Origin of the sequence: Allomuricauda sp. d1, assembly GCF_039592695.1 — a bacterium.
Taxonomy (GTDB): Bacteria; Bacteroidota; Bacteroidia; order Flavobacteriales; family Flavobacteriaceae; genus Flagellimonas_A.
Map to the genome: position 1 here is coordinate 173,015 of NZ_JBBUTK010000002.1, position 115,343 is coordinate 288,357.

The window sequence follows — 115,343 nt, forward strand, 5'->3', positions numbered from 1 at the left end:
ACAATGAACCCTCACAAGCGCAGAACAGTCCGCCCGAGGCATTTGACCTGATCGGGGTCACCGACAACGCCGTGGCCGTTGACGTTGCGCCTACCTTCACCTGGCAATCGGCCAACGACCCCGATGGCGATACGGTAAGCTATGACCTCTATCTGGGCACTGAGACGGAGCCAAGTACCCTGTTTGCCGAAAATATTAGTGGTGCCTCTTTTACGGTTCAGGAACGTTTATCACTGATTACGGAGTACCACTGGAAAGTGGTGGCCAAAGATGGTAAGGGTGGTACAGTGGAAAGTGTGGTCAACAGCTTTACCACCCGCAACCTGAATATTCCTAATGCCCCGGTTACGGCAGCAGCGGATTTTACGGCAAGAACGCATCACTCCACTGTAATTTTTGATGACAAACTTTGGATTATAGGTGGAATTGATAATGTAACAGGTCCAAAAAATGACGTTTGGTATAGTACGGATGGGATCACTTGGGCAGAAGCCACACCAGCAGCAGCCTTTCCTGAAAGATTTGCACATTCCGTTGCAGTTTTTGACAATAAACTCTGGGTAATTGGCGGAGACGATGTGGGTGCCTTCAAAAACGATGTCTGGTACAGTACAGACGGGGTAAATTGGAACGAGGCTACACCAGCTGCAGGCTATGTGAATAGAGCTTATCATTCCAGTGCGGTTTTTGATAACAAAATATGGGTCATCGGGGGTTTGTCCAACATCAATGGTTTTAGAAACGATGTATGGTATAGCACCGATGGTGTGAATTGGACCGAAGCTACACCATCAGCAGGTTTTTCGGAACGGTACTATCATACCACGGTGGTCTTTGATGGTAAGCTCTGGGTCATAGGTGGTGTGGGTACCGGTGGTGTGGGTGCCACTAGTGTGAATAATGAAGTATGGTATAGTACAGATGGGACTAGCTGGGCAGAAGCTACGCAGGAAGCAGACTTTTCGGCTAGATCAAGACATACTACTGCCGTGTTCGATAACAAAATGTGGGTCATTGGTGGAGAAGGTGAAGACATTAATGCTTATAAGGACGATATGTGGTACAGTGTCGATGGAATCACCTGGGAAGAAATTGCAACTCCCGCCAATTTCCCAAAAAGGGCAAATCACACAGTCGCTGCTTTTAGTAACAAGCTATGGGTTATAGGCGGAAGAAATGTCATTTCTCTTTTTAATGATGTTTGGGCGATGGATTGAATAAAGAACGAACAAAGATTAAATACCCTAAATGGAAAGCCATGAAACAATTCGATCAAACAGCATGAATTATTCTCCTAATTTAGGGAGACCAGTATCACGGAATCCTTTACCGCCCCTAATAGGAATTAGCGGCCGGTTTACAACAGTGCGCTCACTTTCATAAACAATTTTTTGAACCAAGCAAGATGAAGGGCGCTGACTTTGAACAATAAAATTATCAATCATGAAAAGAATAAACATATCAGTTTTAATTGGCATTATGCTTGCCTTTATGTCATGTTCCAACGGGCAAGAAGCGAATGAAGAACCCCAAGAAACACTGCAAGAAGTTATTGACCCAGATTTGGTGGGCACGTGGTCCGGTGAAATTTCAGGTTCCTTTGGCGATGCGACCGCAACATTTGTTTTAAAAGATGACGGCAAAACAGATGTGAATGTATTGGAAGGCTCATCGAACTATTGTCCAATCCCAAATCTAAGATGGTTTGTGCTGGGTAACAGCTTCAAGATGGAAGGCAATGATGAGTGCGATGGCACATTGGTCAAATTCAATGCTCCCTATTCAAAAACAAATCTGGTGGGTAATTGGAGTGCTTCGAGTGGAAACAGCGGGTCATTTACCATGACAAAACAATAGCTTTAATATTGGTCCAAATGCTCAGGATACAGAAAATTGTTGTACGGAAAGCGGCTGACATGAATGTCGCGAACCGCATCATAGACCTTTTTTCTGAACTCATCAAGATTCTCTTTGTTCAGCGCTGAGATGAACAGAACGTTCTCGCCCAACTTGTTGAGCCAGGTTTTTTTCCATTCCTCCAGTGTGAAGTGGGCAGAGGTACGTTCGGTGACCAAATCGTCTTCCTCCAAGGTTTCCGGATGGTACTGATCGATTTTGTTGAACACCATGATGGTAGGCTTGTCGGCGCTCTTGATTTCATCCAATATTTGGTTCACTGAAGCGATATGCTCCTCAAAATTGGGGTGTGAAATATCCACCACATGCAACAACAGATCTGCTTCACGAACTTCATCCAGTGTGCTTTTGAAACTTTCGACCAATTGTGTGGGCAGTTTTCTGATGAAACCGACGGTATCACTGAGCAAAAAGGGCAGATTTCCGATGACCACTTTTCTGACCGTCGTATCCAAGGTTGCGAAGAGTTTGTTTTCGGCAAAAACATCGCTTTTGCTGATGACGTTCATTAAAGTGGATTTGCCCACATTGGTATATCCGACCAAGGCTACCCGAACCATAGCACCACGGTTGCCCCGTTGGGTCTCCATTTGTTTGTCGATTTTAGTCAACTTTTTTTTCAAAAGGGCTATTCGGTCACGAACGATACGGCGGTCAGTTTCGATTTCGGTTTCACCAGGCCCGCGCATACCGATACCCCCGCGCTGCCGTTCCAAGTGTGTCCAAAGTCCTGTCAAGCGGGGCAATAGGTATTCATATTGGGCGAGCTCAACCTGGGTTCGTGCATAACTGGTCTTGGCACGTTGTGCAAAGATGTCCAATATCAGCCCAGTACGATCCAAAATCTTGCAACGCAGCAACTTCTCGATGTTGTTTTGCTGGGCGGGTGAGAGCTCATCATCAAAAATGACCGAACCGATGTCATTGGCCTTGACATAATCTTTGACGTCCTCCATTTTGCCACTGCCGATATAGGTTTTGGGGTTGGGCACCTCCATGCGTTGTACAAAGCGTTTTTCAACCTCGCCCCCAGCGGTATATGTCAAAAACTCAAGTTCATCAAGGTATTCATTGACCTTTTCGGCATCCTGTGACTGGTTGATGACCCCGATGAGCACCGCTTTTTCGTATTCTATGGATTGTCTTTCGAGCATAGGCAACAAAATTAAGCAATGCTGGCCTTTTTACTAGATAATCGAGATTAAAACCTGACTGCCGTCAGGCAGGGCAGACAGGCTTGCTCCGTGATAGTTTACTATTTTGCAGAAAATCAAATTTTATGTCCGATTCAGATTTTTCAGAAAATTTGGTCACCATTGCTTTTTACAACCTCGAAAATTTTTTCGATACCCACGATGATCCCCACGCCTTGGATGATGATTTTACACCTGACGGATTCAAAAAATGGACGGAAAAGCGCTACCGAAAAAAGACAAAAAAGATAGCCAGGGTCATGCCCAGGATAGGGTTTAAAGAAACCCAAAACCCACCGGTCTTGATTGGATTGGCCGAGGTGGAGAACAGTGGTGTCATAAAATCACTTTTGAACACTTCGCCCTTGAAGGAGGTTGATTATGGCTATGTTCATTTTGATTCGCCCGATGAACGGGGCATTGACACCGCGTTGCTGTACCAGAAATCCCGTTTTGAGGTATTGCAATCAGAGAGTCTGACCTTGCTTGTTGAAAACACCAATGGTATCAGAGGTCTCACCCGTGACATTCTCTATGTCAAAGGAAGGTTGCATGAAGAGGAGATACACGTTTTTGTCAACCATTGGCCATCACGTAGGGAAGGTGCCGAAGAGACCAGCTATAAACGTGAGAAGGCTGCCGAGACCATCCTAAATAAAATAGAAACACTGCCCTCAAAAGGTGAGAATTGCATCATCATGGGTGATTTCAACGATGACCCCAACTCTAAAAGTATTGAAAGACTGATGGATTCGGGGTTTTTTATCAACCCCATGAAAAAATTGCTCACACCGGTCAAGGGGAGCGCCCGGTATAAGGGGGGATGGAATCTCTTTGATCAAATTATCATCTCCCATTCCTTTTTGAACCATGAAGAGAAAACACATAGTCTTCAAAAGACTGATATTTTTTCCGATAAAATGGTGAGGGAGTGGAAGGGAAAATATAAGGGCACACCCTTTCGAACTTACGTTGGAAGTAAATACATAGGGGGGTACAGCGATCATTTTCCGGTGTATGTGGTATTGGAATACCAAATTTAATTTGAAAGAAAAGTATTACAAACCACAAAAAACTGACCTTTCACAACAACAGTCAATCAAATACAGTGCATTTTGTCGAATAACTAGGTTGTTTTATCGATGATTTTGATATAGAAAATATATTTGTAGTCCAAATCTTACTTAACTTATCATCATGGACTACAATTTTGCAAAAGCGAAAGACTTCCATTTCTTCTTAATGACCGTTTTCCTATTTGCTTCCATTCAAGTTGCCGGGCAATCTGAAACGCAAAGAAAATCCATTAGCTCAAACTACAAAATAGCAAAAATTGAAACCATGGTTTCTATAATGGAACGGGACTTTCAATCAAAAGAACGTCAAATAGAACTTTTAGCGAAATCCATGGGCCTAAAAAAAATTGAAAGAAAGGCCGATGGCACCTTGATCTCGCTTGAAGACATAGGTAGCGATGGCACCCCCTTATTTTACACCACCTTAATGGATCCCACGAGCAAGGTCTCTAGGGCCAATGAGCTCTACAAGGGCGGCGCCATGGATTTGGATTTAAACGGTGCTGGTCTACAGGTCGGGGTTTGGGATGGTGGTGTGGCTTTGCCCACCCATCAAGAATTTGGTCAAAGAGTCTCAAATGCCGATGCGTCACAAGAAGTCAGTTCGCATGCGACCATGGTCACGGGCACCCTTGTTTCAAGTGGTATCAAAGAAAAGGCCAAAGGTGTTGTTTTTGCCGCTGAGGCATTGACCCATGATTGGACGAGGGATAAAATTGAAGTGGCAGAAGCCGCAACCAATGGCATGCTGCTTTCAAACCATTCGTACGGAATCAAATCTGACCGGGTGCCCGATTGGTACTTTGGTTCGTATATCAAAGTTTCACAAGATTGGGACGATATCATGTACAATGCACCCTATTATTTGATGGTCACTGCCGCGGGCAACGCACAAAACTCGTACGATAACGAAATGCCCATTCACGGTACATCAAGGGATGGTTTTGACCTATTGCTCGGGTTTGCCGTTTCAAAAAATGGAATCACCGTGGCAGGGGCCAATACCAAGATCAACAAAAAGGGAGAGTTGACCAGTGCTACCGTTGCCAATTACAGTAGCTTTGGCCCAGTGGATGATGGCCGTATCAAACCTGATTTAGCGGGTGATGGCACAGGGGTGTTTTCTACCTCGGCAAGCAACAACCAAAGCTACAGTACCTCGACCGGCACCTCTATGGCGACTCCGGGTGTAACGGGTTCCTTATTGTTGTTGCAACAATATCACGAACAGTTGTACGGTAGGTATATGAAAGCTGCTACTTTGAAAGGGTTGGCATTGCACACTGCGGATGATGTGTCCGCTCCTGGGCCAGATTACAAAATGGGATGGGGCGTACTCAATGCAAAAAGGGCCGCTGAAGTATTAAAACAGAAAGATTACAGTACCCTTGTATCAGAGGAACAGCTGACAAACGGACAAACGTATTCCATAACGGTAGAGGCCGACGGAACCATGCCGTTGATGGCTTCCATTTCATGGACGGACCCCAAGGGAAATTTTGTGAACCGTGGCAATTTGAACGATGTTACTGCGGCATTGACCAATGATTTGGACATCCGCATTACGAAGAACGGGGCACCATATCATCCATGGAAATTGAATGCGGCCCGTGCCGGTGACCCAGCATCGAAAGGTGACAATCGTGTGGATCCGTATGAACGTATCGATATTGTGGGAGCCAGTGGCGAGTATACGATTACCGTCACGCACAAGGGAAGTTTGACCAATGGCATTCAAGATTTTTCATTGATTGTCAGTGGTGTTAAGATGACCACTTGTGATATCAGAAAACCACTAGAGTTTGAGATGGTGTCGTCCACTGAAAATAATGCCACGTTTACCTGGAACTTTGACTATGAAACATTGTATGAGGTGCAGTATAGAGAAGCAGCGTCAGATTGGCTTACGGACCACACCTACAAAAATGCTTGGAGCACCCCGAACCTTGAAATTGGTACGACCTATGAAGTTCGTCTTCGTTCGGTATGTACCCAAAATATGGTTTCAGAATTCAGCGAACCGGTTGCATTTGTTTTTAACGGTGCGGATACCCAACCTATTTTAAACGAGCCGCTATCGTTACCTGAAGCGCTTGCTATTTCGTTGTACCCCAATCCCGCTGTTGACGAAATTACGGTTGATGCCGAAGTATCGAAAGATGCTGTGTACTCTATAATTACAGCATCGGGCAATATCATTAAAAAGGGAGCCTTACAAGAGGCGGTGAACGTGTCAGATTTGGCTGCCGGACTGTATGTGATGATGGTCGAGGATTATTCTGGGGTCAAAAGCTCTAAATTCTATAAGAACTGAGAATCAAACACGTTTGATTTCGCTGTCATCCAACAAATCATCCCCTCGCAACCGTAAGAAGACCTGGGCCGTGGTGACCACATCGAGCTCGCAATAGGCGATGATTCGGTCTAGATCCTTTTCCCCATAATAAACATCCTTCACCATACTGCCGTCCATATCTTCTTTGGGTGAGGGTATGCCGAGTACGTTGGCCATGAGTTTTAGCGAGGTATAGTGTTTGTAATCCCCAAACTTCCAAAGCTCCATAGTATCCAAATGGGGCACTTCCCAGGGCTTTTTGCCAAAAAGATTGAGTTTGGTCGGTAGTTTCATGCCATGGATGAGCATTCGCCTTGCGATATACGGAAAATCAAACTCCTTTCCGTTATGGGCGCACAACAGATGTTTGGGATGGTTGAAATGATCATTGAGCAAGGTTTTGAAGTCATTCAACAAATCAATTTCTTCACCGTGAAATGAGGTCACCCTAAAAGTTTGGATGTCGCCTTTCGGCACGAAATACCCAGCTGAAATACAGATGATTTTACCGAACTCGGCCCAAATACCTGCCCTTTCATAAAAATCTTCCGGTGAAATTTCATCTTTGCGCTGGTAAGAAGTCTTCTGTTCCCACAACAACTGTTTTTCTCCATCCAAAGATTCAAAATCTGCATGCTCGGGCACGGTCTCTATATCCAAAAACAGAATATTGCTTAAATCGATTTTGTAGAGCATGGTTGTAAAATACTAATTTGTACCGAATCGGTTCCTATTGAGGTATTTAATCGTATCTTGTTTCTTGGAAAAAGCTATGAATTTGAAAAGAACACTATGGTCTTTAGCGGCCCTAATCTTTATTGGCTGTACTACAGATGATGGAGGCACTGGGGAAACTGAGAAAATTTCTCCGGCGGACTTTATCGCAATCGGCGAGGACGAGGGTATCGTCTACCAATTTTCCTATGATGCCGATACTGGTGCGGGCCAAACTTTCAACTTGACCGAAGAGTTGGGCATACGGCCCAGTTATTTGACCCTACGGCAGCAAGATGGCCTACTTTCTTTTTATTCATTTTCTGGGGGGTCATTTTCACTGGCGCAAAAAAATGTATTGACAGGCACCACTTTAAATTACAATGATTTTTATACCAGCGATTTAGAACGGTCGGTTATCTGGGGTATCAATACTGAAAGTAGGGTTTTCTTCGGCTATTTTGGGCCACAGACCAGTAGAAACCTGGCCATTTTTGATTTAGAACTCGATGGTACATCGGCTGCCGACATCACCTTAGATTTCAACATTGATGCAGTTTTTCAGCCGATTCTTTTTGAGAACAAAGTATTCGTTGCCTATCGCGATAGCCAAGGAGACAATAAGTTGACGTATTATAACATTGATACCAAGAGTGTGGGCCCTACCTTAAACTTTGGTGGCACGGCCATCAGTTTTTTGATAGCGGATTCGGGCGATATTGCCGTAGTGAAAAATGGCAGTCAACCCACGCTGGAATTGTACGACAGCGATGCGCTGTCTTTTATTGAAAGCAAGGCGCTTGACTTCAACTCCGGTTTTGAATCCGGCCCTATCGACGGTGCCGTTCTTGCAGAAAACAGGCTTTTTTATCGAATTGCTTATCCGCAACCCGCCAGAATTCCATACGGACCAGCCATTTTTGATTTTGGCGAACAAGACAATCAGATTATCGATGTGTTCGGATTGATTGAGGAAATTGAACGGGAAGTTGGCGCTTCCATTGCGTTGACCACCCAAATCTTTGATTCGGAAAAAAATAGCTTCTTTATCGGATATGGTGTATTGGGCAACGAAATCAAGGGAGGTGTCTTGCAAGTCGATACCGAGGGAAGGCTTGTGGCCAATATCGAATTTCCATTCTTTCCAACCCATATTTTGCGCAATTAAAACAGCGACTGCTGTTTCACGGGGCTTTCATGGTCGAGCAACCACTTTTTGCGGTGCAGCCCGCCGGCATAGCCGATTAAATCACCATTGCTGCCGATGATGCGATGGCATGGCACGACAATCCATAACGGATTTTTACCATTCGCCGCGGCGACGGCACGAATGGCCTTCACGTCGCCCAATTGTTTTGAAAGTTCAAGATAGGAGCGGGTCTTTCCATACGGAATTTCGAGTAGGGCCTCCCAAACCCGCTTTTGAAAGTCGGTACCTTTAGGATTCAATGTTAAGTCGAATGTCTTTCGATGGCCCTCAAAATATTCGTTGAGTTGATAGACCGCATCTTGCAAAACTTCTGGAATGATATCTTCCGGCATCGCTTTGTCAACCACCGAAATACTGGCCAAGCCGTTTTCATCGCCTGTGAACCGGGCATAACCGAGCGGTGTTTTGACAACGGCAGTTTCCATCAGATTTTTTTAGCCAATTGAATGCGTTTAGATAAGTTCTTAGTCCTCATCGGGAATTTGTTCAATGATGCCCAACCGCTTTGCCCGTGTCTCCCAATTTTTTCGGGCCAATAGCTGTAAATCCTCTACACTGTCGCTCTCATCCATGATTTCAAGGCCCAACAAGGTCTCGATAACATCCTCCATGGTCACTAGTCCACTTACGGAACCGTATTCGTCAACCACTAAAGTGATGTGTTCGCGTTTGGCCACAAAAGTTTCGAACAGCTGGGGTATCGGAGTATCACGGTTGGTGGCCAAAATGTCGCGCCGTATAGTGCCCAACGTGGCTGCACCGTTGTCGTTGATCATGTTCTCGAGCACCTCATCCTTGAGTACAAACCCAGTAATGTTATCCACACGATTTTTGTACACGGGAATCCGCGAAAAGCGCAAATTCGGATTGGCATCAAAAAATTCCTTGATGGTGCTGTCTTCTGAAGCAATTTTAATCACGGCACGGGGGGTCATCACGTCTTTGGCAAAAATCTCGTTGAAATTGAGCAGGTTTCTGATGATTTTTGATTCTGATTCCAACACTGCACCATCCTCATGTGCAATTTCGGCCATGGCCGTAAAATCTTCACGGCTCAACACACTGCTGCCGTGCACGTCTTTTTTGCCAATCAGTCTGGTGAACAACTGCAATGTCCACAAGAGCCCCGTCCATTTCATAACAAAAACCATGGCCTTAAGGGTTTTTGATGTAAAATTGGCCAAACGTTTCCAGTACGTGGCCCCAATGGTCTTCGGTATGATTTCAGAAGCCACCAAAATCAAGATGGTCATGATGGTCGACACCGCACCGACCATAACGGCCTCGGTAAACTCGAACCCCAAAATGGTGCGTTGCTGGTTGCCGATGGAATTTGCATAAACCACCTTCGCCTGCACCCCGACCAAGATGGCACCCACGGTATGGGCTACGGTATTCAAGGTCAATATGGATATCAGGGGTTTATCGACATCCTTTTTAAGCTTTTCAAGCTCAAAAGCGTATGCTTTGCCTTCCGATTTTTTGACGTTGATGAAGGTCGGCGTAATGCTCAACAGCACGGCTTCCAAAATGGAGCAGAGAAAGGAAAAGAAAATGGAAATAAAGGCGTAAAAAAGTAATAGTCCCATGGGGGCGAAGATATTAATAATTCAGGTACGTATTTTGTTCAATCACGTTGAATGTTAGCATCGTAGAATACTTGGTGCAATGCGGGCCTGATGTTGAGTTCATACAATTTTCGATGGGTTCGGTTCGGGTATACCCGGTTGGAAAGAAAAATAAATACCAATTGGTTTTCAGGGTCTGCCCACACAAAAGTACCGGTAAACCCAGCATGGCCAAAACTTTTCTTGCTTGCCGCCGGAGCGGGATAGGCCTCTTTTAGTTCCAACGTATCATTGCCCAACAAGGGTTTGTCAAAACCAAGCCCCCGACGGTTTTCGTTTTCAGGGTACTGTACAGCGGTGAATTCTTGTACCGTTTTTTCGGAAAGGTAGCGTCTACCATTCAGGTTTCCATAGTTTTGGTACATCAGCATAATTTTGGCAACATCCTCTGCGGTACCGAAAAGGCCTGCATTGCCCGAGACGCCGCCCAACAGCGCTGCATTTTCGTCATGAACCCAATTTTGCGTCAATGCATGTCGAAACAGCGTATCGATTTCTGTGGGAACGATGTTGTTTTGAAGCTTTTTTGTTTTAGGATTGAACCCAAGTGTTGAAGCTTCCATCGAACCATAAAAATGCTTTTGAAGATAGGTTTCATAGTTCTCGCCCGTGAGTTGCTCAATCAATTTGGGAAAAATAAGAAAGGTAAGCCCCGAATAGCGGTATTTTTTCGTTTCGGAAACCTCGGAACGGTTGATGTTTCGATATACTTTTCTGGCAAACCTGTTTTTCACATAAAGTCCGTCATAAACCTGTTTCTGAAATCGTTTGTTCGGTTGTTGCCGTACAAACCGCTTTTTCAGTTGGCCATTTTTCTTTGTGACCTTATTTAAAAAAACGATATAGGGGGTCAAACCTGCCTGATGGGCCAAAATTTCACGAAGCGTAATGTGTTTTTTGTCTTTCCGTTTTCGCCATGGCTTCCAATAAGTGGAGAAAGGGATATCCAAATCCAATTTATCCTCATCGACCAATTTCATCAGGGCGGGCAGTGGTGCGGTGATTTTGGTTACCGAGGCCAAATCGTATACATCGTTCAGTGACACAGGTTGCAAACTATCATACGTATGAAATCCGTAGGCTTTGTGAAAAATCGTCTGTCCATTTTTTGATACCAATACTTGCGCCCCAGGGAAGGCCTGCTCTTTGATACCGTTCGTTATAATGGAATCTACGTTTGAATGGATGTAGGCGGAATCAAGCCCTACTTCAGATGGATGGGCATAGGGGAGGGATTTGTTTTGCTGTGGATACAACCCCCATACGGATAATACCACTGTTGCGAATAGGATTTTTTTGTAAAATCTGCTCATTTGACAATGTAGGTTTAACACCCTCCTCAAGGAGGGAATTACCCCAAAAGCTTCACTGCATCTTTTGCGAAGTAACTCGCAATGATGTTCGCGCCTGCCCTTTTGATGGCGGTCAACTGCTCCAACATCACAGTGTCATGGTCTAACCAGCCTTTTTCAGCAGCAGCTTTGAGCATGGCATATTCGCCCGAGACCTGATAAACGGCTACAGGTCCATCGACCTCGTTTCGAATCTCACGAACAATATCTAAATAACAAAGTCCGGGTTTTACCATGACAATATCGGCACCTTCGTCGATGTCCATCAGGGTTTCTTTAATGGCCTCGAACCGATTGGCAGGATCCATTTGATAGGTTTTTTTGTCTTTTGGAATGTCTTTAGCATCCACAGGGGCAGAATCCAAAGCATCCCTAAACGGACCGTAAAAAGCACTGGCATATTTGGCAGAATAGCTCATGATGCCCGTATCGGTAAACCCTTCATTTTCCAAGGCTTCGCGAATCATGAGGATGCGGCCGTCCATCATATCACTGGGTGCCACAAAATCGGCACCAGCCTGGGCATGGCTTACGCTCATCTCGGCCAGAATCTCACTGGTTTCGTCATTTAAAACCCTTCCGTCCTTCACAATACCATCATGACCAAAAGAGGAATAGGGATCCAGCGCCACATCGGTCATCACCAACATATCGGGACACACATTTTTCACCGTTTTGATGGCCCGTTGCATCAATCCATTGGGATTCAATGCTTCCTTGCCCTTATTATCCTTTAAATTGTCGGCGACCTTTACGAAGAGCAAAACAGCACAAAGCCCCATGTTCCAGAGTTGTTTGACTTCTTTTTCGAGTTCGTCGAGACTTAAGCGATAATAATCGGGCATGGAGGGAATCTCTTCCTTTACCCCTTTACCTTCCACCACAAAAAGGGGCACTAAAAAGTCATCGGGAGTGATAACGGTTTCGCGTACCAATCTTCTGATGGATTCGTTTGCTCGTAACCTTCTGTTTCTTAAGTATGGATACATTTTTGAGCCTATTTTAGATGTTTTACTAATTTTTGGAGGGGAGATTTTCCTTTGGAGGCCAAAACCAAATTGGTTTCAAGTTGCTTTACCACAGGATTTTCACAATCCAATTCTGAAAAAAGCTTGTTCAGGTCATTGGGAAAGTTGGTGAAGATGTCTCCCATGGAATCCAATAAAAAAATGGCTCCCAGACCTTGATCGGCGGCATAGTTTCCATCCATCCTGACAAAATCATTATAAAACTGTGGTTTCAGGTAATAATGGGTGGCTTTGCCAATGGTCTCGGTCTTGAACCCCATTTGATCAGTGTCGGTGTATTTATACTGCGAGCGAAATTCTTTATAGTTTTCTTTGTTCGGCTTTGCGCAATGTGTAGAAAAATAGTCAAGATACAGGTATGCAAAGGCTGAACGCTTTTTCAACAAAGCTGTTTTCTTGAGGCCCATATCAAGATTTTGTGACTGCATATCGCGCAAACCGTAAGGAAAGCCCTCAAAGTTGCCATCGTAAATCGTTTGCAGAAAATCACCCATGGCGTATTTGCTAAAATCGTAGGCAGGGGCATTATTGTTCTGTACAGGTTTTAGCAAATAGGCAACTTCAGAAGCTTCACGGGCATAATCGCTTGCCGTGTTGACACGCCTGTCAGGGTCGTCTTGTTTTTGGCGCTGTATTTGACGCACTTGGGCCGCCTCGCGCGCCACACGTTGACGCCTTTGCTGTTCTTGTCGCCATTTTTGGCGTTGGGCCAGCGCTTCTTCTTGCTGTTTTTTTGCCAGTTGCCGTTCTTTCTTGAGTTCCTCCAATGATTTGGAATTTACAGCCACTGCCACATCGTACCATGGGTCTTGGCCATTATGTGGCCCGTAGAACATATAGGCAAAACCATTTTTGACCCAGTATCGGTCGCCAAAACACTGCATCATTTTTTTGAGCAGTTTTTGTTTCTCTTTTAATCCCATTTTTGTGAAAGACTTGCCAAAAACGGGCACAAAATTTTCATCATGAACGGCTAAGGCGTAAACTTGGGCATAACCGCGGTCGTCCATTCGTCTGTTTTTGGCATTGGCACCGTAGCCCTCACTCTCATTTACCCAATCTTCCATTTTTGAGCAGTTCTGTGACTGGATTGTATAATGGCCCATCATAATCAAACAGATGGTAAAAAGGATTTTTTTCATGCTTCGGGCACTTTGATTTCACCGATTAAATAGGGTACGGCCTTGCCAGAAATTTTGACACGTTCTCCAAGGTATTCTATCCAAAGCTTTCCACCCCGTTCTGATAATTGACGCGCTGTCATTTTGGTTTTGCCCAACACCTTGCTCCAATACGGTGCCATGGTAGTATGTGCAGAACCCGTCACGGGATCTTCGGGAATGCCGCATTTTGGCGCGAAGAAGCGCGAGACAAAATCCACTTTATCACCAGGCGCCGATACGATAACACCACGGCAATCACATTTGTTCAGCAGATGAAAGTTGGGATTTAGGGCCTCAATTTCAGCCTGCGAGTTGTAAATCAACAGATAATCGGTTTTTCCCTTGATGGTCTTTATTGGGCTCCACCCCAATGCTTTTTCAATGGCATTGTTGCCCCTGATCATTACATTTTCATCGGATGGAAAATCAAGTGTCATCAACCCATCGGAAGCTTTCTCTACAAAAAGATCCCCGCTTCGATGAGAATAAAATCGAATGGTATTTTCTGAATAACCATGATAGTGAAAGAGCGCATAGGCGGAGGCTAGGGTGGCATGGCCGCAAAGGTCAACTTCGGTCTCCGGGGTGAACCATCGCAGTTCAAACGTGCTGTTTCGTTGCACGATGAATGCTGTCTCTGCCAAATTATTTTCTTGGGCAATTTTCTGCATCAGTCCAGCATCAATCCATTCATCGAGAATACAAACCGCAGCGGGATTGCCCCCGAAAATATGGTCGGTAAACGCGTCGATTTGATATAATGTGAGTTTCACGACTTAAAACTAATGATTAAACCCAATCTTTGGGATGTTTCAGTACCTGAATCAGTTTTTCCTCTTCGCTTCCCTTTTTTGGCAGGTGGTCATAACGCCATTGTACATGGGGCGGCAGGCTCATCAAAATACTTTCGATACGGCCGTTGGTTTTAAGGCCGAACAAGGTGCCTTTGTCATGCACCAGGTTGAACTCGACATATCGCCCACGGCGTATTTCTTGCCAATCCCTATGTTTTTGGTTGTAATCCAATTCTTTACGTTTTAGAACGATTGGTATATAGGCATCCAAGAAACTGTCACCCACCTCGGTAACAAAATTGTACCAATCTTCCATCCCCATGTTTTCAGTGGATTTAAGGTAATCAAAAAAGAGTCCGCCCACACCCCGTGCCTCATTGCGATGGGCATTCCAAAAATAGTTATCACAGCGTTTTTTGTACTGCGGATAAAACGTCGAATCATGTGCATCACAGGCTTGTTTGCAAATAGCATGGAAATGCTTCGCATCTTCCTCAAAGAGATAGTACGGGGTCAAATCTTGTCCGCCTCCGAACCATTGGTCCACGATGTCACCCTGTTTGTTGTACATCTCAAAATAGCGCCAATTGGCGTGGACCGTTGGCACAAACGGATTTTTGGGGTGCAGCACCAAACTCAATCCGCAGGCAAAGAAATCAGCATCCTCAACACCAAAATAGTTTTGCATGCTCTGCGGCAACGCTCCGTGCACCGCTGAAATGTTCACGCCACCTTTTTCAAAGACCGCTCCGTTTTCGATGACCCGTGTTCTACCGCCTCCTCCTTCGGCACGTTTCCAAAGGTCTTCCTTGAATTTGCCACTTCCATCAACTTCTTCAAGTTTTGAAGTGATGGTGTTTTGGAGATTTTCGATGTAAGTGTAAAATCTATCTTTTAAGCTCATGGGATGATGTGTACAAGGTTGTCTTCATGACAGGCTAAATCCGATTCGCCATGTATCAATACGGATTTCTCTGTCATTTCTTTCAATTTGGTAACTATGGCTTCCAGTTCCATATCGGGATGTTTTTCATAGAGGCTTCTTCCAACTTTATTGTTGTGCATATCCATCAACATGGCCAATTTCTTGTTTGGAAAGGCATTTTCATGCCAATCGGTGATTTCTTCTGTCCATCGCAAGACCCGTTCCTTATTTTTTGACCATTTGCTGCATGCCTTGGCGATAGTATAGTTCCAAAGGGCGTGGCGAAAGGCATTGGCTGTTCCGTTTACATGATGTTTTTTACCATACAACTGATACGATTTGGCTACTGTTTTTCTTGTGGCGCACATTGCTGGTACTATGAAAACGGGGTTTTTCAATCCCAACACCAATAATTTGGAAAAATGGAGAAATGAAACCCGTCTGAGTATTTTTAACATTTTCACCATCTTTCTTGATTACACTGCCAAGTCGTCTTTTATGGCTTCTACGTCATCATCTTCCTTATATTTTGCCCAAATGGCCAGACCAAACGTCAATACTCCCAAACGACCGATGAACATGAGCACAATAATCACAATTTTACCAAAACCCGTCAATTCCCCTGTGATGCCAGTGCTCAATCCGACCGTGCCCAAAGCAGAGGCTACTTCGAACATCACTTTTTCAAACTCAAAGTCTTCACTGAAGGTCAACAAAAAGGTTCCAAGCGCAATCAATGAGGTATAGAAAATAAAGGATGATGTTGCGATGTACAAACGTTCGTAGGGAATGCTTCTTCCCAAAAAAGTAATTTTTTTACTGTTTTTGATGCGACTTTTCATAATGGCAAAAACCGCAGTCAGTGTTGTGATTTTCATACCCCCGGCGGTACCTGATGGAGATGCTCCGATATACATTAAAAAAATAGTGACCAATAAGATCGGTAATAGAAAGGCCCCAAAATCAGCCGTATTGAATCCCACAGTGGTCATTGCGGTCATGCTCTGAAAGAATGCGGCCAAAAAACGCTCCTGACCTTCCAATTGGCTGATGTTGGGCTCGTAGACGTAGAAAAAGATAAATCCGAAGCACAATAAAATCAAGAAGCCATAGCCTATGATTTTTGTGGTAAAACTAAGCTTATGCCCTTTTTTCTTGATACGCTGCACAAAATCGGTCACTACGATAAACCCCATGGAGCCCGTTATGGCCAAAACGGAGATGGTAGTATTGATCAAGACATTGTCGGAATAGTCTACGAAACTTGAGTTAAAAAGACTAAAGCCTGCAGTACAAAAAGCACTTACGCTATGGAATATGGAAGCCCATATCGCTTGGGCCCATGGCATACCTTCTGCCCGAAACGCTATCAGAAAAAGGATAACACCCAAAATCTCCATAACCAGAGTGAAGATGATTACAGAGGCCAGAAAATCTTGGATTTTGATGGTTTTTGGCAAAGTGAACTCCGTTTTTAGGATTCGCTGGTGCCAATGGGTCATTCTTCGTGTGGTCGATAACAGCATAAAAGTGGTGAACGTGAGGTAGCCGATACCGCCCAATTGAAAAAGTACCATAACCACAAACTGACCAAAGAAATTATAGGAATCAAAAACGGATACCGTAACCAGACCCGTCGTTGATACTGCTGAGGTTGCAATGAACAAATTATCCAAAATAGGTACGGAAACCTTCTGAAGCCAAGGCAAACTCAAAAGCAGCGTACCTGTTACGATGTAAGTCAAAAAGCCATAGAATAGATTCTGTTGTGGACTCAGGCTCAGTTTGAATCTGCGATATTTTCCCGTAATTGTTTTAAGGATGCTCATTTATTATTCTGGGATTGCTAATATTCTTTAACCGCATCAATAAAAGCCCTGGCATTTTCAACGGGGATATTGGGAAGAATGCCGTGACCAAGGTTGACCACATATCGGTTCTTGCCGAACTCGTTGACCATCTGATGCACCATTTTTTTGATGTCTTCTGGAGGGGAAAGCAACCGTGCCGGATCAAAGTTACCCTGTAAGGTAATCTGCCCACCGGTCAAATACCGGGCATTTTGTGCTGAACAGGTCCAATCGACCCCCAGGGCGGAAGCACCCGATTGGGCCATTTCTTTTAGTGCAAACCAACACCCCTTGCCAAAAACGATGACAGGGGCTTCGTCTTTCAGTGCATCTATAATTTGTTGGATGTATTGCCAAGAAAATTCTTGATAGTCAACGGGAGACAACATACCGCCCCAAGAATCAAAGATTTGCACCACATCACAACCAGACTTGATTTTTTCTTTCAAATAGGCAATGGTGGTGTCAGTGATTTTTTGAAGGAGCTCATGTGCTGCTTGGGGTTGTGTAAAACAAAGACCTTTGGCCAAATCAAAGCTTTTGCTACCTTGACCCTGCACGCAATAGCAAAGAATCGTCCATGGAGATCCGGCAAAGCCGATCAACGGAATCTCATCTTCCAGTTTTTCCTTGGTCATTTTGATGGCCTCCATCACATAACCCAGGGTATCATTGATATTGGGCACAACAACACGCTCCAAATCTTTCACACTACGAATGGGATTGGGCAGATAAGGACCGAAATTTGGTTTCATCTGCACTTCGATGTTCATGGCTTGGGGAATCACCAAAATATCACTGAACAGAATGGCGGCATCCATACCAAACCTGCGAATGGGCTGTACCGTGATTTCTGAGGCCAATTCAGGGGTCTGGCAACGGGTAAAGAAATCGTACTTTTCGCGAATTTCCATGAATTCGGGCAGGTAACGACCAGCCTGTCGCATCATCCATACCGGTGGTCTATTCACATCCTCGCCCTTAAGGGCTCTTAGAAAAAGGTCATTTCTTATCATATTTTCATTTTTAATTGTCCCCTCGAGGGGACAGTCCGCCTTTGGCGGACAGGGGTGTTACATCCCCTTGATAATGGGCCGAAAGATGTTTAACCGCTTTGACAATTACATTTTCAATGGTCTGCTTGTTGGCCAAAATAATCTTATTGGTATATTTTTTAGCTTCTGAGGCTGTTGTCGCTCCTATACAAAAAGCTATGGTATCTCTTAAATTATTTTCTACTACGAAACTTTCAACCCCACTCGGACTAAAAAAAAGCACCCCGTCAAATCGCCTTTCGAATTTCTTAGGATTTAGGGTTGTCTCATAAATGACAACTTCACTATACCGAACGTTATTTTTTTTAAGGATGTTGGGCAATTCGTCCCTTCTTTTATTGCCTGATAAGAAAAGAAAAGCCTTATTTTTGTGCAATGCCACGATATTTTTGGCCAATTCTTCAGCATTTTGTGCATTGGAAATTACGGTAAAACCAAGGTCTTCAAGCATGCTTTTAGTTTTTTCTCCTACACAGAAAGCACTGATTTTACTACGTTTTTCAGAATTTTCTTTTTTCGTATACGATTTTACGGCGTTTTGACTTGTAAATATGAGGTTATCGTGAGGTTTAGAAATTGTAAAGTCAATAAGGCGTATGGTTATCGCTTCATATTCCACAAAACCTACACCTGAATTCAAGAGCAATTCTCTTTGGGAAGGAGACATTATTTTAGTGGAAAGTACTGTTGGCATCTTTAATGGATTTCATAAGTTCATCCCCTCCTTGCTCCAAAACTTCACGGGCACATTGCTGTCCGAATCCCGTGATTTTGTCAATAGTGACTTTCTTTTCAACCACTATTTTTTGGATTCCGTCCAAAGAAAAAAGACCGCCCTTAAAATAAACCGTTTGGTTTTTTATAGAGGCTGATGCACCTATTGGTGCTGTACATCCACCTTCCAGTGTCCTAAGAAATTCGCGTTCGATTGAAGTGCAGGTGTCACTTTCTTTATGATTCAGGGCAGAAACCGTTTTAATGAGTTCCCTGTTTTTTTCTAAAGCGACCACAAGCATTGCACCTTGTGCTGGAGCGGGCAGCATCCAATCTAATGTCATGGCGTCTTTGGGCAACAGTTTGATGCGTTCCAATCCCGCTTTGGCGAAAATGGCCCCGTTCCATCCATTTTCAATGAGCTTCATCAAGCGGGTGTTGACATTCCCCCTAAGGTCGACCACTTTATGGTTCGGATATTTGTGAAGCCACTGTGCTTTTCTGCGCAGACTACTGGTGGCTATAGTGCCTTCACCATTTAAGAAATCAGTACCTAAATGTACAAGAATGTCGTCTGTTGAACCGCGTTTCAGTACGGCAACATCAACGATGCCTTTTGGTAGCTGGGTGGGTACATCTTTCATCGAATGAACGGCAAGGTCTATCTGATTTTTAAGTAGGGCCACATCTAAGGTCTTGGTAAAAATGCCCGTCACCCCGAGTTCGTAGAGCGGCTTGTCAAGCACCAAATCACCGGTTGATTTCACGGGCACAAGTACTGTGGTGACCCCCATTTCTTCCAATTGGGCCTGTACCTTTGTGGCCTGCCATAATGCAAGCTCACTATCGCGGGTGCCGATACGGATGGGCTTATTCATTGACGTCGATTTCAAGCTGAAATACCTGCTGTATCAGCAGTAGACTATCTTCGGTGTCGACATCTGTTTTTTTGAGGTGATTGGCAAACTGTTTGGTTATTTTTTGGATGATGCGCTCTGAGACCATTTCAGCTTGGTCGCTGTCAAAATCATTCAGTTTTTTGGAATGAAAGTCCAACTCTTCCTCTTTCATTCGTTTAAGTTTCTTTTTTAGCGCCTTGATCACTGGAGCAAATTTTCGGGTCTCAAGCCATTTGCTGAAATCACTTTTTACATCTTCAATGATTTGCTCCGCTTTGGGGATGTACTGTTTTCTGCGTTGCAAGGCCTCGTCAGTAATTTGTGAAAGTTGATCGAGATGAACCACTTTGACATTGGGGATTTCTGCAACATCATCAGAAACATTTTTTGGAACGGATAAATCCAAGATCAACAGCGGTTTTTTCGCATAGATCAATGCTTTAGAAATCGTGGGCAACTGGGCACCTGTGGCAACCACGAGCACATCGGCCTTTCGAATCTCTTCTTGAAGGTCACCATAATCCTTGACCACCAAATGAAACTTACCTGCAATCTGCTCTGCTTTATTGCGGGTCCGGTTGATAAGGGTGATATGCTTGTTATCGGTGTGCTTGACAAGATTTTCACAGGTGTTACGCCCTATTTTTCCTGTTCCGAAGAGCAACAGGTTCTTTTCAGAAAGTTGGGGCACATAATTTAAAATGTACTGCGCTGCCGCAAAAGCGACCGATGTGGCACCTGAAGATAGCTGGGTTTCATTTTTGATACGCTTGCTGGCCTGAATAACGGCATTGCACAATCGCTCTAAAAACGGATTGACCATACCGTGCTTTTTTGAACGGTAAAAGCTTTGTTTGATTTGACTGATAATCTCAAAATCACCTAAAATCTGACTATCCAAGCCAGTACCTACCCGAAATATATGGCCGATGGCCTCTTGGTTTTTATAGATGTAGGCCACTTCTTGAAACGCTTCAACCGTACCCTGGGTATGGTCACAAAGCAGTTTTATCAGTTGAAAGGGATGCTCGGCAAAACCGTACAATTCGGTTCTGTTGCAGGTAGACATTACCATAAGGCCATCGATACCCTGTTCAATCGCTGCCTCCAACAGGCGGTCGATGCCCGGAATGTCAAGACTGAACTTTCCCCTGGTCACGGCATCAGCTTTTTTGTAACTGAGCCCCACGGCATAAAAGGTGGTATGTTTTGAAATGTGGTAATGCTTCATAAACGTGCAGAACGGTCACAAAAATATAAGTTGATGGTTTCAAAAAATAACGCTCAAAGAACTATTAATAACGATACCCGTCAATTTTATGTGCAAAATCGATTAAAAAGCTGAAAAAGCCTAAATTTGTTGTAGTTGACAGATTCTTTAATTTTGTTTAGATTGAATCTAAATAAATATATTTGTAAAATGATGGAGATAAAATTGGATAAAAATATCGCTAGCGGTTCATTTCAGGAAGTGTTGATTGAAGATGGTTTTTTCGTGTTGAAGATACAGCATGACAGTGACGGCTCCAAACGTATGGAGCGGGCCATTGACAGCACTTTTATACAGTTTCACTTTTGTCTGAAGGGTGAAGCAAAGTTCAACTTCAACGAGGGCAACTATCAGTTGGAGGTATCGGAAGAAAACTCGCTTTTGCTGTACAATACCCAAAAAGACTTGCCGCTGAACGTGGTTTTGGCTCCAAACTCGTGGATGGTCTCCATCATCATGACCATTCGAAAATTCCATTCCCTTTTTTCTTCAGAGGCTGCGTACATCCCATTTTTGAGCGACGAGAACAAAGAGAAAAAATACTATGCGCAAGAGCCTGTGAATCCGGCAATTTCAGTGATTTTGAGTCAAATCATGAACTATGGGCTGCATCCGTCCATCAAAAACCTGTACATCAAGGGCAAGGTATATGAATTGATCTCGCATTATTTCAATCGGGTAGAGAACGCCGATTTGGAGCAATGCCCGTTTTTGGCCGATGAAGACAATGTAAGGCGTATTCGCCATGCGAAGGAAATCATCATCTCACGCATGGCAGAACCCCCAACATTGATCGAGCTTTCAGAAGAAATTGGGTTAAGCCTAAAAAAGCTCAAAGAAGGCTTTAAACAAATTTACGGCGATTCGGTCTTCGGATTTTTGTTTGACTATAAAATGGAATATGCCCGAAAGATGCTCGAGACCGGAAAGCACAATGTAAACGAAGTGGCTTTACGGGTGGGTTACAGCACCGCGAGCCATTTTATCGCCTCGTTTAAAAAGAAGTTCGGCACCACCCCGAAAAAATATTTATCTTCAGTTTCTTAAGTATTCCAAATGAAAAGAAGAATTTTTGCGCAGACCGTTGGGCTGGGAGCACTGGGCACCTCAACGGTTTTAGCAGCCTGCGAAGCGTCAAAAAAAGGCGAAGTTGTTCAATCTTCCTGTGACTTTACAGTGACCCCAGAGCTGGGTGAGCGCATGTACGCAAAAGCCTTGGAAATTACGAAAAGGAAAGTCCGTGGGGGTGATAGCGAGCCTTTCTTCAAAAAACCCTTTGTGGATGCCGCCTTCTCCGACAATATTTTTTTGTGGGACACTTGTTTTATCGTGTGCTTTGCAAAATACCATTTGGATGAGTTGCCCGTTTACCAAGCGCTTGACAATTTTTACGAGCGTATGGATGACGATGGCTATATCTGTCGTGAATACCGTCAGAACGGGGAGCCACTTTGGTCAAAAGACCATCCGGTTTCTATCAATCCGCCCTTGTTGGCCTTGGCGGAAACCGAAATTTATCAGGTCAAAAAGGATAAGCAACGACTGCGCTATGCCTATCCAATCCTGAAAAGGAATTTTGAATTTCTCATTGACCGATACCAAGGCGATGATAAATTGTTTTGGGGCGATACGTTGGGTATGGGCATGGACAATATTCCACGCTCGCCACGAGGATGGACGACCGAAGAAGGCAATGGCATGACACACCACGAACTCGGTGATAAACTGGCCGAAATGGGCGGCGCATCTCCCGAAGAGCGATTGAATTTCTTTATCAAGGAATATGTGAATACCTTACAAGGCGTGTGGAACGATGAGGGCCGATTGGTCGATTTCACCGCACAGATGGCCATGGTCTCGAGACAATTGAAATTTATTGCCGAGGAGTTGGGTGAGACAGGTGATATTGATTTTTACGATAGCTTTCATGCCGAGGTAAAAAAGGCATTGAACGATTTATGTTGGAATGAGGAGGATGCCTTTTACTACGACCTGGGCTATGGAAAACAGGTCAAACGAAAGCACATTGGTATGTACTGGACACTTTTGGGCGAGTTGATACCTGAGGATAAGATGGAAAGGTTTTTAGCCCATTTGACAAATCCCGATGAATTTTACAGAAAGATTCCGCTGCCCGCACTTTCAGCAGATGATCCTGATTATGTGGGTTGGGGCGATTATTGGCTCGGTGGGGTTTGGGCGCCTACGTCATACATGGTTTTGAAAGGACTTACTGCCAATGGCAGACATCAACTGGCCCAAGACCTGGCCGAAAAAACCTATGCAGCAGTGGCCGAAGTGTTTCAGGCCACGGATACCTTTTGGGAAAATTATGCGCCCGACCTCATTTCTTATGGCATCCCTGCCAAGAAAGATTTTTGTGGTTGGACGGGCCTCATACCCATCGCGGTGTACCATGAATACATCAAAGAGGCCTAGCCACGATGATCCCGATGTTGTTTTTGATTTTTTTGAGATAGTCAACCAAGGGTTCTTTGGTGATGGTCACCTCTCCGGCACTTGAAGCGTGCAATAGATGCAGTCTACCATCAACTTTGATGGCAAAACCGGTGTGGGTCACATCAAGTCCTTTGATGGAAGTGGCCAGCGCAATAATATCCCCGTTTTGAATGTTATGTTCCTGTGATTGTATTCCGTCTTGGGGCAGAATACACAGCGTTTCGTTGGCCAAACCTTCCTCTACTTCGAGCATGGCCCCAAAATTATCGTCATCTGCCAAAAAGGGATATAAATCACGGTGCGTGCCCATAAAATTGATGGGTTTTTGTAGTTCAACGCCACCCAAATCAGGAGTCATATCTTTGACCATACCCTTCTCGTTATTGTTTCGAATCCACTCCGTAAAATAGTGTAAACGTGATGGATAACCATTTAGAACTCCATCACGATACCGAATGGTTTCTAGTTTTTCGACAAAGGCATCAAAATCTGCTTCGTTGTTTCTAAGAAGATGTGAAAAGGCCAGCACGTTTTCAACAAAGGTGGTGCAGTCAAATCCCCTGAGGTTGATGACCAAGGTTTCTTTTTCGCCAACTTCCAAGGTTTTTTCAACGTATGGGGTCTCTAAAAAAGATTTCCCAATGGCAACAATCGTATCTCCGTAAGATTCTGCTTCCAGCTTTTGCAATACCGCCATTTTTTGATCGAAAAGCTGTTTGTCAACAGGTTTGCAGGTGATGGTTTGTCCGTGTAAGGAAACCATCCCCATAAAAAGAAACAGTATCAGATTAAGCTTTGTCCCCATCCTCCATATTTTTTAACATCACCCGTGTTCTTGCGATACTTTCTGGATAGTTTTCCTGTAAGAAAGTGATGAGCTTCTCGCGAACATGAACCCGCAAATCCCATGCCGTGGAGGAATCTTTGGCACTCATCAACGCCCGCACCTCTACATATTCAGCCTTGGAATCGGTGACCTGAATGTTGTTGACCTCACCATCCCAAAGGTCTGTGTTTTTGAGAATTCGGCTCAATTCTTCACGAAGTTTGTCAAATGGCACCTGATAATCGGTGTAGAGATACACGGTACCCAGAATATCTGCTGAGGTTTTTGTCCAATTCTGAAAGGGATTGTCGATAAAATAGGGTGTCGGTACAATCAATCTTCGTTTGTCCCATATTCTGACAACCACATAGGTCAAGGTAATTTCTTCGATGCGGCCCCATTCGCCCTCGACAATGACCACATCATCCAATTTTATGGGCTGGGCAACGGCAATCTGTATACCTGCCAGAATAGTGCCTATCATTTTTTGTGCAGAAAACCCAATGATGATGCCCGCGACCCCTGCCGAGGCAAAGACACTGATACCGATTTCGCGGATTTCTTCAAAACTCATCAGAGCAATGCCCAGGGCCAATATGACGACCAAGAAAATGATGATACGCTCCAATATGGTGAATTGGGTGTATACTTTTCGCGCCTTTAGGTTGTCACTTTCTGTGATGTCGTAATTCTGTACGATTATTTTTTTGGCAATCTTTAGGGCCACGATGACCAGCCAGGTCATGGCCGCGATGAACAGAAGTGTACTGGCCTTTTTGAACCAATAGGTATAATCTTCAAGGTGGAGCAAGTTTCTCAAGGATTGCATCCGAAGGATAAAAGAAAAAAGCACCAAAAAAAGCGGGAGTGCTACTTTTTTGAACGCCCCGCTCGGCAAAAGGTATTTCGGATTCTTGCTGTACCGCTTCAAGATGATTGAAATGAGCCAATAGACGACCACGATGCCCGAAAAAGCGGCAAACAGATAAATAATGGATTCGCGTGAAATCAAATCCGTTTGATCCTGCAAAAGCAATGGCAACATGGCTGTTGTTTTTGCGAAAGTTACCCATTCTTTTGCGCTATTGAAAATGGTAATGGCCCATAAAAAACTTATTGCCATGAAGAAGCGATGAAATGGGGCGCAAGCCTTATTTTTGAAAACCAATTTTTGATGCTGTGAAAAAAGGAGTACTTCTCGTAAATCTGGGATCCCCCGATAGCCCGACCGCAAAAGACCTAAAACCATATCTCGACGAATTTCTGATGGATGAAAGGGTCATTGATGTGAACCCCGTGCTACGAAACATCATTGTGCGTGGAATCATTTTACAGACCCGCCCAAAAAAATCTGCCGAGGCCTATTCGAAGATTTGGTGGGATGAGGGCTCGCCGCTGATCGTCATCTCAAAACGGTTTCAAGAAAAAGTGGCGCAACACGTCAATATTCCAGTGGCGTTGGGCATGCGCTATGGTAGCGGGAGTATCAAAGAAGGCCTTCAACAATTGCACGAACAGAATGTTGATGAGGTGTTGTTGGTACCCCTGTATCCACATTATGCGATGTCGAGCTATGAAACGGTGGTCGTTAAGGCCATGGAAGATAAAACGGCCCATTTTCCCAACCTGAAGATTACCACATTGCCCGCTTTTTATAAAAGTCCGGATTATATCAAGGTACTTTCCGACAGTATTGCTGAAAAACTTAAGGAGTTTGAATACGACCATGTACTGTTTTCGTACCACGGCATTCCCGAAAGGCATATCCGTAAATCAGACCCGACCAATTATCATTGTAAAATTGATGGACAATGTTGTTTTACCAATTCTGTGGCCCATCACAGTTGTTATCGGCATCAATGTTATGCCACGACCGAATTGGTCAAGGCGGCTCTGGGCCTCGACCCTGAAAAAGTCAGTTCAAGTTTTCAGTCCCGTTTGCCCAACGACCCGTGGTTGAAACCCTATACCGATTTTGAGTTTGAACGCTTGGCCAAGGAAGGAAAGACCCGATTGGCGGTGATTACCCCTGCTTTTGTGAGCGATTGCCTTGAAACCTTGGAGGAAATCGCCATGGAGGGCAAAGAAGAATTCATGGAGGCCGGCGGAACGGATTACATCCACATTCCCTGTCTCAACGACCGTGACGATTGGGTGGCTCTGATGGCGCAATGGATCAACAATTGGGAAGAAAAGGGAGTTTTGCCGGTTTAGAGACTAAACAATAATGGCTCCTTCCCCTGCTTGTGCAGTGCATCGTCACGGTAGTAGGGGAAGGTGTCCCGACGCTTGCAGTCGGGACGGAAGGGGTTGTCATAACGACCCGTCTAATAAATTGCGAGAAACGGAGAGACGAAGCAATCCGTTTGTCGTAAACTAACAGATTGCTTCGTTGTACTCGCAATTTAATGGCCAAAGTAACCGCAGACCAATTGGGATCTGAACCCATCGGCAAATTGTTGATCAAGCAGGCCGTTCCTGCCTCCATTGGCATACTGGTGATGTCAATCAACATCTTGGTCGACTCCATCTTTGTCGGCAACTGGATAGGCTCCATTGCCATCGCTGCCATCAATGTCGTATTGCCGGTATCGTTTTTTATCGCCGCCTTGGGCATGGCCATAGGTATCGGGGGGTCGAGCATCATCTCACGGGCCCTTGGTGCGGACAATAAGCAAAAGGCCCTTAAGACCTTTGGCAACCAGATTACACTGACCCTATTGCTGACGGTCAGCATGGTCGTTTTGGGCCTGTACTTTGTAGATGATTTGATTCCCGCTTTTGGCGGAAAAGGGGCCATTTTTGAACCCGCCAAGATTTACTATGTGATTGTACTGTACGGGGTACCCTTTTTAGCACTTTGTATGATGGGCAATACCGTGATTCGTGCCGAGGGCAAACCAAAGTTCGCCATGATTGCGATGATTATTCCATCCGTGGGGAATCTTCTATTGGATTATATTTTTATCTATGTCTTTGATTGGGGTATGCACGGGGCTGCTTGGGCCACAACGGCGGGTTACTTGTTGTGCTTTGGCTACATTTTCTATTTCTTCCTTTCCAAAGATTCGGAGCTTAAAATCAGCTTGCCCCATTTTGGGTTGGATATGCCCATCCTCAAAGAAATTGGTTCATTGGGCTTTGTGACGCTATCGCGCCAAGCGGTGACCAGTATCATCTATCTATTGCTGAACAATATTTTGTTCAATTTAGGAGGCGAAGCATTGGTCGCGGTGTATGCCATTATCGGACGTATGCTCATGTTTGCCCTTTTTCCGGTATTTGGGGTAACACAAGGCTTTTTGCCCATTGCTGGCTTCAATTACGGAGCGATGAAATATGATAGGGTAAAAGAATCCATTTACACCGCCATCAAATATGCGGCACTGGTGGCCACGTTGGTTTTTGTGGTGCTGATGATCTTTCCTGCTGAGATTGCAGACTTGTTTTTGAGTGACCGGCCAGATTTGCCTTTAAAAGATAAGGAAACCAATGTCTTTGTATTGCAACATGCGCCATTGGCGATGCGTCTGGTGTTTGCGGCCACCCCGATTATTGCCCTACAGCTCATCGGCTCTGCCTATTTTCAGGCGATTGGTAAGGCCATTCCCGCATTGTTGTTGACTTTGACACGCCAAGGCTTCTTTTTTATACCGCTCATTTTGATTTTACCCAATTTTATGGGCGAACTGGGGGTATGGCTGTCCTTTCCTATCGCCGATGTGTTGGCGACGATTGTTACGGGAATTTATTTGGGAAGGGAAATCAAGACCAACCTTATTCCCAAAAAAGCCTGATTTCCGCTATTTTAGAAAAATCAAAAACCCAAACCATGATCAAACCAATGCTTTTTGGAGTCGTTTTTATACTCCTTTTTTCATGCACCGAAAAACATAAGCCTATGGAAACCCAAACCGTATTTGTGGGAACATACACTGATGGCCAAAGCGAAGGTATCTATTCGCTGCAATTCAATTCCGAGACAGGAAGCTTAGATTCCCTACAGCCTAAGGCTAAACTGCCCAATCCTTCATTTTTGGCAGTTTCCGAGGATAGAAAACACCTGTATGCGGTTCAAGAAACTGCGGATTTTGATTCATTGGGCGGTGGGGTCACCGCTTTTTCTTTTGAGGATGGACTTTTAAAAGAGTTGAACAGCAAAGGCTCAGGTGGGGCTCATCCTTGTCATGTTGCCCTTTCAAGCGAGGGACAATTGGCGGTCTCGAACTATACCGGTGGCAACTTGGCCATCTTCAATCTGGAAGCGGATGGAAGCTTGGGCGAGAGACAACTCATTGACCACAAAGTCCTCGATACCACACGAGAAGCCCATGCGCACAAAGCCCATTTCAATGCAGATGGACTTTTTGCCACTGATTTGGGTTTAGATGGCCTGAAACGTTATGAAAAAAAAGAGGGCGGCTGGGTTGCAGCCCATCAAAATTCGATTGACTTGCCCGATGGCGCAGGGCCACGACATTTCACATTTAATGCCGATAGGTCTTTTCTGTATGTCATCAATGAATTGAATTCGACGATTACCGTTTTTCAAAAGGATGAGGAAGGAAGTTATAATCCGATTCAAACTGAAGACACTTTGGCAAGTGATTATGATGGGGAAAACTCTTGTGCCGACATTCATTTATCGCCTGACGGAAAATTTTTATATGGCTCGAATCGTGGGGAAAATACGATTGTCATTTTTTCTGTGGATGCATCTTCTGGTAAAATCAGTTTGGTAAGTCGCGAATCGGTTCACGGCGACTGGCCCCGAAATTTTATATTGAGTCCCAGCGGAAACCATCTTTTGGTCGCCAACCAAAAGAGCAACAACATCACGGTTTTTAGAAGAGATGCAAAAAAGGGAACTCTAGAATATACTGGTCAGTTTGAAATTGGAGCTCCTGTTTGTTTGGTGTTCTAATTGCGACTCGCAATTATTGGCTCAAAAAGACAATGAGGCCAACTACAGCCAACCCCAAAATCACAGCAAAGAAAATCTTCCAAAAACTATAGGGGCGTGTGCCTGAAATCTGACCGTTTTCGCCGTTTACAAAGAAGTTGTATTCCTTGCCATTGTAGCGGTAGGCACTGATATAAACGGGCAATAGAATATGCTTGAAGGTCTCTTCGCTCAATCGCATATCCATACTGGTGACCCGTTGGGTATCACCGCCAATATCCTGCCGACACCAACGTCTAGCAATTTCTTCTGCTTCTCCCTTTGCCGTTAAATGCCCTTGTTTTAGGGGAATGGTATATTTTTCAGTGACAAATCCCCTTAAAAAACTGGAGTTAAAGGGTTGCAGCAGTTTTAGGTTCCAACGTGCAATTTTAGACGGAACCCTTCCTTTACGCTGTTTTGAGGCCTCCACCAGAGTATCGTCCACAAAACCGGAAACTTGCCCTGAGGCGGGATACCAGCGTGTTTTTCGCACACGCTGTTGTACCATTTTTCCTTGGGAGTTCCGAACTCTTTTCGTTTCGTAATAATATTCGCCCCGTTGCCCTGAATAGGTCGCTTTCAATTGGGCATCAAACGTCCAGTAGGGTAGGTACAAACCTTTGGTGAATTGGGGGTCCAATGCCGCTTTTTTGAGATTGTTCGGTGCAAACCACAACGATTTGACCCATTTTTGAAAAATCTGAAATGACCTTTTCTGATCAATCTGAAAAGGTAAAACGGCACCGGGCAAAATCCACTCTTCTTTGTACTGGTCTTTAAGCACCAAGGGCATGCTGCAATAGACGCAGTGGAGCGATTTATAGTTTTCCTCTACGTGCTGGGTAGCGCCACAGTTTTTGCAATGTAGCATCGAAACTTCCTCGCTATGCTTTTGGGCGCCCATTTCTTTGAGGTAAGGATATAGTTCCAACTCCTCAAATTGGGTTTCCCCCAATGCAATGGTTTCTTGATGTCCACAATATTCACAATGGATGTTCTTGGTACCCGGGCGGTATTTCAGCTCTGCCCCGCAGTTGATGCAGGGTTTTTTGAGTTCAGTAGATTTAATCTCCATTTTTTCATTCCCGCGAAGGCGGGAATCTATTTTTATCCCAATGGGTGGTTAGTTCCAATTGTGTTGTTCTTTCTCCGAGAATAAATGGTGGAAGCTTCGATTGGTACTCGCCCGCCAAAGGCGGATGGCGAAGTTCTGCCATTGGTTTTCTTGGCAAAGCCAAAGAAAAATTCGTGCGGAGAAAGTGTCCTTTCTTTTGTTTCGTTTTCTTTGGACAAGCAAAGAAAATGAAAGGGATTTTTAATTTAATTGTTCAATACTTTTTCCATTGATGAAAAGGTGCATTCCTCTCCTTCAATGAATTGAAGTCGTCGGATGCAGTCAAAATCTAGGCTGATTTTTTAAAGCTTGAAATCGGGCTAGTTTTCAAATCCTCGGCGTCCAGACCGTTTCCGACAGGTCGGAATACTCTTTGGACGCCTCCCATGTCTTTTCCTTTGAAAACTTTGGATTTCCTACGCGTTAAAAAATAGGCCGAATTTACCCATACTTTTCTATGCATCAGGCAACGGCGGCGGCGTATTGCCCCCCAAAAATGATTTCAGTTCCTCCACTTCCTGTAAGGCTGCCCAACCGCCCATGCCCTGTTTCCAGACCAAACTTTCCTTATTGATGGTGCGGTTGGCGAACAATGCCTTTAATTGGTCAAAAGAAACGGGGCCTTGTTGTGCTCCGTTCAGGGCATAATAATACTGCACTGCGGCTGGCATCGGCGGTGGAACGGCTGCTGCTCCGCCTACGGCGGATGGCGGAAACGTTTGCTGGGCTCCCATCTGCGTACCGCCCACCATGTTGCCCATTTGCTGGGCCAGCACGAAGCCCATGCCCATGCCCATTCCAGCTCCTGCAGTACCACCTTCGTTTTTGGCAGCAGCTTCCATAGCCTTGGCTGCTTTAAATTGCGCCAATTTCTGCATATCCAGTTTGTCCAATCGGCTGTATTCAAAAATTTCCTTCTTGAGATCTTCGGGCATGGAAACGTTTTCGATGTAAAATTTTTCCAAAGAAATTCCGACGAACTCAAATTCGGGCGCCATCACCTCACGACAGGTTTCCGAAAGTTCGGAAGTATTGGCAGCATAGAGCTCGATGGGCAGATTGGCTTCCCCGACCGTATCGGTAAATCTCGTGGCAATCAAACTTTTGAGGTGTTCGTTGATTTCAAAATTGGTGAAGTTATTGTCCGTTCCGACGATATCAATGATAAACTTCCCGGCATCGGAAATCTTAAAGGCATACGTGCCAAACGCACGGATTTCAACCAAACCGAATCGGTCATCACTCAAGGTAATCGGATTTTTAGTACCCCACTTCTCATCAGTGAACAGGTGGGTATTCACAAAATAGACCTCGGCCTTGAATGGGGAGTTGAAACCATATTTCCACCCCTTCAGCGTGGCCAGAACGGGCAGGTTTTTGGTGGTCAGGTCGTAGGTGCCTGGGATAAACACATCGGCCAGTTGACCCTCATTCACAAAAACGGCTGTTTGGCCTTCACGTACAATCAGTTTTGCCCCGTTCTTGATTTCGTTCTGGTAACGCTCAAACCGGTGCGCAATGGTATCGTCAGTATAGTCGAGCCATTCAACAATGTCGATAAATTCATGGCTCAGTTTTTCCTTGATTTTGTCAAATATTCCCATCGATGTAGTGTTTTAATGTTTGGATTTTAAAGCTAAGAAAAAATGAGCCCTTTGCTGCATTGATTTTGCAAAGGTTTCAAAGCGTTTGCCCGTAATGGATTAGTGTAAAATGAAGGGGTTTTGTTACATTGCCTCCCAATCCAACCTATTTAAACATGAAAAGCTATCCGTTTTATGTCCTCCCCCTTCTTTCTGCACTATTTGTTGGGTGCGTTATTTCTGTTGATAAGGACAAAAAGAATGATGCTTCAGAAGCAGAAAAGGTTTCCACTATTGAGATGATAGATTTGACCTTGGAACAGGCCAATGTACTGGCCACCCTGCCCTTGGAATGTGTGAAAAAGGAATATCCCAACAAATTGGGCCATGTTTTGGGAAGTGGTGATGATTTGAGCGAACCCAAAGTATTGCACCCCGCTTTTTATGGCTGTTTTGATTGGCATTCGGCCGTGCATGGCCATTGGTCCATGGTGGAGTTGTTGAAAACGTATCCACAACTGGATGAAGCCAATCGAATTAAAGCCATTTTAAAGGCGAACCTTTCCAAGGAAAACATTGAGCAAGAAGTTGCCTATTTTGATGGCAAGCACAACAAAAATTACGAACGCACCTATGGTTGGGGGTGGCTGTTGAAGCTGGCCGAGGAAATCCATACTTGGGATGACCCATTGGCAAGGGAATTGGAAGAAAACTTAAAACCCCTGTCCGATTTAATAGCCCAGAAATTAGTCGATTATCTGCCCAAATTACAATATCCTGTTCGGGTAGGTACCCATACCAATACAGCTTTTGGACTATCTTTTGCATGGGATTATGCCGAAACCTTAAATAATGAAGCATTGCTCGAAGCAATTCGAAATAGGGCGCTGTTTTTTTATAAGGGGGATGTTGGATGTCCTCTCAATTGGGAACCCAGTGGTGCCGATTTTCTTTCCCCCTGTTTTGAGGAACTAGATCTCATGCGACGAATCCTGACGAAAGAAGAATTCTTAGTTTGGATGGATCAATTCCTTCCCAAATTGAAGGAAGCTGATTTCAAAATTGATGTTGCCCTTGTGGGCGACCGTGAAGATGGCCAATTGGTGCATTTGGATGGCTTAAATTTTAGTCGCGCTTGGGTGCTTTTTGGCCTTGCCGAACAATATCCTGAGGAATATGGGCATTTATTGCCTTTAGCACACGAGTACGTAGCGTATTCCTTTCCCAATCTAATGGGGGATAGCTATGAAGGAGGGCACTGGTTGGGTTCGTTTGCGATTTATGCGCTGAGCACTCAGTAATTTAAAGCTCCTTTCCCTAAACAGGGAAAGGTGGGCCAATGAAGTTGGGTCGGAAAGGGTTTACTTTTAAACCTAATGTTTTGTATTACAATACTTTTTTCCATCGATGAAAAAGTGCATTCCTCTCCTTCAATGAATTGAAGTCGTCGGATGCAGTCAAAATCTAGGCTGATTTTTTCCTGTTTGAAATTCTTAAAAGCTTTTGTTCCGCGTTGTCCAGACCGTTTCCGATTGCATCGGAATACTCTATGGACGACTTCCTTCAGCCCATACAAAAACTTATGAATTTGCTACACAGGAAAAAATAGGCCGTTTTTGGTCATTTCGACAGAGCAAAGCGATGAGAAATCTACAGTGTTAAACCTTCCATGTTTATATGGACTATTTGATTTTACCAGCATCCCTGAGCATCTGCAAAACTTTCTCTTTGGGAAGGGCCTCAATGATGTGTCCGTTTCTTCCGGTCATGGTTTCGGCAGCGAAAAGGGAATTTAAGATGGCTTCCTCAGTGGCTTCAATGGTGGCCAAGAATAAGGGTGTCATGGCCTCGTTTCGTAAGGAAGGTCGTTTTTGGATTAAGTTGTCAGTTTTATAAGGAATCCGACATTCCTCCGCGGTCGAGACCGCAATGACATAATCGCCACTTCCGTTACTGGCAATACCCCCAGTTTTAGCCAATCCTAGCATGGCCCTTTTGGCCAGACGTTCAAGATTTCGTGAATCCAATGGGGCATTCGTCATGACCAGGATCATACACGAACCGTCGGGCGAATATTTAAAACTATCGGAATATTGCCCCAATTGCTTCCCCACTTCAACGCCCGCAACCTGCAGAACACCTCCAAAATTACTTTGCACCAACACACCAACGGTATAGCCTCCTGATTTCTGGGGAAGCACCCTTGAAGAAGTGCCAATTCCTCCTTTAAAACCAAAACAGACCGTTCCGGTACCCGCACCGACGTTTCCTTCCGCCACTGTACCTGTGGAAGCATTTTTTATGGCTTCCAAAACATCTTTTTCGGTAGTATGGCGCCCTCTTATGTCATTCAAGTAGCCATCATTGGTCTCACCCACCACAGCGTTTACGGAGCGCACATTTTCGTTTCCGTTTTGCTCCAAAGTATATCCGATGATTGCATTCACAGCGGTTGGTACACTTAGGGTATTGGTCAGAATGATGGGCGTTTCCAAATTGCCCAATTCTTTCACTTGGCTGTATCCGGCCAGCTTGCCAAAGCCATTGCCGATATAAATGGCGGCAGGGACTTTTTCTTGAAAGAGATTCCCAGAATGGGGTAAAATGGCGGTGACTCCCGTGCGAATTGAATCTGCTTCGATTCTAGTGAGATGGCCTACCTGAACTCCCTGCACATCGGTAATCGCATTTAATTTTCCGGGGCGTAAAACACCAATTTCAACGCCATAATCGCGTATGCGGGTCTGTGACCAGCACATGGCAACGCTTAAAAGAAACAGCAATGGTAAAAGATAGCTTTTGGTCATGGCACCACTTTTGGCAGTTCGCCTATTTTGTTTGGTAATCCTCATGGGGTAGTACATGAAGTATCTGCCACGATTTTCCAATCCCCCTCGATTTTTTTCATCACCAACATAAAGATGCCCTTGGCATTACCGACTTCGCGCGTTAGATAAAACTCTCCCAGCACGTAATAGGCATCGTCGGATATTTCTGTGATATCGTTCAGCACAAAGCGCAGCTGCCCAAAATGTGCTGGGGTCGGATAGCTTTTTTGGTACCTTTCCATAGTGGCCTGCCAGCCCCTTACCACACCCGAGCTGCCATAGAAGGTAAGGGCATCTGATTTCCAATAGGTTTCCATAAAGGCACTAAGGTCATGGTTGTTCCAAGCGGTTCGTTGGGTTTCCAATACTGCTTTTATGAGCTCTTCGTCAGTAGGGTTCGTTTGCCCAATGGTAAAGGTTGCCACTAAAAGACAGCATATCAAAAATGGTTTTTTCATCCAATTGAATTTTGTGTTTACGTTATTGTTTGCCCTTGGGCCATCTTGCCAGTTCTGCCTCGGCGGCAATATAGCCAAAGGCGGCCCAATTGCCACTCGCCAACAGATCAGTGTACAACTGTTTGGCTTTTTCAGGCTCATCGTTGTACTGGTGCCAATGGGCAATGCCATATTGTACCGCTTCGCTCGATCCGACCGCTACGTTGCCACTCAATTCGGACGCTTCGATTTCGCCCTTATAAAAAAGCAATAGCTGATGGTAGCCTTCATTTTCGATGATTTCCATTTCGGGGGAAATGGATTCAAGTAGTTGTTCGGCCTCATCAGGTCTTTCCATACGCCGTAAGATCATATACAGCCAATGGGATGCTGCCACCCGCATATCGTCGTTGGTCGAGGCATCATAACAGTTCTGAAAGTGCTCCAAGGCCTTGGGCCAATTGGCTTTGAGGTAATAGGCCAATCCCAGATGGTAATAAATGTTCGTGTGAAGTGAAGAAACGGGTTGGTTCAACCGATTGGGAATGCCATCGGGCTCAACCACATCTTCAGTGCCTTGAATCAATTGTGCCGCTTCCTCCAAATCGGCAATGGCTTGGTCGAGTTGGCGGGTAGAGATGTGCCGATGCCCACGGTGACGATAGAAGCGTGCATCATCAGGAAATTTTTCAATGCCCTCGGTATAGGCCTTTATCGCCCTTTGATAATCGCCCAAATAGGCCAAACGCCGCCCCAGCCAAATGATGTTTTCGGCACTGCCAGGTTCTTTTTTATAAGTATCAAGTGCTCCCTTAAAGTTTTTGACCTTGTTCTCACCTTGAAATTTAATCTGCTGGCTCACGAGTGGAGTGCCCAAAAGCGAGCGACCTTGCAAGGTATCGATCTGCACTTTTTCAGAAGCTGGTCTTTTAGGCGCTTGCTTGCATGCACAAGTCAAAAATATAGAGAGAAGAAGGAGCTTTATTTTCATGGTTTTTTATTGATTGATAAGCCCTAACAAATAGCCGCTGAGCTTGCCCGAGTGTTCTTGGTAGAGTGACAGATAGGCATCCCAGTCTTTTTTTCGGGCATTGACTTCGGTGACCTTGACCTCAATACTCTCCAAGAGTGCAAATTTGGGGATCAGCCGTATTTTTTGGTCTTTGGGTTGGTACAATGGTCCGGTGACCGCATTGTTGATGACAAACGGCTCTACCACATGCACCAATTTGAGTTGTTTGGCATCGTAGTAGTGAAAAAACACCTCGACCACCACATTGAGGTTATGGTTTTGGGATGTCAACTGTACCGCAGTATGGTTGATTTTGGCAGAGGCGAGTTCAATGTCCAGATAGCCATTGTCCATAAACGTGTCGCCGATGGTAAAATTAAAGAGGGCCAAGGGTTCGTCGCCCGCCATTTTTCGATATTCAATGTGGTGCAGTTCGCCCAATCGGGTAAAAGAGCCATCGCGATGCAAAAAACTTCTACTGACCAACGATTCTTTGATATAGTTTTCGGGATTGTAGAAAAGTTTTGGCACGTTCTCCACCAATTTGGGCACCAAAATTCCTAATACCAACGAAATGGCCCCTGAAGTCATCGCAAAATCGTCTTGTACGTCGCTATGAAAGATAAGCGTGTCTTTGATGCCTGTTTTTGTACTGATTTTGACTCGACCGTCGTCATAGCGGTAAAAATTTTGGGATTGTTGAGCGGTTGAGGGCACCAAAAAAAGAAAGCAAAAAAGACCAAGAAAAAATTGTAACGGTTTCATAAGGCTGGGGATTAGGGGGTTGCTACTTACAAGGTAGTGAAAATTTGTCCACATATCACCCCAAAACATTGGGACTATCACGCAGGCACCACCCTATATTCCTGGAAAATCTTCGGTTCCACATTAAATCGAACATCCGTATTTCTATTGAAGTTGAAAATAGGTCGTGTATTTCACGCATAGTTAAATAAAAATAGCTCCTCCCCTTAGTTATTGCATCCGACGACCCCGAAAGTTCGGGGGAGAGGAATGCACAGGTGGTCTCGGCGAAGTCGAGAGCGGAGGGGATTGATTAAATGTATATCCAATACTTTTTTCCATCGATGAAAAAAGTATTCAAAAAAATCTAGGTTGATTTTCCGCTTCTTGAAATCTACGGATTTTCCACGGCCACGGCATCCAGACCGCTTGTACTCTGTACAATGCTCTCTGGATGCCTTCCATCAGCCACAGTAAAAATTCCTTGGATTTCTATCGAAGCTGAAAATAGGCCGGTAATGGATTATGTTGTAATAAGGTTTTCCTTCTCCGCAGCATAGACGAAGCAGGACTGCACGGAAAATGCAACGATTTGCATTTGAAGTAAAGTGCCAGCCGAAGCCATGGCAAAAGTGAGGTCATTTTTTACTAAAGGAAAAAAATGCCTCTGGAGAAGGCGCGCTTTTCTTTGTTTCGTTTCTTTTGCGCGAACAAAAGAAATGAAAGAATAAAAGGGACTTACTTCACTTCAACAAAGCAATCACCGGATTTCCATCGAAGCTGAAAATAGGCAGAGTATTCACGCATGATTACATAACACGGTTCCTCCCCTAAGCCAAGGGGAGGTGGATTGTGCACCGCACAAGACGGAGGGGATTGCCAACCCACCCCACTTTTGCTTCGCAAAACCACCCCTACCCTGACCAGGGAGGGGAGCTTATTTTGTTTCAACTACCGCCACCGCCTCAATCTCCACACCCCATTCGGGCAGCCCCAAGGTTGGCACTCCGACGAGGGTACTGGCGGGCATGTCGGTATCGCCCAGCAATTCTTTGCGAACGGCACGAAAGGTGTCGAGGTATTCAGGTTGGTAATCGACCACAAAGGTGGTGTACTTGACCACGTCGCCAAAGGTGGCCCCGGAGTTTTCAAGGGTTTGCAACAGTTTGCCGATGGCATCGCGAAACTGGGCCTCAAAATCATCGCCCGTACCCACTTGACCAGAGATGTAAATGGTTTTGACCCCGTTTGCTTCGACCGCAACTGCTTGCGAATAGCCTTGGGCGGGGTCGATATGGGTTTTGGTGAGTTTGGTTTGAGTGGTGTTCTTAGGCTGTTCTTTTTGGGCGGGTTTGGGTTGGCAGGAGAATATAAATACCAAGACCAGAAAAAGTAGCGACTTGTTCATAAATTATTATTTTCTAGCAGTATGCACAAAAAAAGTAGTGCGGTTGTGCATAAAACTAAAACGTGCACAACAAATGGCGTTTTTTTGTGTGCGTAAGACCGAACATGCACGATTTTTTGGCCTTTTTGAAATTAAATCATCAAATTCTTCGAACAAGGGAATATGAACCTAATTTTAAATGTTTATAGGGCACTATTCATATAGTCTATGTCTTGTTTGTTAAAATCCCATTTCAAAACTTCAATTCTTCTTTTCGGTCGATATTCAAGAACGTCTTTCCGATTAAACGAAGTCAATAGTTTATTCAAAGTTGTTCCCATTCCTTGGGGAGCAATTAAAATAGAAAATACTGGTAAGGCAATACAAGAATAACCAATCAGTTGAGATAAGTTAATCAAAGTTAGTTTTGAATTTTTACACTCTACAAAAACTAAATCAACTTTTTCATCATATTCTATAAAACCCGTAATGTCTTGACGGATTTTATATGTTGTGAACTCAGGGAAATACTTTTGATAATTTAACTTCATTATGAAATTAGATAAGTCGCTATCATGGGTGTCTATAACAGTGATTTTTTTAGCCTTTCTACCATAATCTCCCTTGAGTCTTTTCTCAAGCCAAACTATGATGTCTGGATACATTTCTATTTCATTGCTGTACATTAGTTCTGCATGTAACAGTTTAAACAATTACAAATCTCTTTATATCCATCAAAGTGTTTGCTTCTTATCTCTTTTGGCAATTCAGGGTCTCTTTCATCTGGATGTTTAGGTTTTGTTCTACTTCTGCTCGAGGTCCCATCACACAGTGGAATACTGGCATCAAAATTTGATTTGTTTATTTCAGAGAGTTCTGTTAAGGCTTGTTCCTTGTGGGAAATATAAAACCCAATTTTTTGATAGTCTTCAGCAAAAATTTTCATTTGATGTTCCTTAGCCCAAAACCTATTACCTTTTTTGTTATTCGGGTCTCTTAAATTTGGATGACCATAATTTATATTTTGAATAGGAACATCAACAGATTGCAATAGATTGCATAATTGAGGGGGTAAATGCCAATTTTTTTGAGTAATTTCTAAATATACACGGTGTCTATAAGGTTCTGAAAAACCATAATAGTTAGAAGGTCTAACATATCCTGTGACATCTCCAATGCCACGAATAAATTCCTTTTTATTGATTTCAGTTGATTCAAATATAGGGTTTGGCACTTGGAAATCATGATAACTAAATCTCGTGCCATTAATTAAAAACTTTATGAATAGCCAAGCAATATCTTCTTTATCCCATTTTAAAACTAAAGAGATGCTATTTTCAGAAACGTCTTTGGCGACATTTATTCCCATATTTTGAAGTCTCGCAACAACTTTGTCAAGACTTGTTTGGATATGTAGCTTTTGGTTTAAATCCAACTTGCCAGCAGTTACTTTTTGACTCTTGTATTCAAAATCAATAATAATTTTTTTTACATCCTGATTGTATTGGATTTCTCCTCTTCCAGTTATCAATCCTAATAAATAGGATATATCAGGAGTCAAAAAACTTGATATTTTATTTTTCTCCATAGTTAATTCTGCCCCAAAAGAAAACCATTGTTAAACATTTCCCAGACAAGTTTATTGTAATTGATTCTCTTATCAAATCTGTTATAGCCATGCCTACTATTATTTCTTGTTCGGCTTAATAGTGCTTGAGGAGTGTTATTATCAGAAACGAAATAAATTCTCAATTCAATGCCCCATTTAGAATCTGGCTCCGCGTTGGGGTCCCAAACATAATATGGTGGTTGTGAAGAATTACTGGGGACTGTGTTACCAGTAGAGTTTAAGTATCTATCATCAAATCTTTGTTTGTCTCTATGTCTCATTTCGGCTTCAATAAGAATCCTTTCAGAATTTCTGATTGAATTAAAATATCTTATTGCTTCATTGATTTCTTGAGAGGTCATTTTAATTCTGGCTTTCTTAAGATTAATAAATACTCGTGAACCTTATTGACAATGAATTTATATGGATAACCAAGTGGCCTCATATTGTTATACTCGTTTTGTCTATCCCAAATTATTATATCTTCTAAACTGAAACCAATTTCTTTAGCCAATATTGATGCATCCATATGTAAAGGATAAAAATTACTTTTCTTCCTTAAGTCCATAACATTTAGAATGTAATATCCTTTGGGTTTTAGACTTTTAAATATTTCGCTTGTGACTTCTTTTAGAGATTGAAGAAATACATTGTAATCCTCAATGTTCCCTAAATCTTCATTTTGGTCAGTGTAATTGATATTTTCTTTATAATCTGCGGTTCTTCTTCTATTTAGAACATCCCAGTAAGGTGGTGATGTTATGCATAAATCAATACTATTCTCTTCAATATGATTAGTTAAAAATCTCGAGTCATTGATTATATAACTATTTGTAAGATTGTATTCATTGAAATTATAAGATTGAGTAGCTCTCTTGATATAAAGTTCTTTGAATTCTGGATTTAAGTCAAATCCAACAACCTCTTTCTCTTTCATCAAACCTGCCAAAAGTGTAGTTCCAGAACCAGCGAAAGGGTCTAAAATTTTACCACCATTCGGTTTGCAAAAAGTATCAATTAATTTTGAGGCAAGTTTTATAGTGAAAATTGCTGGATGATTTAACTTTCTTTCTTCATCAGTCTTTCCTAATTCTCTCCATATGCTAAAGGAGTTTTGTAACCATTCTCTGCCAGTTAAATTGTTGGTTTTATTGACTGTCTTTTTTGGCTTTACTTTGTAAACAAATTCCATAGTCAATTGCGGATCTTCAACAGTTTGGTTTATGCTTCGGTATCTTTTATGATTTTCAAACATTGTTTCAACTTCACCAACTCTTTCAAGGGCTTTTTGAATTCCTGTTTGATTAATAACACCCTCATTGTTATAGCTCAAAAGGATATATTTAGCCTTGCTTCCATTTAACACCAAATCTTCTAAAGCATTTAAAGCTTTGTTTTTCGAGCAATAATCTGATTTTTGATGCTCATAATTTCTCATACCTGTTTTGCCATAGATTTCAGGTTTCTTTTCCCCAAACCAACCTTCCGCAATTAATTCAAGTAAAAAATAATTTGATGCATATTGTCGTGAATTATATGGTGGGTCTAAATACAGAATATCAGGCTTAATATTTTTGATTAGTTCGTTAGCATCTTTTTTAAAAGCCTTATTTTTAGTTGAGCTTTCAATAATTGGGACTTCCTCAAGAATTAAAGGCTTTAGAGCTCTGTTGTCCCAAGTCTTTAAATACGCGCCATATGTTCCAGTAACATTACTGACTAAATTTACTCCACGCAATAAGGAAGTAATTAAATAATAATACTCTAATTCATTAACTAATTTTGTGTCTTTCCATTCTTCGAATAATGTTCTATACGTGTCTATTTTTAAGGCATTTTCATTAGTGAAATACATTCTATCGCCATTCGGCGAGTAATTTTCATAAATGAATCCTTGAGTATTGTAATCAAGCTTATTTAAGTAATCGAACAAAGTGTTTGTGCCATTTTTTAATTTTAGTTTAGACTTTAGTTTTTTAAATTCAGGCACTTTATTTAATTCTATATAGCTTTTTGACAAAGCATACGAAAACTCCAGCATATCATTGGATAGAACAGTATAACCTAACCTTTTAAAATGCTGACCAACTGATGTAGTTCCAGCAAATAAATCGACGAAATTTGATGTACCATTAATCCCAGTTGATTTAACCACTTCCTCTATAAATGGGAGAAGTTTTGTTTTTGCACCGTAGTATCTCATTGTAAATTAAATGTTATCAAAACTAAGCAATGCCATATAGAAATTTGTTTGGTGTTGATTTTTTGTTATAAAAAAAATTCTTTTGCTAAATTTAAAACCGACTAATTCAACACTATCTGAAAATGAAAAAATATTACGCCAAACTCGGTTTGGCCCTTTTGGCCCTTTCCTTTTTTACCCTACCTACCCAATCACAACGCAGAAAAAACAATCAGGCCACGCCTGAATATCCAGCGGAACTCTATTCCAGTTTGGAATATCGTTTGGTCGGCCCCTTTCGCGGTGGCCGTTCGGCTGCCGTGACCGGGGTGCCCGGCGAACCCAACCTCTTTTATTTTGGTGCCACTGGGGGTGGCGTTTGGAAGACCGAAAATGGCGGCCGCACTTGGAAGAATATTTCCGATGGCTATTTCGGAGGCAGTATCGGCGCCGTTGAAGTGGCTCAAAGCGACCCCAATGTCATTTATGTGGGCGGTGGTGAAAAAACGTTGCGCGGAAACGTGTCCTCAGGTTACGGCATCTGGAAAACCGAGGATGCCGGAAAGACCTGGCAACGTGCCGGACTCGAAAAAAGCCGTCACGTACCCCGAATCCGGGTGCACCCTACCGATTACAATACGGTGTATGCCGCCGTGTTGGGCAACATCTACAAACCTACCCAAGAACGAGGGGTCTATAAAAGTACGGATGGCGGTAAGACATGGGTCAAAAAGCTTTTTGTCAACGACCATGCTGGGGCCGTCGACCTTACTTTTGATCCAAACAATCCAAGGATTTTGTATGCCAGTACATGGCGAGCGCAGCGTACGCCCTACAGTTTGAGCAGTGGGGGCGAAGGCTCTGCCCTTTGGAAGAGCACCGATAGCGGTGAGACATGGACGGAAATTTCCAAAAATGAGGGCTTCCCTAAAGATACGCTGGGCATTATCGGGGTGTCGGTTTCCCCTGTGAATTCCCAGCGGGTGTTTGCCATCGTCGAGCACAAGGAAAAAGGCGGACTCTACCGTTCTGATGACGGGGGTAAAAAATGGACCCAAGTAAATTCCGAAAGAAAATTGCGACAACGGGCGTGGTACTACACCCGTGTCTATGCCGATACTGAAGATGAGGACATCGTCTATGTGCTCAATGTACGCTACCATCGCAGTACCGATGGCGGCAAGACGTTCAACACCTTCAACGCGCCCCATGGCGACCACCATGATCTCTGGATATCCCCCGAAAATAACCAGCGCATGATCATTGGGGATGATGGCGGGGCACAGGTTTCTTACGATGCCGGAACGACCTGGAGCACCTACTACAACCAACCCACTGCACAATTTTATCGGGTAACCACCGATGATGCTTTTCCCTATCGCATTTATGTGGCTCAGCAGGATAACAGCACCATCCGTATCAAACACCGGAGCGATGGCGGGGGCATCGACGAGGATGATTGGGAGCCGACCGCTGGGGGCGAGAGCGCGCACATTGCGGTCGACCCCGAGAACAGTGATATTGTCTACGGCGGAAGTTATGGTGGATTTTTGACCCGTGTCAACCACGACAACAATACGGTTCGGGGCATCAATGTGTGGCCCGATAATCCTATGGGGTACGGTGCCGAGGGCATGAAATACCGCTTTCAGTGGAATTTCCCCATTATTTTTAGCAAGCACGATTCCAACAAACTCTACACCTTTTCCAACCATGTGCACCTGAGTACCAATGAAGGCCAGAGTTGGCAATTGTTGAGTGATGATCTCACCCGAAACGACCCAGACAAACTGGTCAGTTCAGGTGGACCGATTACCCAAGACAACACGGGCGTGGAGTATTATTGTACCATTTTCGCCGCTCAGGAAAGTCCATTAAAAGAGGGCCTGCTTTGGGTGGGCAGTGATGACGGATTGGTACACGTGACCCGAGATGGCGGCCAGACGTGGGAAAATGTGACTCCCACAGGCATGCCCGAATGGATGATGATCAACAGCATCGAGCCCTCCAACTTTGATGAGGGTACTTGCTACATAACTGGCACTAAATACAAGCTGGGTGATTTTGCACCCTATCTTTATAAAACGACCGATTATGGCCAAACATGGACAAAAATTACCAATGGCATCGAAAGCGAGCACTTTACGCGCGTACTTCGAGAAGACCCCAAGCGAAAAGGGCTATTGTATGCAGGCACAGAAACGGGTATGTACATTTCATTCAATGATGGACGAGATTGGGAGAAATTCCAGTTGAACCTGCCAATCGTACCCATCACGGATTTAGCCTTAAAGGATAATAATCTCGTGGTGGCCACACAGGGAAGAAGTGTGTGGATTCTAGACGACTTGACGGTGTTGCACCAATTGGATGATGCTTCCAAATCAATGGATATGAAGCTTTTCGCCCCCAAAGATTCATACCGTACCAAGGGTAGTGCACAATCGGCCGATAATCCGAGTCTGACCGAGGGGCAGAACCATCCGAATGGTGTAATAACCCATTATTATCTCAAGAATTTTGATAAGGAAAAAGACACGGTACAGTTGACCTACCTCTCCATGTCAGGGGATACCTTGGCGAATTTTGGCAACCATGCCAAAAAGAAGGAAAACAAAATCAAAATCGAGAAAGGCGGTAATACCCATGTGTGGGATACGCGCGGCAAGGGAGCCGAAAAATTGGACGGAATGATTCTCTGGTGGGCCAACCTCGATGGGGCTAAGGCCGTACCGGGCAACTATAAAGTGAGCCTGAATGTCAACGGGCAGACCCAGACCGAAAGCTTTAAGATTGTACCCGACCCAAGGGCCGAAGTATCCGTGGCCGATATGCAAAAGCAATACGATTTTATCACAAGCATTAACGAGACCGTGGATAATGCACACCAGAGCATCAAGAAAATCCGTGAGGTCAATGAAAAATTGGAGGCGTTCATCACCCAATACAAAGACAGTGAACAAACAAAAGCACTGGTCGAAAAGGCGAAGAAAATGAAGGAGGAATTCTCAGAGATTGAAAAAGCGCTGTACCAGACCAAAAACCGCAGCAACCAAGATCCGTTGAACTTTCCGATTCGCCTGACCAACAAGTTGGCGCACCTGAACAGTTTGGTGAGCATAGACGATTTTCCACCGACGGACCAAGATGTGGCCGTACAGCAAGAGATGACCAGTAAAATCAATGCCCAGTTACAGGCTTTTGACTCTTTAGTGGATGAAGAGATGAAGCAATTTAATGCGGAATTCAACCAATTGGGATTGGAGTATCTTTCAATCGAAGATTAATTAGAAACTAAGCTCCCCTCCTCAGTTGAGGAGGGGAATGAATCCCGTCCGCCAGAGGCGGATAGGGAGAAAGGGGAGGTTGCCTACCCTGAGTTTTTCACATTACGCTAAATTACACTCGTCGCACAAGCGGAACTTTACGGCTAGATAAAACTCTTTATTTGTAATTTAGTTGAAAATCATAGGGATGGGAACGATAGAAACCAAAAAACTAAGGGCATTGGAACGTTTGGCGGCCTCATATTCCGAAGAACTGCTTGACAGGGTCAATGCATTGTTGGATGAGGAACAGGAAGAATATTCCATTCCCGAAGCGCATTTTAAGATTTTGGAGGAAGAGCATCAAAAATACCTGCGTGGTGAATTGAAAACACTTACCTGGGAAGAAGTCAAGCAAAATGCGAGAAAAGCGTTTGATGAAACTCAAAATAGTTAAGTCACCGAGAGCAAACCAAGAGGTTATTGAAGCCTACGTTTTTTACGAAAGCAAGTCGCATGGATTGGGAGAGCGTTTTTTAAATGCCGTTGAAGTTGAATTACAAAACATTAAGCGATTGCCCTATAGATATCAAAAACAATACAAGTCTTTTAGACAAGCAAAAGTCAAAAGGTTTCCGTTTGTGATTATTTTTTCCATTCTAGTTCATTCTGTTTTCAACACCCATCAAAATCCATCAAAGAAGCCAACATGATGGAACTCTACTACTACATCAAAGCCCTCCATCTCATTTTTGTGGTCACTTGGTTTGCGGGCCTGTTTTACATTCCAAGGTTGTTCATCTACCATATTGAGGCAAGCGAAAAGCCATCCCCCGAAAGGGAAATCCTCACAAAACAGCTGAAGCTGATGACCAAACGGCTATGGTACATCATCACCTGGCCCTCGGCCATTCTCTGCACACTTTTTGCCCTATGGTTGCTTCATCTGATGCCCGAATGGGTCAAACAACCATGGATGCAGGTCAAGCTCGGTTTTGTGGTCTTGCTGCTCATCTATCATTTCAAATGCCACCAAATTTTCAAACAATTACAACGTGATGAGGTAAAATATACTAGCCGGTTTATGAGAATTTGGAATGAAGTCGCCACACTCATACTGTTCGCGGTGGTGTTTTTGGTGGTGCTCAAAAATGCCTTGAATTGGATTTATGGTGTGGTCGGCATTGTACTGCTGGGCATTCTCTTGATGTTGGGCATCCGTTTGTACAAGCGTATACAGGATAAAAATCCGGATGCATAAAAAAAATACAAACGCAAAAATCAAATACAAACACAATACTATTTCGCTGAAATTCAATTTTTGAATTTGTGTTTGACGTTTGTATTTGTATTTGACTTGGCTTGATTATTGCTATTTTAGGTAAAACTTTCAGTCTTGCTAAAGCGCAATTCGCTTCGGTCACGCATTTTCATCACCATGATCTTATTGGTGGTCATTGCCTCTATCTTGATTGCGGGGGTTACCATTTACCAATACCGTGAACAATCAAAAGACTACCACCAAAATCGTCTGGAACGTAAGGAGGAACAGATTCTGCAAAGTATCGACTATGCTTTTCAAGAGACCACCTATCCGGTGACCACTGAAAATTTACAGCACATCTTCAAAAATGAAATCTACAAGATTGCCGATGTTCAGAATGTTAACTTTAATATTTATGATTTGGAGGGTGAACTCATCAAAAGTTCAAAACGTACTTTTGAGCTGGATTCCATTTCCAACTGCTTGGACACCCACGTGCTGAACCGATTGTTGGAAAGTCCTGATAAGCGGTATGTTGAAGAAAAATCAACCGCCGGCGCGACCTATCAGGCTTCATACACCTATATCAATGACCTAAAGTTTAAACCAATAGGCATTATGAACCTGCCCTATTTTGAAGACAATCGCTTCAATAATATGGAGCTTCGTGAGTTTTTATGGCGATTGGGCGGCGTTTACGTATTGATGTTGTTGGCGGCCATTATTTTGGCGTATTTCATTTCTAAGTACATCACAAGGTCGTTGCAGACCATCTCAAACAAATTGACGCAAACAAGATTGACCAAGCGCAATGAAAAAATAACCATTGAAGAACCGAGTGAAGAGATAGCCAAATTGGTGCATTCGTACAATGACATGATTGACGAACTCGAACTGAGTGCAGCCAAGTTGGCACGTAGTGAGCGTGAACAGGCATGGCGTGAAATGGCCAAACAGGTGGCCCATGAAATAAAAAATCCGTTGACCCCGATGCGGTTGAGCGTGCAGAGTTTTGAGCGAAAGTTCAATCCGAACGATCCCAAAGCAGAAACCAAGGTCAAAGAGTTTTCAAAAACCTTGGTACAGCAAATTGATACGATGAGCAATATTGCTTCGGCCTTTTCAAATTTTGCCGATATGCCCGCCCAGCAAAAAGAGACACTGAACGTGGTCAAGGTGGTAAAGCTTTCGCTGGATATTTTTCACGAACCCTACATTCATTTTATCTCTGATGAGGATGAAATCATTGCCAAATTAGATCGTACCCAATTGATTCGCGTGGTCACAAATCTGGTGAAGAATGCGATACAGGCCGTTCCCGAAGTTGAAAACCCCAGAATATTGGTCACTGTGGCTTCAGAGGGAAACCAAGTAAAAATTTCGGTGGCCGATAACGGTATCGGCATAGCTGACGACTTCAAGGATAAGATATTTGAGCCTAAATTTACCACCAAGTCAAGCGGAATGGGCCTTGGTCTGGGCATGGTCAGAAACATTGTCGAAAACTACCATGGCAGTATCGATTTTACATCACAGATAGGTAAGGGAACGGTTTTTACGGTACGATTTCCTAAGGAATAGACCAATGCATGATGTTGTTGTTGGATGCTCAAAGTCGAATGCTTAATTTTAGTGTTCAACAAGCATCGTACACCTAACATCAAGCATACATGACCTACGAAAACATCTACATTGAAGAAGAGGGCTCAATCGCCGTTGTAACCATCGACCGACCCAAGAAATTGAATGCCCTGAACAAGCGAACCATTGAAGAGTTGCACGAAGCTTTCAAAGAGCTGAATGAAGATTCAAGCATTAGGGTCGTTATCGTTACTGGCAGTGGTGAAAAGGCCTTTGTGGCAGGGGCAGATATTTCCGAATTTGCCGATTTTAATGTCAAACAAGGCGGCGAATTGGCGGCCAAGGGCCAAGAACTGCTGTTTGATTTTGTTGAAAATCTTAAAACCCCGGTCATTGCCGCGGTCAATGGCTTTGCCTTGGGTGGCGGGCTTGAGCTTGCCATGGCCTGTCACTTTCGAGTGGCCAGCTTCAATGCGAAAATGGGGCTGCCGGAAACTTCTTTGGGGTTGATACCCGGGTACGGAGGCACACAGCGTCTACCAAGGTTGATAGGTAGCGGCAGGGCCATGGAAATGATCATGACCGCTGGGATGATTTCTGCGGATAAAGCCTTGGAGTTTGGGTTGGTCAATTACGTGGTGTCGCAAGAAGAATTGTTGCCGCTTTGCCAAAAGTTGGCAGACAAGATATCGAATAACTCCCCATCAGCGATAAAACAGGCAATAAAAGCCGTAAATGCGGGTTATAGCTATGATACCAATGGCTATGCCCAAGAAATTGATGCTTTTGGCAAGTGCTTTGGCACACAGGACTTTAAGGAAGGCACTTCGGCCTTTTTAGAAAAGCGCAAAGCTAATTTTCAGGGGTCGTAGCCAAGTTTGACCAAACTTGGAATTATGACTAAAAAATTACTGTTTTTGTGCTTTTTTTGCACCCTTTTGCATGTTTTTGGGCAAAAAATGCCTGTTTCCTATGATTTTGGAGAGAAATTGAATGACCGTTACCGGTATTCCAATCTGTTGACAATAGATGATGATGGTTCAGGGGGCTACATTTTGGTAAGGGCCTATTTTCAGGGACTGATCCTGAAGCCGAAAGGTTATTTTATCGAACACTACAACAGCAACCTTGAACTTGTTTCAGAATATAATTACAAGCTCAAAGGACTTCAATTCGTAGACGGTTTTTTCAAGAATGGAAGATTGAGTTTTCTGTTCTTGAATTACGATTTTGAACGAGAACAGTACGAATATTGGGTACATACCAGCCCAATTGAATATTTTGATTTCAAGCCCCAACGCTTGTTGACGATACCGGCTAAGGCTGTAAGTGGTGCTTTGGGCAAGAACTATTACAACCGTGATTTTTCAAACGGCTTCACCACGGCCGTGCTGTTCAATGAAGACAAGTCGGCCTTTGTGATCAGTACCCATCATAAAAAGGGAAAAGACAACAAACACACTATTCATCTGTACGATAACAGTCTGAACAAAAGGGGTGAATTTGACTTTTCTTCAGAGATTGAAGAGAAGAATTATGCCTTTGAGAACATTGCGACATCGAGAGATTTAAAAGAAATCTACATTACCGCAAAGGCGTATTTCAAGAAAAAACGCTTCAGGGTAGAGGAGCGTAAATTTCAATATGAAATGGTACGCATCACCGATGGCGGCATCAAAACACAATCATTTGATGATGCTGGCAAATACTCAGAAGCGTTATATCCTATTTTAAAAGACGGTAAACTGCTTTGTGTCGGTTTTTATGCGGATAGAAAGGACAATCGCTACAACGGCCTGTCTTATTTTGAGATGACCCCATCCGCCTTGACCATCCAATCCAAAAAATACAGTCCGTTTACCGAACAGTTCATGTTGGATAAATTTGGGCGTGAAGACGATAAGATCATCAAAAATCTGGTGTTCAAAAGTGTGGATGTGACCGAGTCGGGAGCGATACTTTTCAATGCCGAAGAGTATTTTGTGACCCACAGCATGCATTCAACAGGGGCCGGCCAACGAATCAAGGTTGACCGTTACCATCACAATGATATTGTTAGTGCCAAGCTCGATGTTAATGGTGAGATGCTTTGGGCCCGTAACATCAACAAAACCGAAGTGACCCAAGGCGACGGATCTTATGCCTCATATTCAGCATACAGCAAAAACGGAAAAACGTATTTCTTTATCTGCACTTCATCTGACAATCCGCAATTGATCAATGGTGAACGCCTGATTTTTAAACAGGGGCTGACGGGCAATCGCAACGTATTCTTGATTTCTTTAGATGAGAACGGTAAAATTGAATACGAACGCATCATTGACGCACAAGAGGCACGTCTGCCCCTGATGGTTTCAAAACCGCTTAAAGACCAGAAAGACGATGAATTGGTCTTTTATGCCAAAAGAGGCAACAAAAAACAATTGGTCAAGGTGGCCTTTAAATAATTGTGCCATGAAAAAGAGGTTAATTGGTTTGTTTTCTTTGTTTGTAGTTGTATTGTGTTTTATCTCATGCAGTACCGATGCCGATGAGATTGAAAACAATAGCAATGCACTCTCAGGTTCGTGGCAGGTAATGACGGTGCAGGTATCCTCTGATGAGTTTACGCAAGAGGCACCAAATGGCGAAGTCATTGAAATTACTTTTGCAAACGATGGTCGATTCACAGGGTCAACTTCGAACAATACTTTTGGGGGCCGTTACGAGCTTGATGGAATGGTCTTGACCATGCTTGAGTTTACCACTACAGAAGTTGCTGACACCCCTTACGCGGGAATCTTTTATGATGCCATAGAAGCCGCCATACTACCGGGAACAACACGCGCACAATTTGATTTTGAACTTTCGGAAGCGGGTACTTTAACGCTTAGGTTTTCAGATTCAGGTGTGATGGCCCTGCAACGATAGGTTTTCTCAGTGTTAAAGTTTTTTCTTCATCTTAATTATAGGATTTATTCCATAAATTTGGAATAAATCCATAAAATTGAATTCAGAAGAATATATCAAAGGTCGGGGCGCCCAGAAAAATGTGCACAATCGCTTCCTCAAGGATGTGTACGAAATACGGGAAGACTTTCTTGAATTTTGCCGTATTGAGGGCGAAGATGCCGATACTAACAAGACCCAGTACATCCCCATTTTTCCAAAGACAATTGTAAACAAGGTGACGAGTCCTGATGTCGGTATGATGTACTCAATGAACCCCTACCAAGGCTGCGAGCACGGCTGTATTTATTGTTATGCCCGCAATGCCCATGAATACTGGGGCTACAGTGCTGGCCTTGATTTTGAGCGAAAAATCTTGATTAAAAAAGATGCCCCAAGATTGCTTGAAGAACTATTAAAAAAGAAAAGTTGGAAAGCCGCCACCATTGTTATGTCAGGCAATACCGATTGCTACCAACCAGCCGAAAAGAAATTTGAAATCACCAGGCAATGCCTCGAGGTATTCTACAAATACCGCCACCCGGTGGGCATCATCACCAAAAACGCCCTCGTGCTTCGTGATTTGGATATTTTAAAACAACTGGGCGAAAACCAACTGGTAGGAGTCAATGTATCCATTACCTCGTTATCAGAGAAAACCAGAAGATTGCTGGAGCCGCGTACAGCGACCATTAAAAGAAGGCTGCAGACCGTAAAGGTGCTTTCAGAGAACGGCATACCCGTCAATGCAATGTTGGCACCGATGATTCCGGGAATCAACAGCCACGAAATGCTCAAGTTGGCAAAAGCGGTTTCTGAACATGGGGCACGGTCTTTTGGTTTTACCGTGGTACGGTTGAATGGGGCCATCGGCCAAATCTTTACCGATTGGATCAAAAAGGCCATGCCAGACCGGGCAGAAAAAGTGTTGCACTTGATTCAAGATTGCCATGGAGGCACCATCAACGACAGCCGTTTTGGCATCCGCAGTCGTGGTGAGGGCAAGATTGCCACCCAAATTCATGACATGGCAAGATTGGCGAGACAAAAGTATTTTTCAGGCAAAAAGTTTCCTGGTCTTAGAACAGATCTGCACGAACAATACAAATCAGGTCAGATGAAATTATTCTAGGGTTTTGTCATTCCTGCGAAGGCAAGAATCCATTAAATCTTTTTCAATAATTTTATGTGGGTTGTCCAATAGCGAGTTTTGTTATCGTCATAGCCATGAAAACAAAATGTAAACCAGCCTGCCCTTGGTAGGCAAAAAAACTGAAACCAATGAGTAATTTTTTGTATTTATTTAGAGGAGGACACGAAGGGTGGACAGAACTATCACAAGAAGAGAAACAAGCCAGTATGCAAATCTGGGGAAAGTGGATGGGGGAGCTCAAAGAAAACGGGCAATTGTTAGATGGGCTCCCCTTGGCAGAGGATGGAAAGGTCGTTGAAAAAAAGGGCGAGGTAATTACCAACGGGCCATTTGCCGAAGGAGCTGAGGTTGTAGGGGGTTATTTGATTGTTTCGGCAAAAGATATCAATGAAGCCGTAGAGCTTTCAAAAGGGTGCCCTATTTTTGACCATGGAGGCAATGTCGAAGTTCGCGAGATTTTATCGATGGATGCCCACTAAATCCAATAACTGAAGTAATAAAAGCCTGATACAATCCAGGCTTTTTTAGTATTTGCACATTTGAACGTAGACCTGAACCAAAACATAGAGCATCTTTTCAGAAACGAGTATGGCAAAGTGGTTTCGCTGTTGACCAATCGATATGGCATTTCTTATTTAGAAAAAATAGAGGATTCCGTTCAAGATACGTTTCTAAAAGCAATGCAGGTCTGGGGCTACCAAAGTATTCCAGACAATCCAACAGGGTGGTTGTACAGAGTGGCCAACAACGCCGTGATCGATCAATTTAGAAGAGGCAAAAAGGTCAATTATTCAGACAATCCCCAAAAAATCGATAAAGGAGTTTTAGATAAGGAAATGACCACTGAAAATGAAATTTCGGATAGTCAGTTGAAGATGATATTTGCCTGTTGCCACCCCTCACTTTCTGAGGAGCACCAAATCATTTTAAGCCTTAAACTTATAGGGGGGTTCAGCAACAAAGAATTGGCTGAGGCACTTTTGAAAAAGGAAGAAACAGTTGCAAAATCGTTCACGCGTGCCAAAAAGAAGTTCAAGAAAGAGGTACAGCTTCTGCAAATACCTGTTCAAATGGGGCTTCAATCTAGGTTGTTTGTAGTGCTCAGAGTGATTTATTTATTGTTTTCTGAAGGCTATGCCACTACTACGGGGTCACAGGTACTGAAAAAAGATATTTGTTACGAGGCTTTACGCTTGGCCCTTTTGCTAAATGGCAATCCTTATTGCCAGCATAAAAATCTTGACGCATTGATAGCCTTGATGTGTTTTCATGCCTCACGTTTTGATGCCCGTCTGGATAAAAAAGGTGATATGGTCTCTTTAAAATTTCAAGATCGTTCAAAATATGACAAACGACTTATTGATTACGGGGTATATCACCTAAAAAAGGCTGGCAACAAAAAGAATAGTCTTTCCAACTATCATTTTGAGGCAGCGATATCACTTTACCATTGCTCGGCAAGTTCTTTCAAAGCAACAGATTGGGCCAGTATATTACAATTGTATGATATACAGTTGAAAAGACAAAGGTCACCAATAGTGGCCCTAAATCGAATCATAGCTTTTTCAAAGGTCCATGGCGCAGAAAAAGCACTTATTGCCCTTGAGGATGTCGAAAAAACCTCTGATTACACTGCAAATGGACTATACTATGCGATTAAGGCCGAACTGTTGGCCAAAACAGGCAAGACACACAACGCCGTGTTACAGAAAGCATTGGCATTCACAGACAATGAGCTGATGAAAAAGCATTTGATAAAAAAACTGGGCTAGCTCAAATCCCAACCTTTACGGTACTCACGTTTTACCCACTCGTTTGCTTTGTCATAATTGGTGATTTTCATGTTTTCACCGTCCCACAGCAACTTGCGACGACCTGGATAATCATAGGGTGCCCAATCACCGGGCTTCTTGCCCTCTTGCAACACTTTATATTGATACGCTTTTACGGCGAGATTCCCCATAAGAACAGTTTCCGTCAGAGGGCCTGCCTTTGCAAAATCAGATGAGGTTGCGGCCCCATTAAGACAGCCATCGACAAAGTTGGCGATATGGCCGTTTATACCATCGGGCACTCTGGGGTATTTTGGTGCAGGCGACTTATAAATTTCTTTCAATTCTGAAGGCAGGAATCGGGCATTTCTCGAATAGGTGTCAAAAATAAGTGTACCGCGGTCACCGTACATAACGGTTCCGCCGCCGCCATCACCTATGGTTTCATCATCTTTCAATTCATCGGGCAGGTCAGGTTTGATTCCCCCGTCAAACCAGTTCAATTGAATATCGCCATGATGAGGATGTTCAAATTTCAAATGGATTTTTGAGGAAGGCGGACACGACGGGCTGAAATCGGCCTCTACAAAATCACCGACCCAGACCGTGGTGCAACTGGCCTCAGCCTCGGTAGGATAGCCCAAATCGAGCACACTGAAAGGCGTTTCCATAATGTGGCAACCCATGTCGCCGAGGGCGCCTGTTCCAAAATCCCACCAGCCACGCCATTTGAAAGGCAGGTATGCATCATTGTACGGGCGCATTTCGGCTGGCCCAAGCCATAGATCCCAATCCAGTCCTTTGGGGATGCTGTCTTTTTCTGCCGGTACGGGCACGCCTTGTGGCCAAACGGGCCTGTTCGTCCAACAGTCAATGGTATGCACCTTGCCAATGACCCCCGATTCAACCCATTCTCGCGCGATACGGCTATCATCGCTTGAAGCACCTTGGTTGCCCATTTGGGTCACAATGCCGTTTTCTTTGGCCACTTGGGTCATCAAACGGGCTTCGTGTATATTGTGTGTAAGCGGTTTTTCAACATAGGCATGTTTTTTTTCACGCATGAACGGCAGTGCAATTGGGGCGTGCGTATGGTCTGGCGTGGCGACCATGACCGCATCAATATCCTTTACATGTTTTTTATAAACTTTCCGAAAATCCTTATAGCGGGGCACATCAGGATAGGCCTCGTACGTCTGTGCGGCCCTTCTATCGTCAACATCACAAAAAGCAACGAATTTTACCTTGCCCGTGGCGGCCAAACCTTGAATGACCCCACTGCCACGCCCCCCAACACCAAAAGCACCGACATAGAGCGTATCACTTGGCGGCACATGGGTTTTTCCGAGAACAAAACTGGGCACAATGGTAAAAGCGGCAGAGGTGGCCGCTGCATTTTTGAGAAATTTTCTTCGCTGCATTTTAATCGAATTTGGATTGTGCCTGAAGATACAAAAACTAATAATCCCTTCCTTCTTTTCCAGTCGCAGCTATAAAATCCATCCGAGCATTTCTTTCGCTACGCTCATCGGATACAATAACGAAGGGGAGGAATAAAATTTATGCAACTGGTGAAAAATATGTAAGCTAGACCTTTCCATTCCACTCCGCATAAAACTGTTCCAAATAATCGAGCATGAACTGGTGCCTTTTTTCGGCCAATTTTCTCCCCGCCTCAGTGTTCATTCGGTCTTTGAGCAACAGCAGTTTTTCATAAAAGTGGTTGATGGTTGGGCTGTTCGATTTTTTATACTCGGCCTTGGTCATGTTGGGTTTTGGTGGGATTGCAGGATTGTAGAGCTCCCGGTTTTTGAAGCCGCCATAATTGAAAGTACGTGCTATGCCGATGGCTCCCATGGCATCCAATCGATCGGCGTCTTGCACGACCTGAAGTTCTTTCGAATCAAAGTGCTTTGTTTTTTTATCCAAGCTGTTTTTGAAAGAGATGTGCTTGATGATGTCTTTGACATGCCTGATTGTCTTTTTGTCAATTTTTAGAGAGCTCAAAAAATCCTCTGCCATTTTTGGACCAACAGTTTCATCACCATTATGGAATTTGGCATCTGCAATATCGTGCAACAGTGCGGCCAAGCTCACTACCAGCACATCTACCTTTTCATCTTTTGCAATCAGCAGGGTGTTGTTGAACACCCGTTGTATGTGAAACCAATCATGCCCGCCCTCAGCCCCTCTGAGGGTCTCTTTCACAAAGGCTATGGTTTCTTCAATGATTTCAGCGTCGTTCATACGTGGATGCCTTTTTTGACCGCAGTTTCGGTTTTGGCAATGAGTTCGTCTAAATTCCCTTTGTTTTCAATAGGTTCGTGCACTTCAAAGATAAGATGTGCTCCCAAACCCATAGGAAATTTTCCATAGCGCAAAAGTTTCCATGAATTGTTGATGCTAATGGGTACTATCAGTGCCGAGGGAGCTTTCTTGAGCAAGGTTTTAATCCCCATGGGTTTAAAGGGCTTTGGCCTTCCATCCCTACTACGGGTTCCTTCGGGGAAAATAACGGCACTCCGATTGCATTTTTCAATGTACCGGCCCAGCTTGGCTATTTCCAATAGGGCCTGCTTGCCATCTTTACGGTCAATCAATATAGAACCGCCATGTCTGAGGTTGAACGATACGCTGGGGATGCCCTTGCCCAGCTCTTTTTTGCTCACAAATTTTGGATGGTGCTTGCGCATATACCAAACCAGTGGCGGAATGTCGTACATGCTTTGATGGTTGGTGACAATGACCAAAGGAACATCTTCAGGAATCTTTTGTTTGTTTATGAAGGTGTAGCGCGTACCCAAAATATGGGTACACCGCATCAAAAACCAATTGAGAATAGAGACACTTCTTTTATGGGCATTGTACCCGAAGACATTTAGGCACACCCACTGTATCGGATGAAAGATGACCAACACCAATCCGAAAAAGGCAAAATAAATCGGGGTCAGCAGGTAAGAAAGTATTTTGGTCATACCACAAAAATAAAAAACCACTCCCGATAGAAGTGGCTAAATTTTAAGCCTCCCCCTGTGGGGGAGGTTTGGAGGGGGCCCCTAACAATGCTCGTTATAGGCCTCCATTAAATTTTCAGCAATCATTTCCGCAGGTCGGCCTTCAATATGGTGGCGTTCGATCATGTGCACCAATTCACCATCTTTGAACAAGGCCATGCTGGGTGATGAAGGTGGAAAAGGCACCATGGCTTCACGTGCGGTGTTCACCGCTTCGGTATCCACCCCGGCAAAAACGGTGACCAAATTGTCAGGTCTTTTGTCGTTCTGCAAACTCAACTTTGCTGCTGGCCGTGCATTGGCGGCGGCACAGCCACAGACTGAATTTACCACGACCAAGGTGGTACCGTCTTTTTGTAAGGCCTCTTTAACGGCCTCACCTGTATATAATTCTTCAAATCCGGCAGTGGCTAAATCTGCACGCATCGGTTTTACCAATTCTTCAGGATACATAGTCTCTTTTTTAGGATGTCAAAGATACGCAATTTGTCGTTTTTTCAATAGCGCCCTAACAAGGGCTTTCGTGGGCAAACCTGTATCTTTGCGCTTTAATTTTTTCAAATGTTCAAATGGGCAGGAGCCTTAATAGGCTTTGTTTTTAGAGGGATTATTGGGGCAGTTGGTGGCTTCTTTCTTGGCAGCCTTTTAGATGGTGTGCTTGGCAACAGTGGCCAAAGCGGGCGAAGTGTTTTCGGTGATTTTGGGCAGCAATCGGTTTCCCCTGCAGATTTTGAACTGAATCTGCTCTCGCTCTGCTCAATTGTGATAAAAGCAGACGGTCAGGTCAGCCAACGTGAATTGGATTATGTGCGTCAATATTTCTTGGCCACCTACGGAAAAGAAAAGGCCAATGCTATTTTCAGAACCTTCAACGAGGTCATCAAAAAGCGTGAAATCTCAGCCCAAAAAATTTGCAATTATTTGAACCAGCGAACGCGCTATGAAGTAAGATTGCAGTTGCTCCACTTTTTATTTGGCATAGCCCAGGCCGATGGACAGGTAAGCAAGGCCGAAATAGAGAAACTTATGCAGCTGGCCGGTTACTTGCGCATTGGCCGTCACGACTTTGAAAGTATCAAGGCCATGTTCATCAAATCGGCCGACAACGCCTATAAGATTTTAGAGATTGAAAAATCGGCCACAGATGATGAGGTCAAAAAAGCGTATCGAACCATGGCAAAGAAATACCATCCCGATAGGGTCGTCACCCAAGATGATGCCATTAAGAAAGGGGCTGAAGAGAAGTTCAAAGAGGTGCAAAAAGCCTATGAGGTCATTCAGAAAGAACGCGGAATGGTATAAAAGTTTTAAGTTTATGGCTTCAGGTTTCAAGTTGGGCAACCAGAAACTTGTAAAAACAAACCAGAAACCACAAAACAATGCAAGATTTTTGGTTCTACATCAAGTTGGGCTTCAATCATGTACTCGATTTAGGAGCCTATGACCATATTCTTTTTTTAGCGGCCTTGGCCGTGCCCTTTACATTTAAAAAATGGCGTGAAGTCTTGATATTGGCCACTATTTTTACCATTACCCATTGTATCTCACTGGCCCTTTCGGTATATGATGTGGTCACTGTGGATGTTGGCCTTATCGAGTTTTTGATTCCCGTTACCATATTTTTGACGGCCTTGTTCAACATTTTTAGGGTGTTTAAAAAAGGCAAATCAACAGGAATCTATTTTCAGGGCCTTGCCACCGCTTTTTTCGGACTCATCCACGGTTTTGGCTTTTCCAACTATTTCAACATGCTCATGGCCGAAGAAGAAGAAAAAGTAAGTCCGCTTTTGGGGTTTGCCGCGGGCATAGAATTTTCTCAGGTCACCATAGTAATCGCCGTATTGCTTGTGGCGTACCTTTTTAGAGATCTTCTGCAGGTCAAAAAAAGCATTTTTATTGGGGCGGCATCGATTTTGATCCTCTTGGTCACAATACCAATGCTCATCGAAACGTTTCCCAAGTAAACAATCCCTTAAATTTCATCGAATAAGGTTGTGAGGCTGCTGTGAAGCAGGTATCTTTAATATCCCATTGGAAAAAAATCCATGAACCCAAAAAAACAGGAAAAATACGATAAGGCCTATCTGCGGATGGCATTGGAGTGGGGCAAACTGTCGTACTGTGAAAGAAAGCAGGTGGGGGCCATTATCGTAAAAGACCGGATGATCATTTCCGATGGATATAACGGTACCCCAACCGGATTTGAGAATGTTTGTGAAGATGAAGAAGGCTACACCAAATGGTATGTGTTGCATGCCGAGGCCAATGCAATCCTTAAAGTGGCCGCTTCGACCCAGTCGTGTGAAGGCGCAACCTTGTACATCACGTTATCCCCATGCCGTGAGTGCAGCAAGCTGATCCATCAAGCTGGCATAAAACGTGTGGTGTATCAAAAGGCCTACAAAGACGATTCTGGCCTGCGTTTTTTAGAGAGGGCCGGAGTGGCCCTGCAACATTTGCCGATTTTGGAAGAAATGGTCTGAACCTACAGAAGCTATGAAAAAGAAATATTTCTACATACTGCCCACCATACTGGCCTTGGCCATTGCCATTGGTATTTTTATTGGTGGCAAACTGCATTTTTCTGACACCCCCGAAAAGCTCTTCTCGACAAATTCAAAAAAAGACAAACTGAATCGGCTCATCGATTATATCGACTATGAGTATGTCGATGAGATTGATACCGATAGCATTGTAGACGTTACGGTGAACAATATTTTGGGAAAGTTGGATCCCCACTCGGTGTACATTCCCAAGAGTGAAATGGAAGCCGTGGCCGAGAGTATGAAAGGTGATTTTGTGGGCATCGGTATTCGTTTCAACAAATTCCGTGATACGGTGACGGTAGTGAGGGCCATCAAAGATGGGCCAAGTGACCGAAAAGGAATCAGGAGCGGCGATAAGATTCTGATGGCTCAAAACGATACGCTCTATGGAAAACGGATTCCCAACTCGGTATTGGTCGATAAATTGAAGGGCAAACCCGGCACCAAGGTTCGTTTGAAAGTCTATCGCAAATCAGAGAACCGCACTTTTGATGTTTCGTTGGTTCGCGATATCGTGCCCATCAAGAGCGTCGAGGCACAGTACATGCTTACCAGTGACATTGGCTATATCAAAATCAACCGTTTTGCAGAATCGACCTTTAAAGAGTTCAAACGGTCATTGTACAACCTGCAACGCAGGGGTGCTCAGAAATTGGTGTTGGATTTGAGGGACAATCCCGGTGGCTATCTGGGCATCGCGGAGAAATTGGCCGACGAATTCCTTCAAGAAGGCAAACTCATTCTGTTCACGAAGAACAAGAGAGGAAAGGTCAAAAAAGCCTATGCGACCAACAAGGGCAGTTTTGAGAACAAGCCCATCTACGTGCTCATCAACGAACGCTCGGCATCTGCCAGCGAAATTATTGCAGGGGCACTGCAAGACAATGATATCGGAACGATTGTCGGCAGGCGTTCCTTTGGAAAAGGATTGGTACAGCGTGAGATGGACCTTGGCGATGGTTCAGCGGTCAGGTTGACGGTGTCGCGTTATTATACCCCTACGGGGCGCTCCATCCAAAAATCGTACTCCAAAGGCCATAAAGATTACTACCAACGCTTTATGGAACGTTACAATAGTGGCGAGATGATTTCTATGGACAGTATCAGGGTAGTGGATTCACTAAAATTCACCACCCCGAACGGTAAAGTGGTCTATGGCGGTGGCGGAATCATTCCCGATGTGTTCGTGCCTATAGGTTCCAATGAAGTGGAGGCCATTAAAAGCATGGATTCTGCCGGATTTATGAGCAATTTTATTTTTCAGTATCTCGAAGAAGACCGATCTCGCTTCGCGAATTATCCAAAGTACGAATTCATTGAAGAGTACAAGGTTGACGATATTCTTTTTGAGCGCTTCATTGATTTTATTTTGAACCGAAAGATCCGGATTGATTTTTATGCCCATGAGAACATGATAAAAACCTATCTCAAGGCCAATATTGCAGAGCAATTGTATTCTCCTGATCTGGCGGCTGAGATTAAATCAACGCATGATGATATGCTTCAGAAGGTGTTGAAGCTGAACGCCAAAAACCAAGAAATCAATCCATCCGAAGAAAACCTGATTCAGTTCAGCAATTAATCATAAAAAACTACCTGACGCAAAGCGGCAGGATTCCTAAACATTGTCATTCCCGTGAATCCCGATGGCTATCGGGAGGGAATCTAAATAACAGTCCCGAAACTTCGGGACGGTTTTTGACTTTTGGGATCTAAATAATACAGACGAAACATCTTTACAGTTCCGTTTAAAGAACAACAGGCTTTAAGAAATTCTTTATTTGCCCTTGATTTTTTTCTCAATGCGCTTTGAGGTCATATAGATAAGCAGCAGAACAATGGCGCAGAGCGGGGCCAAGATTCCTATCAAAGCGATAAGACTATCCCCTTCAAAAGGACTTTCAAAATCAATTAGGGTTGCATTGTACGCTATGAGGCCGATGGCCAGAATGATGAGGATGATGGAAACCGTTTTGTTCATGCTAAAAAAGTTCGTTGATGTTCGAGGCGAACAGTTTTACCGCAATGGCCAATAAAATGACCCCAAACACCTTTCTGATGACACTCAAACCGTTTTTGCCCAGTACTCTTTCTATTTTTTGACTCGATTTGAGCACCAGATACACAAAAATAGTGTTTATGATAATGGCGACGATGATGTTCTCTACATGGTACTCGGCCCTCAGCGACAAAATGGAGGTCATGGTGCCGGCCCCGGCAATCAGTGGAAACGCAATGGGTACTACAGAGGCACTTTCGGGCTGGTCATCTCTATACAGCGTTATGCCCAAGATCATCTCAATGGCCAAGAAAAAAATGACGAAAGCCCCTGCCACGGCAAAAGAGTTCACATCGATGCCGATAAGCTTGAGGATACTCTCGCCCACAAAGAGAAAGGCCACCATGATGCTGGCGGCAACAATGGATGCCTTTTCAGACTGAATATGGCCCACTTTTTGGCGCAATGCGATAATGATGGGGATACTGCCCAGAATATCAATGACCGCAAAAAGAATCATGCTGGCGGTTGCGATTTCCTTAAAGTTCAAATTCATTTGCATGCTTGATTTTGAGCCTGCAAAATTACGTTGAAAAAAAGGATTTCGTATGTTGATAAAGCATGTAAAAAAGTAAATTTGATTTAGATTTAATATCATGTTCCAGATAGGAAAAACTTTGGTCTCAGAAGAGTTGATTGAAACTGATTTTGTCTGCAATCTGAATGCCTGTGCAGGGGCTTGCTGTGTAGATGGCGATTCTGGAGCACCGCTTCAGGATGATGAAACCGAAATACTTGAAGAAATCTATGACCAAGTAAAGCCTTTTTTACGTGCAGAGGGCATTCGCACCATTGAGCAACAGGGAACGTATGTGAAAGGCGAAGACGGGGAATGGGAAACGCCCTTGATTGACGGGCGTGAATGTGCCTATGTCACCTTCTCAGAAAACGGTACGGCCAAGTGCGGTCTTGAGCAAGCGTATGATAAAGGAGCAACACTCTGGAAAAAGCCCATTTCTTGCCACCTCTATCCGGTTAGAATCAAAGAATATTCAGAATTAACTGCAGTAAACTACCATAAATGGGGCATTTGTGATGCGGCGTGCAGTTTGGGCAAAAAATTGAACGTTCCGATTTATCGCTTTGTCAAAGACGCATTGTTGCGCAAATTCGGCAAAGCTTGGTATGATGAACTTGAAGAAGTAGCCTCAAAAATTGCTAAACCGTAGGTACGTTGATAACCACTTTGGTTCCCCTTGCGTTACCTGAATCATCAAAAAGGTCAACGATTTCTACCTCAAAATCATTGTGGTAATCTTTTGCAAAATTGGCCAAGCGTTCTTTGGTAATATCGATACCGACCGACTTTCGCTTGAGCACCCGATTTTCTTTGTTGACTTCTGCAGCTGCCCTGCCCACTCCATTATCTTCAATGGAGATGGTGATATGACCGTTATTTTTTTTGATGACCTGAAGTTCGATTTTCTTTTCACCTTCTTTTGGTGAAAGACCGTGCCACAATGCGTTTTCAAGAAAGGGTTGCAACGCGAGGGAAGGTATTTTGATCTGGTCAAGATTGATGTCATCATCCACAGCGATTTTGAAATCAATGGCATTGTTGAAACGAATGTTCTCGATGTTCATATAGAGTTCAACGGTTTCTAACTCCTCGGCCAGCGATATTTCTTTTTGCGAGGAAGCTTCCAAAATCTTTCGAACCAATTTTGAAAATTTGTTGAGGTAGTGAACGGCGTTCTTTTGCTCGTTGTTGATGATGTACAACTTTATGGAGTTCAATGAATTGAACAAAAAGTGAGGATTCATTTGGCTACGCAACATGTTCTGTTCAAGGCTCAGTACCCGACGTTCATTGTTGGTCTGATATTTTCGGTACAGAATGTACAAAATGGAAGCCAAGAGACAGGCAGCCAATGCACTCACCAAAAGAGTGGTCTGGTTTTTACGCAACCGTATATCGGCCTGTTCCTTTTGCTTGGTCAGCACTTCAATTTGATCGTTCTTCTTTTCTGACTCATAGCGCTGGATCATATCGTTCATGTACCTGAAATTGGTACTGTTGGTGATTTGTTTATCGTAGTCGTACATCTTTTTGTAATACTCCAGCGCACGTTCTTGATTGCCCTTTAGTTCTTCGAGCTCAGAAAGCCGTTTGGTTGCGATCTGGGCAATGCTCGGCATATTGTACTGTTCAGCGATTTGAAGTCCTCGCTCAAAGTTTTTTTCGGCTGTGCCCAGTTGTCTGAGCTTCATCTGTGCCCAACCCGAATTGATAAATACTGAAGAAGTGACCAGGTTGTCACCCAAACCAATGGCTTGTTCTTGTAGCGGCTCAAGAAGGTTTAGGGCCACATTGGGCATATCTTGTTTCAAGCGTACTTGGGCGATGCTGTTTTTGCAAATAATGCGCCCCATGTTCGAATTGATCAGTTCATTGTACTCGAGGGATTTCAGATAGTTGTCGAGTGCTTGATCAAGAAGTCCTTTTTGTTCAAAGCAATCCCCGATGTTTTGGTGGTTGATGGCTAACCCCAATTTATTGTCGAGTTCTTTTTCCAGTTTTAGGGCCCTTTCAAACTGCTCAATGGCCAGATCATATTGCTCGAGAGCCCGATAAAGAAGGCCGATACAGTTCAGCGATACATTGATGCTCCGTTTGATGTGGTAAGACGGATTTTCAACCGATTCCGCAAGTTCCAGTGCTTTTTGGTTGTAGTCAAGGGCTGTTTTGACGGCATCAATTCTGCGATAGACCACCCCCAGCCAGTTGAGACTGAGCACTTCAAAGTCGATACTGTTTGCCTGTTCTGAAATGGCCAGTGCTTTCTTATGGTACGTTTCTGCCTTATCCTCTTGCGAAAGGTTTCTTAGGGTTCGCCCGATATGGTTGAGCGCATAGGCCTGCCCTTCAAGATATCCTTCTGATTTTGAGAGTTGGTTGAGGTAGCCCATCAATACCGTATCTCGCTTTTCGGTTTTGAAAGTGTTATCTATTGTTCCAAAATCTTTTGGTGCCCTATTGATTAAATTTTTTGCCTTTTGCTTAAAATTCTCAGGAATCTGCTGTGCGCTTAAGCCGCCCAAAAGCACAAAAGTCAATAGAAACAGAACCCTTGCTCTAATTGGTATGGGAGGAACGTTTCTTAAAAGATAGGTTTTGGGCACAGAAGTCGTGATAGGTTATAAAAGGTCAAGAAAGTCTGACTTTTTCTGCCTTGAAACAGGTATTTTATGATTGGTCTCGAGTATAACGTAGCCATCAGTCTTCAAAAACTGTTTGACCTTATTGAGATTGACAATGTAAGAATTGTGAATTCTGAAAAAGCAGCTGCTCGGCAGTAGCTCGTTGACCTCTTTCAGTTTTTTTGTCAACAGTATTTTTTGACCATCTTTCAGGTGAACCGTGCTGTAGTTTCCGTCAGATTCGGCATACAATATTTCATCAGACTCAAAGAACAGTAATTTTCCGTCGGTATTGATGGTGATTCTTTTGGTATGTGCTTCCGTATTGTGGTTAAGCAGTATCTGTTCCAGCTTTTCAGCGGTGATGGTCTTGGTATTGAATTTTTTGATTTTATTGATGGTCTCATCCAGATCATCACTATCGATTGGTTTTAAAAGATAGTCAATGGCTTCGTTTTTGAGTGCCTTTAACGCATATTGGTTATAAGCGGTAGTGATAACCACAGGAAAGGCCTTGTTCTTAAGTTTTTTGATGAATTGAAAACCATCCATGGCGGGCATTTCGATATCCAAAAAAAGGCAGTCAGGGGTATGCTTTTCTAGATACAAAAGTGCCTCATGGGCATCGGTAAAAGAAGCGACCACATTGACCTCATCACTGAGATTGCTAAGTTCCCAACTAAGGCTTTGCAATGCTTTTATTTCGTCATCTACAATTACAGCTTCGAGCATAACACTGATTAAGGTATCAAATTTAGCACTATTACCATCATTGGTAGTGAAAATTGTGTTTTTGGCCCAATACACAGTATGGTTGGCATTATTTTCCTTAAAACTTGGTTTTTTTCAAAGGAAAGTTTTCTAAAATCTTATTTTGAACATGTAACCGCATGCCTTTCAGGTGTTTTCCATCCATACAAGATTTAACACCGTTCATACAATTGCCCCCTTGACTAGGGCAAGAGTGCTCTAATTTGGTATCGCCAAGTTTAACCAATCTATATGATCATGAGAAAATGCGCCATCTTATTTTTGATTTTCTTGACCGTATTGGTGTTTGCAGCATTGGTAGAGAACAATCAGAACCAAAAAGACGAGCTAGAGGACATGACGACCCAAGAGCTTACACTTTTGGACAAAAAATGACATTATATCAACCACTGTACGGCCAACCAAGCATACAAAAGTATGTGAGACTTTATGAGATTGCCGTTGTTTGATACAACCGTTGCGTTTTTGGGTTTCGGGGGAACTACCTTAAAGACCAACATTGTTTCTAGACGGCAGGCCGTACGGTTTGATAACCCAACCATACATATTTTGAAGCCGATGTGAAATTAAATCACATTGGCTTTTTTGTTGAACGTCGGTTTTTGGGGCGTCAAAAAAATCAGATTCTTTTAATGCAGTAAACATCACTGGCGAGCTGGGATTTCAACGATCCGTGTTAAAAACTTTGGAGATGTTTTGCCCGAACGACCTTTTCATTCCGATCTCATTTTTAAATATTTGTAAGTCCCTACCGTAAGGTAAATTTCACCCGAAATTCTAATTTTTTAAACCAAAAACGATGTCAGCAGCAGTAGAACCCATCTTGCGAGAAAATGAAGACCGATTTGTTATTTTTCCCATACAGCACCATGATCTATGGGAATGGTACAAAAAATGTGAGGCTTGTTTTTGGACTGCTGAAGAGATTGATTTACACCAAGACCTTGCCGATTGGAACGGGAAACTCAGTGATGACGAAAAGTATTTCATCAAACATATTTTGGCGTTTTTTGCCGCTTCCGACGGTATCGTGAACGAGAACCTTGCCGAAAATTTTGTAAACGAGGTGCAGTATTCTGAGGCCAAGTTTTTCTATGGATTTCAGATCATGATGGAAAACATCCATTCAGAAACCTATTCGTTGTTGATCGATACTTACGTGAAGGATGAAAAAGAGAAAAATGTGCTTTTCAAGGCGATTGAGAATTTTCCTGCCATCAAGAAAAAGGCAGACTGGGCATTGAAATGGATAGACTCACCGAGTTTCGCCGAGCGTTTGATAGCCTTTGCCGCCGTTGAGGGTATTTTCTTTTCTGGAGCGTTCTGTTCCATCTTCTGGTTGAAAAAAAGAGGCCTGATGCCAGGATTGACCTTTTCCAACGAATTGATATCAAGAGATGAGGGCATGCACTGTGATTATGCCGTGCACCTGCACAACAAGCATTTGGTGAACAAAGTGCCCAAAGAGCGTATTACCGAAATCTTGACAAACGCCCTCGATATTGAGAGAGAGTTCATCACTGAGTCGCTTCCCGTGAGTTTGATTGGTATGAACGCCAAGTTGATGACCCAATATCTGGAATTTGTAACGGATAGATTGTTGGTTGAATTGGAGTGTGAGAAGGTGTATAATTCCACCAATCCATTTGACTTTATGGATATGATCTCGCTTCAGGGCAAGACCAACTTCTTTGAGAAGCGTGTTTCTGAATACCAAAAGGCAGGCGTGCTCAACAAAGAAAAGGACACCGATTCTCAAAAAATCAGTTTCGACGCTGATTTTTAGAGACTTTCAATAAATACCCTTGAGGATTGAATTCTCAAGGTTTTTCTGCCCCAAATCTAAAACGTTAACTTTTTTAACAATTGCTTTGGTGGTTGAACCAACGTATCACTAAAAAAATGAAAAAATGTTTGTAGTAAAAAGAGATGGAAGAAAAGAGCCCATCATGTTTGACAAAATCACGGCCCGGGTAAGAAAATTGTGCTATGGCCTTAGTGAACTGGTCGACCCGATAAAGGTTTCAATGCGGGTCATTGAAGGATTGTATGATGGGGTGACCACCTCTGAGTTGGATAATCTCGCCGCAGAGATTGCTGCCACGATGACGACCACACATCCTGATTTTGCAAAGTTGGCGGCCCGCATTTCTGTCTCCAACCTACACAAAAACACCAAAAAATCCTTTTCAGAGACCATGAAGGATTTGTACGAATACGTCAACCCAAGAACGGGCAAAAAAGCACCTTTACTGTCAAAGGAAGTATACAAAGTCATACAAAAGAATGCCGACAAGTTGGATTCTACCATTATCTACAACCGTGATTTCGGCTACGATTATTTTGGATTCAAAACCTTGGAGCGTTCATATTTGCTAAAGTTGAATGGCAAAATTGCTGAACGTCCGCAGCACATGCTGATGCGTGTTTCGATCGGCATACATTTAGATGATTTGGATTCGGCCATAGAGACCTACGAGCTCATGTCAAAAAAGTACTTTACCCACGCCACGCCGACACTGTTCAATTCAGGTACGCCCAAACCCCAGATGTCATCCTGTTTCTTGTTGGCGATGAAAGACGACAGTATTGACGGTATCTATGACACCTTGAAGCAAACGGCAAAAATCTCACAATCTGCGGGCGGTATCGGGTTGTCTATTCACAATATTCGTGCAACGGGATCTTATATTGCCGGTACCAATGGCACCTCCAACGGTATCGTGCCGATGCTTCGTGTATTCAACGACACTGCGCGTTACGTAGATCAGGGTGGCGGTAAAAGAAAGGGCAGTTTTGCCATTTATGTGGAGCCGTGGCATGCCGATATTTTTGATTTCTTGGATTTAAAAAAGAACCACGGTAAAGAAGAAATGCGGGCCCGTGACCTTTTCTACGCCATGTGGATGCCCGATTTGTTCATGAAAAGGGTGGAAGCCGATGCGGAGTGGACGTTAATGTGCCCCAACGAATGCCCTGGATTGTTCAGCAGCCATAGTGAGGAATTCGAAAAGCTGTATACCAAATATGAGGAAGAGGGCAAAGGGCGAAAAACGATAAAGGCCCGCGAACTGTGGGAAAAAATATTGGAGTCGCAGATTGAGACCGGTACACCATACATGCTTTACAAAGATGCAGCCAACCGCAAGAGCAACCAAAAGAATTTGGGTACCATTCGTTCATCGAACCTATGCACCGAAATTTTGGAATATACTTCGCCCGATGAGGTGGCGGTATGTAACTTAGCCTCCATCGCATTGCCCATGTTCGTGAAGAACGGGCAGTTTGACCATAAAGAGCTGTTCAAGGTCACAAAAAGGGTAACCAAGAACCTGAACAGGGTCATCGATAGAAATTACTATCCGGTCAAAGAAGCCGAGAATTCAAACATGCGCCACAGACCGATTGGCTTGGGGGTGCAGGGCTTGGCCGATGCCTTTATCATGCTGCGATTGCCATTTACAAGTGATGAGGCCAGACAATTGAACCAAGATATTTTTGAGACACTTTATTTTGCAGCGGTCACTGCTTCTATGGAGGAAGCTAAAAAAGACGGCACCTATTCTTCTTATGAAGGTTCGCCGATCTCGCAGGGCGAGTTTCAGCACAATCTCTGGGGATTAAAAGATGAGGAACTTTCCGGAAGGTGGGATTGGGCCAAACTCAGAAAAGATGTCAAAAAGAACGGTGTACGCAATTCACTCTTAGTGGCACCGATGCCGACGGCATCGACCTCGCAGATTTTGGGCAACAACGAATGCTTTGAACCTTACACATCAAACATTTATACACGCCGCGTACTTTCAGGGGAGTTTATCGTAGTGAACAAGCACCTCTTGGAAGACTTGGTGAAACTGGGCCTTTGGAATGAAAATCTTAAGCAAGAATTGATGCGGGCCAACGGATCTATCCAACATATTGAGACCATCCCTGATGACATCAAAGAACTCTATAAAACGGTCTGGGAGTTGAGCATGAAAGACATCATCGACATGAGCCGTCAGCGGGGTTATTTCATTGATCAGAGCCAGTCGCTGAACCTGTTCATGGAAAATGCCAATTACGCGAAGCTCACTTCAATGCACTTCTACGCATGGAAGAGTGGTTTAAAAACAGGCATGTACTATTTAAGGACCAAGGCGGCTGTTGATGCCATCAAATTCACCTTAGACAATACGAAGAAAAAAGAAATGCCCATCAGTGTGGCGGCAGAGGCAGAGATTGAAGCGGCCGTGGCACCAAAAAAAGCTGAAAACCTCAAAGTGAACCCAACTCCGGTGACCCAACAAGATGTAGAGGCACAGCCTATGACGGAAGCTGAAATGGCGGCATTGATTGCACGCGCCAAAGAAGGCGAGGCAGATGACGATTGCCTGATGTGCGGATCATAAAGAGGCTAAGACGAACCACTTTTGGTGGTGTCTAGCATGTAAGAGCTGAACGACTGTTTTCAGCGAAGGATAGTGTTTATTTGATTAAGATACCCTGACGGACCACCCCACATAGGTTTTGTCGGGGTATTTTTTAATTTAGTATAAGGGCCAAGTTAGAAAAGGGCATTACTTTTTTAGATGCCCTCTCATAACTCCGTAAGAGAGAAGAAACAGGACAATGTAGACAAACAAAAAAATAAGATACTTTTCCATTTCTTTATAGGAAGGATTACCATTATATACGTAGTAAAAACGCAAAAAGATTACAGAAAGTATAGTTAAATAAAACAAAAAACCCTTTCAGTGCCATCACTGAAAGGGTTGATACGTGAAAATAATTATATGCTACAAAGACCAGGCTTTTCTTCCGGTCAACTCATTGACATCGCCACAAGCCACATACTCACCGGGTATGGGCAGGTAGGCCAAGACCTCTTCTCCGATTGTTTCTGATGATTTGTAGGCCCAAGTGGCCAGACCCCTCAAATCGTTGGCAAATGAAAAACGGGCAATATCATCATCCAACGTGGCCTGCCCGCCCTGCATAATAGCTTCCATATAGCTGCTTATTGCCTTGCCGTGCAATTCTTCCTCTTCATCACTACGTTTTCTGAGATAGGTTTTGAGCACGGGTTCAATGTGTTCCGCTTCAATATCCATCAAAGACTCCTTGCCAGAATCGGCCAAGACCTTATCAAAGAAATTGTCCATCCGAATTTTGACAAAAGCCTGTTGTTCCTCTGGCAGAACCTTATCCAAGAACTCATCGATAAAGACATGTACGTTCACTTCGGTTGCCGAAGGGGTATCTGTTTTCGGGAGGATAACATCAACGGTCTGTGCCAGGGCATACCCTTTTTCTTTTTCTAAAAAGCTGGGAGTCCATTCCGCATAATGTGGCTTTTCTTTACAGCCTTGCATGATGGACAACAGGGTTGGGGTGGCTACGGCATAGCCAAAAACCATGCCCATGTTCTTGAGTGCGTTTCTTCTTTCCATATCAGATATTACCTTTTTTAAGTTCTTGTGCGGCATGGTTTGCGGCCCTTGCCGTGAAGGCCATGTAGGTCAGTGACGGATTTACACAAGCTCCTGAGGTCATGAAGGCGCCATCGGTCACATAAACATTTTTACAGGCATGTACCTGATTGTAGCCGTTGACCACCGAGGTTCTTGGATTTCTGCCCATTCTGGCAGTACCCATCTCGTGAATGCCCAGCCCTATGGCATAATCATCATCAAAGGTTTCTATTTCTCTTGCGCCCGCCTTTTCCAGCATGGCCGCGGCCTGCTCTTGCATGTCTTTACGCATCTTCAGCTCATTTTCCTTGATTTCGGCATCAAAGGTCACTGTGGGCAATCCCCATTGGTCAAGCTTTTCGTAATCAAGCGTCATTTTATTTTCGTGATAGGGAAGAATTTCTCCAAAGCCGTTGATTCCTATATTCCATCCTCCAGGAGATAACACAGCATCCTTGTATGCTTTGCCAAAAGATGCCTCAGCGACCAAGTCTTCATAATCGCCGCGACCTGCACCGCCTTGGTAGCCATAGCCTCTGGTGAATTCTTTCATGTTTGAATCACCACCGATATTTCTAAAACGGGGGATGTAAATACCATTGGGTTTTCGGCCTTTATAGTATTTGTCGTCAAAACCATCCATTTTGCCACTGGCACCAGCTTTGAAATGGTGGTCCATGATATTGTGACCAAGTTCACCCGAGTCATTGCCCAATCCGTTAGGGAATCTATCCGATTTTGATTGCATCAAAATAGAGGTTGAAGCCACGGCCGATGCACAAAGGAAAATGACCTTGGCCTTGAATTCAAATTCTTCTTTTGTCTCTCGGTCAATGACCTTTACGCCAGTGGCTTTTCTCGTATTGGGGTCATAAATGACTTCATGAACGATAGCATCGGGTCGCAGTGTCATATTGCCGGTTCGTTCGGCTGCCGGCAGTGTTGAAGAAACACTGCTGAAATAAGCCCCGAATGGGCATCCCCTGATACATCGATTTCTAAATTGGCAACGAACCCGGCCGTCACCTTCAAACTGTTTGTCACTGTTGATATGGGCGACGCGACCGGCAGTGATAACACGGCCATCAAAATTTTCAGCCACTTTCTGGCGAACGTGGTCTTCTACACAGTTAAGTTCCATCATGGGCTCAAACTGCCCGTCGGGCAATTGTGGCAGACCTAAAAGTTCACCCGAAACCCCAATGTATGATTCCACCTTATCGTACCAAGGTGCTATATCTTTATATCTAACAGGCCAATCTACAGCTATGCCATCATTCTTATTGGCCTCAAAATCAATATCACTCCACCGGTAGCTATGACGGCCCCACAAAATGGAGCGACCCCCAACATGATACCCCCGCATCCAATCAAAACGCTTGACCTCATTGTAAGGATGGTCAATGTCGTCAACAAACCAAAAATGATGGGGTGCTTTCACGGTGTACCCGGTTCTGGCCTGCTTTTCTTGTCGGGCCATCTGTTCTTTTGGCAGTTCACCGTTATGTGGAAAATCCCAAGAGTCCATATTGGCCGTCGGGTAGTCTTCACGATGCTTGACCATGGGCCCTCTTTCGAGCACCAAGGTTTTCAATCCGTTTTCGCAAAGTTCTTTAGCGGCCCATCCACCACTGATACCAGTACCAACAACAATGGCATCGTACGATTCTTGTTCTTGGTTGTAATAAAATTTACTCATGTATTCTGACTTGTTTATCCTCTAAATGTATTAAATATTAAATTAATTTTCTACATTTAATCCTTGTCGTTTTTGAAGATACCACACTAAAACGTTGTAGTTGTTTAACATAAACAAATAATCATCAAACCGTTTGTTGAAAAATGAAAAGAAGAAAATTTATAGGGAATACAGCCCAAGCTGGTCTTGTAGTTTCTTTCTTAGGATTACATGCCTGCAAGGAGGCAAAAAAAGAAGCACCTGAGCAAGACGCAGCAATGGCCGAAGAAGAAAGCACTGCACCGTTTTTTAAACTTTCATTGGCCCAATGGTCAATAAACAAAATGATACGTAATGACGGGGTAGACCCCTATACTTTTGCCGAAAAGGCAAAGGAGTGGGGCTTTACGGGATTGGAATATGTAAGCGGCCTTTATTATCCTGAATTGGAAAAAGAAGATTTCTCAGATACCGCAATGCAGGCTTTTGTGGCCAAGTGCAATACAGAGGCGAGCAAACACGGAATGAAAAATTTGTTGATCATGGTCGATGGCCAAGGGCCGTTGGCAGCTGCGGATGAAGGCGAGCGAGATAAAGCCGTCACGAACCACTTTAAATGGGTCGATGCGGCGGCGGCAATGGATTGTCATTCGATACGGGTCAATCTTCAGGGCAGTATGGAAAAAGACGAATGGACGGCAGCTTCAGTTGACGGATTGACCAAACTGTCTACCTACGCCAAAGACAAGAACATCAATGTCATCGTTGAAAACCATGGTGGGCCTTCTTCAAATGCAGCTTGGTTGGCCAATGTGATGGCTGAGGTAGGTATGGATAATTGTGGAACCCTACCTGATTTCGGAAACTTCTGTATCAGAAGAGAAGATGGCTCTTATTACGAATCAAAGTGTTTAGAAGAGTACGATAAGTACAAAGGGGTCAAAGAGTTGATGCCCTACGCAAAAGCGGTCAGTGCAAAATCCTATAGTTTTGATGAAGAAGGCGAAGAATCGAGAATTGATTATACCCGAATGCTGAAAATTGTAAAAGATGCAGGGTACACGGGCCATATCGGAGTCGAATATGAAGGAGTCGATTTGGGAGAGAAGGAAGGAATCTTGGCCACAAAAAACCTGTTGGTCAATGCTGCTAAAAACTTAGGATAGTAGCTGGGCATATTTTCTATGAAAGCACTTTTTAACCAACTGTACGACTACAACTTTTATTGCAACCGACAACTGATTGAGCAATGCGGTGAATTGGCAGCGATACCAGAGAACACCGCAAGGCTGTTCAACCATATTCTGAACGCACACCATCTCTGGAATTCCCGTATTTTGAACAGACCCGCTGAGTATGGTGTCTGGCAAGAGCATCCGTTGGCCGACTGGCAAGACATCCACTATGAGAACCAGCGAACTTCCTTTGAAATCATCACCAATACCGACGACTTTGAAAAGCGCATTGATTATGAAACTACCGAAGGAAGGGTCTATGCCAGTGAGCTAAAAGATATTTTGTTTCATGTCATCAACCACTCGACCCATCACCGCGGGCAGATTCTTATGGATTTTAGAAACAACGGCATCGAGCCGAATCCCTTTGATTACATCCATTACAAACGATAAACCAAAAACGGCCTAAGCACATGAATATTACCACCAAGTTTCAACTGTCTTTTATGATGTTTCTCGAATTTTTTATTTGGGGAGGCTGGTTCGTAACCTTGGGCACATTTCTTGGCAATAATTTGAATGCTTCTGGCGGTGAGATTGCCCAAGCCTTCTCAACACAATCTTGGGGAGCCATTATCGCACCTTTTATCATTGGTCTTATTGCCGACCGCTATTTCAACGCTGAACGTATTTTGGGGGTATTGCACCTTTTGGGAGCTTTTTTGATGTACCGGATGTACAATGCCACCGATTTTGCCGTCTTTTATCCGTATGTCTTGGGGTACATGATATTGTACATGCCCACGTTGGCCTTGGTGAACTCCATATCCTTCAACCAGATGACAGACCCCGCCAAAGAATTTTCTTTTGTACGGGTTTTTGGAACGATTGGGTGGATCGTTGCAGGACTCATCATCAGTTATCTATTTCTTTGGGATTCTTCGGAAGGAATCCAATCGGGCTTGTTAAAGAATACCTTTTTAATGGTGGCGATTGCCTCTGCGGTTTTGGGATTGTTCAGTTTTACATTGCCGAAGACACCGCCAAAAATCAGCAAAGATGAGAAAGTGAGCCTATCGGGAATTTTAGGGTTGGATGCCTTGAAACTGTTGAAAGACAAAAACTTTCTGATTTTCTTTATCTCATCGGTGCTGATATGTATTCCCTTGGCATTTTATTATCAAAATGCAAATCCCTTCCTTTCGGAGATTGGCGTCAATAACCCCACCGGAAAGATGACCATTGGTCAAGCCTCAGAGGTGATCTTTATGTTGTTGTTGCCCTATTTTTTTACAAAGTTCGGCTTCAAAAAGACCATTTTGGTGGGCATGTTGGCGTGGACGGTGCGCTATCTGCTCTTCGCCTATGGCAACGCCGGTGATTTGACGTTCATGTTGATTATCGGTATTGCATTGCACGGCATCTGCTATGATTTCTTCTTTGTCTCTGGACAGATTTATACGGATACCAAAGCGGGCGAGAAATACAAGAGCGCGGCCCAAGGGCTGATTACATTGGCCACCTACGGCGTGGGGATGCTCATCGGTTTTTGGATAGCGGGCAAGATTACCGATACCTTTCTTTTGGAAGATACGGGAGGCCACGCTTGGGAATCCATTTGGATCTATCCTGCAGGTTTTGCATTTGTGGTATTCATCCTGTTCATGCTCCTTTTCAAAAATGAAAAAATCACGTATAGCAAGTAATAAACCAATTCAACGTTCTCAATGGAAAATATAAATAAGAATCGATTGTTCGTTGCCTCTTGTATGGCACTTTTGGTCACCGCGATGACCTTTGCCATCAGGGCACGATTAGAAACTGTATTTGGGCCTGAAGGCATAGGCTTGACACTTGAACAAATTGGCTGGGCCTTCACTCCAGCCTTTTTCGGATTCACCGCCGCAATGATAGTGGGCGGCCCTTTAGTCGATACTTTGGGTATAAAGAAGATAACTTGGTTGGCCTTTATCACCCATGCCATCGGTATTTTTTGGACGATACTTGCAAGAGATCAGACTTCACTCTTTTTGGCAACGCTTTTTGTAGGTATTGGCAACGGTATGGTCGAGGCAGCGCTCAACCCTATGATTGCATCTATGTACCCAAAAAATAAAACCAAGATGTTGAATCGGTTTCATGTTTGGTTTCCGGGAGGTATTGTGGTGGGATCGATCGTAGGCTGGTTGGTGATGGATGTGATGGGGCTCAGTTGGCAAATCATGGTCGGTACATTGTTTGTTCCACTTTTGATATACGGTTTTATGTTCATAGGCCAGCAGTTTCCGGTTACAGAAAGGGTCAAGATGGGGGTCAGTAATGCCAAAATGTGGAAAAGTGTCGCAAAGCCGCTGTTTCTGTTTATGGTTATCTGTATGTTCTTGACCGCCGCCACAGAATTGGGCACCAACCAGCGTATAGAGTCTTTATTAAAATCAACTGTAGCAGTGCCCTTATTGGTCTTGGCATTTATCAATGGCATCATGGCCATAGGCCGTGCCTTTGCAGGTCAGGTGGTGCATAAGCTTAAACCAGAGGGCATGCTCTTGTTCTCAGCGGTTTTTGCCTTTTTGGGGCTTTGGCTGTTGACCATAACCAGTGGGCCCATGACCTTTTTTGCAGCGGCAGTGTTTGCGGTGGGCATCACTTTTTTCTGGCCAACCATGATATCATTTGTGGCCGAGTACATCCCTGAAAGTGGTGCCTTGGGCCTTTCTATCATGGGCGGGGCTGGAATGCTTTCCGTATCGGTAGTGCTTCCCATTATGGGTAACATCATTGACAACGCCAGTGCGAATGAAGCGTTGAAAATCATGTCAGTGCTTCCTGCAATTTTGATAGTTTTGTTCTTGGGACTCAACCTGTACATGAGAAATAGAAAACCAAAAACAGCAGAAGCATAAAACACAAAAAATGCCAAAAAAAATCAGATTAGGAATCATAGGTGGGGGAGGCGATTCCCTTATCGGGGTGCTGCACCGTGTTGCGGCCTTCATCAATGATAATTACGAAATCACCGGTGCGGTTTTCAGTCCCGACCATCAAGAGAGCTTGGATTTCGCAAAGGAGATTGATATTCCCCTAAATAGGATTTATAAGGATTTGGACACGCTCATTGAAGAAGAATTAAAGCTTCCTGAAGAAGAGCGCATTCAGGTCTGTTCAGTGCAGACCCCTAATTTTCTGCATTTCCCCATGGCCAAAAAGTTGTTGGACAATGGTTTTCACGTCATCTGTGAAAAGCCCATGACGATGGATTATGCCGAGGCGAAAGAATTGGAAGCTTCCCACAAAAAATCAGGTAAAGTATTTGCCCTCACCCACACCTATACAGGCTACCCCATGGTACGGCAGATGCGTGAGATGATCAAGGCAGGGGAGCTGGGTAAAATCCATAAAGTTGATGCGCGTTATTACCAAGGGTGGATCAATCCCATCATCCACGATAAAGAAAAAAGGAATTCGGTATGGCGACTGGATCCCGAAAAAGCGGGCATCAGCTCATGTATGGGCGATATCGGGGTACATGCTTTTAATTTGGTGGAATACACCACGGGCTTGAAGGTGAAATCCATTTTATGTGATTTCAACTACCTCTATGACGACAACAAAATGGATGTTGATGGCACGGTGCTCATTCGCATGGACGAGCATGTAAAAGGGGTCATCAGGGCAAGCCAAGTGGCCACGGGCGAAGAAAATGGTTTGGCCATTCGCATTTACGGCGAAAAAGGCGGTTTTGTTTGGGAGCAGGAGAATCCGAATTTCTTGTATTTTTTCACTGAAGGAAAACCGCTGCAGGTCTACAAACCAGGCCATCCGTACAATTCAAAATTGTCGTTGGACGGCACCAAACTTCCGCCGGGTCACCCCGAGGGCATTTTTGACTCGATGGCGAATATCTACCTCGGTGCTGCGAAGGCCATACGGGGTGAAGCCTATAATGATGGTGAATTCCCAACCATGGAAGATGGGGTTCGAGGGATGAACTTTATTGAGAATACGGTCGCCTCACATAAACAGGGCAGTGTTTGGGTAGAGATGGATTAAGTTTTCATCTCGTTCATTTTGTCTTGATACAAAACGAGCCAGGACGGAACGAAAAAGTTCATAGAACTTTTTCAGTGACGTGCCAGAGGGAGCTGGGAAAAAAAGATTTCAAGGAAATTTCTTTCCAAAGGAAAGAACCGTTCCAGTCTGGCGCTGCATGCTTTTTCCGCCTATGGCGGACGCACTTTCGCTATCGGTTTTCCGCAAAGCGGAAAAATTCATACGAAGAAAGCGTCCTTTCTTTTGTTTCGTTTTCTCTTGTCTCCGACGAGCAAAAGCGAGAGGAAGACACAGCAAAGAAAATGAAAGAAATATTTAATTAGTAACGGCTAAACCTCTACCATGGAAGATGGGGTTCGTGGTATGGACTTTATTGAGAATACGGTCGCTTCTCACAAACTGGGCAATGTTTGGGTGAAGATGGATTAAGATATTTTCAAGCAGACCCTCAAGGTTTTCAATACCTTGAAGTTCTTGACAGTTTACCGCTGAAACATCTTCTCAAACCGTTCAAAGACCACAATCATACTTTCCAGAGGTTTACGCCCGAAGGGTTCAAGTTCTCGGGTATAGTATTCCCAATGCGTTTTGCGCCAGTGTTCGAGGCTTTTGTCGCCTTCACCCTCCATTCGGGCATGTTCGGCATGAATGGCAAAATAAGGGATCAGCTTGACCGAAGTGGTTCTGACAATACACTTTGCCTTGCCCGACCAATCGGTGACCACTAAAAAGTCTCCTATTTTGGGCAGCTCCTCACCGCGTAGTTGAAGTCCCAGCAGCGAATGCGAAGTGGCCCGTTTGATGTCTTTGCTGATTAAGTCTGCACAAAGGTTGGCATCTTTCTCATTGTCACAAAAATGCCCCACTTTTGGCGCATCTTCGTTGGCAAACTCTAGATGTTTGTCCAAAAAATCACCCCATAGATTACGGGCCGAAGCGTTTTCCATAGATTGGTTGTATCAAAACAATATTAAGAAATGCAGGCCAATAAATTCAATTTTTTCGCCAAAGTAACCTTTAAGTAAGGGCTTAGGTCGCTGAAAATGTGCCTTTTTTGAATGCTTTGGCAGCATGATTGGCGGCACGGGCCGTGAATGCCATATACGTCAAAGAAGGGTTCACACAACTGGCGGAAGTCATAAAGGCCCCATCGGTCATATACACATTGGGTACGGCATGCACTTGGTTGTGTTTGTTGGTCACCGAAGTCCTCGGGTTCCAACCCATGCGGGCACCGCCCATTTCATGGATTCCGAGGCCTGGCCCAGTTTCTTCATTGAAAGTTTTAACATTCTTAAAACCGACATTTTTAAATATGGATTCAGCTTCACGTACGATAGCTTCCCGCATGTTCAATTCATTTTCTTTGAACTCTACATCAAAATCAAGTTGTGGCAGACCCCATGCATCCTTTTTATCAGTGCTGAGCGTGACACGGTTGTCGTGGTGTGGCAGCATCTCGCCAAAACCGGTCATACCTATCTGCCATCCCCCAGGTTTCAAAATGGCTTCTTTATAGGCTTTACCATAGCCCATTTCAGCTACCATTTCGGCCCAGTTGTCGCGACTGGCCCCACCTTGGTAGCCAAAGCCGCGCAGGAATTCCTTTTGTTGGGTCTTTTCATCCAGATTTACAAATCGGGGAATGTAAAAACCATTGGGTCGTCTGCCCTTATAGTATTTATCCAAATGGCCGTCGACTTTGGCTGAGGCGCCTAACTTGTAATGGTGGTCCATGATATTCCTTCCAACTTCATCATAATCATTGCCCATTCCGTTCGGGAAGCGTTTCGATTTCGATTGCAATAGAATACCGACTGAGGCCATTGCTGAGGCGCATAAGAAGATGATCTTTCCCTTGAATTCCAATTTTTCATGCGTCTCGGCATCGGTGACCCCGACCCCAGATGCCATTTTGGTATTCTCATCATAAATCACTTCATGTACGATGGAGTTCGGTCGCAAGGTCATATTGCCCGTGCGTTCCGCCGCAGGAAGGGTGGAAGAGTTACTACTGAAATATCCCCCGAAAGGGCAGCCCCGCCAGCATCGGTTTCGATATTGGCATGGCCCACGGCCTTCAAATTCGGTCGTATTTTCAGTGATATGGGCGACCCGCCCAATGGTCAAAAGACGGCCATCTTCAAACCGCTCTTGCATTGCTTGCTGCAGGTCTTTTTCAACACAGTTCAGCTCCATGGCGGGTTGAAACTTGCCGTCGGGCAATTGCCTGAGCCCTAAATTCTCCCCACTCACACCGATATATTGTTCGACTTTGTCATACCAAGGGGCGATATCGGCATACCTGACCGGCCAATCCACAGCGATGTCTTCCTTAAGGTTGGCTTCAAAATCAACATCGCTCCAACGATAGCTTTGCCTGCCCCAGGTCAAAGAACGGCCCCCCACTTGATAGCCCCGAATCCAGTCGAAACGTTTGGTTTCTACATAGGGATGCTCCAAATCATTGACAAAAAAGTGCTTGACATCATCTTTTGGGGCCCAGCCCAACCGGCGTTGCACAGGGTATTTTTTAAGCTCTTCATGTGACAGTTCGCCCTTGAACGGATAATCCCACGGGTCATCGTTCATGGTCTTATAATCCGCAACGTGCTTGACCATAGGGCCACGCTCCAGCACCAAGGTTTTCAAGCCATTTTCACAGAGTTCTTTGGCGGCCCAGCCACCACTGATTCCTGTTCCGACCACAATGGCGTCATAAACGGTATTCGGGTTCATAATTCGGTTGTTTTAATTGTCAATGAATCGCTATATTTATAGACTTTTCAACAAAAATTTGAAGAAGCTGTATGCATTTTCTAAATATAGCGGATAATTCTTAAAACTTTTAAAAAACACTCAAAACGAACACATGAAAACCATCAAAGGCCCAGCAGTTTTTTTGGCGCAGTTTGTAGATGACAAAGCCCCCTTCAACTCATTGGACGGAATGTGCAAATGGGCATCAGATTTGGGATACAAAGGGATACAGATACCCACATGGGAAAAATTTCTCATCGACTTGGACAAAGCAGCAGAAAGCCAGGATTATTGTGATGAGCTAAAAGGCAAAATAAACGGATATGGATTGGAGATTACCGAACTCTCTACCCATCTTCAAGGGCAATTGGTTGCGGTACACCCTGCTTACGATATCATGTTCGATAATTTTGCACCCGATAACCTCAAGGGCAGACCCAAGGAACGTACCCAATGGGCCGTAGAGACCGTTAAAAAAGCGGCCACGGCCAGCAGACGGCTAGGGATCAAGGCACACGCTACCTTTTCAGGAGCTTTGGTTTGGCCTTTTGCACATCCTTGGCCACAACGACCAGCGGGTTTGGTCGAAATGGGTTTTGAAGAATTGGCGAAACGTTGGATGCCCATACTCGACCATTTTGATGAAGAAGGGGTCGATGTCTGCTATGAAATCCACCCAGGGGAAGATTTGCATGATGGTGATACCTTTGAACGCTTTTTAGAGGCAACGGGCAATCATAAGCGAGTGAACATTCTTTACGACCCCAGCCATTTTGTGTTGCAGCAATTGGATTACATCACCTATATCGACCATTATCACGAGTTCATCAAATCGTTCCATGTGAAAGATTCTGAGTTCAATCCGACAGGAAAAAAAGGAGCTTTTGGCGGGTATAACGATTGGGGCGACCGTGCGGGGCGCTACCGTTCTTTGGGAGATGGCCAGATTGATTTTAAGACCATTTTCTCAAAATTGACCCAATACGGCTGTGATGTGTGGGCCGTGATGGAGTGGGAGTGCGTCATCAAAAGCCCTGAGCAGGGTGCCAGAGAGGGGGCAAAATTCATTCAAGACCATATCATCGAGGCCACGCAAAAGACCTTTGATGATTTCGCTGGGGCGGAAACTGATAAAGAACAACTAAAAAAGATTTTAGGATTATGAAGAAACTATTCTTGATAGCATTGGCATTTACGGTTATTACCTGTAAGGATAAACCAAAGGAAACCGAAGAAGCATCCGAAGACACTGAAAAAACAGAAACTATGGAAAATGAATGGATTACCTTGTTTGACGGAAGCTCTTTTGAAGGGTGGCACTTTTACAACGGGGAAGCAATGGGCGACCCTTGGAAATTGGAAGATGGGGCCATGGTATTTTATCCGCCAGAAAACCGGCCCGAAGGGGCAAGCTACAATATTGTCACTGGCGAAGAGTTCAAGAATTTTGTGCTCTCGCTGGAATGGAAGGTTTCCGAAGGCGGCAACAGCGGCATTTTCTGGGGCGTTCATGAAGATGAGAAATTTGGCCAGCCCTATCTCACTGGCCCAGAAATACAGGTGTTGGATGATGAACGGCATCCCGATGCCAAAAATGGCACGAGCCACCAAGCAGGCGCCCTTTATGACATGATTGCACCTTCAAAAAGTGTGGTCAAACCTGCTGGGGAATGGAACACCTGTGTGTTAACGGTCAACCATACCACCAACGAAGGCAATGTAGTGTTAAATGGACAAGAAATTGTGAAGTTTCCCGTGCACGGCCCCATGTGGGATGAAATGGTCGCGGATTCAAAATTTGCCGATTGGGAAGGTTTTGGCGAATACCAAACGGGTAAAATCGGCCTGCAAGACCATGGCGATATCGTCGCTTTTCGAAATATCAAAATCAAGAAACTATAGCATGCGGCAACTGACGACAATCCTTTTATTTTTCTTGGTGTTTGTATCCTACGGGCAAAAAGATGGAGCCTCAGAACCCACAACACCAGAAGAAACCGAAGTGTACGAGCCTGTGCCGCCCAAGGTCACCATTGATGAAAGGGGCGTGCCCAGCGATGCTATTGTGGTTTTTGACGGAACGGATTTTGACCAATGGATCAGCTCGGTTGATAGCACTGCGGTACAATGGCATTTGAACGATGATGGCAGCATGATCGTGAAGGATAAAACGGGCGATATTCAGACCAAACAGAATTTTGGAAGTGTGCAACTGCATTTGGAATGGCGTTCACCGGCCGAAGTGCAGCGTGAGGGCCAGAACAGGGCCAATAGCGGGGTGTTCTTGAACAATCTGTACGAAGTGCAGGTGCTTGACAATAATGATAATGATACCTACGTAAATGGTCAGGTGGCCTCGGTGTACAAGCAGCACATTCCCCTGGCGATGGCTTCAGTGCCCTCGGGGGAATGGAACACGTATGACATCATTTACCATGCACCAGAATTTGATGATGACGGCACAAAGGTGAAGTCGGGAACGTTGACCGTCATCCACAATGGGGTTTTGGTACAAGACCATGTGGAGATAAAAGGAACCACACCTTATATCGGCTGGCCTAAAAATCCGCCTCACGGCAAAGGGCCACTGCGACTGCAAGACCATAAAGACAACAGTCGGGTAAGCTATCGCAATATTTGGATTAGAGAGTTGTAAGAATGAGTTTGGAGATTTTATTGGGGGCACTCATATCACCACTGATATTCTTGGTTGGAGGTTATTTGTGGAAGCAATATCCCCCCAAGAAAATCAATTATATTTATGGATATAGAACCCGTAGAAGTATGGCCAATCAAGAGATATGGGACTACGCCAATGCTATCGGAGCCTTTATGTTCATACGACTCGGGATTGTTCTGCTGGCAATAGGATTACTTTCGTACATTATTTATCCAAACTACGCAATAATGGTCAGTATTTTTTCAATGCTCGTAGGTATAGGTGTTGGTATGTACTGGTGTGAGACCAAGCTCAATCGAAATTTTGATAGAAACGGCAATCCCAAATAAGAAGCCATTTTGGTTAACTTTGCGCAAATTCATTGATATCTTATGATTCAATCCATGACCGGTTTTGGCAAGCATGTGGTGCAGCTTCCCTCCAAAAAAATCACGGTAGAACTGAAATCCCTCAACAGTAAACACCTTGACTTAAATGCAAGGCTCCCTCAAGCGTATCGCGATAAAGAACTGCAGCTCAGAAAAATGATTTCTGAATCATTGCACCGTGGCAAGGTCGATTTTTCGTTGAATGTTGAAATCACGGGTGAAGAAACGACGGCAGAGGTCAACCAGGGCGTGGTCAAAAAATATATGCAGCAATTAAAGGCCATTGCAGATGGTGATGACATCAAGTTGTTGGAATTGGCCCTTCGCATGCCCGACACCCTAAAGACCGATGGTGACGAAATTGATGAAACAGAATATCAGGCCATAACCGAGGCGTTGACACACGCCCTGAAAGCAATCAATCTCTTTCGTGAAGAAGAGGGAAAAGTACTTGAAAAAGATTTTAACCTTCGATTAAAAAATATAGCAAAGCTACTTGAAGAAGTCAAAAAGTTGGATCCCGAACGTTTGTCGACCATCAGGGAAAAATTAGATCGGGCTGTAGCCGATTTAAAAACCGAGGTCGATGAAAACCGCTTTGAGCAAGAACTGATGTACTATCTTGAAAAATATGACATCACCGAAGAGAAAGTGCGATTGGCCAACCACCTTGATTATTTTCAAAAAACCCTGAATTCTGCGGATAGCAATGGAAAAAAACTGGGCTTTATCGCACAAGAAATTGGCCGTGAAATCAACACCATTGGATCCAAGGCCAACTATGCACCCATGCAGCAAGTGGTGGTTCAGATGAAGGACGAGCTCGAAAAAATAAAGGAACAAATGTTGAATGTATTATGAGCTCAGGAGGAAAGTTGCTCATATTCTCAGCTCCGTCTGGTAGCGGTAAGACGACCATTGTTCGCTACCTCTTGCAACAGCCTGAGCTTAATTTGGCTTTTTCGGTTTCTGCCACGTCGCGCCCCCGTCGTGGAAAGGAAAAACATGGCGAGCATTATTACTTTATGTCGACTTCTGAGTTCAAGCAGCATATCAAAAAAGGTGATTTTTTGGAATGGGAAGAAGTCTACCGCGATTGTTTCTATGGTACATTGAAGAGTGAGGTCGAACGCCTTTGGGCCGAAGGCAAGAATGTCATTTTTGATATCGATGTGGCAGGCGGACTTCGAATCAAGAAAAAATTTCCTGAACAGACCTTGGCCGTTTTTGTGAAACCGCCCAGCGTTGATGAACTGAAAATCCGACTCAAAAAGCGCAGTACAGAAGACAATGACAAAATCAATATGCGCATTGCCAAGGCCTCGGTAGAATTGGCCACGGCACCACAATTTGATAAGATCATCAAAAACTATGATTTGGATGATGCCCTGAAAGAGGCGCATCAGTTGGTGGCAGAGTTTGTTGGGGTGAGAATTGAGGATAAAGAATAAAAACCCTTCCTATTGTCTCCGACGAGTGGGACGAGAGGAAGACACCAAGGGAAGGTGGATTTCCTAACTTGGATAGGGAAGACGGAAGGGATTTACCATAAATTTATTGACCCTTTCCGACCCAGCTTCGCTGGCCCACCTTTCCCTGAGCAGGGAAAGGAGTTTTCATTTTGGTATTTGGAAAGTAGCTATGAGTAAAAAAATTGGACTCTTTTTCGGAACGTTCAACCCCATTCACATCGGGCACTTGGTCATTGCCAACCACGTGGTCGAATTCTCAGATTTGGATGAGGTTTGGTTTGTCATCACCCCTCGAAGTCCGTTTAAGCAAAAGCAATCGTTGCTCGATGACCACCATCGCTACCAGATGGTCTTTGAGGCCATACAAGAGTACCCAAAACTCAGGGCCAGCAAGATTGAATTTGACTTGCCACAGCCGAATTACACCGTGAACACTTTGGCACATCTCAATGAAAAATACGGTCAAGAATACCAATTTTCATTGATTATGGGCGAAGACAACCTGAATAGCTTCCACAAATGGAAAAACCATGAGGTCATTTTAGAGAACCATGACCTGTATGTGTATCCAAGAATTTCTGATGGAAAAATGGAGCATCAGTTTGAAGACCATCCAAAGATAAACCGTGTGGCCGCACCCATCATGGAAATTTCATCCACTTTTATCAGAAAACAACATGTCGAGGGAAAGAATATCCGTGCTATGCTTCCCGATGCCGTATGGAAGTACATGGATGAGATGAATTTTTATCGTTGAAAAACGGGTCTCATCTTTCTAGAATATCGGTTCCCAGATATTTGTCATCCTTGTTATAGTACCAAGCCCGCTTCTTAGGCATCTTGATACCGCTGATTTCTTCCATCCCTGAAAGAAGAATGTATTCCCCATCATTTTTTGATTCATCATGGTAGAATTGGTAGACTTTCATGGCGTAGGTAGTGGGGTCAAAATAGAAATACCAGATATCATCGCCCACTTCTTGTTCGTAGGTTGCCTTTAAGACCAAGTATTCTTTTCCCTTAAATTTTTTCCTTTGGATTTCAGGGTCGATTAGGGTTCCGTCATCTTTTAATTTCATGGGCAAGCCGTAGAGATAGGTGTAATAGTTCTTGTACATAGTGCCCCGTTCGCAATTCAATCGGTGTTTTTCAGCCTCCTGTTTAGAGAAATCGGTTCTTCCATGTAATGAAATCGAGCAATTATCCTTTTCAATAGTATACGTATATGAAGTATCATCTTTGTCAACTTTCAAAGAAAAGAGTTGTTCGGGTAGATTAAGATAGATGTCACTGATTCGGTCACTGGAATTGGGGGTTTGCATGGTCACTCTAAAATGCCCGTTAAAACTTTTCCAGTTTCCGTTTGGATCATGAAATTCTATGGCTTTTTCAAGCAGTTTGGAACCACTCATCTGTGATTGGGCCAATATCGGAAACAATAAAAAACTAAGGTGTAGATAGCGAAGCATCCCTAAAGATAGCCTTAATTTTCGATGCTTCGAAGCGTACTATTTTAAGGTACTGGATGAATTTTACTCGTTTGGGTCAAATAGAATGACCTCATAGCTGAAATCTTGTAGCACTCCATCAACATCCACATTGGATACCTCAACGGTGTACGTCGGCCTGTTGTCACCGACGGTCTTATCGATGCCATCAGGTACCCAGACCAATGTCCGATCACCGAATTGGTTGTTCAGGGTCTCTAAGTTTAGCGTAATTGTATCACCATCACCTGATTGCATGGTGACCGATGCATTTGAAAAGTCGGCATCTGCCACTGAAAATGACCATCTGTCAAAAACCAGGTTGTTCGGAACATATCCTTTCGCGGGCCATGCGATAAACTCGGGAGCATCATCAGGTCTAGGGGCATTGTTGCCCAATACCCAGATGGCGTTGGCACCAGAGGTGTTGCCAATACCGATTTCCGCAAGTCTGGGATAAAGAAGCCATCTGCGATGGCCAACATGGCCGTTACTGCTGCCCGCATCTCTCATATAGCTGTCAATCGCGGCTGCACTGTGGGTCATCGTCAGCAGGGAGCTGCCCGCCCCTTCGTGCCCATCATCACTATAGCATGACCAATCGTCTGAGGGAAAATGGTCGAGCCTATTATTGGCATCCATCATCAAGGCAGCTGCTTGGGCTTTTTCAGATTTTGTACTGCTGACCATGAGGTCATTTTCAAGTCCGACCACCTTTCTGTAATAGGTGATGCGTCGAACGATTTTTTCTAGGGTTCCATTGGGCACACTGCCCATTTCGCATTGCGTCAAATCACCACCTGACCACGGTTCATCGGCATTGCCCGATTGAGAGGCCATATAGTAGTCTTGGTACAGTGCTTTGGCCGCTTGCAGTTCTGCCGATGTTTCATCGGTATTTTCTAAGCCTTCGATACTATCGTTGTCAACCTCTTCACTTTTTGAACATGAGGATGCTAAAAAAATTGAGAAAACGACGATACTACAAAACGATAAAAATTTTCTGTGTGCCATGAATTGACGTTTTACAGCTGTATAACGTCGTTGGCCACGCACATCATCTATAAAAAGGGGTTTTTTCGATAAAGTGTATTTTCAATAAAGGTGGTCAAACCTTATTTATCAATACGCGCTGGCTCGATGGTACTATCGTGTTCGACGTAGTACAATTCAAGAAGCTTCATCACCGCCAAAATCAAATCCCTGCTTTCTGTAAGCAGTGAAAAATAAAGTGTGGTGTTTTTAGGGCTTGACTCTTCGGTACGTGTTCGGGCCACTTGCTTTTCAATTTTTTCAGAAACCATCTGCAATAGTTCGTCTTTCTGGTTCAATATTGGCACAATAGTGTCAAAAGAGCGTGAATCAAAAACGGTCTGAGTGTCATGCAAGAGTTTTTCGAGGGCCATGTCAATCTCTTTCAGCTCTTTGATCTGGGTATATTTTAATTTTTTATGGTTGTTGTTCACATGGGTGTGACTGACTTTTGCGATATACTCCAATGACTGCGAAAAATCCTGCATGATGCCCAGCAAGGCGATATAAAAATTACTGGCACCACCAACGCTCGATTCGTCCAAATTTTTGATGAAATAAAAGATGTTGTTTTTTAAGGAATCAATTTCGTTTGATAGTTTGTTGATTCCCTTTTTATTCTTTTTCAATTGGTCCAAATCATGCCTGGCCAATCCGTTGACAGCGTTAGAATAGAGTTTGTTGCTTCTTTTGATGGTCTTGGCAACGTTTTGGGCACTTTCTTCAATGACGCCCTGAATTGAGCTGCTCTCGGCTTTTCGTAGGCTGTTCTCAGCCTTGAGTTCTTTGGATTTTTTATTGTGCGACATATAATTGCGCAATAATAATATGGCAGCGATTAGAAGCAGTGCGATAAGTGCGGTCAGGCCACCAAAATGAAGTATTGCCGCAATAATGGCAGCCGCAGTAAATGCACTAAAGGCGGTGAAGAACCAACCCCCTATGACATTCAGCACCCCAGCGACACGATAGACAGCACTTTCGGCTCCCCACGCGCGATCCGCCAATGATGTACCCATGGCCACCATAAAAGTGACATAGGTTGTTGACAACGGTAATTTCATGGAAGTCGCTATGGAAATCAACACACTGGCCACCATCAGATTTACGGCAGCCCTTACCAAATCAAACGCAGGCATGTCTTGGATCTTGCTCTTTGGAACATAGGTTTTGGGCATTTCAAAACGGGAGTCAATTTTTCGCAAAAGACTAGGTGGAAGTGTTTTTCCCAAATTTTCAGATGCCGCTATCGAAAACTTTACGATTTGTCGTGATAAAAAATTGGGCTCAAATCGTTCTTCACCTTCATCTTGCCTTGACAAATCAACACTGGTTTTGACGACACCCCTTGCCTTTGAAGAAAACCAAAGTGTCAACACCATGATGAGGCCAGAAGCCAACAATAGCAATGTAGGGGTGCGAACTGCGGCCGATAGCCCTGCCATATTGAAACTTTCGGCATCAATACCCGAACCGTGCCAGTCTTGAAAAGACTGTAGGGCAGCAATTGGCACTCCGATGAAGTTTACCAAATCGTTGCCCGCAAAAGCCATAGCGAGCGCAAAGGTGCCCAACACGATGACCACAGTGTAGATACTCCATCTCAATGTTGTTGAAATCAATAAAGAGAGCAATGTCCAAAAAACAATGTTGCCCAGAATGAACATGTTGGTGTGGGTAGCCACGAACGCTGTAATGGTACCGTCAAAAATGGCAGCACTCTTTAGACCTTTTATCAAAATAAAATAAATGATAGCGGTGATGGCGACACCTCCAAAAATCGATTCGACCCATTTGGGGTTGGCCTTAAAATTAAAAGAGATCAAAACCCGTGAAATGAACTGTACAATGGCCCCGATGGTAAAGGCGATGAAAACTGAAAGTAGAATGCCCAGTATAATTTCTGTGGCTTTATCAGTGTTGATATAGCCTCCTAAATCTGAAAAAGTGCCATCTATCCCAATAATCTTAATCAAAGAAATGGCAACGGCGGCACCCAACAGTTCAAAAACAATGGAAACCGTCGTCGATGTGGGCATGCCCAACGTATTAAAAAAATCAAGCAATAGAATATCGGTGATCATTACAGCCATGAAAATGACCATGATCTCAGCAAAGACAAATTCACCTGGATTAAAAATGCCTTTTCGGGCAACCTCCATCATACCACTTGATGACATGGCACCAAATGCCACGCCCAAACTGGCCACGATCATTATCGTACGGAATGATATGGCCTTTGACCCAATAGCAGAATTCAAAAAATTCACTGCATCGTTGCTCACGCCGACCACCAAATCGATAATGGCGAGGAGCCCCAAAGCGATGACCATAAAAAGGTAGATGTTCTCTTCCATGGCTAGTCTGTGCTCAAATTAGGCAAAAATGGCATTATAAATTGGCACTAAGGTTAAAAAAACGTTACCAAAAACGGGTTTGGCATCCAAACTAGAATGACAATTGAAGTATCTTCGCCGAACAAATCAGGATACATGAATTGGGAGCAGTTACTTTCCCTCAAACGTCAGGGCGATACCCATAAACGGTTGCGAAAAGAACAAGACGAAACCCGTTTGGGTTTTGAGGTAGACTACGACCGTATTATTTTTTCTTCGGCGTTTCGTCGCTTGCAAGACAAGACCCAGGTCATGCCTTTGCCGATTGGCAAGGGTTCAAGAAAAGACTTCGTGCACACACGGTTGACCCACAGTTTAGAAGTCTCTGTCGTCGGCAGGAGTCTTGGACGTATCGCGGGAAAGGAAATTTTAGGAAAATATCCCCATCTAGAGGAAATCAGCGGCCATCGCTTCAATGATTTTGGGGCCATTGTTGCAGCGGCTTCCCTAGCGCATGATATTGGGAATCCCCCTTTCGGACATAGTGGAGAGAAGGCCATCGGGGCATTTTTTAAATCGGGAAAAGGACAACAGTACCAATCCGATTTAACCGATAAAGAGTGCCAAGATTTGGGGGCGTTTGAAGGCAATGCCAACGGATTCAAATTGTTGGCCGAATCTCGTGAAGGGGTTCCAGGAGGTCTACGGTTGAGCTATGCCACCTTGGGCGCCTTTACAAAATATCCCAAGGAATCACTCCCCAAAAAACCGACGACACATGTTGCGGATAAAAAATTCGGTTTCTTTCAGTCAGAAAGGTCATTTTTTCTAGAGGTCGCCGATGAACTTGGGCTTCGGCGAAAATCTGATAACCCAGAAACAGGATTTTATAGGCATCCGTTGACCTATTTGGTAGAAGCAGCGGATGACATTTGCTATACCATAATCGATTTTGAAGACGGAATCAATCTCGGACTGATTTCTGAGGATTATGCCTTGGAGTACCTTATCAAATTGGTCAAAGACCGCATCGATACCCAAAAGTACAACAGCATGACCCAGACCGATGACCGCTTGAGCTACCTCAGGGCACTGTCGATAAGCAGCCTTATCAATGAGGCGGTCAAGGTGTTCTTGGATTATGAAGAGGCCATTCTAAAAGGGGAGTTCTCATCACCCTTGCTCGACAAAAGCCAGTTCAAACCACAGATTGATGACATTATCAAGTTGAGTGTTGAAAAGGTGTACCAGTCCAATGAAGTGGTTGAAAAAGAACTGGCGGGCTATCGCATCATCTCTGATTTGTTGGAAGCTTTGACCGGAGCATTACTGCATCTACGGGAAGGGAAACAAACTAACTATGATGCCCTGCTCTTAAAATCAATGGGGATTCATTTTAATGCCGAGCGAAGCACTACATACCAGCTTTTGATGGATGCGGCCTGCTTTGTCGCCAGCCTATCTGATAGTGAAGCGGTGCATTTGCACAATAAGATCACGGGCAGGGCTATTTAAAAGTTATAAACAAACCCCACACCCAACACCTGTTTGAACTGAATTCGGGGTTCCCCCGGATTTATCACCGTGCCATCATCGGCCACTTCTTCGTCAAATTTGATATCATCATCAAAGATGAGATGTGTGCCGATGTTGGCACTGATATATTCATTGACTTTAAGATTGAAATTTAGTTCCCAATCCACATCAATATTGCCAAAGCTCCTCAAATAGTCTGTGTAGAGGGTCAATCGATGATTCAATAGCACATTTTTGAAAATCTCTTCTTCCCAAGTGTTGGTCACCAAAAATCCCAGTTCCGCAAAAATCCTTTCACCCTCTTCGACCCCAAAAGCGCCTTGGTTTGACAAGGCTTCGTCCAAGACAAAAGTGGCCTTGTAGGTCAAAGGCGAAAGATAGAGATTGAATTTTGTTTTTTCAGGTGCAAAAGTGGTACCGGCACCCAAGAACAGATAGCCCGGGGCCATGAATCTTGAAATCGGATTTTCTGTATTGGGGTATTTGAATCCGTTTGAAAATTGGGTATTGAAATTGATTTTGGCCGAGTAGTACCAATGGCTGAGCGTATCGCGCCGAAAACCAAAAGAAGAAGTCAGCCTGATGAGATCTTCGGTCTTTCTGACCTCACGGCCTTCTTGCGCGTTGAGCCCGTAGCGTAATCTCAATTCATTGCTCCACGTGATGTACCTGAACTTGTAATTGCGCGTAAAGTTCAACCGGGCAAGTGCCGAAACTGAATTTTCTCCACCCGCGTTCCAGTTGATGAAGGCCACTTCATTGATGGTCAGGCCAAATTCGTTGATATCTTCCCAAAAAGAAAAGGGCACGAAACGCTTGTATTTTTTGAGCCAAGGTTTGGTGTGTTTGAACGATATTCTCGGATTTGCCAATCGAACGCCCCTCGGAATTGGTTTTACGGCCTTTTGCTGAAATCGTATAACCGTGGTATTGGCCCAAAGACTATCTTCATCTGTTTCGGGAATGGAATCTTGGGCAAAAGAGGCAAAACAGATCAATAAGAAAAGAAACAAGATTTTCTTGCTGTTCATTTAAGGTCAAGTTTCGATAAATATGCCAAAATGTTTTTAAAATCAATGCCCACCTTCTGATACAGTTCATCGGTGGTGCCTTGTTGTACAAAATTATCGTCTATGGCCAAGAGTTGTATATTTTTCTGAATGTTTTTTGAGTTTGCGTATTCAAGAATGGCCGAGCCGAACCCACCTATTTTACATCCATCTTCAACGGTGATGATATGCTCGTAGTCGGCAAAAATAGTGTCAAGCAATTTTGTGTCCAAAGGTTTTGCAAAACGCATATCAAAATGCCCGAATCTTTTTGGGTTGCCAGTGCTGGCTATAGCTTTGGATACCGTATTGCCGATAGGCCCAATGGTCAACAAGGCGACATCGCTTCCTTTCTGCAGTGTTCTTCCTTTTCCAATTTGGATGGATGAGAAAGGTTGTTTCCAATCAAGTGTAACCCCCCTACCACGTGGATACCGTATCGCTATGGGATGGTTCAGTCCCTTTTGGGCAGTATACATGATGTTTCGCAACTCCATTTCATCCATCGGAGAAAATAAAATCATATTCGGAATGCACCGTAGATAGGCCAAATCAAAAACCCCATGGTGTGTGGGGCCATCGTGGCCGACCAATCCGGCCCTGTCCAAACAAAAAATAACAGAAAGGTTCTGAAGGGCAACATCATGAATCACCTGGTCGTAGGCCCGCTGTAAGAATGTGGAATAAATATTACAAAATGGCACTAGGCCTTGGGTCGCCATGCCCGCTGCCAAGGTGACCGCGTGCTGTTCAGCAATGCCCACATCAAAAGCCCTGTCGGGAAAAGCCTGCATCATATATTTGAGTGAGCTGCCCGTGGGCATGGCTGGGGTAATGCCCACAACCGTATCATTTTTTTCAGCCAACTCTACCAAAGTATGTCCAAAAACATCTTGAAATTTCGGCGGTTCGTCTGTTTGGGCTTTTTGCTGCCGCTCTCCGGTCACCGCATCAAACTTGCCTGGGGCATGGTAAGTGACCTGGTCTTCTTCCGCGCTTTTCAGCCCTTTACCCTTGGTGGTGATGATATGGAGCAATTTTGGGCCATCGACTTTTTTCAATCGTTGAAACTCTGAAATCAAGGCATTCAAATCATGCCCATCAACGGGCCCTGAATAATTGAGGTTCAAACACTCAAAGATATTTTCGTCTTTGGCAATACCCGCCTTAACGTTTGTCAGGTATTTTTTTAGGGCGCCAACGCTGGGGTCGATGCCAATGGCATTGTCGTTGAGCACGATGAGCACATTGGCATTGGTCTCACCAAGGTGGTTCAATGCCTCGAAGGCCATGCCGCTGGCGATGGAGGCATCACCAATGACGGCTATGTGGTTTCTGTGATTGTTTCCTTTTAAACTAGAGGCAATCGCCATGCCCAAAATGGCCGAGATGGATGTGGAGCTGTGCCCCGTACCAAAATCATCGAATTCGCTTTCACTTCTTTTCGGAAAACCGCTGATGCCCCCTAATTGTCGGTTGGTGTCAAAGATTTCTTTTCGACCTGTCAATATTTTGTGTCCGTACGCTTGGTGGCCAACATCCCAAATCAATTTGTCATTGGGGGTGTCAAAAACATAGTGCAAAGCGATAGTGAGCTCAACCACGCCCAAACTGGCCCCGAGATGGCCTTCTTTGGTCGAGACGATATTGATGATGAATTCACGCAGTTCTTGGGCAAGTTTGGGCAGAACAGCTATATCAAGCCTCCGAAGGTCTTTGGGGGTTTGTATCGTTGAGAGCACTTTTTTCATCTATAGAACTCGTTTAAACTTTTTCAATCGGCTAAAAAATCGCCCTTTTTCACCAGATTTTTGCCTTTTTCTCTTTCCGTAGCTCTGCTATGCAACTCAAAAAAGCCTTCAATCGGGCAAAAAATGTCTGATTTTCGCATCAATCCAAAAAGTTTAAATGAGTTCATAAAGAAAACCCAAAAATACCCATATTCAGGCACATGGTTTTAAATGGGATTGCTAGCTTTGTCCAAATCAAATTTCGGTTTTGGCAAAACCTATCAACCCTTTCGACGACACCTATTTTATGAAAAAAGCCTTGCAAGAGGCCGAGGCAGCCTACGAGAATGGCGAAGTACCCGTAGGGGCAGTGGTCGTGGTCAACAACCGCATCATTGGTAGGGCGCACAATCGCACCGAACAGCTGCATGATGTCACGGCGCATGCTGAGATGCAGGCCATCACCGCGGCTTCCAATTTTTTGGGAGCCAAGTATCTACACGGCTGTACCTTATACGTCACCTTAGAGCCCTGCCAAATGTGTGCCGGGGCCCTGTATTGGAGCCAAATCTCAAAAATCGTTTACGGAGCAGCCGATTTAGAACGCGGCTATAACGTCATGGGCACCTCACTGCATCCAAGAACCGAGGTCTTGAGCGGAGTGTTGGAAGATGAGGCTTCTGAAATGTTGAAACGGTTCTTTATCCAAAAGCGCAACCTGAATTAAAAAAAGCCCGACGTATTGCCGAGCTTTGAACATTTCCAAAATAAAATATATTAACCGATTACCTGCACTTGTGCGGCAACCATTCCTTTTCTGCCTTCCTCTTCTACGTATTCTACTTTGTCACCTTCGTTGAGCTCTACCCCGTTCAAAGAGGTTGCATGAACAAAGATATCTTTGCCCGTGTCGTCGTTGGTAATGAACCCATAACCTTTGGATCCATTGAAAAATTTTACTGTGCCAGTCATTAATTAAAAATAAAAATGTTAAAATACGAAAGTAGGATATTTAAGGTGACCTTAGTTAAAATCACCATTAATTCTTGAGAAAATTATCGATTTTTAAGTCTATCACGTTCTTTCTTTTTCATTTTTTCAATGTTTTCTTTGGTCAACATATAATCTTTCATCTTCTTGCCTTTACTTTCTTTAATAAGGAACAATGGCATCGCCACTAAAAACAGGCCCACGGTGCCAGCACCGATCAACTTATGGGCTTTTTCTGGTTCAGTTGGTTTTAGGGTAAATCCGTAGATGATGGAAGCTGCCGAGGCCAAGACAATAAGCACTATGATATATTTTAGTTTCATGCTTCTGTGGTATAATTGATCAATTCTCGGCGATAGGCCGTCAAGAGTTTCGATTTTGACACAAAACCGTGGTATTTTCCGTTTTTGATGACAGGCAGATTCCATGCGCCGCTTTCTTGAAATTTGTGCATGATGGTTTTCATACTGTCTTTTTCATAAAAAATCTTTTCGGGCGGGGCATGCATCAACCCCTCTACGTACATGCTTTGGTACAGTTCTGCATTGAACATGATTTCACGTATGTCATCCAACAAGATAATGCCGATGAGGTTTTTTTCAACGTTCACCACAGGAAAAATGTTTCTGGTAGATTTTGCAACGGCCTCACTCAGCAGCTCGCCAAGGCTCATGTTGGGTCGCACGGTCTTGAAATTGTTTTCAATGACATCATCTAACCGCATCAGTGTCAAGACCGCTTGGTCTTTATTGTGGGTCAACAACGCCCCCTGTCTGGCCAGTTCGCGGGTGTAAATGGTATAATCCAAGGTGTTTCTGGTGATAAGGTACGAAATGGATGCAGTTATCATCAGGGGCACAAAGAGTTGATACCCGCCAGTAATCTCTGCAATCAAGAAGATGGCCGTCAATGGGGCGTGGATCACTCCGGCTATCAATCCGGCCATACCGATAAGGGTAAAATTTGATTCTGAGACTTGAAAGCCAAAACCGATGTTGTTGATGACCTTGGCAACCACATTGCCAAGTGCACTGCCCATCACCATGGTCGGAATAAAAATTCCACCCGCACCACCCGCAGCAAATGTGGTAGTCATGGCAATTGCTTTAAAGATGGTGATGCCGAAAAGTAGGGCGATGACCACCCAAATATTGTCAGTGAAGGCATCAAAAGGAGTTTTGCCAAGTGCCTTCAGGTGGTCACCGTCGAGCAAATGGTTGATAAAGCCAAAACCTTCACCATAGAGTGGCGGAATGAAATAGAGCATGATGCCAATCGCCAAACCTCCGACAAGCAATTTATATTTTGGGCTCCGTAGTGGCTTGAACAATTTCAAGATTCCGAAATACATTTTGGTGAAGTAAATGGATGCAACGGCTGTGCCCACACCCAGCAACAGGTAAAACAAGGTGTCGTTGAGGTCAAAACCTTCCGTTAGGGAAAAACTGAACAGAACTTCGTTACCAAGAAAAAAGTAGGATGTCAACACTCCAGATATGGAAGCGAGCAACAAGGGCAGGACCGATAGCATCGTCAAATCCAAGCTAAAGACTTCGACAGCAAAAATGATGGCCGCGATGGGGGATTGAAATATGGAAGCTATGGCTCCCGCAGAAGCACAGGCGACCAACAATGAGCGGGTCTTTGCATCAATGCGCACCCAACGGCTCAAGGCCGAACTCAAGGCAGAGCCTGAGGCCACCGCTGGCCCCAACAACCCTACCGAACCCCCGAACCCTACGGTCAATGGTGCAGCTATCAATGGTGTGTAAATCTGTTTTGTAGGAAGGATGCCACTCTTTTTCGACAATGAAAACAAGATGGATGATACAGCATGCTCCAATTTTTCTTTGTGTACAAATTTGACATATAGGTAGACCAGGGTCAGCCCGATGACCGGAAGCACAAAATACAGTTGGTTTTCAGAAAAAATGATGCCCCGTTCGAGCAGTGATTCAATAAAATACGTCAGGTTTTTGAGGGTCACCGCCACCAGCCCAGCCAAAAGCCCCACGACCACACTCAAAATATGAACAAAGGTTTTATTGGAGATATGTTTATATCGCCATTTTAGGAAATTGGTGAGCGGTGATTTTTTCATTAGATAAATCTAGAAATAAATACAAACACCCCTGCAAAGTCCAAAGGATTTCGCTGTTCCCAAAAGGGGACAGTTAATACCAACGTCTACTTTCTACAAATCCAACTTTAAGTGCAACTCCTCCAACTGCTCTTTATCAATCGGTGCGGGTGCATCGATCATGACGTCACGCCCACTGTTGTTTTTGGGGAAGGCGATAAAATCACGGATGGTTTCCTGACCGCCCAAAATGGCCACCAATCGGTCCAATCCAAAGGCAATGCCGCCATGTGGGGGCGCACCATATTGAAAAGCATCCATCAAAAAACCGAATTGCGCTTTGGCTTCCTCTGGCGAAAAGCCCAGATGCTTGAACATGATGGCCTGGGTCTCCTTGTCATGTATTCGAATGGATCCCCCCCCAATTTCGTTACCGTTGAGCACTAGATCATAGGCATTGGCGCGAACCGCTGAGGGGTCGGTATCCAATAGCTCCAATTGACCTGGTTTGGGCGAGGTAAAAGGGTGGTGCATAGCGTGGTAGTGGCCGGTTTCTTCATCGAGTTCCAATAAAGGAAAATCAACCACCCAAAGTGGGGCAAACTCATCGGCTTTTCGAAGGCCCAAACGTTCGGCCATTTCCATACGCAGGGCACTGAGTTGCGAACGGGTTTCGTTTGTCTTGCCTGAAAGTACTAAAATTAAATCTCCGGTCTTTGCACCAGTGGCCTTGGCCCAATTGGCGAAATCTTCTTGATTGTAGAATTTATCGACTGAAGATTTGTACGTGCCATCTTCATTACACTTCATGTAGACCATACCCTTGGCACCAATTTGTGGCCGTTTGACCCAATCGACCAAAGTATCGATCTCTTTTCGGGTATACGAAGCGGCACCGGGCACGGCAATACCGACCACCAATTCTGCTGAGTTGAAGACGTTAAAATCTTTATGTTGGGCCACTTCGTTGAGCTCGCCGAACTCCATCCCAAAGCGAATGTCTGGTTTATCGTTTCCGAATCGACGCATCACCTCATCATAGGTCATTCTGGGGAAATCTTCAACGGCCACTCCCTTGATTTCCTTCAGCAAATGTTTGGTCAGGCCCTCGAAGGCGTTGAGCACATCTTCTTGCTCCACAAAGGCCATCTCACAGTCGATCTGGGTGAATTCGGGCTGTCGGTCAGCACGTAGATCTTCATCCCTAAAGCACTTCACGATTTGGAAATACTTGTCCATTCCCCCGACCATCAACAGTTGCTTAAAGGTCTGCGGTGATTGTGGCAGTGCATAGAACTGCCCCTCGTTCATTCGGCTGGGCACCACAAAATCACGGGCACCCTCTGGAGTGGATTTTATCAAATAGGGCGTTTCAACCTCAATAAATCCCTGCCCCGAAAGGTATTTTCGAACCTCCATCGTCACTTGATGTCGAAAAATGAGGTTGTTTTTGACCGGATTTCTGCGGATGTCGAGATAACGGTACTTCATGCGGATATCTTCGCCACCATCCGTATCATCCTCAATGGTAAATGGGGGCAAGATAGATTCATTCAACACCTCAAGCCCAGTCACTAGCAATTCAATCTCGCCTGTAGGAAGGTTGGGGTTTTTTGATGCCCGCTCAATGACTTTCCCTGAAGCCTTGATAACAGTTTCCCTGCCCAAGGTACGAGCCTTTTCCAACAACTTTTTTGAAGTACGTTCTTCATCAAAAACCAATTGTGTCACCCCATAACGGTCGCGAAGGTCAATCCAAACCACAAAACCCTTATCGCGCACTTTGTGCACCCATCCACTTAAAACTACTTCTGAATCAATATGTGATGCCCTAAGGTCACCGCAAGTATGGCTCCTATACATGCTTAAAAATTATGATGTGCAAAGGTAAAAAGTTAACCATTGAAGAAAGAAGTCCGTTCAATGTTTTTATTGCCCAACGAGAAGGACGCATAAAGCTGATATTATTCCTAAAAAAACATTAAAATCATAAAAACTTCTTAAATTAATCGGGTAATAAACCTAAAAACACACGAAAATGAAACGAACTTTACTGAAAAATGCATTTTCGCTATTGTTTCTTGTGATACCTTTCGGGGTCTTTTCACAAGATTCGGTCAGCGGAACGGTAACGGACGCCACCAATGGTGATCCGTTGGCAGGGGTCTCGGTCGTGATCAAAGGCTCTACCGTAGGTGCCCTGACCGATTTTGATGGTAATTTTACCATTGCCGCCTCACCCGATGACACTTTGGTGTTCTCTTACATTGGCTACTCTACCAAAGAAGTGCCGGCGTCTGATGCAAGTAGCGTACAGATGAACGTTGACGTCACCAATCTTGACGAAGTAGTTGTAACCGGCCTGGTATCGAGTATCAAGCGTTCAAACTTAGCAAATAATATTTCTACAGTTGACAGCGAAGCGTTGACAGGGGTGACCACTGGATCAACCCTTGACGGTGCCTTGTACGGTAAACTTACAGGGGTGAACATCAACGCTGCAGGAGGTGCGCCCGGTGGTCAGACCGCTTTGCGCCTTCGTGGTATTTCCTCTCTTTCGGGCAACAACCAACCCCTTTTTATTGTCGATGGCGTATACATTAGTAATGTACAACTGACAAATGGTTCTGCAGTAGCCTCTGGTGCCAATGCCGGTAGGGAAGAAGGGGGCTCGAATAGGGTCTCTGATATCAATCCTGATGATATCGAGAGTATAGAGGTCTTGAAAGGGGCTTCTGCTGCGGCTATCTATGGTACACGTGCCAACGCCGGGGTAGTCATCATCACTACCAAAAGAGGGGCAGCCGGAAAAACAGTGGTCAAACTGGAACAGGATGTCGGATTCAACACCATCCAAAACTTTGCGGGCAGAAGACAATTTACTTCCGCTACTGTAGCTTCTACATTTGGTGCTGCCGAAGTTCCCATTTTTGAGGCCGCTCGTGATGCCGGAAGAATATTCAATTATGAGGAAGAACTTTATGGTGAAGAAGGCCTGATTGTTGATACCCGGGTATCGGTATCCGGTGGTGGCGAAAAGACCAAGTTTTATTTTAATGCCAGTAGAAGAAATGAAGATGGCATCATGCAAAGAACGGGCTATCGAAGAAATTCACTAAGGGTAAATTTAGACCATATCTTAAGTGAAAAATTGAAGATAGGCCTCTCTTCTAACTACGTGAACAGTAGGGCAGATAGAGGCCCTGTTGGCAACGAAAACAATGGGGGATTCAGTGTCGGCTACAATTTGGCGTTAGTGACAGCGGATTGGGAAAATCTTTTTCCAGATGAAAATGGAGTTTACCCCGATGGACGATTTGCAGCGGCGAATGTCATTTTCAATCGTGACCTTATCGATAACAGCGAAGAAATCAATCGGTACATACAAGGGGCCAACATAGAATATAAGGCACTCACCAATGATAATTTTTCATTGCGACTTACGGCAAACGGAGGATTGGATTATTTTCAAGCTAAAACCTTGGTGTACATCCCCGAAACCCAACAGATACAACGGGCGACCACACAGGGCTTTATAAGTCAGGGTAACACCAATTCATTACAGTATAACTATAATGCTTTTGCGGTAATGGATTATACCCCTTCTGATGAGATCAGCCTTAATGGGCAGTTCGGTATTTCATATCTCAATTTTGAAAGTGATGCCGTAATCAGTCAAACAACCCAGTTAGTGCCCACGCAGCGAAATTTGCAACAAGGCGGGGAGTTCAACACTTTTCAACGATTGACCGAAGAAGAAGAATTCGGGATCATAGGCCAGAGCACCTTAAATTGGGATGACAAGATTATTGCAACTGCGGGTATTCGTTTTGACAAATCAAACCTCAATGGTGATCCCAACAAATATTTTGCTTTTCCAAGGGCATCTTTGGCAGTAAATGTCGCCAATTTTGATTTCTGGAATGTTGATGCCGTAAATCTTTTCAAATTGCGCGTCGCTTACGGTGAGACAGGAAGCAGCGCTCGTTTTGGTTCGTTGTTCACCCCACTGGGGCCTACATCTGTAGGTGGTTCCCAAGGATTGGCTTTGCCAACGGTGGGCCAGAACAACCAATCGGCGCAATTGGGGGATCCCAATTTGGAGCCCGAAACTTCACAAGAGCTTGAGTTCGGTGCAGACTTCTCGTTTTTTGATAATAGACTGGGATTGGAACTTACAGGATATATCAGGGATGTAAAAAATCTGATTTATCCATTTTCTTCCATTCCATTGTCTTCAGGTTTTTCGAATTCCATCAGAAACGATTTTGACCTTCGTAACAAGGGGTTTGAAATATCGCTGAATGCGAATCCGGTCAGTAGTTCAAAAATCAATTGGAATACGACTTTAAACCTTTGGAGGAATGAAGCTATCGTCGAACGATTGGGCGTTGGAGAATTTCAACCGACCGGTGAAGGGTTTAGCCTAACTTTCGGTAGTTCGTTTATTCGTGAAGGGGAGCCAGCAACATCGTTGGCAGCGAACATTAGCGGAGTGACAACAATAATTGGCGATGCAGCACCAGAATATGAAATGAGCTGGTTCAACCAAATCACGCTGTTTAAAGATTTGGATATTACGTTTCTTTGGCATTGGAAAAAAGGAGGTGATGTACTCAATTTGACCAAGCTGTTATCTGATTTTGGTGGTGTGACCCCTGATTTAGATGACCCTGATGTCATTGCGAATCCACGATTCGGCACATTTGGTGCAGCCGGCTACATAGAAGATGGCACATATTTAAGACTACGCGAAGTGGGGGCCTACTACACCTTGCCCTTTGAATTTGACTTCATCGAAAAAGCAAGAATCGGTATTTCAGGGAAAAACATCTTGACAATCACCGATTATACCGGGTATGATCCAGAGACATCTGCTTTTGGTCCATCAGGATTATCTCAAGGAATCGAAGTGGCACCTTTCCCAAGTGCGGCACAATATTATTTCCATGTACAACTTACATTTTAAAAAAATAGACATGAAAAACATAAGAAGATTAACAATTATGATTGCGGCCATTTTCGTTCTCTCGTGTAGTTTGGATGAAGTGGTCGATCCAAACCAGCCGAGTTTAGAAGGTGTGGTCGGTGACGCCAGTTTACAGAACCTAAATCTATTGGCCCAAGGTCTTGAGGCGCGTGCGGTCAATAGTTGGGGTGGTTTTATTACGGCAACTGGTTCAATTGCTAGAGAACTGTATGATTTCAATGCCTCAGATCCAACGACTACAGAAACGTTGATTGGAAAGGATGGTGTCGTGCTCACAGGTTCTGAACCACAACTCACAGGAACCATGTTTGGTAGGTATCAAGCGGTCAAAAGTACAGACTTCATTCTTGATGCCGTTGAACGGTCTGAGATTTCTGAAGCCCAGAAAAGCGGTTTTAGAGGTTTGGCATTGACCTTTAAGGGCTTTATGTTATTGGATGTGCTTGAGTTATTGGGTGATAACGGAGTTAGGGTCGATATTGCTGATCCAGAGAATTTGGGTCCCTTTTTAGGGAGGGCCGAAGGCTTTCAGGCCATAAGGGATTTTCTTGACCAAGGCTTCGCAGAATTGCAGGGTGCGGAATTTACCTTTCAGTTTTCATCGGGCTATGAAGGCTTTGATACCCCGGCTACGTTTGCCCAGTTCAATCGGGCCATTGCTGCAAGGGTGGCCGTTCGACAAGGTGATTATGCCGGGGCACTTACGCTTTTGAATGATTCTTTTTTAGAGTTGAGCGATGCTAATCTCGGTATTGGCCCAAAACGTATTTATGCACAGGGCGGAACAGAGCTTTTGAACCCCATTTTTAAGGCTCCACAGCAAAGTGGTGATCAGCTTATAGTGCACAATCGCTTTATTGATGATATTCAGGCCGGTGATACTAGAATCAACAAGTTCAGATTAAGGGATGATCCTGTGGCTAGAGACGGGTTAAACGGCACCCATGAAATCAATGTTTACGAGTCGGTAACTTCGCCAATCGACCATATCAGAAATGAAGAGTTGATATTGATTTATGCCGAGGCCAATATTCAAGAAGGAAATCTAACTGATGCTGTAGATGCCCTGAACATTATCAGAAACGCCTATGGATTGGGAGATTATGCCGGTGCTGTTGATGAGGCTAGCCTAATTGACGAAATGCTCTATAACAGGGCATATTCATTATACGCTGAAGGTCACGCCATGTTCGATTTGCGACGATACAATCGTTTGAACGATACTTTTTTGCCAATCGACAGGCCTGGAGACATCATACACACACAGTTTCCGATACCACCATTTGAGGTTCAATAGGCCAAAGTTTTTTAATATTGAGTTTCAAGGCCCGCTTTTTTAAGCGGGCCTTGTTTTTTAACCTTCGTGCAACTGTTCAGAGGCTTTTTTTGCCAATCACAGAGATGCCATACGTCGAAAATCCATTAAAATAGAATGTTTAAATTGTTGAAAAACAATATTTTATGAATTCAATGTAAAATTAATGTAAATTTTATGTTACATAAAAGTTTTATGAACGTAAAATAAATGCTATATTTGTTACGTTAATGTAAATGATTTCAAACATAATCCCAGATATAATGAAAAAACTGATATTACTTTTGGCGGCGGTTTTTACCATAGGAGTATATGCCCAAGATATAAAGCCTACTTACGAAAAAGTAGGTGACATGGTAAAAGCCACTTATTTTCACGACAATGGTGAAATTGCACAGACAGGCTTCTATTTAAATGGAAAGCTTCACGGGCAATGGCGAATGTACAATGAAGAAGGCAAGAAGATTGCGACCGGTAAATATGAAATGGGCCAACGCTCTGGCAAGTGGTTTTTCTGGGAAGGCCAGACGCTCAAGGAGGTTGACTTCACCGATAACAGAATCACCAACGTGATTCAATGGAACAATGCTGAAGCTGTTGCCGTCAATAAATAGAACGTACAAATCGAAATAAAAATCCCGACAGGAAACTGTCGGGATTTTTTTATGCTGCTTTTTTCATTTTTTCTTGCTCAACTTCAGGTTTTTTGCGCTTGCTGCGTATCCATAATTTCAACCGATAGATGATGTTGAACAATACGGGTACGATAATCAATGTCAGAAAAGTAGCCACAATCAACCCAAAAATGACCGTCCATGCCAATGGCCCCCAGAAGATGACGTTATCTCCACCAACATAAACCTGGGGGTCAAATCTACCAAATAGCGTCACAAAGTTGATGTTCAGGCCAGTGGCCAATGGAATCAAGCCCAAAACCGTCGTAATTGCCGTTAAGATTACAGGGCGCAATCTTGCCTTACCCCCTTTGATAATGACTTCGGTGACATCTTCTCTACTCAAAAGATCATCATCAGATAAACCCAGTTTTAGTTTTTTTCTGTCAATCAAGATTTGTGTATAATCCAAAAGTACGACCCCATTGTTGACCACAATACCCGCCAGTGAGATGATGCCCATCATGGTCATCATGATGACAAACGGCCAGCCGGTGAGTACAAGCCCACCAAAAACGCCTATAAAACTCAAGAAAATGGCGGTCATGATGATGGCTGGTTTTGATATACCCCCGAATTGGAATATCAATATCAGCATGATCAATCCCAGACCAGAGAAAAAGGCACCCATCAAAAACTGCATCTGCTTGTTCTGCTCTTCAATCTGGCCCGTATAATCAATTTTCACCCCCTCAGGAAGCCCTTTGAATTCTTCCATCTCTTTCTGTATTTCAGCAACGATGGCACCTGCATCGGTAAAGCCGGGTTTCAACGCTGAGTATACAGTGACCACCCTTTTGGTGTCTTTGTGCTTGATGGCACTGAAAGATGAGGTATTGCGCTGTGAAGCAACCGCAGAAACAGGTATTTCCTTTATTTGCCCGGTTGCCTGGTCTCTAAAAATGATGTTCTGGTTGAACAGGGCACTGGTGTTGTAGCGCAAATCTTCGTTGAACCTGACATTGATGTCATAATCTTCACCGTCTTTTTTATAGATGCCTGCCTTATCGCCAAACAATGAACGGCGCAACTGCGTGCCCACTTGCCCAACGGCCACCCCAAGCTCGCCCGCTTTTTCGCGGTCAACAATGACCTGCATACTGGGTTTGCTCTTGTTGACATCAATTTTCAATTCTTCAATGCCTGCAATGCTCTTGCTATTGATGAAGTTGCGCATGCGCTCTGCGGTATTGATCAAGGTATCATAGTTGCTTCCCTCAATCTCGATGTTGATGGGATATCCAGCTGGTGGACCGACCGCATCTTTTTCCACAGAAATTGCCACCCCGGGATAAATACCCTTCAGGGCATCCTGTATTTTTTGACGAAGTTCTTCAGTATCAAATCCATCACGATACTTATATTCTCGCATCGATAGGGTGATTTTCCCCCTGTGGGGCATTTCAGCTGCCGAACCACCCTCGGTAAAGGGATTTTCAGCTCCTTGACCTACCTGAGAGACTCCAGATTCAATCAAAACATTATAATCCCCATCGGTATATTTCTCACTATCGGCAATGTTGTACACGCGTTCTTCGATGGACTTTGTAATTTCATTTGTCTTTTTGATATCGGTACCTTCGGGATATTCGATGTAGACAAAGATTTGGTTGGGCGTATTGTCAGGAAAGAACTCCACTTTGGTTCTTTGGCTTCCCAAAGAGGCACCAAAAGTCATGAACGCCGCAATCAGCAAGAGCAGGGTGCCGCCGAAGTACCAATACACATTTCTTCCCCTCAAGGCATGTTTTAACCGTTTTTCATACCGGTTTTCCAATTTTACCAAACCGTTTTTTTGAAAACGCAACGCCCATCTTTTGAGGAAATACTTGTAAATCCAAAACATGGCAGCCACCACAATCATCAAGGTGCCCAAGCCACGGACAGGCCCACCGATGATAAGGATGAAAAGCCCCAATCCGCCGAGAATGGCACTGATACGGATCAACTGTTTTACCGAAAGCTCTTTTTCACCCACTTCCATAAATTGTGAGACCAGCATAGAGTTCATAAAAATGGCCACAAAGAGCGAGGATCCCAGTACTACCGATAATGTAATGGGAAAGAAAATCATAAATTCACCCATGATGCCCGGCCACATACCGAGCGGTACAAAAGCTGCTACCGTAGTCGCTGTGGAGATGATAATGGGGAATGCAATTTCACCAATACCCTTTTTGGCGGCCTCTTTGCGAGACATGCCCTCTTGCTCCATCAGGCGATAGACATTTTCGACCACTACCACGCCGTTATCCACCAGCATGCCCAGACCCATGATAAGCCCAAAAAGAATCATGGTGTTCATCGTATAGCCCAAAGCTGAAAGGATCATAAACGACATGAACATTGACATGGGTATGGCGAAACCAACGAACAATGCATTTCTGAAACCAAGAAAAAACATCAATACGGTGACCACGAGAATGATACCAAAGATGATGTTGTTCACCAGATCATCAACTTGGTTCAGGGTACGGCTTGATGAATCGTTGGCGATGGTGACTTTCAGGTCTTTCGGAAAGTAATTCTCTTCTGCATCTTTCACGATTTCTCGGATAAGCTCTGCTGCTCGAATAGCGTTTTTTCCAGAACGCTTTTTGACATCGAGCATAACTACGCTTTCTTGGTGTTCCCTAGCGTAGGTCGTTTTGTCCTCTTCTTCAAAGGAAACCGTAGCAATGTCCCTGAGATAGACCGCACCATCTTCAGATTTTACCACAAAATTTTCCAATTCTGAGGGCTTTTCAATCTCTCCCAAAATACGGATGGTCCTGCGCTGGCCGCTAGTAATAAGGTTGCCTGCAGACATGGTCATGTTGCCGTTGCCAATGGCCTGCAGCACGTCATCGAAATTCACTTTTGCTGCCATCATCTTGTAGACATCAACGGCAACCTCAACTTCTTTTTCCTGCGCCCCGCGAATGTCGACCTCCTTGATTTGTGGCAGGTCTTCAATCTCATCCTCTAAATATTCGGCAAACTCTTTTAACCTTTCCACAGGATAATCTCCCGTAATATTCACGTTCATGATGGGGAAGGATTCTGCCAAGTTCAGATCAAACACATTGGGTTCGACCTTGGCCCCTTGAAAAATGGGCCAATCTTCACCTGCCTTTTCGGCATCGACTTCGTCTTTGACCTTTTGTTTGGCGTTCTCAACGGTGATGTCCTCATCAAATTCGACCACGATCATCGAATAGTCTTCTTGTGATGTAGAGGTAAGCTCAACAAGATTGCTCACATTTTTCAAACGATCTTCAAGTGGATCGGTGATAAGCCGCTCCATATCCTCAGCAGTGTTACCGGGATATACCGTGCTTACATAAATCTTGGTCTCCTCAACTTCTGGAAAATCCTCTCGGGGCATTGAAAAATAGGAGGAAAGTCCGATAATTAGGAACAACCCGATCATCACATAGATGACCGAGGGGTTGTCAATGGCCCAAGATGATAACCTAAATTCTTTGTTGGCGTTTTTTTTGGCCTTTTCCATAATTTATTCTTTGGCTGTTGATTCGTAGTTCAAAAGTTGGACTGCTTGACCATCCCTGACACTTCGGGCCCCTTCTGATATAACCCTATCGCCGTCGGTGAGGCCGCTCAGAACTTCTACATAATCGCCCTGTGTCTTTCCGGTCTTGATGACGACTTTCTTTGCCAAAGTCTCATCGTTGTTTTCTTCGTTAATGACGTACACATATTGATCGCCCTCGGCATTTTCAGATACGACACTTTGCGGAATCAAAATGGCTTCTTCATTGGTGTAATCGTTGATTTTTACTTCGGCGGTCAAATTGGGTTTTATTTTTCCATCCTTATTGGGAACGGGAATCTCAACGCTGAAGGCCCTATTGCTCGGGTTGATGTAATTGCCAGTTTGCCTGACCTTGGTTCGGATGCTGTCACCCAACACCGGAAAATACACTTCAACAGCTTTGCCTGACGTTATGTTTGAAAGGTGGGTTTCGGGCACTTCAACCTCAATGTACATGTCAGAAAGGTTGACGATACGGAATACCTCAGAGCCTGGCCCAGGATTCACTACGGTACCTTGGTCTTTGATCACGTCGTCGATGACACCTGAGAATGGCGCACGAATCTGTGATTTAGCCAACTGGCTCTCCAACTGTTTCACAGCACTTTCTTGGGCTTCGTAGTTAGACTTTGCCTGCAAGTACTGAATTTCAGAACCGATACTTTGCTCCCAGAGCCTTTTTTGGCGTTCATAGGTTGTTTCGGCCAAGGCCGCCTGTGTCTTGAGCTGGGCCAATTGGCTTGAAAGGCCACCGTCGTCGATAGACGCCAATAGCTGACCTTTTCTTACCCGGTCACCTTCCTTAACATAAACACGGTACAGCGTACCGGGCATTTCAGGATAGATCAAGACGTTTTGATCGGTCATCACATCGCCCTGCAGTTCTAAATAGTGCTCAAAACGCTCAGACTTTGCCTCTAATGCGGACACCAAGGGCAATTTGGCATCATCATCAAGTTCTGAAATAGCAGAATCAAGGAGTGCAATCTGTTGCTCCAATGCTTTTTGTTGTGAAGCGATTTCGGTTCTTTTGGTGCGAATTGCTCCCAAATCTTGGGTTGAAACCACACTTTCTACAGAACTCTCACCTCCTCCACATGAAGCGATGATGGTTCCAAAAATTAATATGTATACTAGCTTTCTCATTTTTGTTGGATTGTCGTGTTGTTATTGATTGAGTACGTTTTCTAATGTTGTTTTTCCATTGATGACATTGACCATTGATTGTAGGTATTCTTGTTGGGCACTGTACAATTGGGTCTGGGCCTGTCTGAGCTCGAAGCTGGTCGCAATGCCCTCTGAGTATTTTATTTGGTTTTTGTTTTCAATACGTTCTGCCAATCTGAGATTGTCCTTTGAAGTATCGTATTCTTCGATAGCCAAGATATAATCGCTTTTGGCATTTTCAAGCTGTAACCGAATTTGCTGTTCGGCTTCGGTAAGTTGGGTCTTTGCCTTTTCAAAGGCAATCTTTGCCCGTTGCGTGCTGGCACTTCTTCTGAAAGAGCTAAATATGGGTATGTTCAAGTCTACCCCGAAAGTTGAAAAGCCAAACCAATCTTGGCCACTATCAAAAAATGTAAATTGGTCGCCAAATGAGAGGCCACCGTAATTGATAAAGGCATTCAATGTCGGAAGTGCACGGCTTTTAGCCAATTTCAGTTCGTAATACCGCTGTTCGTTCAGATTTTGAACAATTTTGTAATCAACATTGTTCTCAATGTTGAAACTGGTATCGAGAAGCCCCAAATCGATTTTTTTATGCGTGAGATCATCGAGGTCTTCGGTCAGTTCAGTCTGATTTTCAATAGGAAGCCCCATCATCAGATTCAGCATTTGAAGTGTAATATCTTCAAGTCTTCTCGCATTTTTCAACTGGTTGTCTACAGAAGAAAGCGTGATTTGCAATTGGTCAACGCTCTCTTCATCTCCAAGACCGTTCTCAAAGATTTTTTTGGTCTCAAAAAGGTTCTTTTCAAGCGTTTCTTTGTTCTTTTCAAAAATGTCAACACTCTCTTGGGCCAATAGCACATTACCATAGGCTTCGGTCACCGACCGTCGAACATCCAAATCGGATTTTTCTTTGTTGTTCTGGCTAAACCTTAAAAAAGCTTGTGTGGCTTGTACGCCCACAATGTAGGAACCGTCAAAAATTTGTTGGCGCAGTGTGCCTGTAGCCGACATTTGTTGGGGTTGCCCAAAAACGACCTCAACAAAAGTGCCTGGGTCACCTCCGGCAATTTCCCCGGGAAGCTGCACTACCTGCTGTTTCAATTGATTTTGATAGCTTACGGCTCCACTGATTTGTGGCAATCCGTCAGCGATGACCTCCCATTTTTGTTTTTGGGCATCCACTAAATCCCTGCTGGCATTGATGGCATTGTAATTATGCTCCAAGGCGTAGGCTACGGCTTCATCAAGGCTGAATTGGGCAGGTTCTTCTTGCGAAAGCCCCAACCATGGTATGATCAAAAGTGTACTTAAGATGATTGTTCGCATTTATTCTTGGTTTGAATTGATGATTGAGTTTAATATTTTCCGACCCTTTGGGGTGACGATGCCCCTTAGATGATATTCAAGATAATAGTCTTCAAGCGCTACTTTGGTAAACATGCTACTAGGAAAAAGATCGTGATCGCCCAAACTTATGGCACCTGAAAAATAGATGCGGGAGACAAACTGTACATTCAGGTTTTCTCGATAAATTCCGATTTCTATTCCTCGCTCTATATTATCCACCACGCATTCTTGCATTACCTCGAACTCTTTTTTCTTCAAGGTTTCGAAAAGCCTTGGATAGTATTTTTGTAGCTGGTACTGTGGAGAGGCTTTTTCATCCTTAAGGTGAGACATTACAAATTTTTTTATCTCATAAAGCTCTTCTATAGGATTTTTTTTAAGGGAAACGATATGGTCAATACCATTCGATATCACACAAAAAAGATTCATCGTGCTTTCTTCGACCAATCTGGTCTTGTTTTCAAAATGACTGTATATGGTCTTCTTCGAAATGCCCATTTCATGGGCAAGATCATCCATGGTCACACTTTTGAAGCCAAGGTTCAAGAACAAGTCCGTCGCTTTTTGTAAAATCTCTTCTTTCATAATCGGGCGACAAATCTAACATGGAAACTTTAGAAACAAAAAAAGTTTCCAAAGTTTTACTTTTTTTTAACATTGCCCTTGTATTGCTACGAATTTCATTTGAAATGACGAGGAAAAAGAATGTAATTGGACCGAGTTGTGAATTTTTTGTTTGAAACGGAGAAAAATCCACTGAACGGTATCTCTTGAATTCTACTCTGGGTTGTTTTCTCCTTTTTCATCTTCCTCCTTTTTTTTGTTCACATACTCTTGAAAGGCTTGTTCGCCTTCTTTTTCCCAGAATTCATCATATAGTTTCCACTCAGAGAAATCCCTCCGCAGTGAACCGCACTTTTCAGATGAGCGAAAGCGCTGTTTAGATTTTCTTTTTCCGCTGCGCTTGCCAGGTCCTCCATTGCCGAAGCCAAAGAAAAATTTGGCCAATAATAACAGTCCCAGTGCCTGCCAGTACCCGATGGTGACAAGGCCGAACAAATCGGGCATCAACCAGTTCCAAAGTTGCATGACCACATAACCGGCGAGCAATATCAGCAACACGACGATGACGACCATGAAGAATACTTTAAATGCCGAAGAGACGTAGTGTTCCATTTTTCGTTCCATTCTTCTTTCAATTTTAGCTTTATGTTCCATATCTTTTTATTTCAATTTTTCTGTTTCCAAATGTTTTACCAGTAATGAGACCGCCCTGTGCCTTCGTGACATGAGCGTACCGGGCGAGATGCCCGTTTGTTCGGCGATCTCCCGATAGGTATATCCTTCAAAATCGACAGCAATAATAATATCACGGTACATGGGCTTCAATCGCCGAATGTGGTGTTTCAGTTTGTTCTTTAGGTTTTCAGAATATTCTACCGTATTGCCGTAAAAAAGCTCTGCAAATTCAGTCCAAAGATTTTCTACATGGTTTTCTTCGCTTATTCTTTTCTTTTTGGTACGCATGACGTCGATGATTCTGTTTTTTACCGATCGGTACACAAAACCGGCAATGTTGTCTATAGGAGAAGGGTCAAACCTTGAAAAGAGTTTCAGGGCCACATCTTGTATAATGTCTTCAGCTTCACTCTCGACCGTACTGTCTATACGCGAGTTGACATACCCTTTGAGCGCTTGGTACTCGTCGGTAAAAAAGTCAGACAGTTGTTTTTGGTTTTCCCTTTCCCAATTCATTTGACAGCTTTTATGCCGGTCTTCAGTGATAAAGACGATGATTTTGAAACCTATTGCATTTTTTCTTCAATAATTTGTCACCGTTTACAATAATATGTTGCAAATATTGGGGTTGTGCCGATGAATTTCGTTGACCCATGTTAAGATTTTAAAGGGTACAGTGTATTTTTGAATGAACTCATTTTAGCTTTTTGGATTGAAGCGAAAATTAATGGTCTTGTGCTCAGGTGACGGATTTTTTGAGTTGCATGGCAGAGCTACGGAAAGAAAAAAAGACAAAGAATGAGTGCAAGAACACAATTTTTTAGCCAATTGAAAAAGTTTAAACGAGTTCAAAGATGAGCATGCTTTCCATAGAAGAATATCGAGGTATTTTCCTTCAGTATTTACCCACCCAAAACGAAGTACGAGAACCTAAAAATCTGTATCGACCCGTTTCGTATATAATGGATTTGGGCGGAAAGCGGCTGCGCCCCATCTTGACCTTGATGGCAGCCGATTTTTTTGGAGGAAATAGCTCGGATGCCCTGCCTGCGGCCATGGCAGTTGAGGTATTTCACAATTTCTCTTTGGTACACGATGATATTATGGACGATGCCCCACTGCGACGGGGGAAACCGACCGTTCACGAAAAGTGGGATGTCAATACGGGCATTCTCTCTGGCGATGCGATGTTGATTCAAGCCTATCGTCATTTGGAAGCCTATAAGGGTGCCATGCTGCAACAATTGTTCGAAATCTTCAATAAAACGGCCATTGAAGTATGTGAAGGGCAGCAACATGATATCGATTTTGAGACCAGAAATGACGTGACCATTGATGAATACCTCAAGATGATTGAGTACAAAACCTCTATTTTGGTGGCTGCAGCTTTAAAAATGGGTGCGATTGTGGCCGGAGCGGATGAAGAAAACCAAAATTTAATCTACGGGTTCGGGCGCAATCTCGGAATCGCTTTTCAACTGCAAGATGATTATTTGGATGCCTTTGGCGACCCAGAAAAATTCGGTAAACAGGTTGGGGGCGATATCATTGAGAACAAAAAAACCTTTTTGTATCTAAAGGCGATGCAATTGGCCCAAAAGAGTGAACAAAGAACATTACTTGACTTGTTTACGATACAACCAGAAGATACCGACACAAAAATTAAAACGGTAAAGGCAATTTTTGAGAAAAGCGGAGCGGTAGCAGCAATAAAGACTGAAATTGAATCGTATACCGAAAAAGCATTTTCTGCGCTTGAGAGAATCGATGCCGATGAAAAAGACAGGCAGCTATTCAAGGGTTTTGGCCTAAACTTGATGCAGAGAACCGTTTAGAGCCTGTTTAAGAATTTGTCACTTGTTTTCTTATGCTCCTTTTTGCGCCTTATCTCGTTAAAATTTTGAGCCATAACTATGGCTATGCTTAAAAATTTTGCCTCATAATGCATCAAAAATGCACTATAATATTTCCAATCACAAATTCTTAAACAGGCTCTTAATTCTGGGTGATACTGATTGAAAAATTGTCAATGTATAGTACCAAATCCTCGGCATCTGGGTTGGCGGTCGCACCGATTTGAACACGCTCATACACCACAGGTTGTTGCAGCTCAAAGTCAATATCATTTTCTGCAAAAATCGCTCTGAACACGTCGGCATTGGGCAAGTTCATGGCCGACTCAGAAAGCACTTGTTGGTTGTTGATGAACAATTCATTGCTGCCATTGTTCTCAGTAGAAAGCATCATTTGCCAACGAACGGTCACCCATTCCCGCCTGGGGAATTGAAATGAAGTTTGGGATAGCGTGGTGCCCGCTATTTTTCCTCTTTCGATGGAAAGGTAGTCGTTACCGCCCGACATTACCAGGCGAACCCCGGGGCATTTGTTGTCACCATCGACCGAAGGGTCTGCATCAACGCTTGGATCCCAGCATGAACAACATTCCAGATCAATCAAAAACAGGTTTTCAATATTGGCATCAGAATCGATGTAGAAATCTGCTTCAATGATCACGATGCTGTTTTCAGGGGCCATAAATCCGCCCTTTTCAATATCGGCCTTTGAAAGAATTTCGTTGGACTGCTTTGATTCGATGATGAGGGATTGCTGCCCCTCGCTGGCTTGTACCGTAGAAAGTGATAAAGTGTTCTCTGCACCATTCGGACTGATAATCTGGGTGGTGCTCCACCGTGAGCCATCCTGCGGGAACAAATCCATAAAATCATCGGTACCGGTCTCAAAACCGTCTTGAAATTGAAAATTGACCGGTTGCTCTTCCATTTCTGGAGGTGTATCAGAATCCGAAGAGCAGGAAAGTGCCATAATCGCTACAACAGATAGGATAGCATGACGAATAATGGATGGTTTTATCTTCATAGTACTTTTAACGTAAATTGATGGGATAGATTGTGGCCATCAAGACATTTAGAAGGACAGAATCAGCTCATAAAGCTCCCTCAGACCTATCTGAGAGGAGGAATTTTAATTGTCCCCTGAAAGGGACAGCCCGTCTAAGACGGACAGGGGTGTAAGAACTGACTTTATTTTATGAACACCCACATCTGCCTGTTCGGCAGACTTGAAATAGGAGGTTGAAAGCAACCCCTCCGTCTGCTGACTACTCGTCAGCATCCACCTCCCCTCAACTGAGGGGAGGAGCTATGTGAAAATTCTTCTAAAAAGGGCTTTGATAAATGGTCCTTTTGGGCATGCCCACATGACCTTCAGGTCTTCCCAAAATGAGGTGTCTTCGTCGAGAAATTGTAAGACGAGCTGGGAGTTTCTTTTTTTGAACAAGGATTCAAAAACTCGGCTTCCCAAGTGGTTGTGTTGATAAAGCACATCCAAAAACAAAAGGTCATAAAACCAAAAGCGGTTTTTTCGAGGGAATTTTGAAAGCGGTTTGCTTGCTTTGAGATATTCAATCAGTTTGTCCACTTTCTTAGTGG

103 protein-coding genes (2 of these 103 running past the window's edge) are annotated in these 115,343 nt (G+C 44.0%); 47 read left to right on the top strand and 56 right to left on the bottom strand.

What is annotated here, in order from left to right; all coding sequences use genetic code 11:
• Positions 1–1,217 carry the 3' portion of a hypothetical protein gene (locus AAAH86_RS07790; protein ID WP_343487003.1) on the top strand. It extends 70 nt beyond the left edge of the window, so 1,217 of the gene's 1,287 nt are visible here — the last part of the coding sequence; its start codon lies beyond the left edge, outside the window; its stop codon occupies positions 1,215–1,217.
• 226 nt (positions 1,218–1,443) lie between these two features.
• Positions 1,444–1,857: a hypothetical protein gene (locus tag AAAH86_RS07795; RefSeq protein ID WP_343487004.1), complete on the top strand. Its 414-nt coding sequence runs from the start codon at positions 1,444–1,446 to the stop codon at positions 1,855–1,857.
• A gap of 2 nt (positions 1,858–1,859) precedes the next feature.
• Here the strand turns inward: AAAH86_RS07795 and hflX are convergent, their stop codons facing one another.
• Complete coding sequence (hflX, locus tag AAAH86_RS07800; protein ID WP_343487005.1) at positions 1,860–3,071, bottom strand: GTPase HflX; 1,212 nt, start codon at positions 3,069–3,071, stop codon at positions 1,860–1,862.
• Between the two features lie 125 nt (positions 3,072–3,196).
• On the opposite strand from hflX, the gene AAAH86_RS07805 reads away from it, so the two are divergent.
• Both AAAH86_RS07805 and AAAH86_RS07810 read left to right on the top strand, forming a co-directional pair.
• Complete coding sequence (locus AAAH86_RS07805) at positions 3,197–4,153, top strand: endonuclease/exonuclease/phosphatase family protein (protein WP_343487006.1); 957 nt, start codon at positions 3,197–3,199, stop codon at positions 4,151–4,153.
• Positions 4,154–4,307: 154 nt separating this feature from the next.
• The gene (locus AAAH86_RS07810; RefSeq protein WP_343487007.1) at positions 4,308–6,500 is read left to right on the top strand and encodes a S8 family serine peptidase; all 2,193 of its coding nucleotides are present in this window, start codon (positions 4,308–4,310) and stop codon (positions 6,498–6,500) included.
• A gap of 3 nt (positions 6,501–6,503) precedes the next feature.
• Here AAAH86_RS07810 and AAAH86_RS07815 read toward each other — a convergent pair whose 3' ends face one another.
• Positions 6,504–7,217, bottom strand: coding sequence for a 3'-5' exonuclease (locus AAAH86_RS07815; protein ID WP_343487008.1), 714 nt, complete (start codon positions 7,215–7,217; stop codon positions 6,504–6,506).
• A gap of 82 nt (positions 7,218–7,299) precedes the next feature.
• On the opposite strand from AAAH86_RS07815, the gene AAAH86_RS07820 reads away from it, so the two are divergent.
• Positions 7,300–8,403: a hypothetical protein gene (locus tag AAAH86_RS07820; protein WP_343487009.1), complete on the top strand. Its 1,104-nt coding sequence runs from the start codon at positions 7,300–7,302 to the stop codon at positions 8,401–8,403.
• On the opposite strand, the gene AAAH86_RS07825 is transcribed toward AAAH86_RS07820, so the two are convergent.
• Genes AAAH86_RS07825 through hemA form a run of 13 tightly spaced genes read right to left on the bottom strand, consistent with a single transcriptional unit; the run spans position 8,400 to position 21,084 of the window.
• Positions 8,400–8,870 (bottom strand): methylated-DNA--[protein]-cysteine S-methyltransferase, encoded by a 471-nt coding sequence (locus AAAH86_RS07825; protein ID WP_343487010.1) that lies wholly within the window; start codon positions 8,868–8,870, stop codon positions 8,400–8,402. The genes AAAH86_RS07820 and AAAH86_RS07825 overlap by 4 nt on opposite strands.
• A 39-nt stretch (positions 8,871–8,909) precedes the next feature.
• Positions 8,910–10,034, bottom strand: coding sequence for a CNNM domain-containing protein (locus AAAH86_RS07830; protein ID WP_343487011.1), 1,125 nt, complete (start codon positions 10,032–10,034; stop codon positions 8,910–8,912).
• A 38-nt stretch (positions 10,035–10,072) separates the two neighbouring features.
• Positions 10,073–11,386, bottom strand: a complete 1,314-nt coding sequence (locus AAAH86_RS07835) for a serine hydrolase domain-containing protein (protein ID WP_343487012.1) — start codon at positions 11,384–11,386, stop codon at positions 10,073–10,075.
• Positions 11,387–11,424: 38 nt separating this feature from the next.
• On the bottom strand, positions 11,425–12,414 hold the full coding sequence (gene hemB, locus AAAH86_RS07840) for a porphobilinogen synthase (RefSeq protein WP_343487014.1): 990 nt from the start codon (positions 12,412–12,414) through the stop codon (positions 11,425–11,427).
• Between the two features lie 8 nt (positions 12,415–12,422).
• Positions 12,423–13,595: a hypothetical protein gene (locus AAAH86_RS07845; RefSeq protein ID WP_343487015.1), complete on the bottom strand. Its 1,173-nt coding sequence runs from the start codon at positions 13,593–13,595 to the stop codon at positions 12,423–12,425.
• Positions 13,592–14,389, bottom strand: coding sequence for a PhzF family phenazine biosynthesis protein (locus AAAH86_RS07850; protein ID WP_343487016.1), 798 nt, complete (start codon positions 14,387–14,389; stop codon positions 13,592–13,594). The genes AAAH86_RS07845 and AAAH86_RS07850 overlap by 4 nt, the downstream gene beginning before the upstream one ends.
• 16 nt (positions 14,390–14,405) lie before the next feature.
• On the bottom strand, positions 14,406–15,314 hold the full coding sequence (gene hemF, locus AAAH86_RS07855; RefSeq protein WP_343487017.1) for an oxygen-dependent coproporphyrinogen oxidase: 909 nt from the start codon (positions 15,312–15,314) through the stop codon (positions 14,406–14,408).
• Complete coding sequence (locus AAAH86_RS07860) at positions 15,311–15,793, bottom strand: hypothetical protein (protein WP_343487018.1); 483 nt, start codon at positions 15,791–15,793, stop codon at positions 15,311–15,313. The genes hemF and AAAH86_RS07860 overlap by 4 nt, the downstream gene beginning before the upstream one ends.
• Before the next feature lie 18 nt (positions 15,794–15,811).
• The gene (locus AAAH86_RS07865; protein ID WP_343487019.1) at positions 15,812–17,164 is read right to left on the bottom strand and encodes a potassium transporter TrkG; all 1,353 of its coding nucleotides are present in this window, start codon (positions 17,162–17,164) and stop codon (positions 15,812–15,814) included.
• A gap of 17 nt (positions 17,165–17,181) precedes the next feature.
• Complete coding sequence (gene hemE / locus AAAH86_RS07870) at positions 17,182–18,201, bottom strand: uroporphyrinogen decarboxylase (protein ID WP_343487020.1); 1,020 nt, start codon at positions 18,199–18,201, stop codon at positions 17,182–17,184.
• Positions 18,202–18,211: 10 nt separating this feature from the next.
• Positions 18,212–18,934 carry a uroporphyrinogen-III synthase gene (locus AAAH86_RS07875; protein ID WP_343487021.1) on the bottom strand — a complete coding sequence of 241 codons (723 nt, stop codon included), beginning with the start codon at positions 18,932–18,934 and terminating at the stop codon, positions 18,212–18,214.
• Positions 18,912–19,832: a hydroxymethylbilane synthase gene (gene hemC / locus AAAH86_RS07880; protein WP_343487022.1), complete on the bottom strand. Its 921-nt coding sequence runs from the start codon at positions 19,830–19,832 to the stop codon at positions 18,912–18,914. The genes AAAH86_RS07875 and hemC overlap by 23 nt, the downstream gene beginning before the upstream one ends.
• Positions 19,825–21,084, bottom strand: a complete 1,260-nt coding sequence (hemA, locus tag AAAH86_RS07885) for a glutamyl-tRNA reductase (RefSeq protein ID WP_343487023.1) — start codon at positions 21,082–21,084, stop codon at positions 19,825–19,827. Before hemA ends, hemC begins: the two co-directional genes overlap by 8 nt.
• Before the next feature lie 192 nt (positions 21,085–21,276).
• On the opposite strand from hemA, the gene AAAH86_RS07890 reads away from it, so the two are divergent.
• Both AAAH86_RS07890 and AAAH86_RS07895 read left to right on the top strand, forming a co-directional pair.
• On the top strand, positions 21,277–22,170 hold the full coding sequence (locus AAAH86_RS07890) for an AraC family transcriptional regulator (RefSeq protein ID WP_343487844.1): 894 nt from the start codon (positions 21,277–21,279) through the stop codon (positions 22,168–22,170).
• A 9-nt stretch (positions 22,171–22,179) separates the two neighbouring features.
• The gene (locus tag AAAH86_RS07895; RefSeq protein ID WP_343487024.1) at positions 22,180–23,562 is read left to right on the top strand and encodes a trehalase family glycosidase; all 1,383 of its coding nucleotides are present in this window, start codon (positions 22,180–22,182) and stop codon (positions 23,560–23,562) included.
• Here AAAH86_RS07895 and AAAH86_RS07900 read toward each other — a convergent pair.
• Together AAAH86_RS07900 and AAAH86_RS07905 are read right to left on the bottom strand one after the other, a co-directional pair.
• Complete coding sequence (locus AAAH86_RS07900) at positions 23,549–24,388, bottom strand: N-acetylmuramoyl-L-alanine amidase-like domain-containing protein (protein WP_343487025.1); 840 nt, start codon at positions 24,386–24,388, stop codon at positions 23,549–23,551. The genes AAAH86_RS07895 and AAAH86_RS07900 overlap by 14 nt on opposite strands.
• On the bottom strand, positions 24,372–25,454 hold the full coding sequence (locus AAAH86_RS07905) for a mechanosensitive ion channel domain-containing protein (RefSeq protein ID WP_343487845.1): 1,083 nt from the start codon (positions 25,452–25,454) through the stop codon (positions 24,372–24,374). Before AAAH86_RS07905 ends, AAAH86_RS07900 begins: the two co-directional genes overlap by 17 nt.
• 134 nt (positions 25,455–25,588) lie before the next feature.
• Here AAAH86_RS07905 and hemH point away from each other — a divergent pair, with 134 nt between their 5' ends.
• From hemH to AAAH86_RS07920, 3 genes are all read left to right on the top strand, one after another.
• Complete coding sequence (gene hemH, locus AAAH86_RS07910) at positions 25,589–26,623, top strand: ferrochelatase (RefSeq protein WP_343487026.1); 1,035 nt, start codon at positions 25,589–25,591, stop codon at positions 26,621–26,623.
• Between the two features lie 194 nt (positions 26,624–26,817).
• On the top strand, positions 26,818–28,206 hold the full coding sequence (locus tag AAAH86_RS07915) for an MATE family efflux transporter (RefSeq protein ID WP_343487027.1): 1,389 nt from the start codon (positions 26,818–26,820) through the stop codon (positions 28,204–28,206).
• Between the two features lie 104 nt (positions 28,207–28,310).
• Positions 28,311–29,333 (top strand): lactonase family protein, encoded by a 1,023-nt coding sequence (locus tag AAAH86_RS07920; RefSeq protein ID WP_343487028.1) that lies wholly within the window; start codon positions 28,311–28,313, stop codon positions 29,331–29,333.
• Between the two features lie 13 nt (positions 29,334–29,346).
• On the opposite strand, the gene AAAH86_RS07925 is transcribed toward AAAH86_RS07920, so the two are convergent.
• Both AAAH86_RS07925 and AAAH86_RS07930 read right to left on the bottom strand, forming a co-directional pair.
• Positions 29,347–30,429, bottom strand: coding sequence for a DNA helicase PriA (locus tag AAAH86_RS07925; RefSeq protein WP_343487029.1), 1,083 nt, complete (start codon positions 30,427–30,429; stop codon positions 29,347–29,349).
• A 494-nt stretch (positions 30,430–30,923) separates the two neighbouring features.
• On the bottom strand, positions 30,924–32,072 hold the full coding sequence (locus AAAH86_RS07930; RefSeq protein WP_343487030.1) for an SPFH domain-containing protein: 1,149 nt from the start codon (positions 32,070–32,072) through the stop codon (positions 30,924–30,926).
• Between the two features lie 155 nt (positions 32,073–32,227).
• On the opposite strand from AAAH86_RS07930, the gene AAAH86_RS07935 reads away from it, so the two are divergent.
• Positions 32,228–33,352 carry a DUF2891 domain-containing protein gene (locus tag AAAH86_RS07935; protein ID WP_343487031.1) on the top strand — a complete coding sequence of 375 codons (1,125 nt, stop codon included), beginning with the start codon at positions 32,228–32,230 and terminating at the stop codon, positions 33,350–33,352.
• A gap of 381 nt (positions 33,353–33,733) precedes the next feature.
• Here the strand turns inward: AAAH86_RS07935 and AAAH86_RS07940 are convergent, their stop codons facing one another.
• The 8 genes from AAAH86_RS07940 to AAAH86_RS07975 form a co-directional block, all read right to left on the bottom strand.
• Positions 33,734–34,915 carry a P1 family peptidase gene (locus AAAH86_RS07940; protein WP_343487032.1) on the bottom strand — a complete coding sequence of 394 codons (1,182 nt, stop codon included), beginning with the start codon at positions 34,913–34,915 and terminating at the stop codon, positions 33,734–33,736.
• Positions 34,900–35,337, bottom strand: a complete 438-nt coding sequence (locus AAAH86_RS07945) for a nuclear transport factor 2 family protein (RefSeq protein ID WP_343487033.1) — start codon at positions 35,335–35,337, stop codon at positions 34,900–34,902. The genes AAAH86_RS07940 and AAAH86_RS07945 overlap by 16 nt, the downstream gene beginning before the upstream one ends.
• A 22-nt stretch (positions 35,338–35,359) precedes the next feature.
• Positions 35,360–36,307: a tetratricopeptide repeat protein gene (locus AAAH86_RS07950; RefSeq protein ID WP_343487034.1), complete on the bottom strand. Its 948-nt coding sequence runs from the start codon at positions 36,305–36,307 to the stop codon at positions 35,360–35,362.
• Positions 36,308–36,313: 6 nt separating this feature from the next.
• Positions 36,314–37,093 (bottom strand): hypothetical protein, encoded by a 780-nt coding sequence (locus AAAH86_RS07955; RefSeq protein ID WP_343487035.1) that lies wholly within the window; start codon positions 37,091–37,093, stop codon positions 36,314–36,316.
• A gap of 916 nt (positions 37,094–38,009) precedes the next feature.
• Entirely contained in the window at positions 38,010–38,480 is a 471-nt protein-coding gene (locus AAAH86_RS07960) for a RidA family protein (protein WP_343487036.1), read from the bottom strand.
• A gap of 182 nt (positions 38,481–38,662) precedes the next feature.
• Positions 38,663–39,145, bottom strand: a complete 483-nt coding sequence (locus tag AAAH86_RS07965; RefSeq protein WP_343487037.1) for a hypothetical protein — start codon at positions 39,143–39,145, stop codon at positions 38,663–38,665.
• A complete protein-coding gene (locus AAAH86_RS07970) occupies positions 39,145–40,047 on the bottom strand; it encodes a hypothetical protein (protein WP_343487038.1) in 903 nt (300 codons plus the stop codon). The genes AAAH86_RS07965 and AAAH86_RS07970 overlap by 1 nt, the downstream gene beginning before the upstream one ends.
• A 379-nt stretch (positions 40,048–40,426) precedes the next feature.
• Positions 40,427–42,271 carry a DNA adenine methylase gene (locus AAAH86_RS07975; protein ID WP_343487039.1) on the bottom strand — a complete coding sequence of 615 codons (1,845 nt, stop codon included), beginning with the start codon at positions 42,269–42,271 and terminating at the stop codon, positions 40,427–40,429.
• A gap of 122 nt (positions 42,272–42,393) precedes the next feature.
• Here AAAH86_RS07975 and AAAH86_RS07980 point away from each other — a divergent pair, with 122 nt between their 5' ends.
• From AAAH86_RS07980 to AAAH86_RS08025, 10 genes are all read left to right on the top strand, one after another.
• A complete protein-coding gene (locus tag AAAH86_RS07980; protein WP_343487040.1) occupies positions 42,394–45,537 on the top strand; it encodes a glycosyl hydrolase in 3,144 nt (1,047 codons plus the stop codon).
• Positions 45,538–45,724: 187 nt separating this feature from the next.
• Positions 45,725–45,973 (top strand): hypothetical protein, encoded by a 249-nt coding sequence (locus AAAH86_RS07985; protein ID WP_343487041.1) that lies wholly within the window; start codon positions 45,725–45,727, stop codon positions 45,971–45,973.
• A gap of 252 nt (positions 45,974–46,225) precedes the next feature.
• Positions 46,226–46,777 (top strand): CopD family protein, encoded by a 552-nt coding sequence (locus AAAH86_RS07990; RefSeq protein WP_343487042.1) that lies wholly within the window; start codon positions 46,226–46,228, stop codon positions 46,775–46,777.
• A 177-nt stretch (positions 46,778–46,954) separates the two neighbouring features.
• Positions 46,955–48,361 (top strand): ATP-binding protein, encoded by a 1,407-nt coding sequence (locus AAAH86_RS07995; protein WP_343487846.1) that lies wholly within the window; start codon positions 46,955–46,957, stop codon positions 48,359–48,361.
• An 89-nt stretch (positions 48,362–48,450) separates the two neighbouring features.
• A complete protein-coding gene (locus tag AAAH86_RS08000; protein WP_343487043.1) occupies positions 48,451–49,233 on the top strand; it encodes an enoyl-CoA hydratase-related protein in 783 nt (260 codons plus the stop codon).
• A gap of 87 nt (positions 49,234–49,320) precedes the next feature.
• Complete coding sequence (locus AAAH86_RS08005) at positions 49,321–50,808, top strand: hypothetical protein (protein WP_343487044.1); 1,488 nt, start codon at positions 49,321–49,323, stop codon at positions 50,806–50,808.
• Between the two features lie 7 nt (positions 50,809–50,815).
• Positions 50,816–51,271, top strand: a complete 456-nt coding sequence (locus tag AAAH86_RS08010) for an META domain-containing protein (RefSeq protein WP_343487045.1) — start codon at positions 50,816–50,818, stop codon at positions 51,269–51,271.
• Positions 51,272–51,347: 76 nt separating this feature from the next.
• Positions 51,348–52,421 carry a PA0069 family radical SAM protein gene (locus AAAH86_RS08015; RefSeq protein ID WP_343487046.1) on the top strand — a complete coding sequence of 358 codons (1,074 nt, stop codon included), beginning with the start codon at positions 51,348–51,350 and terminating at the stop codon, positions 52,419–52,421.
• Positions 52,422–52,570: 149 nt separating this feature from the next.
• On the top strand, positions 52,571–52,921 hold the full coding sequence (locus tag AAAH86_RS08020; RefSeq protein WP_343487047.1) for a YciI family protein: 351 nt from the start codon (positions 52,571–52,573) through the stop codon (positions 52,919–52,921).
• A 60-nt stretch (positions 52,922–52,981) separates the two neighbouring features.
• Positions 52,982–54,214 carry a sigma-70 family RNA polymerase sigma factor gene (locus AAAH86_RS08025; RefSeq protein ID WP_343487048.1) on the top strand — a complete coding sequence of 411 codons (1,233 nt, stop codon included), beginning with the start codon at positions 52,982–52,984 and terminating at the stop codon, positions 54,212–54,214.
• Here the strand turns inward: AAAH86_RS08025 and AAAH86_RS08030 are convergent.
• From AAAH86_RS08030 to AAAH86_RS08045, 4 genes are all read right to left on the bottom strand, one after another.
• A complete protein-coding gene (locus AAAH86_RS08030) occupies positions 54,211–55,635 on the bottom strand; it encodes a Gfo/Idh/MocA family oxidoreductase (RefSeq protein WP_343487049.1) in 1,425 nt (474 codons plus the stop codon). The two genes, AAAH86_RS08025 and AAAH86_RS08030, sit on opposite strands and share 4 nt — an antisense overlap.
• Positions 55,636–55,801: 166 nt before the next feature.
• Positions 55,802–56,461 (bottom strand): HD domain-containing protein, encoded by a 660-nt coding sequence (locus AAAH86_RS08035; RefSeq protein WP_343487050.1) that lies wholly within the window; start codon positions 56,459–56,461, stop codon positions 55,802–55,804.
• Positions 56,458–57,189, bottom strand: coding sequence for a lysophospholipid acyltransferase family protein (locus AAAH86_RS08040; protein WP_343487052.1), 732 nt, complete (start codon positions 57,187–57,189; stop codon positions 56,458–56,460). Before AAAH86_RS08040 ends, AAAH86_RS08035 begins: the two co-directional genes overlap by 4 nt.
• An 81-nt stretch (positions 57,190–57,270) precedes the next feature.
• Positions 57,271–57,681 carry a BrxA/BrxB family bacilliredoxin gene (locus AAAH86_RS08045; protein ID WP_343487053.1) on the bottom strand — a complete coding sequence of 137 codons (411 nt, stop codon included), beginning with the start codon at positions 57,679–57,681 and terminating at the stop codon, positions 57,271–57,273.
• A 108-nt stretch (positions 57,682–57,789) separates the two neighbouring features.
• On the opposite strand from AAAH86_RS08045, the gene AAAH86_RS08050 reads away from it, so the two are divergent.
• From AAAH86_RS08050 to AAAH86_RS08065, 4 genes are all read left to right on the top strand, one after another.
• Positions 57,790–58,530: a TerB family tellurite resistance protein gene (locus AAAH86_RS08050; RefSeq protein WP_343487054.1), complete on the top strand. Its 741-nt coding sequence runs from the start codon at positions 57,790–57,792 to the stop codon at positions 58,528–58,530.
• A gap of 77 nt (positions 58,531–58,607) precedes the next feature.
• Positions 58,608–59,192 carry a HupE/UreJ family protein gene (locus AAAH86_RS08055; RefSeq protein WP_343487055.1) on the top strand — a complete coding sequence of 195 codons (585 nt, stop codon included), beginning with the start codon at positions 58,608–58,610 and terminating at the stop codon, positions 59,190–59,192.
• A gap of 81 nt (positions 59,193–59,273) precedes the next feature.
• The gene (locus AAAH86_RS08060) at positions 59,274–59,711 is read left to right on the top strand and encodes a dCMP deaminase family protein (RefSeq protein ID WP_343487056.1); all 438 of its coding nucleotides are present in this window, start codon (positions 59,274–59,276) and stop codon (positions 59,709–59,711) included.
• A gap of 13 nt (positions 59,712–59,724) precedes the next feature.
• A complete protein-coding gene (locus AAAH86_RS08065) occupies positions 59,725–61,356 on the top strand; it encodes a S41 family peptidase (protein ID WP_343487057.1) in 1,632 nt (543 codons plus the stop codon).
• A gap of 195 nt (positions 61,357–61,551) precedes the next feature.
• Here AAAH86_RS08065 and AAAH86_RS08070 read toward each other — a convergent pair whose 3' ends face one another.
• Together AAAH86_RS08070 and AAAH86_RS08075 are read right to left on the bottom strand one after the other, a co-directional pair.
• Positions 61,552–61,755: a hypothetical protein gene (locus AAAH86_RS08070; protein ID WP_343487058.1), complete on the bottom strand. Its 204-nt coding sequence runs from the start codon at positions 61,753–61,755 to the stop codon at positions 61,552–61,554.
• 1 nt (position 61,756) lies between these two features.
• Positions 61,757–62,329, bottom strand: a complete 573-nt coding sequence (locus AAAH86_RS08075; RefSeq protein WP_343487059.1) for a MarC family protein — start codon at positions 62,327–62,329, stop codon at positions 61,757–61,759.
• 100 nt (positions 62,330–62,429) lie between these two features.
• Between AAAH86_RS08075 and AAAH86_RS08080 the strand changes: the two genes are divergently transcribed.
• On the top strand, positions 62,430–63,002 hold the full coding sequence (locus AAAH86_RS08080; protein WP_343487060.1) for a DUF3109 family protein: 573 nt from the start codon (positions 62,430–62,432) through the stop codon (positions 63,000–63,002).
• Here AAAH86_RS08080 and AAAH86_RS08085 read toward each other — a convergent pair.
• On the bottom strand, positions 62,992–64,956 hold the full coding sequence (locus AAAH86_RS08085; RefSeq protein WP_343487061.1) for a tetratricopeptide repeat protein: 1,965 nt from the start codon (positions 64,954–64,956) through the stop codon (positions 62,992–62,994). The two genes, AAAH86_RS08080 and AAAH86_RS08085, sit on opposite strands and share 11 nt — an antisense overlap.
• A 15-nt stretch (positions 64,957–64,971) precedes the next feature.
• A complete protein-coding gene (locus AAAH86_RS08090) occupies positions 64,972–65,706 on the bottom strand; it encodes a LytTR family DNA-binding domain-containing protein (protein WP_343487062.1) in 735 nt (244 codons plus the stop codon).
• Between the two features lie 276 nt (positions 65,707–65,982).
• Between AAAH86_RS08090 and AAAH86_RS08095 the strand changes: the two genes are divergently transcribed.
• The 3 genes from AAAH86_RS08095 (at position 65,983) to AAAH86_RS08105 (ending at position 70,136) form a co-directional block, all read left to right on the top strand.
• The gene (locus tag AAAH86_RS08095) at positions 65,983–66,120 is read left to right on the top strand and encodes a hypothetical protein (RefSeq protein ID WP_343487063.1); all 138 of its coding nucleotides are present in this window, start codon (positions 65,983–65,985) and stop codon (positions 66,118–66,120) included.
• 424 nt (positions 66,121–66,544) lie between these two features.
• Positions 66,545–67,531, top strand: a complete 987-nt coding sequence (locus AAAH86_RS08100) for a ribonucleotide-diphosphate reductase subunit beta (RefSeq protein WP_343487064.1) — start codon at positions 66,545–66,547, stop codon at positions 67,529–67,531.
• 124 nt (positions 67,532–67,655) lie between these two features.
• The gene (locus AAAH86_RS08105; RefSeq protein ID WP_343487065.1) at positions 67,656–70,136 is read left to right on the top strand and encodes a ribonucleoside-diphosphate reductase subunit alpha; all 2,481 of its coding nucleotides are present in this window, start codon (positions 67,656–67,658) and stop codon (positions 70,134–70,136) included.
• Positions 70,137–70,523: 387 nt separating this feature from the next.
• Here the strand turns inward: AAAH86_RS08105 and AAAH86_RS08110 are convergent, their stop codons facing one another.
• Positions 70,524–71,177, bottom strand: a complete 654-nt coding sequence (locus tag AAAH86_RS08110; RefSeq protein ID WP_343487066.1) for a gluconate 2-dehydrogenase subunit 3 family protein — start codon at positions 71,175–71,177, stop codon at positions 70,524–70,526.
• Between the two features lies 1 nt (position 71,178).
• On the bottom strand, positions 71,179–72,897 hold the full coding sequence (locus tag AAAH86_RS08115) for a GMC family oxidoreductase (RefSeq protein ID WP_343487067.1): 1,719 nt from the start codon (positions 72,895–72,897) through the stop codon (positions 71,179–71,181).
• Positions 72,898–73,040: 143 nt separating this feature from the next.
• Between AAAH86_RS08115 and AAAH86_RS08120 the strand changes: the two genes are divergently transcribed.
• The 5 genes from AAAH86_RS08120 to AAAH86_RS08140 are packed head-to-tail and all read left to right on the top strand — an operon-like array spanning position 73,041 to position 78,101.
• Positions 73,041–74,042 (top strand): sugar phosphate isomerase/epimerase family protein, encoded by a 1,002-nt coding sequence (locus AAAH86_RS08120; RefSeq protein WP_343487068.1) that lies wholly within the window; start codon positions 73,041–73,043, stop codon positions 74,040–74,042.
• 18 nt (positions 74,043–74,060) lie between these two features.
• A complete protein-coding gene (locus AAAH86_RS08125; protein ID WP_343487069.1) occupies positions 74,061–74,504 on the top strand; it encodes a DinB family protein in 444 nt (147 codons plus the stop codon).
• 20 nt (positions 74,505–74,524) lie between these two features.
• Positions 74,525–75,757, top strand: coding sequence for a nucleoside permease (locus AAAH86_RS08130; protein WP_343487070.1), 1,233 nt, complete (start codon positions 74,525–74,527; stop codon positions 75,755–75,757).
• 21 nt (positions 75,758–75,778) lie between these two features.
• Positions 75,779–76,954 carry an MFS transporter gene (locus AAAH86_RS08135; RefSeq protein WP_343487071.1) on the top strand — a complete coding sequence of 392 codons (1,176 nt, stop codon included), beginning with the start codon at positions 75,779–75,781 and terminating at the stop codon, positions 76,952–76,954.
• Between the two features lie 10 nt (positions 76,955–76,964).
• Positions 76,965–78,101, top strand: coding sequence for a Gfo/Idh/MocA family oxidoreductase (locus AAAH86_RS08140; protein WP_343487072.1), 1,137 nt, complete (start codon positions 76,965–76,967; stop codon positions 78,099–78,101).
• A gap of 482 nt (positions 78,102–78,583) precedes the next feature.
• Here the strand turns inward: AAAH86_RS08140 and AAAH86_RS08145 are convergent, their stop codons facing one another.
• Positions 78,584–79,048 carry an ASCH domain-containing protein gene (locus AAAH86_RS08145; RefSeq protein WP_343487073.1) on the bottom strand — a complete coding sequence of 155 codons (465 nt, stop codon included), beginning with the start codon at positions 79,046–79,048 and terminating at the stop codon, positions 78,584–78,586.
• A gap of 82 nt (positions 79,049–79,130) precedes the next feature.
• On the bottom strand, positions 79,131–80,840 hold the full coding sequence (locus tag AAAH86_RS08150) for a GMC family oxidoreductase (protein ID WP_343487074.1): 1,710 nt from the start codon (positions 80,838–80,840) through the stop codon (positions 79,131–79,133).
• A 133-nt stretch (positions 80,841–80,973) separates the two neighbouring features.
• Between AAAH86_RS08150 and AAAH86_RS08155 the strand changes: the two genes are divergently transcribed.
• The 7 genes from AAAH86_RS08155 to nadD all read left to right on the top strand — a co-directional run bounded on the left by AAAH86_RS08155 (position 80,974) and on the right by nadD (position 86,138).
• Positions 80,974–82,026 (top strand): sugar phosphate isomerase/epimerase, encoded by a 1,053-nt coding sequence (locus AAAH86_RS08155; RefSeq protein WP_343487075.1) that lies wholly within the window; start codon positions 80,974–80,976, stop codon positions 82,024–82,026.
• Complete coding sequence (locus tag AAAH86_RS08160; RefSeq protein WP_343487076.1) at positions 82,023–82,763, top strand: DUF1080 domain-containing protein; 741 nt, start codon at positions 82,023–82,025, stop codon at positions 82,761–82,763. The genes AAAH86_RS08155 and AAAH86_RS08160 overlap by 4 nt, the downstream gene beginning before the upstream one ends.
• A 1-nt stretch (position 82,764) precedes the next feature.
• A complete protein-coding gene (locus tag AAAH86_RS08165) occupies positions 82,765–83,517 on the top strand; it encodes a DUF1080 domain-containing protein (RefSeq protein ID WP_343487077.1) in 753 nt (250 codons plus the stop codon).
• Positions 83,518–83,519: 2 nt separating this feature from the next.
• Positions 83,520–83,870 carry an SdpI family protein gene (locus AAAH86_RS08170; RefSeq protein WP_343487078.1) on the top strand — a complete coding sequence of 117 codons (351 nt, stop codon included), beginning with the start codon at positions 83,520–83,522 and terminating at the stop codon, positions 83,868–83,870.
• A 42-nt stretch (positions 83,871–83,912) separates the two neighbouring features.
• Positions 83,913–84,770: a YicC/YloC family endoribonuclease gene (locus AAAH86_RS08175; protein WP_343487079.1), complete on the top strand. Its 858-nt coding sequence runs from the start codon at positions 83,913–83,915 to the stop codon at positions 84,768–84,770.
• Complete coding sequence (gene gmk / locus AAAH86_RS08180; RefSeq protein ID WP_343487080.1) at positions 84,767–85,360, top strand: guanylate kinase; 594 nt, start codon at positions 84,767–84,769, stop codon at positions 85,358–85,360. The genes AAAH86_RS08175 and gmk overlap by 4 nt, the downstream gene beginning before the upstream one ends.
• A 190-nt stretch (positions 85,361–85,550) precedes the next feature.
• Positions 85,551–86,138, top strand: a complete 588-nt coding sequence (gene nadD / locus AAAH86_RS08185; protein WP_343487081.1) for a nicotinate (nicotinamide) nucleotide adenylyltransferase — start codon at positions 85,551–85,553, stop codon at positions 86,136–86,138.
• A 10-nt stretch (positions 86,139–86,148) separates the two neighbouring features.
• Here nadD and AAAH86_RS08190 read toward each other — a convergent pair whose 3' ends face one another.
• The 3 genes from AAAH86_RS08190 to AAAH86_RS08200 all read right to left on the bottom strand — a co-directional run bounded on the left by AAAH86_RS08190 (position 86,149) and on the right by AAAH86_RS08200 (position 90,257).
• The gene (locus AAAH86_RS08190) at positions 86,149–86,850 is read right to left on the bottom strand and encodes a DUF6503 family protein (protein WP_343487082.1); all 702 of its coding nucleotides are present in this window, start codon (positions 86,848–86,850) and stop codon (positions 86,149–86,151) included.
• 63 nt (positions 86,851–86,913) lie between these two features.
• Positions 86,914–87,882, bottom strand: a complete 969-nt coding sequence (locus tag AAAH86_RS08195; protein WP_343487083.1) for a CAP domain-containing protein — start codon at positions 87,880–87,882, stop codon at positions 86,914–86,916.
• A 101-nt stretch (positions 87,883–87,983) separates the two neighbouring features.
• The gene (locus AAAH86_RS08200) at positions 87,984–90,257 is read right to left on the bottom strand and encodes an inorganic phosphate transporter (protein ID WP_343487084.1); all 2,274 of its coding nucleotides are present in this window, start codon (positions 90,255–90,257) and stop codon (positions 87,984–87,986) included.
• 135 nt (positions 90,258–90,392) lie between these two features.
• Here AAAH86_RS08200 and dgt point away from each other — a divergent pair, with 135 nt between their 5' ends.
• Positions 90,393–91,751: a dGTP triphosphohydrolase gene (dgt, locus tag AAAH86_RS08205; protein ID WP_343487847.1), complete on the top strand. Its 1,359-nt coding sequence runs from the start codon at positions 90,393–90,395 to the stop codon at positions 91,749–91,751.
• Here the strand turns inward: dgt and AAAH86_RS08210 are convergent.
• Both AAAH86_RS08210 and AAAH86_RS08215 read right to left on the bottom strand, forming a co-directional pair.
• The gene (locus AAAH86_RS08210; RefSeq protein WP_343487085.1) at positions 91,748–92,803 is read right to left on the bottom strand and encodes a DUF3078 domain-containing protein; all 1,056 of its coding nucleotides are present in this window, start codon (positions 92,801–92,803) and stop codon (positions 91,748–91,750) included. The genes dgt and AAAH86_RS08210 overlap by 4 nt on opposite strands.
• A complete protein-coding gene (locus AAAH86_RS08215; protein WP_343487086.1) occupies positions 92,800–94,572 on the bottom strand; it encodes a 1-deoxy-D-xylulose-5-phosphate synthase in 1,773 nt (590 codons plus the stop codon). Before AAAH86_RS08215 ends, AAAH86_RS08210 begins: the two co-directional genes overlap by 4 nt.
• 247 nt (positions 94,573–94,819) lie before the next feature.
• Here AAAH86_RS08215 and AAAH86_RS08220 point away from each other — a divergent pair, with 247 nt between their 5' ends.
• On the top strand, positions 94,820–95,278 hold the full coding sequence (locus tag AAAH86_RS08220; RefSeq protein WP_343487087.1) for a nucleoside deaminase: 459 nt from the start codon (positions 94,820–94,822) through the stop codon (positions 95,276–95,278).
• Positions 95,279–95,328: 50 nt separating this feature from the next.
• On the opposite strand, the gene AAAH86_RS08225 is transcribed toward AAAH86_RS08220, so the two are convergent.
• The 4 genes from AAAH86_RS08225 to aspS form a co-directional block, all read right to left on the bottom strand.
• Positions 95,329–95,523, bottom strand: coding sequence for a cold-shock protein (locus AAAH86_RS08225; RefSeq protein WP_343487088.1), 195 nt, complete (start codon positions 95,521–95,523; stop codon positions 95,329–95,331).
• Between the two features lie 83 nt (positions 95,524–95,606).
• On the bottom strand, positions 95,607–95,864 hold the full coding sequence (locus AAAH86_RS08230) for a hypothetical protein (RefSeq protein ID WP_343487089.1): 258 nt from the start codon (positions 95,862–95,864) through the stop codon (positions 95,607–95,609).
• Positions 95,861–97,642: a chloride channel protein gene (locus tag AAAH86_RS08235; protein WP_343487090.1), complete on the bottom strand. Its 1,782-nt coding sequence runs from the start codon at positions 97,640–97,642 to the stop codon at positions 95,861–95,863. The genes AAAH86_RS08230 and AAAH86_RS08235 overlap by 4 nt, the downstream gene beginning before the upstream one ends.
• 93 nt (positions 97,643–97,735) lie before the next feature.
• A complete protein-coding gene (gene aspS, locus AAAH86_RS08240; RefSeq protein WP_343487091.1) occupies positions 97,736–99,484 on the bottom strand; it encodes an aspartate--tRNA ligase in 1,749 nt (582 codons plus the stop codon).
• A 175-nt stretch (positions 99,485–99,659) separates the two neighbouring features.
• On the opposite strand from aspS, the gene AAAH86_RS08245 reads away from it, so the two are divergent.
• The 3 genes from AAAH86_RS08245 to AAAH86_RS08255 all read left to right on the top strand — a co-directional run bounded on the left by AAAH86_RS08245 (position 99,660) and on the right by AAAH86_RS08255 (position 104,540).
• Positions 99,660–102,590 carry a SusC/RagA family TonB-linked outer membrane protein gene (locus AAAH86_RS08245; RefSeq protein WP_343487093.1) on the top strand — a complete coding sequence of 977 codons (2,931 nt, stop codon included), beginning with the start codon at positions 99,660–99,662 and terminating at the stop codon, positions 102,588–102,590.
• A gap of 10 nt (positions 102,591–102,600) precedes the next feature.
• Positions 102,601–103,908 carry a RagB/SusD family nutrient uptake outer membrane protein gene (locus AAAH86_RS08250; protein ID WP_343487094.1) on the top strand — a complete coding sequence of 436 codons (1,308 nt, stop codon included), beginning with the start codon at positions 102,601–102,603 and terminating at the stop codon, positions 103,906–103,908.
• Between the two features lie 281 nt (positions 103,909–104,189).
• Complete coding sequence (locus AAAH86_RS08255; protein ID WP_343487095.1) at positions 104,190–104,540, top strand: nicotinic acid mononucleotide adenyltransferase; 351 nt, start codon at positions 104,190–104,192, stop codon at positions 104,538–104,540.
• 49 nt (positions 104,541–104,589) lie between these two features.
• Here the strand turns inward: AAAH86_RS08255 and AAAH86_RS08260 are convergent, their stop codons facing one another.
• The 6 genes from AAAH86_RS08260 to AAAH86_RS08285 form a co-directional block, all read right to left on the bottom strand.
• Entirely contained in the window at positions 104,590–108,093 is a 3,504-nt protein-coding gene (locus AAAH86_RS08260) for an efflux RND transporter permease subunit (protein WP_343487096.1), read from the bottom strand.
• Between the two features lie 3 nt (positions 108,094–108,096).
• On the bottom strand, positions 108,097–109,281 hold the full coding sequence (locus tag AAAH86_RS08265) for an efflux RND transporter periplasmic adaptor subunit (protein ID WP_343487097.1): 1,185 nt from the start codon (positions 109,279–109,281) through the stop codon (positions 108,097–108,099).
• 21 nt (positions 109,282–109,302) lie between these two features.
• The gene (locus tag AAAH86_RS08270; protein WP_343487098.1) at positions 109,303–110,634 is read right to left on the bottom strand and encodes a TolC family protein; all 1,332 of its coding nucleotides are present in this window, start codon (positions 110,632–110,634) and stop codon (positions 109,303–109,305) included.
• Positions 110,635–111,240, bottom strand: coding sequence for a TetR/AcrR family transcriptional regulator (locus tag AAAH86_RS08275; RefSeq protein WP_343487099.1), 606 nt, complete (start codon positions 111,238–111,240; stop codon positions 110,635–110,637). It lies immediately after the preceding gene.
• A 192-nt stretch (positions 111,241–111,432) separates the two neighbouring features.
• Positions 111,433–111,873: a hypothetical protein gene (locus tag AAAH86_RS08280; RefSeq protein ID WP_343487100.1), complete on the bottom strand. Its 441-nt coding sequence runs from the start codon at positions 111,871–111,873 to the stop codon at positions 111,433–111,435.
• Between the two features lie 6 nt (positions 111,874–111,879).
• Positions 111,880–112,410, bottom strand: coding sequence for an RNA polymerase sigma factor (locus AAAH86_RS08285; RefSeq protein ID WP_343487101.1), 531 nt, complete (start codon positions 112,408–112,410; stop codon positions 111,880–111,882).
• Between the two features lie 344 nt (positions 112,411–112,754).
• Between AAAH86_RS08285 and AAAH86_RS08290 the strand changes: the two genes are divergently transcribed.
• Positions 112,755–113,729 carry a polyprenyl synthetase family protein gene (locus AAAH86_RS08290; RefSeq protein ID WP_343487848.1) on the top strand — a complete coding sequence of 325 codons (975 nt, stop codon included), beginning with the start codon at positions 112,755–112,757 and terminating at the stop codon, positions 113,727–113,729.
• A 160-nt stretch (positions 113,730–113,889) separates the two neighbouring features.
• Here the strand turns inward: AAAH86_RS08290 and AAAH86_RS08295 are convergent, their stop codons facing one another.
• On the bottom strand, positions 113,890–114,771 hold the full coding sequence (locus AAAH86_RS08295) for a hypothetical protein (protein WP_343487102.1): 882 nt from the start codon (positions 114,769–114,771) through the stop codon (positions 113,890–113,892).
• A gap of 282 nt (positions 114,772–115,053) precedes the next feature.
• On the bottom strand, positions 115,054–115,343 hold the 3' end of the coding sequence (locus AAAH86_RS08300; RefSeq protein ID WP_343487103.1) for a lycopene cyclase family protein. Its footprint extends 853 nt past the window's final position; the window shows 290 of its 1,143 coding nt (coding positions 854–1,143); the start codon falls outside the window, past its right edge — the gene reads right to left on this strand; the stop codon is at positions 115,054–115,056.

What these genes read in the sequence shown, in the direction of transcription:
- AAAH86_RS08245 (WP_343487093.1), top strand. Translation starts at nt 99,660, where the DNA reads ATGAAACGAACTTTACTGAAAAATGCATTTTCGCTATTGTTTCTTGTG.
- AAAH86_RS08255 (WP_343487095.1), top strand. Translation starts at nt 104,190, where the DNA reads ATGAAAAAACTGATATTACTTTTGGCGGCGGTTTTTACCATAGGAGTA.
- AAAH86_RS08165 (WP_343487077.1), top strand. Translation starts at nt 82,765, where the DNA reads ATGCGGCAACTGACGACAATCCTTTTATTTTTCTTGGTGTTTGTATCC.
- AAAH86_RS08115 (WP_343487067.1), bottom strand. Translation starts at nt 72,897, where the DNA reads ATGAGTAAATTTTATTACAACCAAGAACAAGAATCGTACGATGCCATT.
- AAAH86_RS08195 (WP_343487083.1), bottom strand. Translation starts at nt 87,882, where the DNA reads ATGGCACACAGAAAATTTTTATCGTTTTGTAGTATCGTCGTTTTCTCA.
- AAAH86_RS08055 (WP_343487055.1), top strand. Translation starts at nt 58,608, where the DNA reads ATGCAAGATTTTTGGTTCTACATCAAGTTGGGCTTCAATCATGTACTC.
- hemC (WP_343487022.1), bottom strand. Translation starts at nt 19,832, where the DNA reads ATGAATAAGCCCATCCGTATCGGCACCCGCGATAGTGAGCTTGCATTA.
- AAAH86_RS08080 (WP_343487060.1), top strand. Translation starts at nt 62,430, where the DNA reads ATGTTCCAGATAGGAAAAACTTTGGTCTCAGAAGAGTTGATTGAAACT.
- AAAH86_RS08230 (WP_343487089.1), bottom strand. Translation starts at nt 95,864, where the DNA reads ATGAAACTAAAATATATCATAGTGCTTATTGTCTTGGCCTCGGCAGCT.
- AAAH86_RS07875 (WP_343487021.1), bottom strand. Translation starts at nt 18,934, where the DNA reads ATGCCAACAGTACTTTCCACTAAAATAATGTCTCCTTCCCAAAGAGAA.
- AAAH86_RS07805 (WP_343487006.1), top strand. Translation starts at nt 3,197, where the DNA reads ATGTCCGATTCAGATTTTTCAGAAAATTTGGTCACCATTGCTTTTTAC.
- AAAH86_RS08060 (WP_343487056.1), top strand. Translation starts at nt 59,274, where the DNA reads ATGAACCCAAAAAAACAGGAAAAATACGATAAGGCCTATCTGCGGATG.
- AAAH86_RS08065 (WP_343487057.1), top strand. Translation starts at nt 59,725, where the DNA reads ATGAAAAAGAAATATTTCTACATACTGCCCACCATACTGGCCTTGGCC.
- AAAH86_RS08125 (WP_343487069.1), top strand. Translation starts at nt 74,061, where the DNA reads ATGAAAGCACTTTTTAACCAACTGTACGACTACAACTTTTATTGCAAC.
- AAAH86_RS07810 (WP_343487007.1), top strand. Translation starts at nt 4,308, where the DNA reads ATGGACTACAATTTTGCAAAAGCGAAAGACTTCCATTTCTTCTTAATG.
- AAAH86_RS07935 (WP_343487031.1), top strand. Translation starts at nt 32,228, where the DNA reads ATGAAAAGCTATCCGTTTTATGTCCTCCCCCTTCTTTCTGCACTATTT.
- hflX (WP_343487005.1), bottom strand. Translation starts at nt 3,071, where the DNA reads ATGCTCGAAAGACAATCCATAGAATACGAAAAAGCGGTGCTCATCGGG.
- AAAH86_RS08050 (WP_343487054.1), top strand. Translation starts at nt 57,790, where the DNA reads ATGTTCAAATGGGCAGGAGCCTTAATAGGCTTTGTTTTTAGAGGGATT.
- AAAH86_RS08215 (WP_343487086.1), bottom strand. Translation starts at nt 94,572, where the DNA reads ATGAAAAAAGTGCTCTCAACGATACAAACCCCCAAAGACCTTCGGAGG.
- AAAH86_RS08135 (WP_343487071.1), top strand. Translation starts at nt 75,779, where the DNA reads ATGGAAAATATAAATAAGAATCGATTGTTCGTTGCCTCTTGTATGGCA.
- aspS (WP_343487091.1), bottom strand. Translation starts at nt 99,484, where the DNA reads ATGTATAGGAGCCATACTTGCGGTGACCTTAGGGCATCACATATTGAT.
- AAAH86_RS07920 (WP_343487028.1), top strand. Translation starts at nt 28,311, where the DNA reads ATGGAAACCCAAACCGTATTTGTGGGAACATACACTGATGGCCAAAGC.
- AAAH86_RS08290 (WP_343487848.1), top strand. Translation starts at nt 112,755, where the DNA reads ATGCTTTCCATAGAAGAATATCGAGGTATTTTCCTTCAGTATTTACCC.
- AAAH86_RS07940 (WP_343487032.1), bottom strand. Translation starts at nt 34,915, where the DNA reads ATGTACTACCCCATGAGGATTACCAAACAAAATAGGCGAACTGCCAAA.
- AAAH86_RS07930 (WP_343487030.1), bottom strand. Translation starts at nt 32,072, where the DNA reads ATGGGAATATTTGACAAAATCAAGGAAAAACTGAGCCATGAATTTATC.
- hemE (WP_343487020.1), bottom strand. Translation starts at nt 18,201, where the DNA reads ATGATAAGAAATGACCTTTTTCTAAGAGCCCTTAAGGGCGAGGATGTG.
- AAAH86_RS07985 (WP_343487041.1), top strand. Translation starts at nt 45,725, where the DNA reads ATGGGAACGATAGAAACCAAAAAACTAAGGGCATTGGAACGTTTGGCG.
- AAAH86_RS08095 (WP_343487063.1), top strand. Translation starts at nt 65,983, where the DNA reads ATGAGAAAATGCGCCATCTTATTTTTGATTTTCTTGACCGTATTGGTG.
- AAAH86_RS07975 (WP_343487039.1), bottom strand. Translation starts at nt 42,271, where the DNA reads ATGAGATACTACGGTGCAAAAACAAAACTTCTCCCATTTATAGAGGAA.
- AAAH86_RS08070 (WP_343487058.1), bottom strand. Translation starts at nt 61,755, where the DNA reads ATGAACAAAACGGTTTCCATCATCCTCATCATTCTGGCCATCGGCCTC.
- AAAH86_RS08155 (WP_343487075.1), top strand. Translation starts at nt 80,974, where the DNA reads ATGAAAACCATCAAAGGCCCAGCAGTTTTTTTGGCGCAGTTTGTAGAT.
- AAAH86_RS08275 (WP_343487099.1), bottom strand. Translation starts at nt 111,240, where the DNA reads ATGAAAGAAGAGATTTTACAAAAAGCGACGGACTTGTTCTTGAACCTT.
- AAAH86_RS08265 (WP_343487097.1), bottom strand. Translation starts at nt 109,281, where the DNA reads ATGAGAAAGCTAGTATACATATTAATTTTTGGAACCATCATCGCTTCA.
- AAAH86_RS07965 (WP_343487037.1), bottom strand. Translation starts at nt 39,145, where the DNA reads ATGTACAGCAATGAAATAGAAATGTATCCAGACATCATAGTTTGGCTT.
- AAAH86_RS07845 (WP_343487015.1), bottom strand. Translation starts at nt 13,595, where the DNA reads ATGAAAAAAATCCTTTTTACCATCTGTTTGATTATGATGGGCCATTAT.
- AAAH86_RS08200 (WP_343487084.1), bottom strand. Translation starts at nt 90,257, where the DNA reads ATGGAAGAGAACATCTACCTTTTTATGGTCATCGCTTTGGGGCTCCTC.
- AAAH86_RS07980 (WP_343487040.1), top strand. Translation starts at nt 42,394, where the DNA reads ATGAAAAAATATTACGCCAAACTCGGTTTGGCCCTTTTGGCCCTTTCC.
- AAAH86_RS07830 (WP_343487011.1), bottom strand. Translation starts at nt 10,034, where the DNA reads ATGGGACTATTACTTTTTTACGCCTTTATTTCCATTTTCTTTTCCTTT.
- AAAH86_RS08030 (WP_343487049.1), bottom strand. Translation starts at nt 55,635, where the DNA reads ATGCAGCGAAGAAAATTTCTCAAAAATGCAGCGGCCACCTCTGCCGCT.
- AAAH86_RS08090 (WP_343487062.1), bottom strand. Translation starts at nt 65,706, where the DNA reads ATGCTCGAAGCTGTAATTGTAGATGACGAAATAAAAGCATTGCAAAGC.
- AAAH86_RS08110 (WP_343487066.1), bottom strand. Translation starts at nt 71,177, where the DNA reads ATGGAAAGAAGAAACGCACTCAAGAACATGGGCATGGTTTTTGGCTAT.
- gmk (WP_343487080.1), top strand. Translation starts at nt 84,767, where the DNA reads ATGAGCTCAGGAGGAAAGTTGCTCATATTCTCAGCTCCGTCTGGTAGC.
- AAAH86_RS08150 (WP_343487074.1), bottom strand. Translation starts at nt 80,840, where the DNA reads ATGAACCCGAATACCGTTTATGACGCCATTGTGGTCGGAACAGGAATC.
- AAAH86_RS08120 (WP_343487068.1), top strand. Translation starts at nt 73,041, where the DNA reads ATGAAAAGAAGAAAATTTATAGGGAATACAGCCCAAGCTGGTCTTGTA.
- AAAH86_RS08260 (WP_343487096.1), bottom strand. Translation starts at nt 108,093, where the DNA reads ATGGAAAAGGCCAAAAAAAACGCCAACAAAGAATTTAGGTTATCATCT.
- AAAH86_RS08130 (WP_343487070.1), top strand. Translation starts at nt 74,525, where the DNA reads ATGAATATTACCACCAAGTTTCAACTGTCTTTTATGATGTTTCTCGAA.
- AAAH86_RS07960 (WP_343487036.1), bottom strand. Translation starts at nt 38,480, where the DNA reads ATGAACAAGTCGCTACTTTTTCTGGTCTTGGTATTTATATTCTCCTGC.
- dgt (WP_343487847.1), top strand. Translation starts at nt 90,393, where the DNA reads ATGAATTGGGAGCAGTTACTTTCCCTCAAACGTCAGGGCGATACCCAT.
- AAAH86_RS08145 (WP_343487073.1), bottom strand. Translation starts at nt 79,048, where the DNA reads ATGGAAAACGCTTCGGCCCGTAATCTATGGGGTGATTTTTTGGACAAA.
- AAAH86_RS08170 (WP_343487078.1), top strand. Translation starts at nt 83,520, where the DNA reads ATGAGTTTGGAGATTTTATTGGGGGCACTCATATCACCACTGATATTC.
- AAAH86_RS08190 (WP_343487082.1), bottom strand. Translation starts at nt 86,850, where the DNA reads ATGCTTCGCTATCTACACCTTAGTTTTTTATTGTTTCCGATATTGGCC.
- AAAH86_RS08100 (WP_343487064.1), top strand. Translation starts at nt 66,545, where the DNA reads ATGTCAGCAGCAGTAGAACCCATCTTGCGAGAAAATGAAGACCGATTT.
- AAAH86_RS07795 (WP_343487004.1), top strand. Translation starts at nt 1,444, where the DNA reads ATGAAAAGAATAAACATATCAGTTTTAATTGGCATTATGCTTGCCTTT.
- AAAH86_RS08005 (WP_343487044.1), top strand. Translation starts at nt 49,321, where the DNA reads ATGCCTGTTTCCTATGATTTTGGAGAGAAATTGAATGACCGTTACCGG.
- AAAH86_RS08270 (WP_343487098.1), bottom strand. Translation starts at nt 110,634, where the DNA reads ATGCGAACAATCATCTTAAGTACACTTTTGATCATACCATGGTTGGGG.
- AAAH86_RS07905 (WP_343487845.1), bottom strand. Translation starts at nt 25,454, where the DNA reads ATGTTGCCATTGCTTTTGCAGGATCAAACGGATTTGATTTCACGCGAA.
- AAAH86_RS08020 (WP_343487047.1), top strand. Translation starts at nt 52,571, where the DNA reads ATGAGTAATTTTTTGTATTTATTTAGAGGAGGACACGAAGGGTGGACA.
- nadD (WP_343487081.1), top strand. Translation starts at nt 85,551, where the DNA reads ATGAGTAAAAAAATTGGACTCTTTTTCGGAACGTTCAACCCCATTCAC.
- AAAH86_RS08010 (WP_343487045.1), top strand. Translation starts at nt 50,816, where the DNA reads ATGAAAAAGAGGTTAATTGGTTTGTTTTCTTTGTTTGTAGTTGTATTG.
- AAAH86_RS07970 (WP_343487038.1), bottom strand. Translation starts at nt 40,047, where the DNA reads ATGGAGAAAAATAAAATATCAAGTTTTTTGACTCCTGATATATCCTAT.
- AAAH86_RS07955 (WP_343487035.1), bottom strand. Translation starts at nt 37,093, where the DNA reads ATGAAACCGTTACAATTTTTTCTTGGTCTTTTTTGCTTTCTTTTTTTG.
- AAAH86_RS08000 (WP_343487043.1), top strand. Translation starts at nt 48,451, where the DNA reads ATGACCTACGAAAACATCTACATTGAAGAAGAGGGCTCAATCGCCGTT.
- AAAH86_RS08225 (WP_343487088.1), bottom strand. Translation starts at nt 95,523, where the DNA reads ATGACTGGCACAGTAAAATTTTTCAATGGATCCAAAGGTTATGGGTTC.
- AAAH86_RS08285 (WP_343487101.1), bottom strand. Translation starts at nt 112,410, where the DNA reads ATGAATTGGGAAAGGGAAAACCAAAAACAACTGTCTGACTTTTTTACC.
- AAAH86_RS07915 (WP_343487027.1), top strand. Translation starts at nt 26,818, where the DNA reads ATGGCCAAAGTAACCGCAGACCAATTGGGATCTGAACCCATCGGCAAA.
- hemA (WP_343487023.1), bottom strand. Translation starts at nt 21,084, where the DNA reads ATGAAGCATTACCACATTTCAAAACATACCACCTTTTATGCCGTGGGG.
- AAAH86_RS08295 (WP_343487102.1), bottom strand. Translation starts at nt 114,771, where the DNA reads ATGAAGATAAAACCATCCATTATTCGTCATGCTATCCTATCTGTTGTA.
- AAAH86_RS08040 (WP_343487052.1), bottom strand. Translation starts at nt 57,189, where the DNA reads ATGACCAAAATACTTTCTTACCTGCTGACCCCGATTTATTTTGCCTTT.
- AAAH86_RS07990 (WP_343487042.1), top strand. Translation starts at nt 46,226, where the DNA reads ATGATGGAACTCTACTACTACATCAAAGCCCTCCATCTCATTTTTGTG.
- AAAH86_RS08105 (WP_343487065.1), top strand. Translation starts at nt 67,656, where the DNA reads ATGTTTGTAGTAAAAAGAGATGGAAGAAAAGAGCCCATCATGTTTGAC.
- AAAH86_RS07925 (WP_343487029.1), bottom strand. Translation starts at nt 30,429, where the DNA reads ATGGAGATTAAATCTACTGAACTCAAAAAACCCTGCATCAACTGCGGG.
- AAAH86_RS07865 (WP_343487019.1), bottom strand. Translation starts at nt 17,164, where the DNA reads ATGAGCATCCTTAAAACAATTACGGGAAAATATCGCAGATTCAAACTG.
- AAAH86_RS07995 (WP_343487846.1), top strand. Translation starts at nt 46,955, where the DNA reads ATGATCTTATTGGTGGTCATTGCCTCTATCTTGATTGCGGGGGTTACC.
- AAAH86_RS08175 (WP_343487079.1), top strand. Translation starts at nt 83,913, where the DNA reads ATGATTCAATCCATGACCGGTTTTGGCAAGCATGTGGTGCAGCTTCCC.
- hemF (WP_343487017.1), bottom strand. Translation starts at nt 15,314, where the DNA reads ATGAGCTTAAAAGATAGATTTTACACTTACATCGAAAATCTCCAAAAC.
- AAAH86_RS08035 (WP_343487050.1), bottom strand. Translation starts at nt 56,461, where the DNA reads ATGAACGACGCTGAAATCATTGAAGAAACCATAGCCTTTGTGAAAGAG.
- AAAH86_RS08235 (WP_343487090.1), bottom strand. Translation starts at nt 97,642, where the DNA reads ATGAAAAAATCACCGCTCACCAATTTCCTAAAATGGCGATATAAACAT.
- AAAH86_RS08210 (WP_343487085.1), bottom strand. Translation starts at nt 92,803, where the DNA reads ATGAACAGCAAGAAAATCTTGTTTCTTTTCTTATTGATCTGTTTTGCC.
- AAAH86_RS08160 (WP_343487076.1), top strand. Translation starts at nt 82,023, where the DNA reads ATGAAGAAACTATTCTTGATAGCATTGGCATTTACGGTTATTACCTGT.
- AAAH86_RS08140 (WP_343487072.1), top strand. Translation starts at nt 76,965, where the DNA reads ATGCCAAAAAAAATCAGATTAGGAATCATAGGTGGGGGAGGCGATTCC.
- AAAH86_RS07945 (WP_343487033.1), bottom strand. Translation starts at nt 35,337, where the DNA reads ATGAAAAAACCATTTTTGATATGCTGTCTTTTAGTGGCAACCTTTACC.
- AAAH86_RS08045 (WP_343487053.1), bottom strand. Translation starts at nt 57,681, where the DNA reads ATGTATCCTGAAGAATTGGTAAAACCGATGCGTGCAGATTTAGCCACT.
- hemB (WP_343487014.1), bottom strand. Translation starts at nt 12,414, where the DNA reads ATGTATCCATACTTAAGAAACAGAAGGTTACGAGCAAACGAATCCATC.
- AAAH86_RS08250 (WP_343487094.1), top strand. Translation starts at nt 102,601, where the DNA reads ATGAAAAACATAAGAAGATTAACAATTATGATTGCGGCCATTTTCGTT.
- AAAH86_RS07900 (WP_343487025.1), bottom strand. Translation starts at nt 24,388, where the DNA reads ATGGGGACAAAGCTTAATCTGATACTGTTTCTTTTTATGGGGATGGTT.
- AAAH86_RS07890 (WP_343487844.1), top strand. Translation starts at nt 21,277, where the DNA reads ATGGAGATAAAATTGGATAAAAATATCGCTAGCGGTTCATTTCAGGAA.
- AAAH86_RS07860 (WP_343487018.1), bottom strand. Translation starts at nt 15,793, where the DNA reads ATGTTAAAAATACTCAGACGGGTTTCATTTCTCCATTTTTCCAAATTA.
- AAAH86_RS07950 (WP_343487034.1), bottom strand. Translation starts at nt 36,307, where the DNA reads ATGAAAATAAAGCTCCTTCTTCTCTCTATATTTTTGACTTGTGCATGC.
- AAAH86_RS07895 (WP_343487024.1), top strand. Translation starts at nt 22,180, where the DNA reads ATGAAAAGAAGAATTTTTGCGCAGACCGTTGGGCTGGGAGCACTGGGC.
- AAAH86_RS07815 (WP_343487008.1), bottom strand. Translation starts at nt 7,217, where the DNA reads ATGCTCTACAAAATCGATTTAAGCAATATTCTGTTTTTGGATATAGAG.
- AAAH86_RS08075 (WP_343487059.1), bottom strand. Translation starts at nt 62,329, where the DNA reads ATGAATTTGAACTTTAAGGAAATCGCAACCGCCAGCATGATTCTTTTT.
- AAAH86_RS07835 (WP_343487012.1), bottom strand. Translation starts at nt 11,386, where the DNA reads ATGAGCAGATTTTACAAAAAAATCCTATTCGCAACAGTGGTATTATCC.
- AAAH86_RS07825 (WP_343487010.1), bottom strand. Translation starts at nt 8,870, where the DNA reads ATGGAAACTGCCGTTGTCAAAACACCGCTCGGTTATGCCCGGTTCACA.
- AAAH86_RS08280 (WP_343487100.1), bottom strand. Translation starts at nt 111,873, where the DNA reads ATGGAACATAAAGCTAAAATTGAAAGAAGAATGGAACGAAAAATGGAA.